Below are 115,343 nucleotides of genomic sequence, written 5' to 3'. Positions count from 1 at the left end.
TTTGATACGCTCGATCGGAACTACGTCTATCCGACATTCATGCTGGTGCAACGTATAATCCACGATCCGCTTGCCCAGCCGCAGTTAACCGAAGAAGCCAGGCGGCAATTGCACCAGCTTCAGAGCGAACGAGCCGAACTACTGATGCGGGAATTGCCCGTTGATCATTTAAAAACGGTCACGAACGACCGGCTCCGAACTACCGGATTAGCGGAAATCGGGATTTCGACTGTGCACGATGTTTTGCATACACCGATAACGACGTTGACCCAAGTGTCAGGCATTGGACTCCAGACCGCCAATCGGCTCAAGGCGGCCGCCCAAACGTTGCTTTCGGAAGCACAGGCAGCTGATACCGCCACGATAGGTACCGAAGCGTCACCGGCAGCGAAAAACCTGGTCGGTGTGTTGAAAGTATTTGAACTGACCGATACGTTGACGATCGATCAGAAAAACCGGCGGGAACGCCTGATTCGGTACTTCGCCGAGTTTCCGGAGAACATGAACCCGGCTGGAACTGCCTTGGTTGTAGTGAAAGCAGGGGAGAATTGCTACGGACAGTTTTTGGATGACATTGCGTGGGCAGTCGCGGCACCAGAGTCATTGATGACTCAGGCCACCTCGATACCGGTCGGAGCAGACACCCTGGCGACGGCACGGCAGCTCAGCGAGGATGCGTGGGTGGATTATCTATCCCGACCGGCGCATTATCAGTCGTTGCTCGACGCGCTGCTAGAAAATAGTGCTGCTGCGACGAATCTGGCGGGTCTGGACGAATCCACGATCGAAGCGATCCGCGCTTTACAACTCAACGACGAATTGCTCCACGATCTGTACCTGCGTGGCTATCAGAGCTTCGGTGCCAAATTCGCTTTGGTGCGCAAGAAAACGATTCTGGGCGACGAGATGGGGCTTGGAAAAACCGTGCAAGCTTTGGCTGCGGCAGCCCATCTTTCCGCAGCACAGCCTGCCGCGCGAATTGCGGTGGTTGTTCCTGCGTCATTGATCGTGAACTGGAGTCGCGAAATAACGAAATTCACCAATATTCCCGTCCACATTGGGCACGGTGAAGCGAAAGAAGTGGCTGTTTCTAGCTGGGCGGAAACCGGGGGATTCCTCATAGTCACCTACGATGGTGCCCGCAGTATGGATATCGCCGCGCCAGAGATGGTGATAGTTGACGAGGCGCACTTCGTGAAAAATCCGGGAGCGCTTCGATCCAAAGCGGTCGCAAAACTCATCGAAGAAGCCGACTATGCGCTGCTCATGACCGGTACACCGATGGAAAACCGGTTGAAGGAATTCCGACAACTAGTCCGTTACGTTCAGCCCGAATTGCTGTCAGATAGCCCCGAGGATTCTGCCGAACGTCCCGCACAATTTCGGGTACGGGTGGCACCCGCATACTTGCGACGCAACCAGCAAGACGTGCTCGATGAACTCCCAGAAAAGGTTGAGAACCTTGATTGGGTGACGCTTAGCTCCGCTGACGAAAAGAACTACGCGGCCGCTATCACCGACTCCAACTGGATGCGGGCTCGCCGGGCGGCATTTCAAGCCCAGTCGCCGATGTGTGCCAAGGTCGAACGCATCCGGGAAATCGTCGCCGACGCGGAAACTGAAAATAAGAATGTCTTGATTTTTAGTTACTTCCGCGATGTTTTGGAGCGCTTGCAAGAAGAATTCGCCACTAAATCGGTCGGTGTTATTAACGGTGACGTTCCACCAGCCCAGCGCCAGTTGCTTGTCGACGATCTCGGCGTCGGCGGTAGCGTACTGTTGGCGCAAATCGGTGCCGGTGGTGTGGGACTGAATATTCAAAAGGCCCAGATTGTTGTTTTGGCTGAGGTACAAGTCAAGCCCAGCCTGGAAGATCAAGCAATCGCCCGGGCGCACCGTATGGGACAAACCGAAATCGTGCACGTTCATCGAATCATCGGCGACGACACGGTCGACGAACGGTTACTGGAAATAACCAAAGAAAAACGGCAATTATTTGATCAATACGCGCGCGAATCCGAAGCCGCCGACGTCCACGACGCCGTCGATGTTTCTGAAGCACAGCTTGCCGCAGACATCATCGCAGCCGAACGCAAACGCCTGGGAATCACCGACGACACAGAAACTAACAATGCGGAAGATGCAACGGAATCCGAAACATCCGAATCAGCAACAGCAACAATACCCGCGCAAGAACCAGATTCCACAAACGACAGTAACCAACCAATCCAGTGATTGGGTTGCGACCCAGGGACGTCGACAAGCGGAAACCGCAGTAAAATTGAAAGCCGAAATCAGATAAACGTCCGGCCCACGTTATAAAACGTTGGACCGGACGTTGTGCATCTGACATCAAACGATGGTACCCCTGGGCTACGACAGTGCCTACGACCACTAAAAAGACTTACAGCAAACTTTATAGTGGGCAGCTAGACAGCTGACCAGTTTGATATCCATTGAGGAATGCCTGCTGGCGTTGCTCTGAGGTGCCATGAGTAAATAGGTCTGGGCGAACAGTGCCGCCGGACCGCTTCTGGATATTATCGTCACCCACTGCCCGGGCGGCGTTGATAGCACCTGCTAGTTCTTCCTGGGTAATGGGTTGGAGGAAAGCATTTTCACCCTTATCCGCATAATGCGCCCAAATACCGGCGTAGCAGTCTGCTTGCAATTCAATCTTCACCGCATTGGAATCGGCACCCGGCTCATTGTAATTGGACAAATGGAGCGTTCCCTGCAGTTTCTGGATATGGTGGCCAAATTCGTGCGCCACGATATATTCCTGCGCAAACGGGGTGTTTTTAGCACCAAACTGCGGAAGCTTCTCGAAGAAGGAAACTTCGAAATATGTCGTTTGGTCGCCAGGGCAATAAAACGGGCCAGTGGCAGCAGTTGCCATTCCGCAGCCAGACTGGATGGAGTTATCGAAAATACGGACTCCGGGTGGAACGTACGCGATTCCAGCTTGTTCTGGCAGAATTTTTGCCCAAATGGGATCGAGAGATTCGACCGTAAAAGCTACACGGCAATCGGCTTGTTCATTGGCATCAGCACCTGTCTTACAATCGCGATTAAATCGCGCTGCTTGATCTTCAGCTACATTGTTTTGTTGATTGCCGCCCAAAACATCTGCAATCTGGCTAGGGTCGGCGCCCATGAAATACATGATCCCAGCGAGCAGCAAAATACCTATGCCGCCGCCACCAACGGCCATGCCGCGAGCGCTGCCACTGCGCTGCACGCGATCGCTACGTCTAGTAACATCAGGTCGGAATGTCATAGTTATATATTCTTCCATGAAACGCTGTGACAGTGAAGGATTGACCACCAGTAGCTACCAGCTTTAATGGGACAAGTGATCCGTAGATGGTTGGGTTTAGCACACAGAATGCGCCTTTTCGCCCCGATAACGGTAGACTTCTAGGGTCTGATAACAATCAAATAACCGCACAATCGCCAAGCATTCCTACTTGAGCTAGTGACATAGGGTGAATTGATACAAACCGTAATGAAACTGGTTCTTGGGTTAAGCATGGCTTTCTTGAAAGGATTTGAGGCCAGTGCTGCGCACTCATCTCGCAGGAGAACTTCGTAAGGAGACTGCCGGACAGTCTGTCACCTTAACCGGTTGGGTTTCCCGCCGCCGAGACCACGGCGGTGTTATCTTCATTGATCTGCGTGATTCTTCCGGGATCGCACAGGTTGTTTTCCGCGATAATGCAGTGGCAGAAGAAGCCCACCACCTGCGCAGCGAATTTTGCCTCAAGGTCACCGGAACGGTCGAATTGCGTCCGGCAGGTTCGGAAAACCCCAACCTACCATCCGGCGATGTTGAAGTTAACGTCACCGAACTCGAAGTACTCAACGAGGCTGCCGCGCTGCCGTTCCAAATCGATGATGCCGCCAAAGGCGGTGAAGTTGGCGAAGAAGCCCGTCTGAAGTATCGGTACCTCGACTTGCGCCGACCACACCAAGGCGAGGCCCTGCGGTTGCGCTCTCGCGCCAACCAGGCTGCTCGGAAAGTGCTCGGCAATCATGATTTTGTGGAGATCGAGACACCAACATTGACCCGTTCCACCCCGGAAGGTGCACGTGACTTCTTGGTGCCAGCCCGGCTTAAGCCTGGCTCGTGGTATGCATTGCCGCAGTCCCCACAGCTGTTCAAACAGTTATTGATGGTTGCCGGCATGGAACGTTACTACCAGCTGGCACGTTGTTATCGCGATGAGGACTTCCGGGCGGATCGCCAACCGGAATTCACCCAGCTCGACATCGAGATGAGCTTCGTCGATCAAGACGACGTTATCGCGCTTGCCGAGGAAATCCTGGTGGAATTGTGGAAACTCATCGGATACGAAATAACCACCCCGATTCCTCGGATTACTTACCACGAGGCAATGCGCCGGTTTGGTTCAGATAAACCGGATCTTCGATTCGATATCGAATTGGTCGAGTGCACCGAGTTCTTCAAGGACACTCCGTTTAGGGTATTCCAAAACGAATATGTTGGCGCTGTGGTGATGGCTGGTGGTGCCTCCCAACCACGCCGACAGTTAGATGGTTGGCAAGAATGGGCAAAGCAGCGGGGCGCGAAAGGGCTTGCTTATATTCTGGTGGGCGAAGACGGCGAGCTTTCCGGCCCGGTGGCCAAGAACCTCTCCGATGCTGAGCGTGCCGGAATCGCTGGACACGTTGGTGCGAAACCAGGTGACTGCATCTTCTTCGCCGCAGGCGATACCAAGAGTTCGCGGGCGCTGTTGGGGGCAGCACGAGGTGAAATTGCCAAGAAACTCGACCTCATTAAAGACGGCGACTGGGCGTTTACGTGGGTCGTTGATGCTCCAATGTTTGAGCCGTCGGCAGATGCCACCGCGTCCGGTGACGTTGCTCTTGGGCATTCAGCCTGGACAGCGGTTCACCACGCGTTTACCTCGCCGAAACCAGAGTGCGTTGAAACCTTCGATTCCAACCCGGGCGAAGCGCTCGCATATGCCTACGACATCGTATGCAACGGAAACGAAATTGGTGGTGGTTCGATCCGTATCCACCGCAGGGATATCCAAGAGCGAGTGTTCAAAGTCATGGGTATCACCGAGGAGGAAGCGAACGAGAAATTCGGCTTCTTGCTCGAGGCCTTTGCTTTTGGTGCACCACCGCACGGCGGTATCGCCCTTGGCTGGGATCGAATCGTGTCCTTGCTGGGTGGATTCGACTCCATTCGCGATGTCATCGCCTTCCCGAAGTCCGGCGGTGGTGTCGACCCATTGACCGATGCACCAGCGCCAATTCCGTTAGAGCAGCGTCGCGAAACTGGCGTGGATTTCAAACCTAAGAAATCCGAAGCCAAGTAGCTATTAATTTCCGGCGTTACTGAACCTACAATTCGGTAACGCTTAACAGTTTGGGCCTACACGGTAGCCATACCTAACGTAGGCTTAACGCTAGAACCAGCTAGCAGCTTTTTGGCGAAATGCTAGCTAGTTTTCTTCTATTCACTTATGTACTTCGAGGTGAAACGCTCAGATGAACAGCCCAAGCCCAGAGCTAATTCGTGACATTGTGATTACTGCAGAAGGGTTGTTATCGCAACGATTCGGCGGCAATCAGTCGTTAACGGAAGTCAAGGAATTAAGCGGATCTGGAAATGCTGTTGTCTTGCGTGCGAAAGTGGCGCCATCGCCGTTTTTGCAGCAACGGTCTGTCGTTTTGAAATACGTTCCCGGTGCCGGGAATATCGGCGATGAGGCCAATCTCATTCGGGAGATCGTCGCTTATCAATTCACCACCAGCCTGCAAGAAGATGTCAGGCCCGGTCCGGTATTGCTGACTCACGACGTCGAGAAGAAGCTTTTAGTCATCACTGATGCTGGCGATGGTGACACATTCGCAGAGCTTTTGATGCGATCATCTCAATCTAACCGCATTGAGATTCTGCGTGCCTTGGGGAAAGCAATCGGTAAAATGCACGCCAGCACTGCGGCTAAAGAGCAGGATTTTAAGATTTTGCTCGGACGAATGCTGGCTAAGCACCCGCGGATTAAAGAAGTGCATCGGGTTCGGGAGCAAATGCCGGTGGCGGCAATCACCATCGGTGAACGGCTTGTGCGCGCCGCTGGAATAGAAATCCCCGATGAGGTGATTAATTTTGCAACTGAGGCTGCCCGCAGGCTGAGCTCCGGACACCACCGGGCATTTACCCCGTTTGATCTGACCCCCGAGAACGTGATTGTTTCTGATCGTACCCATTTTCTGGATTACGAATGGGCAGGGTTTAGGGACGCAGCTTTTGATGTCGCGTGCGTGGTGGCTGGGTTCCCCCAGAATCTTTCTACGCGTCCAATCTCCGATGAAGAAGCGGATGTTTTCATAGATTCCTGGGTGCGGGAAGTGAACACTATGTGGCCGAACGTCAATAATCGGGAGCGGTTAAACGCCCGGATCGTGGCCGCAATGATTGGTTGGTCGTTCTCCTCGGTTGCATTGATGCATTTCGACATCAATGATCCGGAAATACTAGAAATGATCCTGCCAAACGGTAAAGCCATCGATGTGAACGAAGAGATGATTGCACAGCTGGTGGAATCTGCCTCGCCGTGGGCTATCGACTTGCTCAGCGGCACACCGGTGGAACCAGAAGACGACATGCGGCTCATCCGGCTAGATCTCTACGAAACCTTCGAGGCATTAGAGCGGTTCGCCGCCCGTGGCAATAACCCAAGCTTTGGGCCGATCGCAGCGTTCGCGCGTGAAGTGGTTTCCCGACTCACTGTCCAAGAACGGTAATTATCGTGGCCGAAACGCTTTTCGACGCACCCCAGGGCGGTGACGGTGACGGAAAAGAATTCTTCACCGTGGGCTCCCACGCGCCGTTGGCGGCGCGAATGCGGCCGAGAAGTTTGGAAGAAGTTGCTGGTCAAGAACACCTTTTAGCGCCCGGCAAACCGCTTCGTCGGCTCATTGAAGGTTCCGGCGCGGCTAGCGTTATCCTATATGGCCCACCCGGAACCGGAAAAACCACCATAGCCTCGCTGATTTCCTCGGCGACTGGGCATACGTTTGTTGGGCTGTCAGCGTTGAACTCGGGTGTTAAGGAAGTACGGGCGGTCATTGACCAGGCGCGACGGGCGTTGATCGATGGGGTTCGTACAGTGCTCTTTATCGACGAAGTCCATCGTTTTTCTAAGACCCAACAGGATGCATTATTGGCAGCTGTGGAAAACCGGACGGTACTTTTGGTGGCGGCAACCACCGAAAACCCCAGTTTCTCGGTGGTAGCGCCATTACTTTCGCGGTCATTGCTACTGCAGCTGCAGCCGCTTGACGACGGCGCAATCCGGGACGTCCTGAACCGCGCTATTTCCGATGACCGGGGATTGGCTAATCGTATTAGCGTCACGGCTGAAGCGCTTGACCAATTGGTAGCGTTATCAGGCGGTGACGCCCGGCGCGCACTGACGTATTTGGAGGCGGCCGCGGAAGCGGTCGCTGATGGTGGTGTCCTCGATAGTGATGTGATAAGTGCCAACATTGATCGGGCAGTGGTTCGCTACGATCGAGATGGAGATCAGCATTACGACGTGACTTCCGCGTTCATTAAATCGATCCGGGGTTCGGATGTCGACGCTGCGATTCATTACTTGGCGCGGATGATTGAGGCCGGGGAGGACCCTAGGTTCATTGCGCGCCGGTTGATTGTGCATGCGGCTGAGGATGTGGGTATGGCTGATCCGCACGCACTACCAATCGCGGTCGCAGCGGCGGAGGCTGCGCAGTTTATTGGTTTGCCAGAAGCACGGATTCCACTGGCCGAGGCGACGATCTATCTGGCTACCGCCCCGAAGTCCAATACTGTGTATCGGGCGATTGATGCAGCCATCGCTGATGTGCGGGCGGGGAAGGCCGGGGTGGTGCCACCGCACCTTCGGGATGGGCATTATTCGGGTGCTAAGCAATTAGGACATGCGGTGGAGTATCAGTATCCACATGACTATCCGGCTGGGGTGATCGCGCAGCAGTATTTGCCGGATACGTTGTTGGGTAAAGCGGAGTATTATCGTCCCTCTAATCACGGCAATGAGAAGCGGCTTCGTGGGGTCGTCGACAAGCTACGCGCATTAATCCGGGGCGAAGTGCTAAAGTAAGCAAATTGTGTGCCATCGCGTAATCAACCACGCTTTGGTATAGATTCACCGAGTTATTTAACGAAACTTTAAGGACGTTTGTCGTGCAAACTCATGAAATCCGGGAACGGTTTATTAATCACTATACTTCTGCTGGCCACGAATATGTGCCGTCAGCGTCATTGATTCTGGACGATCCGAACTTGTTGTTCGTCAACGCCGGAATGGTGCCGTTCAAACCGTATTTCTTGGGTCAGCAAAACCCGCCGTTTCCTAGTGGTACGGCCACCAGTATCCAGAAGTGTGTTCGCACGCTGGATATCGAGGAAGTGGGTATTACCACTCGCCATAATACGTTTTTTCAGATGGCAGGCAATTTCTCGTTCGGCCAGTACTTCAAGGAAGGCGCTATTAAATACGCCTGGTCACTATTGACTAAGCCGGTTTCTGAAGGCGGCTACGGTTTTGATCCGGAGAAACTCTGGGTCACCGTTTACTTAGATGACGATGAGGCTGCACAGATTTGGGAGACGGTAATTGGCTTGCCACCTGAGCGGATTCAGCGGCTGGGAATGGCCGATAACTATTGGTCCATGGGCGTGCCTGGTCCGTGTGGTCCGTGTTCGGAAATCTATTACGACCGTGGTCCAGAATATGGCAAGGAAGGTGGGCCGATCGCTGATGATTCTCGCTATTTGGAGATCTGGAACCTTGTGTTCATGGAAAATGAACGCGGCGAGGGAACCGGCAAGGATAGCTTCGATATAATCGGGCCGCTTCCGAAGAAGAATATCGATACCGGTATGGGGGTTGAACGTGTTGCATGTCTGCTGCAAGGCGTTGATAACGTCTATGAAACTGACTTGCTGCGTCCGGTCATTGATGCCGCTGAAGAGGTAACCTCCGCGACCTATGGAAAGGATCAGGAATCAGACATCCGGTTCCGGGTGATCGCCGATCATTCCCGCACCGCGATGATGCTGATTCTAGACGGCGTTACTCCAGGTAATGAGGGTCGGGGTTATATCCTTAGAAGGTTGTTGCGTCGTATTATTCGTTCTGCTCGGTTGTTGGGTGCTACGGGTAAAACCATGGAGAAATTCATGAACACGATCATGGATACCATGACGCCGTCGTATCCTGAGATCGCCGAGAACCGGGAGCGGATTCTTCGGGTTGCGGTTACTGAGGAAAATGCCTTCTTGAAGACGTTGGAATCCGGCACTCAGCTGTTTGAGGACGCAGCGGCAAAGGTTAAGGCTGAAGGTTCAAAAACCTTAGTCGGTGCGGATGCTTTTGCGCTGCATGACACCTACGGTTTCCCGATCGATTTGACGCTGGAGATGGCGGCTGAAGCTGGTTTGGAAGTAGATACCGAAGGCTTCGATGCGTTGATGGCGCAGCAGCGTGCCCGGGCGAAGGCTGATTCTCAGGCGAAAAAACACGGGCATGCGGATTTGTCGATCTATCGGCAGTGGGTAGATGAGCATCCGACTGATTTTGTTGGATTTGATGATCTTGAGTCCGAATCTAAGGTCATCGGTTTGATCGCTGATGGTCAAAAGGTTAATGAGGTTCACACAGGCCAGGAGGTTGAGGTCATCCTTGATGCCTCCAGCTTCTATGCTGAATCGGGTGGCCAGATCGGTGACCGGGGTCTTATCACGATGGGCGACACGCGGCTGAATGTGCAGGATGTCCAGAAGGTGGGTAAGAAGCTGTGGGTCCACCGGGCTGTGGTGGAAACCGGTGGCCTGGGTGTTGGCGATACGGTCGCAGCTTCGGTCGATCCGAAGTGGCGGCATGCTGCACGCCAGGCGCATTCGGCTACGCACTTGATTCATGCGGCGCTGCGGGAAGTCCTGGGACCTACCGCTGTTCAGGCTGGTTCGATGAATAAGCCGGGCTACCTGCGGTTCGATTTCAATTACACCGAGGCTTTGACGCCGCATCAGCTAGAGCAGATCGAGGCGATCACCAACGAGGCTGTTGATACCGACTGGCAGGTCAACACCATTGAAACCACTCTTGATGAAGCCAAGAAAATGGGCGCGATGGCGTTGTTCGGCGAAAACTACGGCAACCTTGTGCGCGTGGTGGAGATCGGTGGGCCGTTCTCCATGGAACTGTGCGGCGGCACCCATGTGGATCACTCGTCCCAGATCGGACCAGTTGCGGTGTTGGGCGAATCGTCCATCGGATCCGGTGCTCGACGTATCGAGGCATATTCCGGCCTTGATTCGTTTAGGTACCTGTCTAAGGAACGCGCGCTTGTTGAAGGGTTGGCTACCTCGTTGAAAGCACCAGCGGAAGAGGTGCCAGACCGGGTTGCGCAATTGGCTGCGAAGCTGAAAGAAGCAGAGAAGCAGATCGCTGATCTCAGGCAAGCACAGTTGCTGGCACAGTCGGCTAAGCTGCTTTCCAGTGCTTTGGTATCCGGCAAGATTCGGGTGATCGCCGTGAGGTTGGATGATGGAACTACTGCGGGTGATCTCCGTTCCTTGGCTTCAGATATTAAAGCGAAACTCGGCTCTGAACCAGGGGTTGTGGTGTTAACCGCCGTAACCGACGGCAAGGTTCCGTATGTTGTCGGTGCTACTTCGGCAGCCACGGCGTTGGGTGTGAAGTCCGGTGATTTGGTCAAGAGCTTCGGCGAATACGTCAATGGACGCGGTGGCGGTAAGCCTGATATGGCTCAAGGTTCCGGAACAGACGCTGACGGGATTCAAGCTGGCTTCAAGGCGATTTACGAGCAGGTGTCTAAATTTTAAAGTGACGCCTTAGGCGACTAGTCCATCGATATTTATTGACGATCGTATGACTATGCCCCCGCACTCTTAATTGGTGTTTCTTAATAGAAGTGGCATTGCGGATCTAAGCGCGAAAGCCCACTTCATTGTTTTGTTTTATAGTGGGGACAGGTTACGGCTTCGTCTAGCTGAGAAACCGGCCAGCCGGTGTCGTATTTACACTGTGCCTAGCACCTTTGAGGAAATGGATTAGCGAAAACTATGGCTGAAGTGAAACCAGATCAACCCGGTGTTGACGATCCTGGTCCGGGTCGGCGATTAGGCGTAGATGTCGGCAGTGTGCGTATTGGGGTGGCATTGTCGGGGACAGAAGCCACGATGGCGATGCCGTTGGAGACCATTTCCCGGCTAACGGGTTTTAAGGATTCCGATAAGGCCGATATTGATCGGCTCATTGAGCTCATTGTCGATAATGATGTTGTGGAAGTAGTCGTCGGTTTGCCTAGGGATTTACAGGGCAACGGTTCGAAAAGCGTTAAACATGCTAAGGAAATAGCGTTTCGGATTCGCAGGCGGCTTCGAAATGCCGGACACGAAATTCCGGTGCGCATGGGCGATGAGCGCTTGTCAACGGTGATCGCAACTACCGCGTTACGTTCCAGCGGGCGAAGCGAAAAGGCGGGCCGCAAAGTTGTCGACCAAGCAGCCGCAGTGGAAATCCTCCAATCTTGGCTAGATGGACGTCGGTCTTTTATGGAGCGTCACGCCCCGATTAGTCCCCAAGATTAGTAAAATTGGTTGCCGTTAGTGTCCCTATGGCAAGGAGAATCCTAAAAGATTATGCGTATGGAACGGAAGTACGTTAGACGGCGGCAACGAGGCTTAGCGGTTCTTATTGCTTGCTTGGTTCTGCTCATTGGGGCAACGGCGTATATCGGGGTGACAGTGTTTAACCGGGGTCCGTCTGACTACGAAGGCACCGGAAATGGTCAGGTGGAATTAGTCACGATTGCGGAAGGTTCCACCATTTCCGAACTTGGACCCGAACTGGTTCAACGAAACATCGTGGCGACTGAACAGGTCTTCCAAGCGGCTGCATTAAGTAACCCCAAGGCGCATAACATTAAACCTGGCGTGTACCGGCTGCAGCAGGAAATGAGTGCTACCGCCGCAGTGGCCGCGTTGCTGGATCCGGCTAATCAAGTCGAGTTACTAGATATCGCTGGTGGCGCCACCTTGATGGACGTCAATGTCGTGGCTGGTGGCACCCGTGATGGTATCTTCTCGCAGATTTCTAAGGTCACCTGCGCTGAAGGTTCGACCAATTGCATTAGCGTTCAGGCGCTCCAGCAGGTGGCGGCCACCGTTGATCCGGAGCAGCTAGGGGTTCCAACCTGGGCAGCGGAGCAAGTGCGTGCGCGGGGGAACGACCCGAAGCGACTGGAGGGATTGATTGTTCCGGGTGAGTATGTTGTCGACCCAGAAAGTGATGCCCAGGAGATTTTGGCGGACTTGATTTCTCGCTCGGCGAAGAACTTCGACAATACAAAGATTGAGGAACGCGCCCAGGCGATCGGCTTAACTCCATATGAGTTGCTCACCGCGGCGTCGCTGGTCGAGCGGGAGGCACCGGCTGGTGACTTCGACAAAGTTGCCCGGGTGATTCTCAACCGGCTCCATGCACCGATGCGCTTGGAATTTGATTCGACTGTTAATTACGACCTGACAACCGTTGAAGTTGCCACCACTGAAGAAGATCGCAAGCGCGAAACCGCGTGGAACACCTACGCTAAAGAAGGCTTGCCGGAGACTCCGATCGCCGCGGCATCGATCCAAGCCATTGAGGCGATGGAGAATCCTGCGGAAGGTGAGTGGTTGTTCTTCGTCACTATCGACAAACAAGGAACCACAGTTTTCACCAATACTTATGATGAACACTTAGCGGCAGTTGATGAGTCGCTGGCAAACGGGGTTTTGGATTCCAACCGGTAGCTTTGTTTCCCACCACGCGAGGCAATGATTATGCCACGGGTGGTGGGTTTTCTTTGTGCTGAACACTTTTGGGTACAGCTGGTTTGGGGCACGATTGTCGTAGTTTTTGAAGTGTGTTGCATTGAGAAGAAAAGCAGCTTAGCGTTAGAGAGCAGCCGCGCCTATTTGTAACGGTGGTGCGGGTTTATTGCTTTGCGACGCAACTAATTTCTATCGGCAGGAAAGGGGAACCGTGACTGGTTTTCGCGCAGCGGTATTGGGTAAGCCCATTGAACATTCCTTGTCCCCGGTTTTACACAATGCGGGTTATGCAGCCCTTGGGTTAAGGGATTGGCAGTACGGGAGGATCGAATGTGGTGAGTCTGATCTCGCAGGCGTCCTATCCGAAGCCAGTAGCGACTATAGAGGCTTCTCGGTGACCATGCCGTGCAAATTCGAGGCACTGGCGTTGGCGGATGAAGCAACTGAACGAGCCCGGGTGATTGGTTCGGCGAATACATTGGTTCGACGTGATGAATCTCAATGGGTTGCGGATAATACCGATTGCGACGGGATCATCGGCGCGGTCAAGGTGCTGTTCGATCGATCTGATGTCGGAGGGAAGCTTTTTACCGAAACGGACTATGCGGTAATCATCGGCGCTGGGGGTACGGCGCGCCCTGCTGTGTGGGCGGCTGCGCAGTTGGGGGCGGGAAAAATCGTCATCATTAACCGTTCCGATCGAAGCGGCGAATTTGCTTCATTGGCCGCGTCCTGCGGTGTGACGGTGGATTTCCAGGGTTTCGATGCAGACATCTCAGCAATATGCGCCAACGCCACGTTGATTGTGTCCACTGTGCCCTCTACCGGACTGGCTGATTACGTACACCTTATCGCCGAAGCACCCCTGCTTGACGTGATCTATGACCCATGGCCGACTCCGTTGGTGGCGCACGCTCACGGCAGCGGAATTCCCGCGGTGGGTGGGCATGTGATGTTGGCTCATCAGGCATACGGTCAGTTTGAACAATTTACCGGCCACTCGGCGCCGAAGGAAGCAATGTGGCAGGCGTTGTGCCAAGCCCTTGATATGTAGCGACTCCGGTGGGGTGAGGTTTCGTGGAGTCAGTAGCTGTTGTCGGGTTGTATATCGCGTGTTGTAGTTGGGCGATTGCCCTTAGCTGGTGGGATTTACGGCACTACCGGCTGCCTAATTTTCTGGTTGTGCCCGGCGTAGTTGTGATCGTGGTATTGGCAGTACTCACTGGCCAGGCGAAGGCTATCCTCGGCGGGTTGGTATGGTCAGGATTGTATTTCTTAAGCCATATTGTTGCAGTGCTATTGAGTGCCAAAGCCACAGGCGGAATTGGTGGTGGGGATATAAAACTTGCCCTGGTCACGGGAACACTGATTGGAAAAGCTGGTCTTGTACCAGTGTTTGGTGCCGTGCTGCTGGCGCAATTACTCAGCATCGGTTCAGCGGTTATTGCAAATAGGTGGTTACGAAAGACGCCCGTGACGCTGGAAGAGTATCGGGAGAACAATCCTGCCTGGGTGGGCACTTCAGATGTGATAAATAACGACGGCTCGTATTATCAGGCACGCCGTCTAGGTCGAGTGAAAGTTCCGCATGGTCCCGCAATGTTAGTGGCTACTGCTGTTGTTATGGTGCTGTGTCCCGAGGCGCGTATTTTCTCCCCATAAACCGGGGGTAAAAGCCAAGTTTTCCGCTTCAGCGTGTCATAATTGCCAACATGCTTCGTTGGACTACTTCAGGAGAATCTCACGGCCAAGCTTTGGTCGCAATGCTTGAGCGCATGCCCGCAGGTGTGCCCATCACCCGCGATGATATTTCGTATCAGTTAGCCCGGCGCCGACTGGGCTACGGTCGCGGTGCGCGCATGAAATTTGAAGCAGACGATGTGACCATCCTAGGCGGTGTGCGCCATGGGGAGACGCTGGGTAGTCCGATCGCCATCATGATCGGCAATACCGAGTGGCCGAAATGGACGACCATCATGTCCGCCGACCCGCTTGATCTCGATGATCCGGAGATCGCCTCGGCGATGAGCTCCGGCCGTGCGGCTAAACTCACCCGCCCTCGGCCTGGCCATGCGGACTTCGCCGGAATGTTGAAATACGATCTGGACGAGGCTCGCCCAATCTTGGAACGCGCTTCCGCACGTGAAACCGCGGCCCGGGTTGCGGCGGCAACTGTGGCGCGGAATTTCCTCCGGGAAACTCTCGGAGTGGAAGTCTTTTCCCATGTTATCTCCATTGGTGCCTCTCAACCCGCCGATGGCGACGACCCGACTTTTGACGATCTGCAACGCATTGATGCATCACCAGTTCGGGCAGCTAACGCGGAAGCAGAGGCTAGCATGATCGCTGAAATCGAAGCCGCGAAGAAACAAGGCGACACCTTAGGTGGCGTCGTTGAAGTTCTGGTCAGCGGATTACCGATTGGTTTGGGGTCTCACATCTCGGCCGAGGACCGTTTAGATGCACAGCTCGCGGCCGCAGTAATGAGCATTCAAGCAATCAAAGGCGTGGAAATCGGTGACGGGTTTGCCGAGGCTCGGCGCAGGGGATCAGAGGCGCACGATGAAATGGTGCGTGAAGACGGCATCCTCCGGCGAACCACCAATCGGGCCGGTGGTCTTGAAGGCGGCATGACCAACGGTGAAACGCTTCGGGTGCGCGCCGCTATGAAGCCCATCTCGACCGTGCCGCGTGCGCTAAAAACAGTGGACATGGCTACCGGAAAACCTGCTACCGGAATTCACCAACGCTCTGATGTGTGTGCAGTGCCAGCGGCCGGGGTAGTGGCCGAAGCCATGGTGGCGTTGGTGTTGGCCCGGGCGGTGTTGCAGAAATTCGGCGGCGACAGCCTGTCGGAAACCAAACGTAACATCGCAGGCTACCTTGAGCGCGTCGAAAAGCGGCTGCAGTTTTAATCGTCACGGTCACCTAGGTTTAAAAGGAAGCATATGGCAGAACCCGCAGTTGTCCTCGTTGGGCCACCAGGCTCGGGTAAATCAACCATCGGTCGGCGGCTCGCCCGGGCGTTGGGCGTGCAGTTTCTAGACACCGACCTCCTTATCGAAGAGTCGACAGGTATGGCGTGTGGTGAGTTTTTTACCGCTGCTGGTGAACCCGAGTTCCGTCGGGTCGAAGCAGAACAAGTCGCCGCGGCCTTGACACAACATGCAGTGCTCAGTCTCGGCGGCGGCGCGGTGGTGACGGATTCTACCCGGATGAAACTTTTAGACGTGTTTGTCGTGTGGCTAGATATCCCCGCCGATGAAGGGGTTCGTCGAACCAGCCACGATGATTCCCGCCCAATTCTTCACGCGGAAAACCCCCATGCGCGATATCAAGAATTACTTGATAACCGAAACCACCTGTACGCCGAGGTTGCCGACCAAAAAATCCGCACGGATCTACGTACCCCACAGCAAGCGGTGGCCGATATACTTTCTGTAATCGACAACAACAAACAGGCTTAACCGACAACTGTCGCCTAACCCGCACTAAGAAAACTACCCACTGTCACGCAGATTTCGGTTTCGGATCATTCAACAAATGGCACCTTGAACACGAAAGACACCTATGAACACCACAGTTACTGTTGCTAGCGCGCAGCCTTATACCGTACATATCGGCCATGGCCTCATTGACACGATTCTGAACGATATTACAAACATAAAACCTAGCCAAGTGGCAATCATCACCCAAGACGTCGTGGCAAACTACGCACACACAGTGGCACAACGCGCGGAAGAAAACGGTATCGAGACTCACATCATCACGATTCCGGATGCCGAAGCCGGAAAAACCCTCAGCGTCGCAGAAACGTGTTGGAATCAACTGGGGGAGAAATCCTTCGGCCGACGCGACCTAGTAATCGGCCTAGGCGGCGGCGCTGCCACCGACCTTGCCGGATTCGTCGCAGCAACCTGGATGCGTGGAATAGCAGTACTTCAGGTGCCAACAACACTGTTGGCGATGGTTGATGCCGCAGTCGGCGGAAAAACCGGGATCAATACCGCAGCCGGAAAAAACCTCGTGGGGGCATTCCACGAACCCCGAGGCGTCTACATTGACCTCGATTTATTACAGTCGCTACCGCGCGAGGAACTCGTCGCAGGCTCGGCAGAAATTATCAAAACCGGATTCATCGCCGACCCAGAAATCCTCAAACTCTACGAACAAGATCCCAACCAATGCTTAAACGTAGACGGGCATCTCCCCGAATTGATAGCCCGGTCAGTGCGAGTGAAAGCCTCCGTTGTCGGTCAAGATTTGAAAGAATCAGGACTTCGGGAAATCCTGAATTACGGTCACACCTTCGGCCACGCCATCGAATTAGCCGAAAACTTCCATTGGCGCCACGGATGCGCCGTAGCAGTGGGCATGATCTTCATCGCCGAATTAAGCCACCGTCGCGGCTTGATTGACGCGGACCTGCTACAGCGCCACTACGACATTTTGGCATCGATTGGCCTTCCAACGAGCTATAAGGCCGGAGAATTTGACGTACTGTACGGCGCAATGACCAAGGACAAGAAGAATCGGGACGGCAAGATTAGATTCGTGGCGCTTCAATCCGTCGGCGAATGCACCCGCCTGGAAGATGCCACCCAGACCGAACTGTTAGCCGCCTACCAGGCACTATCGGAAGCCTAACGCAAGGAGTCCTCATGCACATTTTGGTTCTCAACGGCCCAAACTTAGATCGCCTGGGCAAACGACAACCGGAAATCTACGGCTCAACTACACTGACCGACCTGGAAGAAAAAATCACCCGCCACGCCGCATCCCGGAACATTACGCTAGATTGTCGGCAATCAAACCACGAGGGGCAATTGATCGAATGGGTCCACGAAGCAGCAGATAATAACTGGCCAGTCATCATCAACCCAGGCGGATTCACACACACCTCCGTCGCACTACGCGACGCACTAGCCGAGGTTGCGGATCTCGCTGGTTTCATCGAAGTGCACATTTCCAACATCCACGCGCGGGAACCGTTCCGCCACCATAGCTACCTGTCGCCGTTAGCGATCGGCGTGATCGCAGGTTTAGGAACTCACGGTTATCTACTCGCCATTGATGCATTAAGCACCCAGAAACCCTAAACCGCTTATTATAAAAATCACAACCTTTCACCAGCACAACCTACCGGTTATGAATGGCCGGTAGGCGGGTGACACATACACATAAAATAACTGGTTGAAGTCTTTGACCTCAGCCTACTTGCGATCTTAAGGATTCATCGTGGCTTTATCGGATACTCGATTCTTAACCCGGCGTCGCGCACTGGCGGCGAAACTAGCAGCCCAACGCGTAGACGTCATGCTGGTAACCCATCTCACCCACGTTCGATATCTCTCCGGCTTTTCCGGCTCCAATGCGGCGTTGACAGTGTATAAAGACCTCTCCGCCTTGATGGCAACGGACGGTCGATACACCACCCAAATCGCCGAAGAAGTCCCTGATATTGAGGCCATCAACGCCCGTGCCTGCGCAACCACCCTATTATCGAAGATTACGGGGCCGCGCCGGGTCGGTTTCGAAGCGGACTTCGTTTCGGTGGCGGAGTTTAAAAAACTCGAAGAGGTCTGCGGCGAAGACGTCACCTTGGTGCCGATCTCCGGGGTGATTGAGGAGATTCGGATAACCAAGGACCCATTGGAACGGGAACGGCTACGCGCGGTGGCGGAGCTTGCAAATTCTGCGTTCCAAGAAATCGTCGATGCTGGCCTCATTCGGGCTGGCCGCACCGAACGCGAAGTCGCGGGCGACTTGGAATACAGGATGCGCGTCAAGGGCGCGGAACGGCCAAGCTTCGATACGATTGTTGCCTCCGGGCCGAATTCCGCCAAGCCGCACCACAGCGCAACTGATCGGGTTATTGAGGTAGGGGATCTGGTCACTATTGATTTTGGTGCCCATGATCGAGGTTTTAATTCCGATACGACCCGTACGGTCGTGGTGGGCGAGGCTTCCGATTTTGCTCAAGAAATCTACGAGATCGTGTTGCGGGCACAATTAGCAGGCTGCGCGGCCGCCGTTCCTGGGGCGCAGCTTGTCGACGTCGACAAGGCGTGTCGCGATGTCATCACCGACGCGGGTTACGGCGACTATTTCGTTCACTCCACTGGCCACGGGATCGGTTTGGATGTGCACGAAGCTCCGTGGGCCGCAGTTACCGGTTCTGGTGAATTGGCCGAGAACATGACCTTGACCATCGAGCCGGGGATTTATGTTCCGGGTAAGGGGGGAGTGCGCATTGAGGATACGCTTCTGATCACCAGCGGTGTTGCCGAAAACCTCACCCGGTTACCGAAAGACCTACTGATCGTGTAGTAACGCACCCGGTGCGCAACCATTATCGCTGGTTACCTGGCCCGCCGACACGCAGCTTACAGCTTGTGTCGGTGGGCCAGTGGTCGTTGCAGTTTAAGGCATTGTACGAAAATTTTCAGCTGTCGAACAGATAGATGCTGTGGTTGCGTGTGATGAAATATCCAAGATTTCTTCCTTATTGCGTCGTTGCGGGTTAGCGCATCGTTGCTAAAGTGGTGTACCCTTGCACAGTTAGAAAACCAGATTGCGGTTTTTGTGTTAAACCCTTGAAAAATTCAAACCTGTTAGGAAGTAACCTGTCGTGGCAACCACAGCTGATTTCAAAAATGGTCTTGTACTCAAGATCGACAACAAGCTCCAGCAAATCATCGAATTCCAGCACGTAAAGCCAGGTAAGGGCCCAGCTTTCGTCCGCACCAAACTCAAGGACGTTGTCAGCGGCAAGGTCACCGACAAAACCTTCAATGCCGGTGTGAAAGTCGAAACCGCTACCGTCGACCGCCGCGACATGACCTACCTGTACCACGATGGCTCCTCCTACGTGGTGATGGACGATAAAACCTACGAACAAATCGAACTCGACGAGCACCTCGTCGGCGACGGTGCAAAGTTCATGTTGGAAAACACCACCATTCAGGTTTCTTTCCACGACGGCGAACCATTATTCGCGGAGCTTCCGATTTCCATGGACCTCACCGTTTCCCACACCGAACCAGGCCTGCAAGGCGACCGCTCCTCCGGCGGCACCAAGCCTGCAACCCTTGAAACCGGTGCTGAGATTCAGGTGCCGTTGTTCATTGAAACCGGCAACGTCGTCAAAGTCGACACCCGTAATGGTTCCTACCTCTCCCGCGTGAACAACTAATCGTGGCTGACTCGAACACATCACACTCACCGCGCAACCAGGCGAAAAACTGGAAACGGCACGGATCCCGCTTCAAAGCACGCCGCCGTGCCGTTGATATCCTGTACGAAGCCGAAGCCCGCGACGTCGATCCGGTAGCTATCGTGCAAGACCGAGTACATTTGTCCCGAATCGACGAATCCATCGTTGCTCCAGTCGCCGCATACACCCGTGAAATCATTGCTGGCGCCGCGGAGGAACTCAATCGCATCGACGATGTTATTGCCTCCTACCTGTCAGAAGATTGGGAACTCCATCGGATCTCAGCGGTGGACCGGGCTATCCTGCGGGTGGCCGTGTGGGAAATGATCTTCAACGAAGACGTTCCGCTGAAAACCGCAATGACCGAGGCGATCGAAATGGCAGCCCAGTATTCTGGCGCTACCGCACCGGCATACATCAACGCCGTTTTAGACTCCGCCTTAAAAAACATCGACGAACTGCGCTCCCCAACGCCGGAGCTTGGCGACGACATTGAATCCGATGAAGATGCTGAGTCTGATTCGGAAACCGCGACGGCAAGCGACGTCGAAAAGCTTAGCGACGATGGGATCTTAGCGTTATCGTTCGAGGAGGCACTCGCGGCAGCGGAAACCTCCATCGTCGATGCCCAGGACACAGACGATGACGACACTGTTCATAGCGAGACCTTCATCGCAAACGAGGCTGTGGAAGAGGCCAGCGCCGAGGAGGTCATGAACGACTCAGAAACGACGTCAGCAGTTGAAGCGACTGGCAATCAGCTTGAGGAAACCATGTCGTCATCGACAGCAGCTGACCTGGTCGATACCGAAAACGATGCGTCCATGCAGCCACCCAGCAATGACGTGCAACCAGGAGTCGAGGACTAAATTCGGGCCCGACTTAAGCGGCAGCGACAGGTTGCCGCTAAAGAAATATTTGTGCCTTATCCCTTAGACACAAGCGGCGCAGCTTAAGGCCGAGAACCGGTACTAAGCTGCGCCGCTTCAGTCTCCTCCAAAATGCTGAAAACCTGATCCACCGCAGCTTGCAACCCTGAGCGCAACTGGCGACGACTCAACCCAGTTGCCAGCGGCAATTCCACCTCAGCACGCAACTGATATCCATCCGGAACCGAAACGACCGAAGCGCGACCGCAATCAAGCGAAACATTCACCTGATTACACGCCAACAACCATGACACATGCGGAATCACATCATCAGCCGCGCTCGGATCCGGAAACTCGACCACACCCCGCACAATAGCGGCGGTAGGAAGCAACGCAAACAAAAACGGCACGCCATTAATACTGGCCCGACCTCTGTTGGCCTTCTGCGAAGCCGGATGAATCGCAATCCCCAACTCCGACATAGCAGCAATCACCATACCAAAATTCACCGCAACCGGAATATGCTGCGAATCCGCTGGCTTACGCGACTTCCTCACCACGACACCCCTCCTACGAAACCCCATTAACACCCGGCAACGGCCAATTCACGTAATAGGGCAACTCGCCAGCCACATAATTCCAACATGCCATAAACGCATCAAGGGTAGTGATCACAAACGCCCCTAACTGGTTAAAACTAACCCCGTCACCAACCCGCAAACTACGCCGACACCGCAATTCCAACGAACCAGAGCCCGTCTCCTCAAACTGCAAGGTAGGAGCATCGTGCATCGTATTCCAGTCATAACACAACGACAGTAACCGGGTCGCCTTCGCGACCGGAACCGTGCCACGCCACACGGAACACACAACCAAGAAATCGCCCTTCACCTGGAAAAATACGGCCTGATCTACGAATCCGGTGACTATTCGGTCACCTTCATCGAGAAACTCCAGCCCCTCAGCAGCTAAAACCTCAGCCACGTCGGGCAGCGCAAAACCACAAACCGTCAGCTTCTCCGCAACGTTCTTCGCAGACATAGTTTAAAAATATGGGTGACCAAGCAGGTAGCGGAACAGCGACACAGCAAAGACGTGCAACCCAAGTGCAAATATGAAAGAAATTTAATATTTGCTACCCCAAGTCACCCCGCAGACAACGCGCCCCGTCCTACGGAGCGTCGAAAAGCTTCTCCCCACCCAACTCATGCGCCAACGCCTGCTCAATCGTCGAATAGCGAAATTCATGCCCCAACCGCAATAACCGCTCCGGCATTACCTTTTGCGATGCCAATACCAGTTCTTCCGCTCCCTGTGCACCCAACAACACCTTCGGGCCAATCGCTGGAATCGGAAACCGCGCAGGGCGACGCAACTGCGCACCCAACGCCCGCACCATCTCTGCATTCGTCACCGGAGTAGGCGACACCGCATTCACCGGACCAACCAGCCGCGAATCCACCGCAGAACGTATCAACGTATCCGTCAAATCATCCAAGGACACCCACGAAAACCACGCCGCGCCGTCATCAAACTTTCCCCCCAAACCAGTCGAAAACACTGTACGCAAAACCGGCAAAATACCACCCCGCGCACTCAAAACCACCCCAGTTCGCACCATCACGACCCGCTTACCCGCAGATACTGCAGGCGCACAATCCGCCTCCCAATCGCGCGTTAACTCCGCCAAAAAACCCGAACCTAAACCTGAATCCTCCGTCAATACCTCATCGCCACGATCGAAACCATAAAAACCGATCGCAGAAGCCGAGACCATCACCTGGCACTTATCCGAAGCCGCAACCAACGCAGCCAACCGAGATGTCGGCCCCACCCGACTTTCCCGAAGCGCCTTCTTATGCGCATCATTAAACCGACCAAAAATCGGCTCACCAGCTAAATGAATCAACACATCCACATCAGCGACAAGCCCCGCGTCAGGATTCTCCGGATCCCAGAACCGCTCCGAAACGACCGCGTCCGGCGACCCCCCATCGCCAGGCTGCTCACGCACCAAACGAACCACACTGTGACCCAAGGTCGTCAATTGTGCCACCAACGCCCGACCCACAAGCCCCCGCGAACCCGTCACGGCAAACCGCAACGGCTTCTCCGTTAACTCTGCAAATTCTGACATCTTCTTAATATCGTGAATCAACTGCTGCTGCCGATACGCAAACATCGGCGCAAGCGACGCCTTTGGCAACCGGGTACGCACCTCATCCGTAATCCGCGTCGCCGCAACCCCATCAACCTCCACCTCACAAAACGCATGACTATGCCGCCAATTAGCCAATGCCCGAATCGGCGCGGTCACACACACATCAGTAAACCGAAACCCCTTAACGTACCCAGAAAGATCGTGACGCGCCTCCCACCGCAACCCGGCAGGTAACGAAAATACCGTCGTACCCCGCGCCAAATCAGTAGTCTCCTGAATAGGCGTGAACGGGAAAAACGGCGGCGTCAACCTTGCAACCGCGCCCGGGCGGCTGTGCCAATTCCACACATCTTCACGGGAACCTGGGACAATGTGGCTGGTTACGAGGCTCATGGCGATCCTGTTTTCTCTTAGATTCCTTTGGCTGCGGGAAATTACCGCTACCTAAGGTGGTGGTCGTTAATGGTTGGGGAATTGTGCTTCTGGTTGACAAGCATAAGTGAAACTTGCGGCACTGGTTGGAAGCTGCTTTGGATTCTTGACTTATTGGGTGTTAGTTAATGTGTCGGGGAAATACATGCCGGTGTTTCATATTGGGTGCTTCATGTCAGCCCGCGGCGGGTTCGATGTAGTGGTCGTACGAAAAATGTTCAACTTTTACCGCTGCGACCTCTCGCCTGGATACGTGGGTATGGTTTTTGAAAAAACCGATAGACGGGCGATGGGGTACTGGGCGGCAATGAGAAGATGGGGAAGAATCAGATAGATTGCTGTCGGATGGACGCAGCTGAGCTGGGGGATGGCTTAAACCCGGGATTAAGGTGATAAAGTTTGTTGCAGTGCTGCGCTTGATCATCGCCAGGTGAATAGAGTGCAGAATCACCACCTAATTTAATCTCAACTAGAAAAGTATGACCCCACAAAATTTAGTGCCTTAAGTTTCCTACAGCCGGGCTTTACATTTTGTAGCCGTCATGCTTGACATCCTTTAACGGACCGCACAGTGAGGCGGGGAAGGAGGTCACGATGAGTGAGAATCGGCACGAGACAGTCGAGTTGTTAAGCAGCGACGACGTGTCTCGTACTATTGCACGCATCGCGCACCAGATCATTGAAAAAACTGCCCTGGACGCACCCGAAAACCAGGCAACCCAGTCAGTGATGTTGCTCGGCATTCCATCGGGGGGAGTGCCACTGGCTAACCGGCTGGCGGACAAGATTGCGCAATTCACCGGCGCTACTGTACCGGTAGGCAGTTTAGACATCACACTATATCGGGATGATTTGCGGTCGAAGCCGCATCGCGCCCTCCGACCAACGCGTATCCCTCCCGGCGGGGTCGACGGGGCGACGGTTATTTTGGTTGATGACGTTTTGTTTTCCGGTCGTTCCATCAGAGCAGCACTTGATGCGCTGCGCGATGTGGGGCGACCGGCTTCTGTGCAATTAGCGGTGTTGGTGGATAGGGGACACCGGGAATTGCCGATTCGGGCGGATTACGTGGGTAAGAATCTACCTACTTCCCGCACCGAAGATGTTGCAGTCTTACTTGCCGATATTGATGGCAAAGATGCCATCGTGTTAACCCGAGGTGACGGAATAGATGAAACACCTGCTTAGCATCGCAGATCTATCGAAAGACGAAATCACAGGCCTCATGGACGAAGCCGACCGGTTCCGGGAAGCGCTTGAAGGACGGGAATTAAAAAAGCTTCCCACCTTGCGGGGGCGAACAATCTTCACCGTTTTTTATGAAAACTCGACCCGCACCCGTTCGTCTTTTGAAACCGCTGGTAAATGGATGAGCGCGGATGTCATCAATATCTCCGCTTCCTCGTCGTCGGTGAAAAAAGGCGAATCGTTGAAAGACACGGGACTCACCCTGTCAGCTATCGGCGCGGATGCGTTGATTATCCGCCACCCGTCCTCCGGCGCGGCGCAGCAGTTAGCGCAGTGGGTAGCTCCAGGTGGGGTAGGGCCTTCGGTTATCAACGCTGGCGACGGTTCGCATCAGCATCCAACACAAGCATTGCTGGACGCGGTGACGATGCGGCAACGGATCGGCGACATCGCTGGACGCAAGATCGTCATTGTTGGCGACTGTTTGCATTCTCGGGTGGTTCGTTCCAACGTTGATTTGCTTGCCACCCTCGGCGCGGAGGTCGTGTTGGTCGCACCCCCCACGTTGCTGCCACCAGGGGTGGAAAACTGGCCGGTTCGAGTCAACTATGACATGGATCCGGAAATTCCAGACGCAGACGTCGTGATGATGCTGCGGGTGCAACAAGAACGAATGCTCGGCGGATTCTTCCCCTCCCATCGGGAGTATGCGACGTTATACGGCCTGAGTAAGCAGCGGGAATCCCGGATGAAAGACGGGGCGATTGTCATGCACCCGGGGCCGATGTTGCGCGGAATGGAAATTAACTATGCTGTTGCCGACGCGCCGCGCTCAGCGATATTGCAGCAGGTATCAAATGGCGTGCACACTCGCATGGCGGTGCTGTTTACGTTAATCGCTGGCGCCGAGAACCCAGGCTTCTAATTCGACCAAAGGTGTAACTGTAGGAAAGAAAATGACTGAAAAATTGGATTATCCAGAAACAGGACAGCTTGGGCCGGTAGAGCCAGGTTCGCTGTTAATCACGAATGTTAAACCGTACGGTGAGGGCGAGGGCGTCAACGTGCTCGTCATTGATGGCGTTATCGCCGAGGTCGGGACTGAGCTTTTCGACGCCGATCGGGTGGTCGATGGCCGCGGTGGGGTGCTATTGCCCGGTTTAGTGGACATGCATGTTCACCTGCGTGAGCCCGGCCGCGAAGACACCGAAACCATCGCAACCGGATCCGCAGCAGCAGCAAAGGGCGGGTTTACCGCCGTGTTCACCATGGCTAACACCATGCCAGTTATGGACCAGCCAGTCATCGCCGAATCGGTGTGGTACAAGGGGCAACAGGTCGGTCTATGCGACGTCCATCCCGTCGGCTCCATAACGAAAGGGCTGGCGGGCAAGGAACTCACAGAATTTGGCATGATGGCTCATTCAGATGCCAAGGTTCGCATGTTTTCCGACGACGGAAAATGCGTCGACAATCCGTTGATTATGCGTCGCGCGATCGAATATGCCAAAGGCCTTGATGTGCTTTTGGCACAGCACTGCGAGGACCCGCGGCTAACCGAAGGCGCAGTGGCGCACGAAGGCGAAGTGGCAGCCACACTCGGGCTGCGCGGGTGGCCGCGGGTGGCGGAAGAATCCATCGTGGCCCGTGACGCATTGCTGTGCCGGGATTACGGCAATCGCATGCACATCTGCCATGCATCGACTGCCGGGACGGTGGAGCTAGTCCGGTGGGCGAAATCCCAAGGAATCCCATTAACCGCGGAGGTTACGCCACATCACCTATTACTTACCGACGAACGGTTGCGCACCTATGACGGAGTCAATCGTGTCAATCCACCATTGCGCGAAGAATCAGATACCTTGGCGCTACGCGATGCGCTTTTGGATGGCACCATCGACTGCATCGCAACGGATCATGCACCGCACGGTTCGGAGGAAAAGTGCTGCGAATTTGAACACGCGAAACCCGGAATGCTCGGGCTGGAAACCTCCCTGGCGATCGTCGCAAAGCTCTTTGTTGCAACGGGCCTGGCGGATTGGCGCTTCATAGCGAGGATCATGAGTGAACGGCCCGCCGAGATTCTCCGGCTGCCTGGCCATGGGCGTCCAATTTCCGTAGGCGAACCTGCCAACCTGACAATCATCGACCCCGGCCACACGTGGACCGTCGACAGCACGGAGCTGGCCTCCAAATCCGAAAACACCCCCTTCGACGGCATGTCCTTTGACGCAAAGGTGACGACAACAATCTTGCGGGGCCGGTTAACCTGCGTTGACGGTCAGCCTACTAAACCACGGACCAGCGCAGAATAATGCAACCGCTAACCACCAACGCAACAAAAACTTCCAGCTCATCGGAAAATCAGAAAGGTGATGTTGTGACACAATCTTCTTCCGCTAATCAAAATTCCAAAGCCCTGCTTGTGTTGAGCGACGGAAAAGTCTTTACCGGTAGTGGCTTTGGCGCCACCGGAACCACCCTCGGTGAAGCAGTGTTTACCACCGCGATGTCGGGTTACCAAGAAACCATGACAGACCCGTCGTACCACCGTCAGATCGTGGTGACAACCGCCCCACAGATCGGAAACACCGGCTGGAACGATGAAGATTGCGAATCCCACGGCGATAAAATCTGGGTCGCGGGTCTTGTCATCCGCGACCTATCGACCCAGGTGTCTAACTGGCGGGCGAAGCGCAGCCTTGACGATGAAATGCTGGCCCAAGGACTCATCGGCATTAAAGGCGTCGACACTCGCGCGATCGTGCGGCATCTAAGGAACTTCGGTTCAGTAGCGGCCGGTATTTTCTCTGGTACGGATGCCGAGAAACCCATTGATGAACTGCTAGAAATCGTCCGAAGCCAACCATCGATGGCTGGCTTAGATCTTTCCCAAGAAGTGTCGACCGAAGAGACGTATGAGGTTCCAGCCGAAGGCGAAGAACGATTTACCGTCGTCGCCTACGACATGGGGATCAAGACAAACACCCCACGTAACTTCGCTAAACGAGGCATCCGCACCGTGGTTGTGCCTGCCAATACTCCTTTCGCGCAGATCGCACAGTATCAGCCAGACGGGGTGTTTATCTCCAATGGCCCGGGCGACCCAGCAACCGCCGACACAATGGTGGAGATCGTTAAAGAAATCTTGGCGGCGAAACTGCCACTGTTTGGAATTTGCTTCGGCAACCAAATTCTCGGACGGGCATTGGGCTTAGAAACCTACAAACTGAAGTTCGGCCACCGTGGCGTCAACGTTCCGGTTTTAAACCACACCACGGGAAAAATAGACATAACCAGCCAAAATCACGGTTTCGCCTTGAAAGGCGCGGCGGGCGAAGTTTTCGACACGCCGTTTGGCCCCGCCCAGGTGACCCACACATGCCTCAATGATGGCACCGTAGAAGGCGTCGCCCTAACCAGCGGATTGGCTTACTCAGTCCAATACCATCCGGAGTCGGCGGCTGGTCCTAACGATGCCAACCCTTTATTTGACCAGTTCATTTCGTTAATGACGCACCACCGCGGCCAAAACTAAGACTCACCAGGAAAAAGGGAGAACAAACTTATGCCAAAGCGTAATGACATCACACACGTCCTGGTAATCGGCTCTGGACCCATCGTGATCGGCCAGGCCTGCGAATTTGATTATTCCGGCACCCAAGCCTGCCGCGTGCTGAAACAAGAGGGAATGCGGGTGACCCTCATCAACTCCAACCCAGCAACCATCATGACCGACCCCGAGTTCGCGGACCACACCTACGTGGAACCCATCGAGCCGGAGGTCATTGAGAAAATCTTCGAAAAGGAGATCGCGCAGGGTCATCCGATCGACGCGGTTCTGGCGACACTAGGCGGACAAACCGCACTGAATGCGGCTATTCAATTGGACCGTCGTGGTTCCTTAGAAAAATACGGGGTGGAACTGATCGGTGCGGATATCGACGCGATTGAGCGCGGTGAGGACCGCCAGAAGTTCAAAGACATCGTTGCAGCAATCGGCGGCGAGTCAGCCCGCTCGCGGGTGTGCCATTCCATGGACGAAGTGCGGGAAACCGTGGCGGAACTGGGCTTGCCCGTGGTGGTGCGCCCTTCCTTCACCATGGGTGGGCTCGGTTCTGGTCTAGCGTTTAACGACGAAGACTTAGAGCGCATCGCTGGCGGCGGATTAGCGGCGTCACCGGAAGCCAATGTCCTGATTGAAGAATCAATCTTGGGGTGGAAAGAATACGAGCTCGAGTTAATGCGCGACAGCGCAGACAACGTGGTTGTTATCTGTTCCATTGAAAACGTCGACGCGCTCGGGGTGCACACGGGCGACTCGGTAACAGTAGCACCAGCGATGACGCTGACTGACCGGGAATTCCAGAAGATGCGGGACCAAGGCATTGCCATTATCCGCGAGGTGGGTGTGGATACCGGCGGATGTAATATCCAATTCGCCCAGAACCCTAAAGACGGTCGTTTGATTACCATCGAGATGAATCCCCGGGTGTCGCGTTCCTCGGCGCTCGCTTCCAAGGCTACTGGTTTCCCGATTGCAAAGATCGCGGCGAAGTTGGCCATTGGCTACACCTTGGATGAAATCACCAACGACATCACCGGAGTAACCCCGGCCGCATTTGAGCCGACACTCGATTACGTGGTTGTCAAGGCTCCCCGGTTCGCGTTTGAGAAGTTCGTCGGCTCTGATGACACGCTTACGACCACGATGAAATCGGTTGGTGAGGCGATGGCGTTGGGCCGCAACTACGTCTCGGCCTTGGGCAAGGTCATGCGGTCGTTGGAGAACAAACAGGCTGGGTTCTGGACTGTTCCGGACGAATCATTTGCGGGCGACAAAGCCCAGGACGTCAAGGCGTTGTTAGCGGATCTTAACCGGCCAACGGAAGGCCGGATGTACGACGCCGAACTGGCTTTACGTCTGGGGGCGTCCATTGAGGATGTATATCAAGCTTCTGGCATTGACCCGTGGTTCCTTGCCGAATTAAAACAATTGGTGGACTTCCGTCAAGAGTTGATTGGTGCCAAGACCCTGGATGAAACCCTGCTGCGGCGGGCAAAGTTTTACGGCCTTTCCGACCGGCAAATTGCGGCGCTGCGTCCTGAATTTGCGGGTGAAGACGGGATTCGGCGGTTACGTTGGTCGCTGGGAATCCGGCCGGTGTTCAAGACCGTTGACACCTGTGCCGCGGAGTTCGAAGCGAAAACCCCGTACCATTACTCTGCTTACGAGCTTGACCCGGCGGCTGAATCTGAGGTACAGCCACAAACTGAGAAGGACAAGATTCTGATTCTTGGTTCGGGACCGAACCGAATTGGTCAGGGCATCGAGTTCGACTATTCCTGCGTTCATGCCGCCTTGGAGCTGTCGCGTGTCGGTTACGAAACCGTCATGGTCAACTGCAACCCAGAGACCGTATCCACCGACTACGACACCGCAGACCGCCTCTATTTCGAGCCGCTGACCTTCGAAGACGTGATGGAGGTGTACCATGCCGAGTCACAGTCCGGCACGGTTGCAGGTGTGATTGTTCAGCTTGGTGGCCAGACCCCGCTCGGCTTGGCAGAAAAATTGCGGGACGCTGGAGTGCCGGTGATCGGAACCACCCCCGAGGCGATCAACCTTGCAGAAGACCGCGGCGAATTTGGTGAAGTACTACGCAAGGCCAATCTTCCTGCGCCAGCCTTCGGTACGGCTACTTCCTTCGATGAGGCGAAGGCGGTCGCGGCAACGATTGGCTATCCGGTGTTGGTGCGCCCGTCCTATGTTCTGGGCGGTCGTGGCATGGAAATCGTTTACGACGAGACTTCCTTAGCTGACTACATCGAACGCGCTACGGAAATCACCTCCGACCATCCAGTTTTGGTTGACCGTTTCCTGGATTCCGCCATTGAGATTGACGTCGATGCGCTTTGTGACGGCGAGGACGTCTATCTGGCTGGTGTCATGGAGCATATTGAGGAGGCTGGCATTCACTCCGGTGACTCCGCCTGCGCGTTGCCGCCGATGACTCTTGGCCCGGAAGACATTGAAAAAGTTCGGAAATCCACGGCAGCTTTGGCACACGGAATCGGCGTCAAAGGTCTTATGAATGTCCAGTTCGCGCTCAAAGACGACATTTTGTATGTCATTGAGGCCAACCCGCGGGCGTCGCGCACCGTACCTTTCGTTTCGAAGGCCACTGGGGTGCACCTGGCGAAGGCAGCGTCGCGGATCATGACCGGCTCGACGATTAAAGAACTGCAAGCTGAGGGTATGATTCCTACCGACTATGATGGCGGTTCTTTGCCATTGGATTGCCCGATTGCGGTTAAGGAAGCGGTGCTGCCGTTTAACCGGTTCCGACGTCCTGACGGCACGATGTTGGACACTCTTCTATCGCCGGAGATGAAGTCCACCGGTGAGGTTATGGGCTTAGCCGACAACTTCGGTGCCGCCTATGCCAAAGCGGAACAAGCCGCGTTTGGTGCGTTACCCACAGGTGGTACGGTGTTCGTTTCGGTGGCCAACCGGGATAAACGAACCCTTATCTTCCCGATTCAGCGCTTGGCATCGCTGGGCTTTAAGATGCTCGCCACTGCAGGTACAGCCGCAATGCTGCGCCGCAATGGTGTTGAATGCGAAACGGTATTGAAGCGTTCTGAAGCTGAGGAAGGCGACAACGTCGGAAAGCAGTCAATCGTGGATCTGATTCGGGCAGGTGAGGTTGATTTAATCCTCAATACGCCCGCCGGATCCGCTGGTGCGCGTCACGATGGCTACGAAATTCGTGCCGCTGCGGTGAGTGTGGGTATTCCGCTAGTAACCACGGTGCAGGGTGTTACCGCCGCAGTACAGGGAATCGAGGCTCTACAGACCGGCGAGTTAAGCGTGCGTGCGTTACAGGAACTAGATCACAGCCCAATTAAGGAGTAATGACGTGAGCGAACATGAAACTTTTGGGGAGCGGCTTTTCGACGTTTCCCGGCGTCGCGGTCGGCTATGTGTGGGAATTGATCCGCACCCAGAGCTTCTGAAAAACTGGGGTCTTAGCGTGGATCTGATGGGGCTGCGAACATTTTCAGAAATCTGCGTTGCTGCCTTTGGCCCTACAGCTGCCTTGGTAAAACCGCAGGTAGCGATGTATGAGGCGTTTGGCTCAGGCGGGTACGCAGTTTTGGAGCAGACGATCCAAGACCTGCGTGCGCAGGGTGCCCTGGTTTTGGCCGACGCGAAGCGGGGCGACATCGGCTCCACCATGACCGCCTATGCCAGAGCCTGGCTGGCGGATGAATCACCGTTGTGTTCCGATGCAGTCACGGTGTCGCCATATTTGGGCTTCGGTTCGTTGCAGCCTGCCCTGGAGTTGGCGAAAGCTACTGGTCGCGGAATTTTCGTGCTCGCGGCGACGTCGAATCCAGAAGGACGTCAAGTCCAAAGCAGCATCACTACCAGCGGTGAGCGGCTGGATGAACTGATGGTTGCGGAAGCCTCGGCATGCAATGCGCCGTATAAGGCAGCAGGGGTACTTGGGTATGTCGGCGTCGTGATAGGAGCAACGCTTAAACAAGTGCCAGATGTCACTGGGCTTTATGGCCCGGTTCTTATGCCTGGTGTCGGTGCTCAAGGCGCCGATGCAGCTGACGTGGCCCGGATCGCCAAGGAGGCCAACGCTTGGGCGTTTCCTAATATGTCGCGGGAGATCCTGAGGGTCGGCCCTGATGCCGAAAAACTCGCCGCAGCGGTAACCGAGGTAGCGAAGGATTATCCGGAAGAAAGTGCGTGATTTTTTCGACACTTGATTTTGATTTTCGACCAAAAACTGTTCGAAAACCGCTGGACGTGTCGCTTGTGCGATATTTTTAATAATTCTTCATATTCCCAGTTCAGCGCAGTTTTGTTCGCCGCAGGTTGCTCATTAAGTGACCTGCGGTTTTCTAAAATAAACACGCCGTTACCTAGGTTTTTGTATTTAAGTGTTAAACTTATGCGGAATCTACCGGGTGCTGCCCACACACGCATCCTGCGTGTATGGTAGATTTCCGCAGGTGGAGAAACGCTCCATCACTCATCAAAAAATATTTTCCAGACTTTATTGAATCGGAGGAATCCCGTGGCCCTTCCACAGTTAACCGATGAGCAGCGCAAGGAAGCCCTCGCAAAAGCAGCTGAGGCTCGTAAGGCACGTGCGGAGCTCAAGGAACAGCTCAAGCGCGGCGATATTTCCCTGAAGGAGGTTCTCGCTAAGGCTTCGACCGATGAGATCATTGGCAAGACCAAGGTTTCCGCACTCCTCGAATCCCTGCCTAAGGTGGGCAAGGTGAAGGCAAAGGAAATCATGGAAGAGCTGGAGATCGCCCAGACTCGTCGCCTGCGTGGTCTCGGTGACCGCCAGCGCCGTGCCCTCTTGGAGCGTTTCGGCTTCTCCGAGGACTAGGCGGATGACCGGCGATAACCGTCAAGGCCAATTAGTTGTTTTGCTCGGACCTTCTGCCGTGGGGAAATCCACGGTGGTTAATCGCCTGCGCGAAGATATTGCCGATTTGTATTTTTCCGTCTCAATGACAACCCGTGCGCCTCGCCCGGGTGAGGTGGATGGAGTCGACTATTTCTTCGTTACGCCAGAAGAGTTCCAGCGACGAATCGACGCCGGTGACATGCTCGAATGGGCAGATATTCACGGCGGACTGCATTGCTCAGGAACTCCAGCGGAACCAATTGAAGCTGCTTTGGCCGCCGGGCGCCCGGTGCTAGTCGAGGTGGATTTGGTTGGTGCTCGCAATGTTGCCGCCTTGAAGCCCGAGGCGGAAACAGTGTTTTTGGCGCCACCTTCGTGGGATGTGCTGGTAGAACGGCTTACGGGCCGAGGCACCGAAGCGGAACATGTTATAGCTCGTCGGTTGGAAACCGCGCGGACTGAGCTTGATGCCATGAACGAATTCCGACATGTCGTCGTTAATGACGATGTGGAAGAGGCAGTCGCTGCGATCAGTGATATCCTCTTAGGTCGAAACCTCTAGGGTCCATACACTATGATGAATGGGACCAACAGGTTTTATACGGCTACTTGCGTGCTCAACGCGTATAAGTAGCCGATTTGTAAGGACTTTAAACGTAAGGTGAAAGTGACCAACGTGAGCAACGTTATGGAAAGTAATCAGGGCGTATATGATACCCCTACCGGTATTACCGATCCGCCAATTGACGAACTTTTGGGACGTGTGTCCTCCAAGTACGCGTTGGTGATTTTTGCTGCGAAGCGCGCTCGGCAGATCAATTCTTATTTCCAGCAGGAAGATGAAGGGGTCTTTGAATTCGTTGGCCCGTTGGTTACCCCGAAAAACCAAGAAAAGCCGTTATCAATCGCGCTGCGTGAAATCGAAGCTGGTCTTTTAGACCACGAAGAAGGCTAAGTTACGCTTGATTCAGTTGTGAAACCTCTATCGTGACCGGAAACCGGAACCGCGATAGAGGTTTTGTTATGCAGGGAATACTGCTACCTCACATTCGAATCTGCACCACCCGCTGTCCTGCGATTGTGCGATCACTATGCGCACGGCACAATGTTAAGCAATTGGTGGTTTTATACGCGACTCTTGTTTGCTGTTAGTTGTGATGGGATTTTACGTACATGAATCAAAAAAGCCTGAATGTTGTTGTTGGTGTAGCCGGTGGAATTGCCGCATATAAGGCGTGTCACCTAATTAGAAGCTTCACCGAATCAGGCGACAATGTTGTCGTCGTTCCGACGGAGGCAGCGTTGAGCTTCGTCGGTAAAGCTACGTTTGAGGCGCTTAGTGGAAATCCAGTATCGACGAGTGTTTTTGAAGCGGTCGATGAAGTTCGACACGTCCACATCGGTCAGACCGCTGATCTGATCGTTGTTGCACCTGCTACGGCTGATCTTATGGCTCGGGTTGCTGCCGGGCGCGCCGATGATTTGCTAGCCGCCACGATCTTGGTCGCGACTTGTCCTGTAGTTGTGGCACCTGCCATGCACACTGAAATGTGGGAGAACCCAGCAACTCAAGCAAATGTGTCAACACTACGGGCACGCGGAATCACCGTCCTAGAACCAGCGCACGGTCGTCTCACCGGAAAGGATACGGGTGCTGGTCGGCTCCCGGAACCAGAACAGATCGCCGATCTGGCACGGGTGGTGCTGGGCGGGGAGAAGCTGGAACACAGCCTGGCGGGAAAACGGGTATTAGTGACAACCGGAGGAACGCGGGAAGCTATTGACCCGGTACGGTTTATTGGCAACCACTCGTCTGGGCGTCAAGGCTATGCGCTTGCCGAAATAGCTGCGCACCGTGGCGCTACGGTCACTATCGTTGCTGCGGCAACCGAGAAGCTTTTAACCCCAAGTGGAGCTGAGGTGATTACCGTCCAGTCAGCCCGTGATATGCAACGTGTGGTTTACGATCTAGCAGCTGGCATGGACATAATTATCATGGCTGCCGCGGTTGCTGATTTCCGCCCGATGGAGGCGGCTCAAGCGAAAATGAAAAAGGGAAGTGACGCCGAATTCGGGTTGAAAAACATTCAGTTGGTTGAAAACCCAGACATTCTCAAGGGGCTGGTTGAACGTCGCATGGCGGGGGAGATTCCTGCTTCTACTATCATCGTTGGGTTTGCGGCTGAAACCGGTGACGATCACCATTCGGCGCTTGATTATGCAAAGGTGAAGATCGCCAAGAAGGGCTGCGACTTCCTCATGTGTAATGAGGTTGGTGCTGACAAGGTCTTTGGAAAAGCCGAGAACGAAGGTTTCTTCATTGATGCTGCGGGAAACGTACAGGAGATTCCTGTCGGTTCTAAACATCAAGTGGCTGCGCGCATCCTGGGAGCCGTCGAAAAGCGATTGTTTGACGCTTAACTAAACTAAGCGGACTTGCCGAATTAGACAGCTTGGTCTATATTTGGTTCAACGCAACAGCCCAGGTCTATCATCTAAATAAATCCTGGCCAACCGATGCGCTCACTATAGTTAAAACGCTACTTTCACCAATGAGGAACCATTCATGTCCAACGAGGCTGCGACCACCAGGTTGCGACTATTTACTAGCGAATCCGTAACCGAAGGGCACCCAGATAAAATCTGTGATGCTATCTCCGACGCCGTCTTGGACGCCATGTTAGAAAAAGATCCACACTCGCGGGTGGCGGTGGAGACTCTCGTCACTACCGGCCAGGTTCACGTGGTGGGGGAAGTTCGCACCGAATCGTATATTGATATTGCGACGCTGGTGCGGCAAACACTGGTCAATATCGGTTTCACCTCTTCCGATGTCGGTTTCGACGGACGAACCTGCGGCGTCAATATTGCGATCGGCGAGCAATCAGCAGAAATCGGGGACTCGGTTTCCGTTTCGCAGGAGGTACGTGACGGTCAGCGAACCGATGATGACGACCAGGCTGGTGCGGGCGATCAAGGGCTCATGTTTGGTTATGCCTCAAACGAGACTCCTGAGTACATGCCATTGCCTATCTCCCTTGCGCACCGACTCTCTAGGCGGTTGACGCAGGTGCGCAAAGAAGGCATTGTAAGTAATCTGCGCCCTGACGGAAAAACCCAGGTCACCTTGGGTTATAACGACGCTGGGCAGCCAATCAGCCTCGATACCATCGTCATGTCCACCCAACACGATCCAGACGTAACTCAAGCTTGGTTACGCGATCAGATCAAGACGCATGTGGTTGACTGGGTGATTAACGATGCAGGCTTAGCCGACATTTTAGAGGTCGGCGACTATAACCTTCTTGTTAATCCTTCCGGTTCCTTTATTTTGGGTGGGCCAATGGGGGATGCCGGTTTAACCGGACGAAAGATTATCGTCGATACGTACGGCGGCATGGCTCGTCACGGCGGAGGTGCTTTCTCCGGCAAGGATCCGAGTAAGGTGGATCGTTCGGCTGCCTACGCTATGCGGTGGGTAGCTAAAAACATCGTGGCCGCGGGGCTTGCGGATCGTGCCGAGGTGCAAGTCGCCTACGCCATCGGTCGGGCGAAACCGGTGGGATTGTATGTTGAGACGTTCGGAACCGCCCGTGACGGACTCACCGACGCCGAAATCCAGGCAGCGGTGGGCGAAGTCTTCGACCTCCGGCCCGCCGCGATCATTCGGGAACTGGACCTGTTGCGCCCGATTTACTCGCAGACTGCGGCTTACGGACACTTCGGCCGCGACGATCTCGACTTGCCATGGGAACGGTTGGATCGCACAGAGCAATTACGCCTTGCCGTCGGTCTACAGTAATTGAGCCGGTCAATCGTTAAGAAGGAAAGATAAGTCGCTAGAATCGTAACCATGCCTAAAACCCGCCAACCAGCCGCCTCTGCGCCTGTTGCGCGGGTTTTGCCGTTGTTGGGAATTAGCCATCTTGACCGAATATTTGAGTACCGGATTGACGAGGAACAAGACTCGCTTGCGCAACCGGGGGTGCGGGTAAGAATTCGGTTCGCAGGTCGGCTTATCGACGGAATCCTGCTTGAGCGCAGCTCCACGGCAGAGCATACCGGCGCTTTGCAATGGCTTGATCGGGTGATTTCTTCCGATATTGTCTACCCCGAGAAAACGCGGCTGCTCATTGAAGCGCTGTCAGAGCGATATGGCGGAGTCACCAGTGACCTCATACGTGCTGCGATACCATCCCGACACGCAAAAGCCGAAGAGTCGGACGCAACCATTCCCTGGGAGGAACTAGGTCAGGCCAAAGAGCCGGATTTGTCCTATTGGTCGAGCTACCACTATGGCGAATCATTTGTCGATGCTGTTATTAATGGACAAATTGCTCGGGCCGCATGGCAGATAGCGCCTGGCGACGACTGGGCGGCTGCGCTCAGCGCCTTGGCCGTAAAAGTAGTCAAAGACGGACACGGGGCGTTGATTATCGTCCCGGATCAAAAGGATGTCGATCAACTCGTATCCGCTGCTAAAGAATGGGTTTCGACCAAACAAATTACCGTGCTTAATAGCTCGCTAGGGCCGCAAGCCCGATATCGCCGATTCTTAAGTGTCCTTAACGGCCAGGGGCGGTTGGTGATCGGCACTCGTTCCGCGGCTTTCGCGCCGGTCAGCGGACTTCGGCTGGCCGTGATTAAAGACGATGGTGATGATAGCCTTGTCGATCCCCGTGCTCCGTATGTTCATGCCCGGGAAGTACTTACGACGAGGTCCACCCAGGAAAAATGCTCATTGATAATTGCAGGTCATGGGCGTACCGCGGAGACACAGTTACTGGTGGAATCCGGTTGGGCGCATGATCTTGTCGCAAGCCGCGATACGATTCGCACCCGGATGCCTAGAATAACCGCAGCTGGCGATAGCGAAATCGCACTCGAACGCGACAGATTTGCCCGGCATTCTCGGTTACCTAGTAGCGCTTATCAAGCTATTAAAAGCGCATTGGACAGATCTACTCCCGCGCTGATTCAAGTGCCCAGAACCGGGTACGTTCCGACATTGGCATGCAAAAGCTGCGGTTCACCTGCCAGGTGTCGGCATTGCAACGGGCCCCTGGGGTTGGATTCCGGAACCGCGCAGTCACTGTTTCCTGGGCCGCAGAATCAGCGGAACCGGCCCCAATCGGCGGGGCTTGCCGGGGATCCGTATGCAGCAAGCGTTCCGACTTGTCGGTGGTGCGGCCAAAAAGACAATCACTACCGGTGCGGTAGCTGCGGTAAATCGACCGTGCGTGCCGTGGTACTTGGGCATAATCGGACGGCGGAAGAGTTCGGGCGGGCGTTTCCCAAAGTACGGATAATCGCGTCTGGCGGTAATCGAATCCTTGAGACCATACCCGCAGAACCCGCGATTGTTATCGCCACGCCAGGTGCCGAACCGCTGGTCTCCGGTGGGAAATATGGTGCTGCAGTTTTCTTGGATACCTGGGCGATGCTGGGGCGCCAAGATCTGCGCGCCACTGAAGACGCGTTAGCCGCGTGGTTGCACGCAGCGCATCTAGTGGCAAGCAACTCCAAAGGCGGCGAAGTGGTGATTGTCGCAGAACCATCGCTGCCGGTGGTGCAACACCTTGTACGCTGGGACGTCGTTGGAGCTGCCGAACGCGAGTTGCTGGAACGTCGAGAAGTCCGGTTCCCGCCCACCGTTCACATGGCAGCCATAGATGGGGCGGCCGCAGCCATTAGTAATTTCTTGGAGCTTGCAGCGCTGCCCGAACACGCCGAGATTCTCGGCCCAGTAGACCTACCACCAGGGGTTACGCTGCCCGGCGAATACGACGAAACGAAATATGGCCCTCCGCAACGCATCTTGATTCGCACACCGCTGGGACCTCGAAGCCAATTGGGTCATGCGCTACGGGCAGCCCAACGGGCGCGGGCGCTTAGAAAAGACACCGTTCCGCTACGGGTTCAGATCGACCCGATCCGGATCGGGTAACTTAACGTTATCCGCTTTACTAACTAGACTGTCTGATTAACGTTTTAATAGCCGCATGGCAACCAACGATTTTCAGACGACTACGCAAGGAACAACTTAGAAAACCGATGACCATCCGAGAAATCCGACTATTCGGCGATCCAGTTCTAACCAGCCGAGCAACCGAAGTGACCGAATTCGACGAGCACCTAAAGACGCTTGTCGACGACATGCTTGAAACCATGGATGATGCCGGTGGCGTGGGTCTAGCCGCAAACCAAATCGGAGTTCTACGGCGGGTATTCGTTTTCGATTGTTCCCACACCGAAGACGGTTTACGCGGACACATCGTCAATCCGACCTGGGAACCTGTTTCCGAGGAAACCCAAACCGGCCCGGAAGGCTGCTTATCTATCCCCGATATCCGTGCCGATGTCACCCGATATAACACAGTGAAGCTGACCGGATTCGACCTTCATGGTAAACCACTCACTATTCTTGCTTCTGGCCTTATGGCTCGCTGCATCCAGCACGAAACTGACCACCTTGATGGCCAGCTATTTATCCGGAAACTAGAACCGGCCGACCGTAAAACCGCGATGGCTCATATCAGGAATTCTGAATGGTTTAACCGCTCGTAACGTAATCGACGCCAACGAAAGAGAAAACGGTCATGCGACTAGTATTTGCTGGAACCCCAGAACCCGCTGTAATCGCGCTTCGTACCCTACTATCAAGCAATCACGAGATAGTTGCGGTAGTCACTCGTCCCGATGCCCCCAAAGGGCGGGGGCGAAGCCTGCATCCTTCGCCAGTTGCAGAACTCGCAGAGGCTGAAGGGATAGAGGTGCTAAAACCAACAACGTTGAACCCAGATACGGAGGAAGGTCAGGCGTTTCGTCAACGGTTGATCGAATTAGCGCCGGACTGCGTGCCCGTTGTGGCTTACGGTAATTTACTGCCAGAAAGCGTCCTTAACCTGGTTCCGCATGGTTTTATCAACCTGCATTTTTCGCTGCTACCACGCTGGCGGGGAGCGGCTCCCGTGCAAGCAGCAATCGCGGCGGGGGATTCAACGACAGGTGCCACTACCTTCCGTATCGATTCCGGCCTTGACACCGGCGAGGTGCTAGGAACCATAACCGAGGACATCAACCCAACTGATACCGCAGAAGACCTTCTTGGGCGATTGGCGCACTCCGGTGCGCGGCTATTGGAGCGTACGATCACGGGGCTGGAAAGCAATACGATCACACCCCAACCCCAAACCGGTGAGACCAGTTATGCCACAAAACTCACCCCAGCTGATGCTCGCATCAATTGGTCCGACGCAGCAGAAACCATTGACCGTCATATCAGAGCTGTCACCCCGGCACCGGGCGCTTGGACGACACTGGGCGACAATCGGGTAAAACTGGAGCCTGTTAGCCCTGTTTCAACCGATAACGCATTACAGCCTGGCGAAATTGCAGTCGAGAAGAAGGCAGTTTTGGTCGGAACCGGCACCGCCGCTGTTCAGCTAAGCAAGATTCAAGTACCCGGAAAGAAAATGATGAATGCTGCCGATTGGGGACGCGGGTTGGCTACAACGGAAGGACTCCGGTTTCAATGACATCTGATAAGAACAACGGATTAGCTGCAAGTGGTGGTTTCCGATCGCGGTCAAATAAAAAAGACGGTAAGCCAGACCGGCCAGCAGATAGGCGTCGTAAAGCACCCAATGACCACGGCAAACCGCAACGTCGGACGCCGCAGAAACAGCAGCATCTCGCCGAATATCAACCAGGCGGTGACCCCCGTCAGCTTGGGACAATCGATCTTGGCCGGGCCGTTGCCTTTGACGTAGTCTACCGAGTTGATACCCAGGATGCTTACGCGAACCTCGTGCTGCCGAAGATGCTGCGGGACTACAAAGTTAAACGCCGTGACGCCGCTTTTGCTACCGAGATTGCCTATGGCACCTTGAGAAACCAAGGTGTTATTGACAGGATTATCGCGGCTACCGCGACCAGACCGCTTAGCGACATCGATCCTGGAGTGCTCAATGCGCTTCGTATCGGGACTTATCAACTTATCTATACCCGAGTCGATAACTACGCCGCGGTCGACTCAACCGTCAATCTCGTGGACGCCATCGGCCAGGGAAAAGCCAAAGGGTTCACCAACGGCGTGATGCGAAAAATCTCGCGCACCAGTCCGGAAAAATGGTTCCAGAAATTGCAACCGTCCGGCGAAATACCGGCGATTGCATTTAAATACTCCCACCCGGAATGGATTGCGGAATCATTCGCACAAGTCCTAGGTATCGGCGAGCTTGCTGCGGCATTAGAAGCGGATTCTCAACGGCCCACCGTTCACCTTGTTGCTAGACCAGGGGAGATCACAGCCGAGGAGCTTGCGCTCATGACTGAAGGCGAAGAAGGACAGTATTCGCCTTACGCAGTCTACCTCCCCGGTGGTGACCCAGGCAGGCTCGAACCAGTTCGTGATGGACTTGCCGCAGTACAAGACGAAGGATCCCAAATTATCGGCCGGGCATTGGTCGAAGCGCCGGTAACCGGAACCGATAACGGCCGATGGCTTGACCTGTGTGCTGGCCCTGGCGGCAAGGCGGCGCTCATTGGATGCTTGGCCCGGATCGATGGCGCCACCGTTGATGCTGTTGAAATCCAGCCGCACCGGGCAGAGCTTATAAGAAAAACCGTTTCGGATCTTCCCGTGACGGTTCACAATGAGGACGGCAGAAAGCTGTCGCTTCAACCGGGTTACGACCGGGTGCTTGTCGACGCCCCATGCTCCGGGTTAGGGGCGTTACGGCGACGGCCAGAAGCCCGGTGGCGTAAACAAGAATCGGATATTGCGGATTTGACGGTTCTTCAGTACGAACTACTGGAATCGGCGATCGCTATGACGCGGCCAGGCGGCGTTATAATCTACTCAACCTGCTCACCGGATCTTCGCGAAACCCGCGCCATCGTGGAGAAAGCCACCAAGCAGTTACCGGTGGTGGAATTAGACGCCGCGGAATTCACCGGTGGCATGACCAACACCGGTGACTATAAATCTGTGCAAATGTGGCCGCACCGCCACGGCACTGACGCCATGTTTTTCGCGGTGCTGAGGAAGAACGAGGATTCTTCACACTAGCCGTCAATGGGTTCCAGGCGAAGCAAGTCGGTATAGAAAGACTCGCTGCACTGGAACCCCTCGTCAGTTTTGACGATATACCCGCTTGAAAGCCGGGAGTCCCACCAGCAGTGCAAGTAATTGCTGTTCCAGCCGTCGGTGGTAAAACCAAATGGTTCGTGACTAAAACATAGCGGAAGCATGAGCTCGTAACACGGGTTTGAATAATCCGATTGGTCGGGTGCGCGGAGTAGAAAATCCTCGATTGATTGCGGGGTTTTTAGCTGGCTGAGCAGCCAAAACATCGCATCGTATATCTGGTGCGAGTTTGTATCGTCGTGCAAACCGAAGTAGCCTTTATCCTCCACGATTCGATTTCCCACGGTGCGCAGGAGCGTTTCGATATGCGCCCGCGCTTCTGGAACCTTTGTGAAAGCCCGATCAATTATCGGTGAAAAAGAACCATTAGATACGGAATTGAAGGCGTCTTTGATGGTTTCCCGGGCGTCGTCGAAAAGGTCTTGATTGGCAAAACCCGAGATAAACGTGGCGAAATCGGGTGCGATGACCTGCCAGGCGTAGTCTTTTTCTTGATCTATATAGACCACTCGAGGTTCCCCGTCCGGGCCGCATTCCCGATAGTCCAGCAGGAACATTTCCGGGCCTGCCGTGGGAGTGGCGGCGAAGTACACGCCCCAATCCGGGTAGCCGCACTCGTCCTGCCAGTACTTAGATCCGGCTGGCCCAAGCAATGAGTAAAGAGCGGAAGCGCCGATGCCAAAAATGCCGTCTACGGCAACGTGGTCTTTTGCCCAGGCGGTTGGTGAGTCGGTGGGGTAGCAGTCATTGACTGGGACGCCGCCATTACGGTTGTGCGCAAGTTGAATATAGGACTGCGGTAGCTTGTAGCCTAATTCGGCTTCTACCTCGGCGATCATGCTGTCAGTCAGTGGCTCGCATTGAAAATTCTTGGACCAATCGCTCTCTCGCCAGAAACCTTCAAAGTTGAACGTTGCTAGATCGTTCACCCTGGATGCCACCTTTCATTTCGGAAATATCACACCAATGAATAATCAATGCCACACTACTTTTCGGCAATGCCCGCACGAGTTGGGGAGTCGGTTAAAGAAATGAGGTATCAATTACGCCTTAATTTCTAAACAGTGATCGTACCTTAGTTTAGGTCACATTCGGAGCACATTTGATAGGTAAAGCCGGTGAAGTTATATAGGAAACCTAGAACCACAGTTGAAAACCAATTCACCACAGGTGTCTGGATTCCGCAATGGAAACTTTCATGAGCCTCGAAGCGCACAACTACAGGGAATCGATTGGTTTTGTGGCGACAGAATGCAGGATAGAATGAGTACCATGTCTCTCGCCGTTTCTCGCCCCATCATTTCTCCTTCCATTCTCGCCGCTGACTTCGCCAATCTCGGCGCGGAGGTGCATACAGTTGACACAGCTGATTGGATTCATGTCGATGTGATGGATGGACACTTCGTGCCGAACCTTTCGTTCGGCGCCGACGTTACCGCAGCGGTTAATCGTGTCACCGAGCAGCACCTTGATGTTCACCTGATGATCGAAAATCCGGAAAAGTGGGTCGATAATTACATTGCCGCGGGTGCTGATTGCATCATTTTCCACGTGGAAGCCACAGAAAACCCAGTTGCACTGGCTCGGTATCTTCGATCCAAGGGCGTGTGGGCTGGGTTTTCACTGCGTCCTGGAACCCCAATTAAACCATATCTGCCGCAACTTTCTGAGTTCGATGTGGTGCTTGTTATGAGCGTCGAACCTGGTTTCGGGGGGCAGAAATTCATGCCGGAAATGTTGGAGAAAGTGCGGTTGCTGCGGGCGGAAATCGACTCGAAAAACCTGTCAACACTGATTGAAATTGACGGTGGAATTTCAGCCGATACCATTGGAGCTGCAGCAGAGGCAGGTTGTGATGCTTTTGTGGCAGGGTCAGCTATCTTTGGCCAACCGGATCGGGCTTCCGCAGTAGCACAGTTACGTGAGATTGCCACGACGCACTTGAGCCACTAATTTTCACCGGGATACGTCACCCTTCATGGCGGTGTACTAGACTGCGACAAACAAGCTGGTTAGTTTGGCGCGGATATGCGCTGGGAACTATTCGGGCGGTGGCTGCGACTAATAGTTGGTACCAAAACTAGATGGAAGAAAACGTGAACAACGAGAATCCAAAAACTTTGAGTGATGCTGAACTGCACAGTTATGTCGCAGCCGATGCCGCATTAACAACGACGAAGCCTTGGGAATTAGTGGTTACTTCGGCTCGGATGAAACTTTACGCCTGGTTGGCGGCCGGGATTACGATAGCGATTCATACATTCCTCGCATTCATCGTGGCGGTAGGGGATACCGGCGCTGCAGTCACCATCATCGACCAATGGGGTTACTTCCTGGTCGGTTTGATATTCGCCGCAGTATTTTTCATCGGTCTTTCTCGACCCCGGGTACGGGTAAACGAAGACGGGGTAGACGTTCGCAATTTCATTGGTTCGCGGTTCTATCCGTGGTTAGTTATATACGGATTGAATTTCCCTGAAGGTGCTCGAGTCGCACGACTGGAGTTGCCCGAGTTCGAATATGTTCCGTTGTGGGCGATGATTGCTGCCGACGGCGAGAAGTGTATCGCGGCTGTGGAGAAGTTCCGCGAGCTTGAGGCGAAATACATGCCAGAAGATTAGGACTGGTGCGTGGCAGATCCTAGTACGTACCGGCCAGCTCCGGGCACCATCCCCACTGAGCCGGGTGTTTATAAATTTCGAGACCATCATAAACGGGTCATTTATGTAGGAAAGGCGAAAAACCTTCGCGCCAGGTTAAGTAATTATTTCCAAGACCTTAGCCAGCTGCATCCGCGTACCCGCCAAATGGTGACCACCGCTTCCGCCGTGGAATGGACGGTGGTGGCCAGTGAAGTCGAAGCATTGCAGCTGGAGTACACGTGGATTAAAAAATTTGATCCGCAATTCAACGTCAAGTATCGCGACGACAAAACCTATCCGTTATTGGCGGTCTCGGTCGGTGAGCGAATTCCACGTGCGTTTTTCTACCGTGGTTCACGGAGAAAAGGTGTCCGATACTTTGGGCCGTATTCCCATGCATGGGCGGTACGCGAGACCCTCGATCTCCTGACACGTGTCTTCCCGATGCGGACATGTAGCACCGGGGTGTTTAATCGCCATCAATCTTTGGGGCGCCCATGTTTATTGGGCTACATAGACAAGTGTTGCGCGCCATGCATCGGAAAGGTGTCCGATGCGGAGCATCGCGAGATCGTCGAGGGTTTTTGTTCGTTTATGGCTGGCCAGACCGACACGGTTACCAAGCAGCTGGAAGCAGACATGACTGCTGCCGCGGATAAATTAGATTTCGAAAAGGCCGCGCGGCTTCGTGACGATCTCGCGGCGGTAACCAAGATCACCGAACAGCAGTCGATCGTTCTTGGCGACGGCACCGACGCCGATGTCATAGCGATCGCGGCTGACCCGTTAGAAGCCGCGATCCAAATGTTCCATATTCGGGCAGGGCGCGTTTGTGGCGAACGCGGCTGGGTTGTAGAACGCAGTGATGATACCGAGTCCGAGCTTCAAGATCTGGTTCAAAGTTTCATCATTCAGTTCTATTCGGAAGCAGTGGAACACGAAACCGAGACGTTAGCGTCGGAAGAAAAGGCAATCATGCGGCGTGGTGTGGACAATTACGCTGGGTATGAACCAACCGCTGCGCGTGGTGATGTCGCGGCATCGGTAATACCGAAAGAAATCCTCGTTTCGGTTCCTCCGACAGATATTGACCACACTCGCGAGGTTTTAGAAACGTTGCGGGACAGTCATCTTTCCCTTCGGGTTCCTCAGCGAGGGGATAAGCGCGCCCTGCTAGAGACCGTTCGTCGCAATGCGGAAGATTCGCTCAAACAACACAAGCTTAAACGCGTCGGGGATTTAACAACCAGGTCTGCGGCGTTGCAGGAAATCCAGGATGCGTTGGGAATGGATGACGCGCCGTTGCGCATGGAATGCACCGATATTTCGCACATCCAAGGTACCGATGTAGTCGCGTCCCTGGTTGTTTTTGAAGATGGGTTACCAAAGAAATCAGACTATCGTCGCTACAAAATCAAAGAAGCCGCCGGTGATGGTCATTCAAACGATGTGGCCAGCATCGCCGAAATAACTCGACGTCGGTTTCAAGCGTATAAGAATAATATCCAGCAGCTACCCGACAGCGACACCGACGCTGAACTGCAGTTTTCTGATGAGCCGACGGTGGAGAAGGCACCGAAGAATTTCGCATATCCACCGCAGCTCTTCATCGTTGATGGTGGGGCACCGCAGGTCAACGCGGCGCAAGCTGTGCTCGACGAATTAGCCATCGGTGACGTTATGGTGGTGGGCATTGCGAAGCGATTGGAAGAAATCTGGTTGCCGAATGACCCGTACCCGGTTATTCTGCCGCGCAATTCCCAGGCGTTGTTCTTATTCCAGCACATTCGGGACGAGGCACACCGCTTTGCCATCAGTTTTCATCGCCAGCAGCGCTCGCGCCGCATGAAACGCAGTGTTTTGGACGAGGTTTCCGGGCTTGGGACGCACCGCAAGCAAGCATTAGTCAAGCACTTCGGCAGCGTCAAAGCGCTGAAGGAGGCCAGCGTGGAAGAAATCATGGCGGTAGACGGGTTCGGCAAGAAACTCGCCCAGTCCGTCTACAAGACCCTGCACTCGTAGCTTTTCGACGCCCTGCTGCCACCGGGCAACAGGTGCTCGTGACCGCTTGTGGGGCGTCGAAAAGCAAAAAGTAGGTGCTCGGTCAGCTGTTCCCGCTACAATGACGGGCATGATCTCCGAACCAGTTTCCATCGAACCAGTCACCGAAATCCCACCTGTGATAATCACCGGAATGTCCGGTGCCGGCTTGAGCTCGGCTGCCCGCGTGTTGGAGGACATGGGGTGGTACGTCTCACAAAATTTGCCACCGCAACTAGCGGTTGAACTGTTCGAATTATGTGCCTCGGATTCATCACCAGTTGACAAAGTCGCGCTCGTTTCGGATGTGAGGTCGCTGGATTTCTCCTACGGGCTCGACGCCGTGATCACCATCCTTGGGGAGAAAGGCATAAAGCCACTGGTGCTTTTCATGGACGCCCGGGACGATGTCCTCATTAAACGCTTCGATAATCTGCGTCGGACGCATCCGCTCCAGGGATCTGGGACATTATTGGTCGGGATTGAGCGCGAACGCGAATTGGTAGCAAGCATCAAGGAATCGGCAGACGTGGTGATTGATACCTCTGACTTGTCTATCCACGATTTGCGCCGTGCGATTGAACCTAATTTTGAAAATCTCGCTGCAAAGCAACAACACGTAACCGTGCAATCATTTGGGTTCAAGCACGGCACCCCGCGAGACACCGACATTATGGTCGACGTTCGATTTTTGCCTAATCCATTCTGGGTGCCTGAACTGCGGCCATTCCGCGGGGTAGACAAGCCAGTTTCGGACTACGTCTTGGGCCAAGAATCTGCGCAGCAGTTCCTGGATAACTTCTACACCATGCTTATGGACATGCGCGATGGCTTTAAACACGAGGGGAAGAAATTTATCACAGTCTCGATCGGCTGCACCGGCGGGCATCACCGCTCAGTCGCTATTGCTGAAGAAATCGGTCGACGGTTAGCCAGCCACGATGACCTAGACGTCACAGTTTCGCACCGCGACATCAATCGCCATTAAGTCGGTAGGTTTTAAGTGAACGACTCATTTGTAGATCCTGCACGCGAAAATAAAATCCCAAGCCCGATTAAAGTGGCATCGTTCGGGGGCGGGCACGGCTTATTCCAGACGCTGCGCGCAGTACGGGTTTTATCGCCAAAACAAATTACCGCAATTGTCACGGTTGCCGACGATGGCGGCTCATCGGGGCGAATCCGCCGAGAGCTCGGCCAAATTCCTCCCGGCGACCTGAGGATGGCACTCGCTGCTTTAGCGCCACATGATTCCGAGGGACGTATGTGGGAGAAAGTTTTGCAGCACCGCTATGGCGGTTACGGTGCGTTGGCCGGACACGCGGTAGGGAATATGCTTATCGCGGGGCTTTTTGAGGTGCTGCAATCCGAAGTAGCCGCCCTTGACGCATTGGCGAAAATGCTGCGTGCCGAAGGGCGGGTACTTCCGCTGTGCGAACAACCCCTTGACATTGAAGCGGATGTTTCGGGTCTTGATGCTGACCCTCGTATCATCCGACAAGTTCGCGGGCAGGTAGCAGTTGCAAGCACGGTTGGAAACGTGCGTCGGGTTCGCCTCATTCCGGACAATCCGACGCCCTGTGGCGAAGCAATTACCGCCCTGCAGCAAGCGGATTTAATTACACTCGGCCCAGGCTCGTGGTTTTCGTCGGTGTTGCCGCACTTGCTCGTGCCAGGAATCGTGGACACGCTCAATTCAGTCGATGCGATGCGGGTTGTTGTTCTTAATCTGGATGCGGAACCTGGCGAGACAGCCGGTTTCACCGCAGAACGTCACATACACATTCTCAAGCAACATGCTAAGGATTTTGCGGCGGATGTGGTGATTGCTGATTCAAGTGCGCTACCAATTGCAACGGATCGGGTGCATTTAGAACGAGCCGCGGCGAATATCGGCGCGCGAATTGCCTTCCATGATTTGCGAGAAGAAGATTCACGAGGTGTGTATACATCCCGGCACGATCCGGAAAAACTCGCCGCCGCGCTGCGACAGGAGTATTTTGGTTAAACTCGGCGTCATTTCAACGACTTAGCCGTTGTCGTGCTGTCGTACGACACAAACGCATTGTCGCAACGTTAGAATGAGACAACCCAACTGGGAGTATTGGCCGTTCGATACTGAATAAACCCCCAACTGTAAGGAATTCGCAACCGTGTCTAGTCTTTCCACTCAGGTCAAAGAAGAGCTGTGCAAAGTAACCCAAACTAAACAGACGGCAATCATCGCAGAAGTAGCCGCGATGATTCGGTTTGCCGGGGAATTTAATATCGTTGCGAACAAACTGGTGGTTGAGGTGGAACTGGAGCTCCGTGAGGTAGCTCAGCGGTTAAAAGAAAGCATTGAGGAATTGCTCGGCAACGACGTGACGCTGCTGGAATTGGGAGCTCCGTCATCGAGAAAGGCAGCCCGGTATTTACTGCGGATTACTGACGATGCCGACAAGCTCGTCCGGAGAATTGGGCTCGTGACCCGATCCGGGCACCAAGTGAAAGGATTACCACCCCAAATAATCAGCGGCACCGTCATCGACGCCGAAGCTGCCTGGCGGGGAGCATTCTTAGCAGCAGGGCAACTGGGGGATCCAGGTAGGAGCAGCGGATTGGAAGTGAGCTGTCCTGGACAAGAAGCATCGTTAGCGCTCGTTGGGTGCGCTCGCCGGTTGGGAATCGCGGCGAAAACAAAGGAATCGCGGGGAGTCGAGAAAGTTAGCATCCGTGATGGGGATGCCGTCGGCGCTTTGCTCACCCGCATGGGGGCACATGCGACCCGGTTGCAGTGGGATCAGCGCCGATTGCGGCGGGAGTCCCGGCCGAGTGGGAATCGGCTGGCAAATTTCGATGATGCAAACTTACGGCGGTCTGCTCGGGCAGCGGTAGCGGCTGCGGCTCGGGTGGAACGGGCGATGACTATTTTGGGTGACGATGTACCCGACCACCTCGCAGAAGCTGGTCAGCTTCGGGTGCAGCACCGCCAGGCGTCGTTAGAAGAACTAGGTCGGTTGGCTGATCCGCAAATGACTAAAGATGCGGTTGCTGGCCGTATCCGACGATTGCTGTCGATGGCTGATAAACGAGCCAAGGAATTGGGAATTCCAGACACTCAAGCCGTCGTGACCGACGAACTGCTTGACCAAGTGTAATAATCCTTCCGCACTCGGGTTGATCACGGGGCCGCTTTTCGACGCGGCTATGGGCGCAAGGCGGAAATGTTGCTTTGTGTTTGGTTGTGTGTCTTATTAGGGTGTCTTCCCAAGTTGAAAAAAGAGATGCAGAAACAACCGGAAACCTTATTGTGACAACATTCACAAACTGCTTGCTGGTGCGGCGAGTAAACATAGGAAACTGCCTTCATGATGTGGGTAACTCTTCCCAAACGGGGGTGGTTAACGTGGTTGAACTGGCACTTTTCCGGTTCAGGCCACCAAGTTTACCGGTAGAAAATTTCTACACTGCCCCCATTTGCCCCAGTGTAACCGCCCAAAAACCGGAAAGTTGCGCTGTAGGTAGTGCAGGTTTTGGATTGGGTGGCTACACTTGAGAACGAAGGCGAGCCGAGAAAATCGGATATAAAACAAAACAAACCCAACCGATTCAAAGTGTTCCGCCTTGTCCAAGAGCACTCTAGTTTTAGGAGACATTCAAGTGGCAATTCGCGTAGGTATTAACGGCTTTGGTCGCATTGGTCGTAACTTCTTCCGGGCGTTGAAAGAGCGGGGCTCCGATATTGAAGTCGTTGCAGTGAACGACTTGACCGACAATCACACGTTGGCTCACCTGCTCAAGTACGACTCGGTTCTGGGCCGTCTAAACGAGGACGTCACCTACGATGATGAGTCAATCACCGTCGGCGGACACCGGATTCTCGTTACCGCAGAGCGGGATCCAAAGAACCTGAAGTGGGGCGATCTCGGCGTCGATATCGTTATTGAATCGACCGGTTTCTTCACTGACGCAGAGGCTGCAAAGGCACACATCGACGCTGGCGCAAAGAAGGTCATTATTTCTGCTCCAGCCAAGAACGAAGACGCAACCTTCGTTGTAGGTGTCAACCACACCGACTACGACCCAGAGAAGCACAACATCATCTCCAACGCTTCCTGCACCACGAACTGCCTTGCTCCAATGGCCAAGGCACTTAACGATGCCCTCGGTATTGAACGAGGCCTGATGACCACCATCCACGCATACACCGGCGATCAGCGCCTGGTGGACGCACCTCACAAGGATCTTCGCCGCGCACGGGCAGCTGCCATCAACATGGTTCCTACCTCCACCGGCGCAGCAAAGGCAGTGTCGCTGGTTCTCCCAGAGCTCAAGGGCAAGCTGGACGGCTATGCAATGCGTGTTCCTGTTCCAACCGGTTCTGCAACCGACTTGACCTTCACCGCTTCTCGCGAAACCACCGTTGAAGAGGTCAATGAGATCATCAAGAAGGCAGCCGAAGGTGAAATGAAGGGCGTGCTCGCATACTCGGAGGAGCCACTGGTATCCACCGATATCGTCACCGATCCACACGCTTCCATCTTTGATGCAGGGCTGACCAAGGTCATGGGCGACCAGGTGAAGGTCGTTTCCTGGTACGACAATGAATGGGGCTACTCCAACCAGCTCGTTACCATCACCGAGTATGTAGGCGAGCGCCTCTAAGATTATGCCCAACGATAGGTACCACAATCGTGCAGCACAGCTGATTCGTATGGTATCTCTTCGTGGGGAAACATAGATGAAAGTCCCGAGGAATATCACACGAATACCTCGGGACTTTTGCATACACTAAATAACGGACCACGCTTTTGTCGTGAAACCATGAAGGCAACTTGAGCGTGTGATCTGAATTTGATTGTCCTTAGCGAAAGGGTACAACCTACATGTCTGTCAAGACTTTGCAAGATCTTATTAATGAAGGTGTTGAAGGCCGTCACGTCCTCGTACGTTCAGATTTCAATGTCCCCCTCAACGACGATCGGGAAATCACCGACGCAGGACGCATCACGGCTTCGCTTCCCACCATTAAAGCGCTGTCTGAAGCCGGTGCCCGGGTAATTCTCATGGCCCACCTGGGTCGTCCCAAAGGGGAGGTCAACGAAAAATTCTCCCTGGCACCTGTAGCTGAAGCACTCTCCGAAGCGCTAGGACAATACGTAGCACTGGCAGGCGACGTTGTTGGTGAAGACGCCCACGAACGGGCAAACGGACTCAATGACGGCGACGTTCTGCTGCTGGAAAACGTTCGGTTCGATCCACGCGAAACCTCCAAAGACGAAGCTGAACGCGGTGCTTTCGCAGATCAATTGGTAGCACTCGCCGCCGAAAATGGTGCTTTCGTTTCGGATGGTTTTGGTGTCGTCCACCGGGCGCAAGCATCCGTTTACGATGTGGCAAAACGTCTGCCACATTACGCAGGTGGCTTGGTGCAAAAAGAAATCGAAGTCTTGAAGAAGATGGTAGAAAACCCGGCTCGCCCATACGTCGTCGTTCTTGGCGGTGCCAAGGTGTCAGACAAACTTGGTGTTATCGAAGCACTGGCAGAAAAAGCTGACAAGGTTATCATCGGTGGTGGCATGTGCTACACCTTCCTTGCCGCCCAGGGCATTGACGTTCAGGAATCTCTGCTTCAAGAAGAACAAATCGAAAAATGCACCGAATTGCTGGAAAAGTTCGGCGACAAACTGGTTCTCCCAGTCGACCTGATCGCCGCAAGTGGCTTTGCTGCAGATGCGGAAAATAAGGTCGTCAGCCTCGCCGAGATTCCTGCTGGCTGGATGTCCTTGGATGTAGGCCCCGAAACCGTCAAGAAGTACGCTGAGGTTCTTGGGACCGCGAAAACAGTTTTCTGGAACGGCCCTATGGGTGTGTTCGAATTTGAAGCATTCTCGTCTGGAACCCGTGGTGTCGCAGAAGCAATCATTGCAGCAACCTCCGCTGGTGCGTTCTCTGTAGTCGGCGGCGGCGACTCCGCTGCCGCTGTGCGTCTGCTCGGCTTACCCGAAGATGGTTTCAGCCATATCTCAACCGGTGGCGGCGCCTCCCTGGAATTCCTGGAAGGCAAAGAGCTGCCTGGCGTGAAGGTTCTCGAAAGCTAAACCACCAAGATCCGTCCATGCTATGGGTAAGGACAAAACGGTTAGTTATCCATAGCGGTGGATCATATAGTTCTAAAAGAAAGGAACTTGCCTTAACATGGCAGCTCGTAAGCCACTTATTGCTGGCAACTGGAAAATGAATCTCAACCATCTGGAAGCAACAGCTACTGTACAAAAACTAGCTTTTGCTCTTCCGAAAGAATACTACGACAAGGTTGACGTTGCAGTGACAGTGCCGTTTACCGACATTCGTACCGTACAAACTCTGGTTGAAGGGGACAAACTTCACATCACCTATGGTGCACAGGACGTATCCCAGCACGAATCAGGCGCATACACCGGCGAGATCGCCGCATCCATGCTCGCAAAACTTGGTTGCACCTGGGTGGTCGTCGGACACTCGGAGCGACGCGAATATCACGGGGAGACCGACGAACTCGTTGCGGCCAAGGCGAAAGCGGCACTGAAAGAGGGGATCAGCCCCATCGTGTGTGTCGGCGAACCACTAGAAATACGGGAAGCTGGCACTCACGTTGACTATGTGGTGACCCAGACCAGAAATTCCCTGGCTGGTTTAAGCGAGGAAGAGTTGTCTCGCACCGTCATTGCGTATGAACCAGTATGGGCAATCGGTACTGGAAAGGTAGCATCCGCTGCGGATGCGCAGGAAGTTTGCGCTGCGATCCGGGGGCTTGTGAAGGAACTCGCTGGCGATGCTGTTGCTGAGCAGATGCGGATCCTTTATGGCGGTTCCGTAAAAGTTGATTCCGTAGCGGAGATCGTCGGCCAACCTGATGTTGACGGCGGATTGGTAGGCGGAGCCTCATTGAATGGCGAAGAGTTTGCCAAGCTGGCGGCGAATGCAGCTGGCGGTCCATTCTAGTTAGGATTCGTTACCTACTACGGTGACGGATAACGCAAGGCCGCTGTGGAACACACAGCGGCCTTGCATGTTTTTCAAGCGGCATCAGGCAGTATCCGCATTTCCATATTTTTGGTAGAGGACGACGAAAAACCAATGACAGATCAGCTAAAAGACGATATACGGTATCTCGGAAGTCTATTAGGGAACGTAATTGCTGACCAAGAAGGAGAAGAGGTATTCCAGCGTGTCGAAACCGCGCGGCGATTAGCCTTTGACGTCGCTAAGGGCAATTGCTCGATGGACGTTTTGGTCGATCAATTCCGGACACGCTCAGCCGAAGAGCTACTCCCTATAGCCCGCGCTTTCAACCATTTTGCTTTGCTGGCAAACCTCGTTGAGGATTTACACGACACAGCTACGTATCTCGCTGATCGGGAAGCTGGTATACCGGCACCGGACTCCACCCTGGAGGCAACGTGGCGCAAGCTGGAATCCAGCGCGGTTGCTCCAGAAACGGTGGAAAAGCTTTTAACCCATGCACAGGTAGCGCCAGTTCTTACCGCGCATCCGACGGAAACGCGACGTCGAACTGTTTTCGATGTCCAAGAACACATCACGCAATTGCTGAAACAACGTCACCACATTTTGGCAGCACCGAAGAATGCGCTTACCGACACCCGGATCGATGAAATCTCGCGTCAGATTAGGCGGTGGATGACGCTGCTATGGCAAACCGCGCTTATCCGAGTAGCGCGCCCTCGTATTGAGGATGAAATCGAAGTTGGCTTGCGTTATTACAAACTCTCGTTGCTAAAAGCTATCCCGGAAATCAATAGTGCGGTATCCAAAGCACTCACGGCTCAATTTGGGTTAAAGAATGAGCTAACTGCAATTATCAAGCCTGGTTCCTGGATTGGCGGCGACCATGACGGAAACCCGTATGTCACTGCCGCAACCTTGCGGTATGCCACCACCCGGGCTGCAGAAACAGCACTGAAGTACTACGTTTCCCAATTGCACCAGTTAGAGCACGAATTATCGCTTTCTGATCGGCTATCGACGGTCACGGAGGAATTGCTTTCGCTTGCGGAACTTGGCTTTAATGACATCCCTTCGCGCGTCGATGAACCGTATCGCCGCGCGGTGCACGGCATTCGAGGCAGGGTAATGGCGACGTTAGCTGAATTGATTGGTGGTGCAGCGGTGGAGGGAACCTGGTTCACCGCCCACCAACCCTATGCGGATCCCCAAGAAGTTCTGGACGATCTAAAGATAATCGACGACTCACTGCGCTCCAGCAACGATGATTTGATCGCCGATGACCGGCTCGCTCGGATTCGTATAGCGATCGCTACCTTTGGTTTCCATCTCTACGGGATGGACTTGCGCCAAAATTCTGAGAGCTATGAAGACTTCATCACGGAGATCTTCGCTCACGCGCATGTGCATCCGGATTACAGAAGCCTTAAGGAAGAGGAAAAGATCGCGGTGCTTGTGGCGGAACTAAAAAGCCCGCGCCCTCTCATTTCCCGCGATGCGGCGTCGTTCAGCGAGGCAACTCAGCGTGAGTTAGATTTACTGGCCGAAGCACAACGGGCCGTCGACTTCTTTGGGCCAGACATGGTTCCCCACAGCATAATTTCGATGGCTCAGAGCGCATCAGATGTGTTGGAAGCAATGGTGTTGTTGGCCGAGTTTGGGCTGATTAAACCTGACGGCGATAATCCAACTGGCACGGTCGACGTAATCCCGCTATTTGAAACAATTGAGGACTTACGTGCAGGCGCAGAGATCGTCGAAAAGCTATGGGAAATTCCGTTGTACCGAAATTATTTACGGCAACGAGGAGATCGCCAAGAAATCATGCTCGGCTATTCCGATTCCAATAAAGACGGCGGCTATTTCGCTGCGAACTGGGCGCTTTACGACGCTGAACTAGAACTCGTGTCCTTAAGCAAACAACACAATATCGCGCTCCGGTTATTCCACGGTCGCGGCGGAACGGTTGGTCGAGGGGGCGGTCCATCCTATGAGGCCCTGCTTGCGCAGCCCCAAGGTGCCGTACAAGGTGCGGTGCGGATCACCGAACAAGGGGAAATCATTTCCGCGAAATACGGCACTGTTGATTCCGCCAAGCGCAACTTAGAAGCCTTGGTGTCCGCGACCCTTGAAGCCTCGTTGTTGAAAGTTGAGGATTTTGCAGAAGCCGAAACCGAAGCGTATACAGTTATGCGCGAGTTATCGCGGTTGAGCCGGGAAAAGTACACGGCTTTGGTGCACGACGACCCCGGATTCATCGAATACTTCACATCATCAACACCGTTGGCTGAGATCGGTGCGCTGAATATCGGTTCCAGGCCGTCGGCGCGCAAGCAAACAACCGCGATCTCCGATTTACGAGCCATCCCCTGGGTATTGTCGTGGTCGCAGTCTCGGGTCATGTTACCGGGATGGTACGGTATGGGCTCAGCTCTTTATAACTGGATCAATTCCGGGCCAGACAATGAAGCACGATTGCAACAATTGCAGCAATACTACCGAACCTGGCCGTTTTTCAATTCTGTGCTTTCGAATATGGCGCAGGTCATGAGCAAAGTTGAACTAACCTTGGCGCAGCTTTACTCGGAACTGGTAACCGACAGGGAAGCTGCGCACCGTATTTTTGCTGCGATCACGGAAGAGTTTGCCTTAACCCAAGAAATGTTCTTCGCGATTACTGGCGTAGATAATTTATTGGCCGACAACCCGCAGTTGGCTCGCTCAGTTCGGCGTCGTTACCCATATCTGCTCCCGCTCAATGTCATCCAGTTGGAGCTGTTGAGGCGCTACCGGGAAGGCTCGGACGATGAAAACGTCGGCTATTGTATTCGGCTGACCATGAACGGCCTGGCTACTGCGTTACGTAATTCGGGCTAGGCAATCTCGGTCCGATGGAGCACGATGAAGAAATCCCCGAACGCGATGTGAGCGATAGGGGATTTCTTCGGCTGCTAGTGTATTATTTGTTGAGAAATTTAAGAAAGCAATATTGGAAACAAGTTGCTCATGGCCAAATAGATTGAAGGTTTATATTCAATGGAACTCGCCCTCCAAATCGTGCTGGTTCTCGCCAGTGTTTTGATGACCCTTTTCGTTCTCTTGCACCGGGGAAAGGGCGGCGGCCTTTCTAGTCTTTTCGGTGGCGGCGTTCAGTCGAACCTCTCCGGTTCCACCGTTGTGGAGAAAAACCTGGACCGGTTTACCATCATTACCGGCTTGATCTGGATTATCTGCATCATTGCGCTGAATCTACTTCAAGCTTTTAATTAGTAAAAGAACCACACCGATAGTTTTGTGCTATACTTTGGTTAACAAAAACGTGCCACCTTTTACCACATCGGTAATGCCATAAGCGACCAACGGGATCGCAGGCTATATAAGGTGAAGCAAGAAGGCGCTGGAATTACTTCCAGCGCCTTCCGGTATTTAAATAAGCGTTGCCGCATCCGCTGCAACAAACAGTTTGGTTTCGTTCGCCCCTCGTGCGCCAGCCGCAGGCCATTCAATGGCGGGTGCGCCTTCGACGATATTCTTTACGGCTTCCGCCTTTTCGGCGCCAGCCACAAGCATCCAAACCCGATGAGCTGAAGCGATGGCGGGGAAGGTTAAAGTAACTCGTTCCGCTGGCGGTTTTGGAGAATCATAAACAGGTAGAACCAACGCCGCTGTTTCTTCAGCCGCCGGAGTATGGGGAAAGATGGAATTGATATGCCCCTCACCGCCAACTCCTAGCAAATGGATGTCAAAACCTGAAGGGGCGAAATCGTGTAGCGCTGCCCGGTACTCCTCCGCAGCGCCAGCGAGCTCAATGCCGCCTAGGCGCAATCCGTGAATATTCGCCTCCGGAATCTGAATGTGGTCCAACAGCGCTTCACGAGCCTGACCCTCATTGGAATCCGGATGAGTTACTTCCACATTGCGCTCGTCTCCGAAGAAGATATGAACCAATTCCCAATTGATATCTGCATCAATCAGGTTTCGAAGCACCCCGATACCAGCGCCACCGCCGGTTAAAACCACTCGGGCAATTCCGTCCCCGTGAACGCCACCGGTTTGGTTGATGTCTCGGATTACTGCCGTGAAGTCGTCTGCAGCTTGGGCGCAGACATCTTCCAGAGATTTAGTCTTGACGATTTCGAGCATAAGCGCTGGTCACAAACTCCTCGATTGGGATACAGGAATGGTTAACATGCTAAAGCAACGGCTGCTGGTTAAACAATGGGGTAGAAAACTCGAGTTAATCCCCGCAGTGCCTGGGCATATGCCTCGTCTGGGTCGAGATGGCGCAATTCTTCGGCAAGACAATCTGCTTCTGTGCGCAGATTAACCGCAACCCGTGCGGTGGGACGGTGCGGGATTGAAACTTCGATCGTTTGGTTATCCGGAAGAGACTCCAAGACAATGGTTCCAGACGGACGCACTAACTCCACCCGGGTGACTGGGATAGCGCCGAGAGAATTCGTGCCAGTGGCGATACGGGTAACCGATACGCCCAGCCGATCAACCAACCACCCAGCGGCAAGGTCAACGCTTGACGAGTGCGCCGGTCCGTAAACGGTAGCTTCGGTTATCATTTCGTGCGGCGGTTGGTCGAGGGTTGATGCTAGAACGCCGCGCCACGGGGTCAAACGTGCCCAAGAGAAATCGGAATCGCCTGGTTCATAGGAACTGCGTCGATTGTAGAGCGCGTCAACAATCGGATCAGATTCAGCGTCGGTGATCCGGCGCTGCGCAATCTTGCCTAGCGGATCCTCACTGGGATTAACCGGTGCGGTGAATGGCCACCAGACAACGATGGGGGTATCCGGTAACAGCAGGGGAGTGACCACGTGCACGAGGTGTCGAGTTACCTCACCTTCAAGGCGGATAACAATAACTTCAGAAGCACCAGCATCGCCGCCAATGCCTACCTGAGCATCGAGCCGGGTTGGGCAATCAGCTTCGCCGGTAACTAAAACGATGACACGGGAAGGGTGTTCACGGGAAGCGTCGTTTGCGGCCGTGAAAATCTTGGAGATGTCATCGGTAGATTTTGCGACAACAATGAGCGTCAATACCCGAGAGGTTGTGCCCAACGTCCCGGTATCACGAATTCGCACCAATGTTTTTGCTATTTCCCTGGTGTCGGTATCAGGGAGTTCGAAAATCATCATCAGTTTCTTACCTCAAATTCGGATTAGGGACGACGCCACGTGCGGCCGACCCGCGCTAGCATTCGGTCAGCAGATTCCGGACCCCACGTACCCGCAGGATACTCGTCAGGACGCCCGTGGTTAGCCCAGTACTCCAAGATCGGATCGAGGATTTTCCAGGACAATTCGACTTCTTCGTTCGTTGGAAAGAGTGAAGCCTCGTCCAGCAAAACGTCTAAGATCAACCGCTCGTATGCTTCAGGAGACTCTTCAGTGAACGCTTCCGTGTAGCTAAAGTCCATGTTGACGTCGCGAACTTCCATTCCCGAGCCAGGCACTTTAGAACCAAACCGCATGAGCATTCCCTCATCCGGTTGCACCCGAATAACCACTACATTTTGTCCTTGAGCGTGACGGGAGCCCTCGGAGAATGGCTGATGTGGTGCGTCTTTGAAAATGAGCGCGATTTCTGTAACGCGACGACCGAGTCGTTTTCCGGTTCGAAGATAAAACGGAACTCCTGCCCACCGTCGCGAGTTGATTTCTAAGGTACAGGCTGCATACGTTTCGGTGGTGGAATTGGGATCGAAGCCCTCTTCTTCCCGGAGTCCTTTGACGTATTCCGAACCTTGCCAGCCGGCGGCATACTGTCCACGAGCGGTTGTTTTAGCGAAGGGCTTTACCGGCGACGTTGCACGTAAAACCTTGATCTTTTCGGCCTGGAGTTCCTCGGGGGTGAAATCGATGGGTTCCTCCATGGCGACAAGCGCAAGCAACTGAATGAGGTGGTTTTGAATGACGTCGCGGGCGGCACCAATTCCGTCATAATAACCAGCCCGGCCGCCCAAGCCGATGTCTTCAGCCATCGTGATCTGGACGTGGTCGACATAGTGGCTGTTCCAGAGGGGATCGAAAAGCTGGTTGGCGAAGCGAAGCGCCATGATATTCTGCACCGTTTCTTTACCAAGGTAATGATCGATACGGAACACAGACTTTTCCGGGAACACCGAATTAATGAGGTTGTTAAGTTGGCATGCGGTTTCTTGGTTGTGGCCGAAGGGCTTTTCGACGATCACCCGTCGCCAAGCATGTTCTGGTGCGGTCGCCATCCCACTTCGCTGCAATTGGTGGCATACATCCGAGAAGAAATCTGGCGGAACTGACAAGTAAAACGCCCAGTTTCCAGCAGCACCTTGGGAAACATCAAGTTCGGTTAATGTCGCGGCGAGGGTATCGAAAGCAGCATCGTCATCGAAATTCCCCTTAACGAAGTGCATTCCCTCCGCCAACCGTAGCCAGACATTCTCCCGAAATTCTGTCCGGGCGCCGTCCTTGACCGCGCTGAGCACATAATCCTCGAAATCAGACTTTGACCAATCTCGGCGACCATATCCGACAAGAGGGAATCCGGCAGGCAGCAAACCACGGTTTGCGAGGTCATAAATCGCAGGAAGAAGTTTTTTGCGGGCCAGATCGCCGGTCACACCGAAAATTACCATGCCGCACGGGCCAGCTATTCGGGGGAGTCGTTTATCCGAAGGATTCCGTAACGGATTATCCCAAACGGTCGTGGGAAAAGGTTGTGCTTCTTCTTGATTGCTCACGCCAGCCAATCCTACAGGTTGTGAAAATGAAGAACCTAAAAAGACACGTATGTGCCACCGAGGAACGACGATGGCACCGTGAGAATAAAACAGCCGCTAGTTAAGCTTCTGTTCCATCGAATCTAATAAATCTTGCCAGGCGGCAACGAACTTTTCGACACCCTCGCGCTCTAATACCGCAAAGACATCTGCGAAGTCGATTCCTACCTCCGAAAGCGCAGCCATAACTTCTTCAGCTTCAGCTCGGGTGCCTTTGAGCGTATCGCCGTGGACATCATCGGCAGCTAAAACCGCGTCAATCGTTGCCTCCGGCATGGTATTTACCGTGTTCTCACCGGCCAATTCAGAAACATACAAGGTAGGCGAGTATTCCGGGTTTTTTACCCCAGTCGAAGCCCACAGGGGACGCTGAATATTGGCCCCAGCAGGCAGGTTTTCAAGCTCGGAGTGCTCCGTGAATGCTGCGTAGGCCAAGCGAGCGTTTGCGACGCCAGCTTTTCCACGCAACGCCAATGCTTCTTCGGTGCCGATTTCCGATAGCCTGGCATCGACTTCCGTGTCGAGGCGGGAAACGAAAAACGACGCCACCGAGTGGATCGTGGAAACGTCATGCCCATTTTCGGCTGCCAATTGGATGCCTTCAATAAAAGCATTAATGACTTCCAGGTACCGCGCTACCGAGAAAATCAAGGTGACATTGACGCTGATACCTTCCCCAAGGGCCGCGACAATCGCAGGGATTGAGCCGGGGGTGGCGGGGATTTTGATCATGACATTTTCCCGGCCGACCTCCTGATACAGGTGACGTGCTTGAGCCAACGTCGCGTCTGCATCTTCTGAGATACGTGGATCCACCTCGATCGATACTCGGCCATCAACGCCGTTGGTCTTCTGGTAGATCTCCGCGAAAATATCGCAGGCATTGCGGACATCCTCAATGCTCATTGCATAAACGGCTTCATCCGGAGTTGCGTTTGCTTCGCGCAATTGTGCAATCTGGGCGTCGTAAGCAGTGCCTTTGGACATTGCCGCGGCGAAAATCGCCGGATTAGTCGTCACTCCTACGACTGATTTCTGGGCGATTACCTCTGCGAGGTTTCCAGATTCGATGCGATCTCGGGATAAATCGTCCAACCAGGTAGATGTGCCCAATTGGGCGAGAGATTCGATGGCATTCATAACGTAGTAACTTTCCTCAATGTGTGGGAGCGGGCAAGGCTGCAACCACGCCTGGTTGCAGCCATCGCATGAAAGACTATTGCGCTTTCAGTGAATCGTGAGCGGCTTGAACCACCGCTTCGACGGTGATGCCGAATTCGTCGAAAAGCTTTTGGTACGGGGCTGAAGCACCGAAGTGCTCCAATGAAACAGCTCGACCTTGCGAGCCCAGGTGGCGGTACCACGACAGGGCCAAGCCCGCCTCAACAGATACCCGCGCTGTGACAGCCTTTGGAAGCACCGTTTCTTGATACTCCGGGTCTTGGTTTTCAAACCAATCGAGGCACGGTACCGATACAACCCGGGTGCCAATGCCTTCGCTTTCCAACTGTTCTGCCGCGGCTACGGCCAATTGAACCTCGGATCCGGTGGCCATGATGATCACGTCAGGAACCGGGGTTGAACTCTCGATCAGGATATATGCGCCTTTTTCAACGCCTTCCTTGGCTTTTTCTTTAGTTCCTGGTAGAACCGGGACATTCTGTCGCGTAAGTGCGATGCCCTTCGGGCCTTCTTTGTACAGTAACGCTGCCCGCCACGCTGCAGCGGTTTCGTTGGCGTCCGCAGGTCGCAGCATCGACATATTAGGGATAGCCCGCAAGGTAGCTAATTGCTCCACAGGTTGGTGGGTTGGCCCGTCTTCGCCAAGGCCAATGGAGTCGTGAGTCCAGACGTAGTAAGCGTCAGTCTCCATCAGCGCAGCCAAACGCACAGCCGGGCGCATGTAATCGGAGAAGATGAGGAAGGTACCACAATAGGGACGTGTGCCACCATGGAGCGAAATACCGTTGACGATCGCGCCCATTGCATGCTCGCGGATTCCGAAGTGAAGGTTTCGGCCGCCTGGTTCCGTCTGCCAAGTATCAGTGCTAATGCGCTCAGGTCCAAAGGACGGTGCGCCTTTGATGACAGTGTTATTCGAACCTGCAAGATCGGCGGAGCCACCCCACAGCTCCGGCAATGCTGCGGCTAACGCTTGGATTGTCGCCTCCGAGGCTTTACGCGTTGCGACGCTATCACCAGCGTCCCAGACCGGAAGATCTGCGTCGAAGCCGTCAGGTAGGCTGCGGGTCGTTAGCCGGTCGAATAGTTCCTTTTCTTCTGGATGCTCCTTTGCCCAAGCATCAAACTTCTCTTGCCATTCAGCATGCTTCTGCTTGGCGCGTTGTTGTAACTGGCGAGTATGAGCCAACACTTCGTCGGTGACTGGGAAATCAACGTTGGGGTCGAATCCTAATTCCTTTTTGGTTGCTGCAACTTCTTCCGCACCCAAAGCGGCACCGTGAACCGCGGCAGTATTCATCATTGTTGGCGCTGGATAGCCAATAATTGTGCGCATACGAATGAACGACGGCCGCTTCGTATCGGCCTTAGCTTCGGCAATTGCAGCCTCCAGCGCCACGATGTCTTCGCCGCTTTCGACCTCAAGAACCTGCCAGCCATACGCCGCGTACCTAGCGCACACATCCTCTGTGAAGGCGATTTGAGTGTCTTCTTCAATAGAAATGCGGTTGTCATCCCAGAACACGATCAAATTGCCGAGTTCCTGGGTACCCGCCAGAGAACTTGCCTCTGCAGTGACACCTTCCTCCAGATCACCATCAGATGCGATGACGTAAATGAAATGATCAAATGGTGACTGACCGACAGGGGTTTCGGGATCAAATAGGAACCGCTCTTTTCGTGCAGCCATTGCCATGCCAACTGCCGAGGCGAGGCCCTGGCCGAGTGGGCCGGTGGTGATTTCGACGCCATCGGTGTGCCGATACTCAGGATGGCCGGGGGTTAGCGCGCCCCAGGTACGCAGCGCCTTAATATCGTCCAGCTCCAGGCCAAATCCCCCCAAGAACAACTGAATATATTGGGTCAATGAGGAGTGCCCGCATGACAAGACAAATCGATCGCGGCCCGCCCACGTAGTGTCGGATGGATCGTGGTTCATGACCCGCTGATACAACAGATAGGCAAGTGGTGCCAATGACATGGCGGTTCCGGGATGCCCCGAGCCACATTTCTGCACCGCGTCCGCAGCTAGAATACGCGCGGTGTCGATGGCTTTGGTGTCAAGCTCGGACCAATCACCGGGATAGTTTCGAACCGTGTGGGCAGCAAGTTCTGGGGTGAGAGTCACTGTGAAATTTCCGTCCTATGGTAGGGGAGAGGTACTTGGGCCACAAAGGCTGCCTACTACTTTAGCCGCCAAACGAAAATTAAGCCGAGCGGTTTGGTTTCAAAGCGCAACGCTGCGTGCCTGTGGCGGTAGAAGGAGCGTGCCATCACGACGGGAAAACAACCGTTGGCCTAGCCGATTGTGGAAAATGGGGGTGCTAAATTGCCGAAATGCCTTGGCGAAATGTGGTAAAAGTCGCAACTGGGGCTACCATTGATGAGTTGCGTCAGAACGAAAGTGGAATCTGCCAACGGACTATTGTGCGGATTGTGCACAGGAGTCTTTTTGGATGCGCAGGTTAAGCGAGGCTCTGGCCGACTAGTATGAAACGTGCCCCGTGGTTTAATTGCGAAAACTAACGGCGCACAATGGTTGTCTAAATCTATGAGGTGGAGGAATTCCTTGGAGACGATCAAGGCTTATATCGCATTGACGAAACCGCGGATTATCGAACTTCTCCTCGTTGCGACCATCCCGGCAATGTTGCAGGCGGAGCGTGGCGAGAACAATATTGCTCTAATTCTGCTCACCGTCATCGGTGGTTGGATGGGAGCCGCTGCTGCCAACACGTTTAATATGGTTGCCGACTCGGACATTGACCAAAAAATGGGTCGAACTCGGGCACGTCCACTTGTGCGCCACACGGTCAGCAATAAAAATGCCACCATTTTCGCCTGGATACTGACGATTTCGAGCTTCTTGTGGTTATGGCTACTATGCGGTTCGCTTTTGGCTGCCGTGTTCGTCATGATAACCATTCTGTTTTATATATTCGTGTACACGAAGTTCCTTAAGCGACGAACCCATATGAATATCGTGTGGGGTGGTGCAGCCGGGTGTATGCCGGTCGTTGTTGGGTGGGCGGTAATCACTGACCATCTGCCGGAGGGAGTTCCGGCACAGTGGTGGCAAGCCGTGGTTCTGTTCCTCATTATTTTCTTTTGGACGCCACCACATACGTGGGCGTTGGCCATGAAATATAAGGAGGATTACGCAGCGGCAGGCGTACCTATGCTGCCTGTAGTGCGAACGGAAGAGCAAGTAACTCGGCAAATCGTCTGGTACACCGTGGCAACCGTCATCACGACAGCGCTTCTTATTCCCGCCGCCGGGGTGATTTACGCAGCAACCGCAGTTATCACAGGGTTGTGGTTCTTGATTATGGCCATTGTGCTCCATAATGGCGTGAAGAACGGAAAAGAAGTTAAACCGCTGCGCCTGTTCATTTTGTCGAATAACTACCTGGCTTTGCTGTTCGTCGGACTTTCTATCGATGCGGTTATGGGCTTAGAGACGATTGGCGCCCTCATCGGTTTCTAGCCGCCTTCAGCGATCAGTCGCGCAGTGGGGCGTCGAAAAGCGACGTTAACTAGCCAAGCAATACTGCGAGCGATACACACACAGTCGTTCCTGCGATGATAGAAGCAAAGGTATTGCCGCGCCAGATGTGTAAAGTGCTAGTCACAATGAACCCGGCAAGATACGGCAGGAACCCCGAATAGCCCGCCGCCCACGGTACCGTGGTCGCCGAATAGATAAGCAAAATGACCATTGTTCCGACCGGCATCCAACGTCCGAAACTTAACAAAAAGGCGCTGTTGCGCAATCGGGTTTGCAGCGGAAACGGAATCGCCCGTGTCGCGAAAGTGATCAGCATTGCCACCAGGATGGCCGTAATGATGTAACCGGAACTAGGCATCGTTATCACCTGCTATAACTTCTGTCAGCCAAAATCGCGCTATCAGGACGAAAGCGTAACCAGTCATCGCGAGAACCAGCATATGATCGCGGCTAAACATTAAGGCGATTGCGCCGCAAGCAACAGCAATAATCGCGCTTCGGACATCATTTGTCTGTTTGAGAACGTCGATAGTCAAAACCGTGAACAAACCAATTAAAACGAAATCTAAACCGGGGATCTCACCCAGGGCAAACGTGGCAAAAAGCGCGCCTACGGTTGAACCAAAGCACCAACTAAGATGAAGGCCCGCGTTGGTTATCAATATCCGGTTCGCAGTGATTTCCCGCTGCGGGGTCGCCGATATTATCGAATATGACTCGTCACACAAGGAAAAGACGGAATAGAACTTCGCCAATCCGCCGGAAACGGCGTGAATGGGAAACGTCAAGCCGTAGAACACGTGGCGCGAGTTGGTCAAAAAAGTCGTGATCGCGATCGTGGCTATCGGCGCAGTACTGGTCAACAGTCCGATCATGATGAATTCTAGACTGCCTGCGAAGATCAAACCAGACAGTAACGGTGCCGTCCACCACAGCAGACCGGCGTTAACGACCAAAACGCCGAGTCCGATCGCCATGGCGAAGAAACCTGCCCAGACTGCGCCCGCTTTTTGAGTTGTTGCGATGAATTCTTGACGAAAACTGGGCATATATTCCTAACGAAGGGTTCTATTTGGAAGCTGGCAAATGCGTTGGATCGTATTGAGTGCCGCCAGCAATGGAACTATTCGCTGAGGCCAGATCCTGCGGCGCTTCTCGAACCATACCGATGGTGTACAAGAACGAGGAAAAAGCCACAATGACCGAACTCATAGCGACGTGGATAGGAACTGTCCACCGGGGGACACCCATCCTAAACTGCAGTACACCGACAGCGATCTGGAACAGAATCATTCCGATGAGAATCCATCCAGTTCGGCGCACTCGAAGAGGGGCTTTTTGCCGCACTAGCCCAGCGAAAAGGATGAGCAGCACAGCAAGGAAAAAGTACATGGTGCCCGCGTGAATATACGCCATCAATTGGATATCTACTTCCAGACGGCCTTCCATTCCAACCCCAGAGTCTCCGGAATGCACACCAGCGCCGGTGACCATGGTGCCGGTCACGAGCACTGCCGCGATACCGACCGCAAAGAGGGAAACGATAAAACGCATGCTCCGGGAATAAGTGCGAGTTGGGGGATATGCGTCATCTTCCTGAATACGTATGTAAAGCATGGCGGCTAACCACACCAACAGCATTGATGGTAAGAAATGGAGAGCCACAGACCACCACTTCAAATCCAGCAGTACCGAAATGCCGCCGATAACTGCCTGAACGACGATGCCCAGCCCCTGGATAACGGCATGAACGATAATCTCACGACGCCGCTTTTCTACCACCACAGCCACGAAGACCGCGAGCGCGACAGCAACAAGAACGAAGGTCAGAAGGCGGTTACCGAATTCGATTGCTTGGTGCACGGCGGGGGCTGCACCTTGAACCGGAACCAACGATCCTTCGTGGCAGTTTGGCCACGTATTACAGCCCAAACCTGAGCCAGTAACGCGAACAATCGATCCGGTGACGGTTATGCCGCCTTGTGCAATGAGCAAAAGTAACGCAAGACGGCGCTGAACAACGATGCTGAAGCGGAATCTGAACCGCGATTGTGCATCAGGTTTCGAATTTTTGGTAGTCACAGCACCTAATAGTAGCGCTAGTTGGGGCAGACTCTAAGTGACGATTAATCAGTGAACTTAAACCACTTTATTGCCGCTGCGACGCTTATCACCGTCCAACAGATAAGCGCAACGATACTTATCAGCGGAAACCCACCGCTGAAAGCCGTGTGGATGCCAGTTGCCAGGGCGATGGAGGGGACGAGAGTAAGCCAGGCTGTCGGTTCGGGAAGGGAGAACATGACGTAGCCTGCGGCACCGACCAGGATTACCCATAAAAGATTTGCAAGCCCTAGTACGATTTCGGAGGATAGCGTTCCACCAAGCAACATTCCCAAAGCGGTGAATGCTGCTATTCCCAGGAAAAACAAAAGGATTCCGAGGAGGAAGCTTCCCACCGAAGCGCGCCACCCAAGGACAGTCGCAACTGTCACCAGTATTGAGATTTGGAGCGTCGAAACGATCACCAACCCGCAAATTTTCCCCAGAATGATCGTCCACGTCGGAACACCCGAAGCGCCAACCCGTTTGAGCGCACCATAGCGTCGATCAAAGGCGAGAGAGATTGCTTGGCCAGTGAAGCCCGAACTCATGGCGGCGATAGCCAAGACGAAGGGGAATCCGATGCTGAGTGGTTGGGGTTGGGGAAATACTTTTACAGTTCCAACAATAATTAGCATTGCAATCGGAATGATGAAGCTGAGTAAAAGTTGTTCACCATGTCGCAAAAACAGTTTTGCCTCGATAGCAGATTGAGCTCGCAGCATTGTTTGCCAGCTGGAGCGTGTGGACCGGGGGCTAAACGTTCCCGGCGGAAAAGCCACGTGGCGTTCAGTGGTATCCATAAACTAGCTCCTTAAACTCCGACCGGTTATATCGAGGAAAATATTTTCTAGACTCTGCATGTGGGTGTCGAGTTGCGTTATGAGAACTGATTGCGAACTAGCAAATGCCGCTAGCTTTTCGACGAGTTCAGGCGTCGGCGAGGCAGCGATCCGATACATGCCGGGTTTAACGGCGATGATTTCGGGCCCAGGGAACGAATAAACATCCAATTCCCTGTTTGTGTGGAAACTGATATGCGGGCTCGAACAGTTCCGAAGCTGCTCTAAAGTGCCTTCAGCTACTATTGCGCCAGCGTCGAGAATAACGATTCGGTCGGCGAGCGCTTCCGCCTCCTCCATGAGGTGGGTGGTCAGAACTACGGTAACGCCGTCAGCTTTAAGGGCATGAACCAGGTCCCACATCATGAATTTGGATTGGGTATCCATTCCTGCGGTTGGTTCGTCGAGAAAGACCAGTCGGGGGCGAGAGATTAAAGCGACCGCGAGGTTGAGACGCTGTTTTTGCCCGCCAGATAATCTGCGATAGGTGACGGATTGTGCGTTTTCCAGCCCAACCAGCTTCAGTAGCCAGTCTATGTCCAACGGATCTGTACTGTACCTTGCGGTTAATTCCAGTAATTCCCGCACCTTGATACCGGAATAGGAGCCGCTGTCCTGAAGCATGATTCCAACTTGGCTTCGTACCGCATCGGGGTTACGTGCCGGATCGATGCCGAAAACCGATATCCGTCCTGATGTGGGGGATGCAAAACCTTCACACATTTCGATCGTTGTGGTTTTGCCAGCACCGTTTGGGCCGAGTAGCGCTAAAACTATGCCAGGTTCAACACTTAAGGTTAAACCTGCGACTGCGGTTTTATCGCCAAAGCGTTTTACAACATCGTGTAATTCGAGGGCGTAAACGTTATCGGTTAAGGTCACGAGAAACTAGTGTAGGCCAATAATTCCGCGACGTTTCAAAATAACAAAGGAAACGCCGAGTATAAATCCGAAACCAATGATGGATGCTATATAAATCGAAAGTACAGTTCCTGGCTGCAATGCCAAACCGCGTGGTAGTACGAAAAATGACAACACTGTGGAATAGGTAATTACCGTGCCTCGAAATAACGGACGATTTGCCCACGCTGCCAGCGGAAGAATAGCCCATAACATGTACCAAGGATGTACAACGGGGAAAAATAGCACCATGACAAAGGTGGATACTCCTAACGCCCCTACTGGTGATATCCGGCCCAAATAAGTTGCAATCAGCATTCGAACCATAAACACCGCAGCGACTAGTATTCCTAACGCACGAACGATCACGAGCACAGATTCTGTATGATCACCCAATCCAAGCTGCTGGCCAATCCAACCAAAGATAACGCCGATCGCAGTGGTGAAACTTAACCAACTACGGATGGTAACGGCTCCGCCTTGACCACTGATCCACCCCAGATCGATGCCGCTGACCACAGTGACCACCGCCACTGAGAACACCAAGATTATGCTTTGGACAAGAACCGCTATGGTCCACGATACGGCGGTGGAGCGCTCGGATAGTCGCAGCGCATTCGCGATCGACATTCCTGTAAAGCCGAGACCGATAAAGCCGGTTACCTTGACCATGCCAGCACAACTGATCAGAAAACCGCTAGCGATAATCAGCGGTAACGCTTTGGTCCATAGTCCCACCTTCGCGTAATCTGCCGCCTTGAGGCCGATCTCAATGCCGGCTAACAACAAGCCCAAAAGTATTGCTTCGTTGTGGATTCCGCCGATCAAATGCAAGACGGTCAGCGGATTGAGTATTCCCAGCCATAGTGCTGCCTGGGGTATAACGCGACATCGTTGTGCTAACTGCACGACGGCCCATCCGCTTAACGCGACTCCGGCGATGGCTAATAACCGGTGCGCAAAAACGCCACCAACGATGCTGTCATTCGTGATCCAACTGATTATCGCAGCTAAGCCCAGCGCAACTGGCCCGTACGGACTCGGTGAGTGAGCCCAAATAAACGGAACCGAACGAGCTAGGTGATGTTCAGTTCCGAGCAGGTCAACGGGGCCAGCAGAATACGGATCAAGCCCCTGCATCACAATTGAACCGTTGGCCAAATATGAGTAGATATCCTGGGTGAACATTGGTGCACTGATGAGGATGGGCAGGCTCCAGGCTAAGAAGGTCCGGCGCAGCATGGACATCGAAATGACTCCGGCGCCGGTGTGTCCGCGTCGAAAAGCAACCCCGGTAAACGGAGCCATGAATAGCCACGCAACCACGATGAGGCCAATGCCGATGAATGCTAGCGACGTCGAAGTTTGCAGCATTCGGGTAATTAACGAGCCGCCCGGAAAATCGCGGTACGGGTTATCGATTACCGGAACGGCTCCAGCTCCCAACCCGGCGAAGCCCAAAACGAGCGCTCCAAGGGTTCCTAACCAGCGCAGAAAAGCGAAACGTCGCAATTCCGCGTATCCCAGGGTTGGTAGATGGAAAATTGCGCCTGGGGATTTGCGAGGTGCGCTATCGCCAACGACACTAACCGAACCGTCGGTGTTGGGCGTGATTAAATCAACACCAGTAACGGCGGTGACAAGGGGAGAGGCTTGGCTGTAATCGGAGCCGATTTCCTCATCAGAATTATGAAGTAGCGCAGACCGGGACCCCGCTTGCCCCATGCGCGGCAGAATGCTTCGTGCGGCCTGCCACAACGGCATCCGGTTTTTCCTCATAAAGGTGAGTCTAATAGCCGTGCGTCCCGCCCACGGTAACTAGAGGCGCTTTTGAACATAATTCAACCTATTTTCTCACCCGAAAAATAGAAAGGGTGTCCTAAATAATAAAGGTAGTAGCCATAAGCAAAATTCCGGCTTGTAAACGACGCTACATTTAGGGAACACTAGTGTTGTCTAAAACGATAAGACCAAGGGAGGTGCTATGGTCGGTACCCAATCGGAATCACGTTCCACCGATGGGGAAACTCGGCGAGCAATCATGCTAACCATGCTGCGTGCTGGCACCATCACCGCGACCCAACTAGGGGAGACCCTCGGGCTTTCGCCGGCAGGCATTCGCCGACACCTAGACAAACTTATAGAAGACGGGCAAGCAGAGCTCTTGCCGATTCGGAAAACCAGCCACGGTTCCCGTGGCCGCCCAGCAAAAGCATTTCGGCTTACCGAAACTGGCAAAAAAACCTTCGGGCATGATTACGACTCATTAGCGGCTCAAGCCCTAGCCACCCTCCGGGAAACCGGAGGAGACGAGGCAGTCAGGGCGTTCGCGCGAAAACGCGCTGCGGACATCGTCGCGGACGTCGAAAAGCTTGACGACGCTCCCCTGGAACAAGTCGCCGAAGCCCTCGTTGACGCCTTTTCCCGCAACGGCTACGCAGCGACCATTAACAACGCAGGACACGGCGTACAAATTTGCCAGCATCACTGCCCGATATCCCAGGTAGCAGCCGAATTTCCGGAACTATGCGAGGCGGAACACGAAGCCATAGCACAATTATTGGGGCATCACGTGCAGCCGCTGGCGTCAATAGCCGACGGCCACGGCGTCTGCACCACTAATATCCCATTACTCCCCATACACTCACCCAACGAAAGGAGCGATTCATGACTCAAGCACCAATAACAGATGACGAGATCATTGAGTCCATCGGTCCCTACAACTACGGTTGGCACGACTCGGATGAAGCCGGACAAAAAGCCCGCCGCGGTCTTAACGAAGAAGTAGTACGCGATATCTCCGCCAAAAAGAACGAGCCGGAATGGATGCTTAACCAACGCCTAAAGGCGCTGGGAATATTCGACAAGAAGCCCATGCCGACCTGGGGAGCGGATTTATCCGATATCGACTTCGACAACATCAAATACTTCGTTCGCTCCACCGAAAAGCAGGCCACCAGCTGGGAAGACCTTCCAGAAGACATCAAGAACACATACGATCGTCTTGGCATTCCCGAGGCGGAAAAGCAGCGCCTGGTCGCGGGCGTCGCCGCACAGTACGAATCCGAGGTTGTATACCACCAAATCCGGGAAGACCTCGAGCGCCAAGGTGTTATCTTCCTGGACACCGATACCGCGCTGAAAGAACACGAGGAGCTATTCCGCGAATACTTCGGTACCGTTATCCCAGCTGGCGACAATAAGTTCGCCGCCCTCAATACCGCAGTGTGGTCGGGCGGTTCCTTCATCTATGTACCCAAAGGGGTCCACGTCGACATCCCTCTCCAAGCGTATTTCCGCATCAACACCGAAAACATGGGACAGTTCGAGCGTACCCTCATCATCGTTGATGAAGATGCCTACGTTCATTATGTCGAAGGTTGTACCGCGCCTATCTACAAATCCGACTCGCTGCACTCCGCGGTGGTTGAGATCATTGTGAAAAAGGGCGGACGCTGCCGCTATACGACGATTCAGAACTGGTCCAATAACGTCTACAACCTGGTGACCAAGCGCACCAAGTGCGAAGAAGGCGCCACCATGGAATGGGTCGACGGCAATATCGGCTCCAAGGTCACCATGAAATACCCTGCGGTATGGATGACCGGACCACACGCCAAAGGTGAAGTACTTTCTGTTGCATTCGCTGGCGAAGGCCAATTCCAAGACACCGGCGCAAAAATGGTGCACATGGCTCCGTACACCTCCTCGAATATCGTCAGTAAGTCAGTTGCGCGTGGTGGGGGCCGTGCCGCCTACCGGGGGTTGGTGCGGATCATGGCTAACGCACACCATTCGACCTCCAACGTCGAATGTGACGCATTGCTTGTCGATAACATCTCCCGGTCAGACACCTACCCATATAACGATATTCGCAACGATCACGTGTCCCTAGGGCACGAAGCAACCGTTTCCCAAGTCTCAGAGGAACAGCTTTTCTATCTCATGTCGCGCGGCATTGAAGAAGACGAAGCGATGGCGATGATCGTACGTGGATTTGTCGAACCAATCGCAAAAGAACTCCCAATGGAATATGCACTTGAGCTCAACCGCTTAATTGAGCTTCAAATGGAAGGATCGGTGGGCTAGCCCCAATGTCAACAACAGTCAAAAACGCGACGGTCCACAATACAAAAGGCGACTTGTTCACATCTTTCGACGTTGCGGATTTCGAAGTTCCGCACGGCAAGGACGAAGTGTGGCAATTCGTACCGCTGCGCCGCCTCCGAGGATTGCACGACGGCACGTTTGCCCCAGCGACAGCTCCCATCATCACGATTGACCTGCCAGCAGACGCAGCCGGGATAACCACAGAGACTATCGAAAAGACCGATCCTCGGGTGGGCCGGGCCGGAAAGGCAGTCGATCGCACCAGTGCGCAAGCTTTCACCTCTGCGGACTTCGCCCACCTCATCACGTTTAAAGCAGACACCACCCACACCGAACCTGTAGAAATCACTACCTTCGGTGCAGGTCTTGACGGAACCTCGTTTGCCCACATCATCATTGAAACTGAAGTCGGTGCCGAAGCGGTGGTGGACCTTCGCTACAAAGGGGTGGGCACACACGCGGACAACATTGAATTTGTCTTAGGAGACAATTCAAAACTAACAGTCATCGTTGACGCTTCGTGGGACGACGAAACCGTGCACCTGTCCGGTCAAACCGCAATCCTCGGCCGCGATGCAACTCTTCGGCATTCAACCGCGGTATTCGGTGGCGACGTCGTCCGAATCGTTCCACGCGTCAAATTCACAGCTCCCGGTGGTGACGCAGAAATGCTCGGCGTTTACTTCGCCGACGATGGGCAGTTTTTCGAACAACGACTCCTCGTCGACCACGCAGTGCCGAACTGCCGCTCCAATGTCCTTTACAAAGGCGCCCTCCAAGCGGATCCCCACTCTGACAAACCAGAAGCCCGCACCGCTTGGGTAGGAGATGTACTCATTCGATCGAATGCCCAAGGAACCGACACCTACGAAGCGAACCGAAACCTGGTTCTCACCGAGGGTGCTCGCGCAGATGCAGTTCCAAACCTTGAAATCGAAACCGGTGAAATCGCAGGTGCTGGCCACGCCGCAACAGTAGGACGATTCGACGACGAGCAAGAATTCTACCTTCGCTCCCGCGGAATCCCACCGGAAGAAGCACGCCGACTTATCGTTCGTGGCTTCTTCTCTGAAGTCATCGGGCGCATTCCCGTAGCAAGCATCCGCGACGAACTCGAAAATCGCGTGGCAGCGGAACTCGAAACCCTCACCACCCGTACAAACAAATAAAGGAACGTCCATGAGCACTCTTGAAATCAAAAATCTTCACGCCCAGGTAATCCCCGCCGACGAAAACGCGGAACCAAAGCCAATCCTCAAAGGCGTAAACCTCACCATCAAGTCCGGCGAAACCCATGCCATCATGGGGCCTAATGGATCCGGAAAATCAACGCTCGCCTACACCCTTGCAGGCCACCCACGGTATGAAATTACTGAAGGCGAAGTGCTACTCGACGGCACTAACATCCTGGAGCTCGATGTCGACGAACGCGCTCGGGCAGGACTTTTCCTGGCGATGCAGTACCCGACTGAAATCCCCGGCGTTTCCATGGCTAACTTCTTGCGCACCGCTGCAACCGCGATTCGGGGCGAAGCACCCAAACTGCGCACCTGGATCAAAGAAGTAAAAGAAGCCCAGGACAAGCTTCACATCGACAAGGCCTTCTCCGAGCGTTCGGTCAACGAAGGCTTCTCTGGTGGTGAAAAGAAGCGCCACGAAGTCCTGCAGCTCGACCTACTCAAACCAAAATTCGCAGTAATGGACGAAACCGACTCCGGTCTTGACGTTGACGCGCTACGAATCGTCTCCGAAGGAATCAACCGATACCAGGCGGAAACCAACGGCGGCATTCTCATGATCACCCACTACAAGCGCATCCTCAACTACGTAAAACCAGACTACGTCCACGTATTCGCTAACGGTAAAATCATCACCTCGGGCGGACCGGAGCTTGCCGACGAACTCGAAGCACACGGCTACGACAAGTTTCTGGTTTAACCCTCCGAGAAATTAAGGACCCGCACGCACATGTCCAAGTATCTCCTCAACGATGGTGAATTGAACACCACCGCCATTCGTGAACAATTCCCCATCTTGAGCAGAACAGTTAGGGATAATAAGCCGCTGATCTACCTAGACTCAGGGGCGACAAGTCAGCGTCCACAGTCTGTCTGGGACGCTGAACAAAACTTCGTCCTGCACACCTTCGCGCCTGTTCACCGAGGTGCCTACCAACTTGCCGAAGAAGCAACGGATCAATATGAACTCGCCCGCGAGAAAATCGCGGAATTCGTAGGTGCAGAAACGGATGAAATCGTCTTTACGAAAAACGCCACCGAAGCGCTCAACTTAGTGGCATTCACTCTCGGAGATCCTCGGGCGCAACAATTGCGGGTCTCGGAGAAAGACACAGTGGTTGTCACGGAACTTGAGCACCATGCAAACTTGGTTCCCTGGCAAGAACTTTGTGAGCGCACAGGAGCAACCCTCAAGTGGTTCAAAGCCACAGACGACGGCCGGATTGATTTATCATCGCTTACCCTCGATTCTTCTGTGAAAGTGGTCGCTTTTACCCACCAATCCAATGTAACGGGGGCGGTGTCGGACGTCGAAAAGCTCGTGGCTGAAGCGAAAAAAGTAGGCGCAGTCACAGTACTAGACGCCTGCCAATCAGTGCCGCACATGCCAGTGAACTTTCATGAGTTAGGCGTGGATTTCGCGGCATTTTCCGCGCACAAGATGTGCGGCCCCTCCGGTGTGGGTGTCCTGTATGGGCGAAACGAAATACTCAACATTCTTCCGCCATTTCTTACCGGTGGATCAATGATTGAAGTAGTCACGATGGAAAAAACTACGTTTGCTAGCCCGCCGCAGCGTTTCGAAGCTGGGACGCAGATGACCAGTCAGGTCGTAGCTCTTGGTGCAGCTGTCGACTTCCTCCAAGAAATCGGGATGGAAAACGTAGCCCGCCACGAGAAACAACTGACCAGCTATGCATTAGACAAACTGTCAACGCTGCCTGGCGTCAAAATCATCGGCCCAACAACGGCTGATGACCGTGGTAGTGCAATAAGTTTCACTGTCGACGGCATCCATCCACATGACCTTGGCCAAGTGTTAGATGACCACGGAATCTGCATCAGAGTTGGGCATCACTGTGCATGGCCAATTCATCGAAGCTTGGGGGCACAGTCAACGGCTAGGGCGTCGTTCTATGTTTACAACACCCTCCAAGAAATAGATGCGCTCATTGCGGCAATCCTTAAGGCGAGGGAGTTTTTCGGAGTCGCTGAGATGTCCGAGGAGGTACGTGGAAAGTGAATCTTGAGTCAATGTATCAAGAGGTTATTCTTGATCACTACAAAAACCCCAGTCATTCTGGCCTAAGAGATCCATTTAACTCCGAGGTTCACCATGTCAATCCATCCTGCGGCGATGAATTAACGTTACGACTGACACTGACAGATGACTTCTCCGAAATCGTTGATGTTTCTTACCATGCCGAAGGCTGCTCCATCTCTCAAGCATCAACCTCTGTGATGGCAGAAGAGATCATCGGAAAGCCAGTGTCAGAGGCGTTAGCGAAACTCGAAGAGTTCGAAAAGATGATTACTTCTCGGGGCCAGTACATAGGCAACGATGAAATCATTGGAGACGGAATCGCTTTCGGTGGTGTTTCCAAGTACCCCGCTCGGGTGAAATGTGCACTACTCGGCTGGAAAGCATTTGAAGCAGCGTTATCAGAAGCATTGGAGAAGGAAAATGAGTGAAGAATTAAAAGATGATTTCTCGGAGGGGAAACCAGAACAAACTCCGGAGGATCTCGCGAAAATCTACGACATTGAAGAATATATGCGTGATGTCATCGATCCGGAATTGGGCATTAACGTCGTTGACCTGGGTCTCGTCTACGATATTTGGATTGAAGATGGTGTGAAAGCTCACGTCAATATGACGTTGACCAGTCCAGCTTGTCCGCTCACCGATGTCTTGGAGGAGCAAGTACAAATGGCGGTCGGCAGTTCTGGAATCGTTGATTCAGTCGAGCTTCATTGGGTTTGGTCACCGCCATGGAGTGCACACATGATCACCGAGGAAGGGCGCGAGCAACTGCGCGCCATGGGATTCAGCGTGTAAAAGTGCATGGCTATTGGGGCCACGTCCGTGCGGGCGCGGCCCTTTCGTTTTGGCGCTAGTAGGTCTCAGCTCTGAGATATGCGAGCCAGCGCCGTATTCCTTTGAGCGCCACCGGACTTCGGTTGAATTCCAATGGGCTGGTTGGATTGCGGCGATATCCGAGGATTCCGGTGATTGGGTCGATTTCTATTCGACCGTTTTTGGGTTTATTCGGGTTATCGTCGTTTCGCCCGTTGTGGGTGGCGCATAGTGGGGCATAGTTTTCTTGAATGGTAGGTCCACCTCTGGAAGCTGCTTCGATGTGGTGTCCTTGGCAGGTTTTTGCGGGTTTGTCGCAATCGGGGTGGGCGCATAGGGGATGCTCGATGGTCCCGATGAAGCGTTGGTGTTGGTCAAAGAACCGTTGTGTGGCATATGTGGCTACGTGTTGGTAGTGGCCGCGTTCCGTGAGACAGTATGCAACTGCGTAGCCGTAGGGTTGGAGTTGGCGGTTGACAAGTTGTTGCATGTCAACGAGTGCTCCTGTTGTTGTGGCTACTTTTCCGTCTTGGTAGTACCGGTATGTGGGGTCGAGTGGGATGACAAAGCAATCGCGGTAGGGAAGGTATGGGTCTGCGTCGGTTGGGGTTGTGGTTTTGTTGCCGCATACTTTGTTGTAGAGGGCATAGAACATGGCCTCGGAGGGCTTCATGTGTGGTTTTCTGATCCGTTGCGCTACGGTTACCAGTTCCGCTTCAATCGCGGCGACGAGCTCGGCGGGACCCGCGCCTTGGAGATAGCAGAGGTTGTTGGGGTCTGGCGTGCGGTTAAAAGCTAACCTCGGTTTGTGGGGGCGCGAATGTCCGTCGTTAAGCGTAGCGATCGTCGTCGTCACGTGTTTCTTTAGTTCGTGGGGTTTGGTCGTTGTGGCATGGCTAACGAGTTCTTTGCCCAGTTTTTGCTTGTCGACGCCCGGTGCGCGCAGTCTATTGATCCCGGAAGCAATAATATCTAATTCATCAAAGCTTGTTTGATGTGCCACCGCTTCTCGGAGGGTGTCGATTCCGAGAACGGTCGTGATCCAGATGAATCGACGAGCGTGCGCTGGGGTCATTTTTCCCCAACGAATAAGGTCAGTTTCCGATAAATTTTGTTGGGCAACATGGAGAAGAAGCTCCGCTTCTTCGCGAGCTCGCCTTTCCAAGATCTGTTGCACCGGGGTCATATTTCCAGCTTAAAGCCGGAATTTTCTGCACCGCAACATCGGGTAGTGTCAGCCTGTGAGTTTTTCTCGGAGGGGGCGGATTTTATCCACATTTTGCAACTTGGCAGTCTTTTTCCTTGACACGAATGCTCTCGGTGGGTATTTTATATTCCTTTTTGCAATCGATGATAGGATTTCCGCTTGTGATTGTGACGAATGACTTTGAGGTCCGGGTCGGTGCACGTACGTTGTTGCAGGCACCTGGTCAACAACTGCGGGTTCAGCCAGGCGACCGAATTGGCTTGGTTGGCCGTAATGGTGCGGGTAAAACCACGACTATGCGGGTGCTGGCAGGGGAGACTCAACCGTATGGGGGTTCGGTTACTTCGTCGGGCGAGATCGGATATTTGCCGCAGGATTCCCGGGAGGGGAATGTTGAGCAAACGGCGCGTGACCGGGTGCTGTCTGCTCGTGGGCTGGATTCGATCTTGCGAAATATGGATCGTCAGCAGGAGATCATGGAGACGACTGTTGACGATAAAAAGCGAGATCAGGCGATCAAGAAATATGCCCGCTTGGAGGAGCGTTATCATTCCTTGGGCGGCTACGAAGCCAACGCTGAGTGTGCGCAGATTTGCGATAGCTTGGGGCTTCCAGAGCGAGTGCTAGACCAGAAACTAAAGACTCTTTCTGGTGGGCAACGCCGACGGGTGGAGCTGGCGCAAATTCTCTTTGCTGCTTCGGCGGGTTCCGGTAAATCGCAGACGACTCTGCTCTTGGACGAGCCAACGAACCACCTCGATGCTGATTCCATTACGTGGCTGAGAGAGTTTCTGTCAAAGCACGAGGGTGGATTGATCATGATCAGCCACGATGTGGATTTGCTTGACGCAGTATGTAACAAGATTTGGTTCTTGGATGCAGTACGAGCTGAGGCAGACGTCTACAACATGGGTTTCAAAAAGTATCTTGATGCCCGGGCAACAGATGAGGCCCGTCGAAGGCGCGAACGGGCGAATGCGGAAAAGAAGGCGGCGGCGCTGAAAGACCAGGCTGCCCGCTTGGGCGCTAAGGCAACCAAAGCTGCGGCTGCAAAGCAGATGCTGGCTCGTGCGGAAAGAATGATGAATTTGCTTGACGACGTCCGGGTCGCAGATCGCGTGGCACACATCAAATTCCCGGAGCCGCAAGCCTGCGGTAAAACCCCACTCCATGCGACGGGGCTGACCAAAATGTATGGGTCGCTTGAGGTTTTCGCCGGTGTCGATTTGGCGATCGACAAGGGCTCACGGGTCGTCGTACTGGGTTACAACGGTGCGGGCAAAACGACGCTATTGAAGTTGCTTGCTGGAGTGGAGCGCACGGATGGCGAGGGCGGAATTGTCACCGGGCACGGGCTAAAAATTGGGTATTTTGCGCAGGAACACGACACGATTAACCCGGACAAATCGGTCTGGGAGAACACGGTTTTAGCTTGTCCGGAGGCAGGCGAGCAGGATTTACGTGGATTGCTGGGGGCGTTCATGTTTTCGGGTGAGCAACTGGACCAGCCAGCTGGAACTCTTTCTGGAGGTGAGAAAACTCGGCTCGCTCTGGCCGCATTGGTCAGCTCACGCGCAAACGTGTTGCTGTTGGATGAACCGACTAATAACCTCGATCCGGTTTCGCGAGAGCAGGTTCTTGACGCATTACGAACCTACACGGGCGCGGTGGTGTTGGTGACCCACGATCCGGGCGCGGTGAAGGCATTACAGCCCGAGCGTGTTATCGTTTTACCGGACGGGGACGAAGATTTGTGGAATGACGAGTATTTGGAACTGGTGGAGCTGGCATAGCCATTAAACTGGAATGCTATGAAGAAGTTTTTGATCGGCGTCGCGATCGTGGATATCGTCGCAAAGCTTGCGGCGTGGCACTTTCTCTATCATCTGCCCAAAGAACGTATCAAGGGGTCGAAACGAAAGTGGTTTGGGATCACTCTCATTGATGTGGTCGGGCCGATTGCATTCTTAGCCGCAGGAAGAAAACCCTCCGAGAATTTCTCGGAGGGTAGCGACTAATTTCGGAAACCGTGGACCGGCGCGGGAATGAATCCGCCTCGGTTAATGAAGTCGGAATTATCGACATTTGAGACGGGGATAACCGGAGCGTATCCCAGTAATCCGCCGAAATTTACTTCGTCGCCAGGCTTCGTGCCAGGAACCGGAATCACGCGAACAGCAGTGGTTTTGTGGTTCATCACGCCAATTGCGGCTTCGTCGGCAATCATTCCTGCGATGAGTTCCGCGCTGGTATCTCCCGGGATTGCCACCATATCGAGCCCCACCGAACAGATGGCGGTCATAGCCTCTAACTTATCGATGGTGATGTTTCCGGCACGTACCGCATCGATCATGCCTTTATCCTCGGAGACGGGGATGAAGGAACCTGATAATCCGCCAACCCGGGAACATGCCATCATTCCGCCTTTCTTGACGGCGTCGTTAAGCAGCGCGAGCGCGGCGGTGGTACCGTGGGTGCCTACCTGTGCCAGTCCCATATGCTCCATAATGTGTGCGACAGAGTCACCTAACTCCGCGGTAGGCGCTAGCGAAAGGTCGACGATACCGAATGGCACGCCGAGCCGTGCCGACGCCATGGTTCCGACTAGTTGGCCGGCTCGAGTGATTTTGAATGCTGCTTTTTTAATCGCTTCGGCGACTTCATCGAGGCTGGCACCGTCGAGATCGCCCAGGGCGCGATTGACTACGCCGGGTCCAGAAACTCCGACGGAAACCACACAATCAGGTTCCTCGATGCCGTGGAAAGCTCCTGCCATGAAGGGATTATCACCGACAGCATTGGCGAAAACGACGAGTTTGGCGCATGCGATAGCTGAGTTATCTTTAGTCAGCTCTGCTGCTTCTTTGATAACATGCCCCATGGTGCGCACCGCATCCATGTTGATTCCGGCGCGTGACGAGCCGATGTTCACGGAGGAGCACACAACTTCGGTTTCGCTAAGAGCTTCGGGAATGGACGCGATCAGGCGGCGATCACCTTCCGTCATTCCTTTTTCGACGATCGCGGAGTAACCCCCGATAAAGTTGACCCCAACGTTGGTTGCCGCACGATTAAGGGCATGCGCGAGGGCGACGGGGGAGCCGGGAACAGATTGTGCGATCAGCGAAATCGGGGTGACGGAGATTCGTTTATTAACGATCGGGATGCCCAGTTCCCGTTCAATGTCTTCACAGATCGGCACCAGCGATTGCGCCTGGGTGGAGATCTTCGCGATAACGGCGTCGCAGGTTTCCTCCATGGTGCCGCGGACGCAATCTAAGAGGGAAATTCCCATTGTTACCGTGCGGATGTCCAGCCGGTATTTTTCGATCATTTCGATCGTTTCAATGATGTTGGCGGAAGAGTGATGAAAAACCATGATGCGTCTTAGATAATATTCATTGCGTCGAAAATAGCCTGCGATTGGATCCTAATAACCAGCTTTTCTTGCTGTTCAACGGCGGCCATTTTTTCTTGAATGGTGGCGATATCGACGTCGTTTTCGTCGAATGCGACGTGAAGGATCATGGTGAAATAATCACCCATGAGAGTTTGGGAAACGTTGTGGATGTTGACATTGAGTTCCGCACAGGCGGTCGATACCGCAGCGATAATACCTGTGTGGTCAATGCCGGTCACTGTCATGATGGCAAACATGGATTACATGGTACGCCGTATCGTGCGGTTTTCAGCAATTGATGCTTGCTTTTCGACGCAATCACGCTGCAGAACGCCGACAGTAGGCATAAAAATTGCGTACCAATTGGTGCGCGGAACTGGTGTCGATGCCTGGCAGAGTAGCCACGATTTTTTCATAATCGTCCGGCGAGAAATAACCGGAATTCATGAAAAATTTCATCCGCACTTCCATCGCATGAGCGTCCATTTCACCGTGAAACTGCGACGCCCAAATGTTATCACGGTACCGAATCAACTGATAGGGACAGGTTGGCCCGGAAGCCAGCACAGTTACCTCAGGGCCAACGGAAGCCACCGATTCTTTATGCCCAGAAAGCCCCTGGAAGACCTGGGGCAACCCGACACACAGCGGATCCGTACCGGCGGCTTCTTCCAAAGTGATCGTCGAACCCCCAGTTTCTTCCGGGTGAGATTGGTCAACCGAACCACCGGTTTCTGCTGCTAACCACCCAAGGCCAAAACACACGAAAAGGGTGGGAGTGGCAGATTCAATAAGTGAACGTAATTGGGCATGGACGTGGCGTTGATATTCGTCATAGGTTTCGTTTGTGACGTTAAGCGCGCTGCCGCCGACAATGATGCCGAGATAGTTTTGTGGATCTGGGACACTAACCGCGGTGGAATCAATATTAATATGAGCAATTTCCGCAGGTGAAATGCCAGTTGTGCGAATAATATCGCCTAATTCGGACTCCGCGATAGCTCGTCCAGTTGTGCCTTCCCGGAGGGATACGAAGAGGAATTGGTTCATGTCTGTTGGCTTCTACGATTGAGATTGTGAGAGATTACGCACACTGGATTCTACGATATGAAGTACTTCTTCGAGGTCTTTCGTTTCAGCTCCCGAGGCTAGCCGGGTGATGAAACCATCAAGCATCGTTTCTAGATAGGTATGAATGACGGATATATCCACGTCGTCGCGCATTTCGCCCCGGGAGGCGTTTGCTTTCAGGCGGGCACGTACCGCATCATCGAGGATTTTTTGGTGTTCGTGCCACCGCATACGAAACGATGGATCGGTACGAAGCATTTTGGTTATTTCCAGTCGTGTGGCCAACCAGTCGTAACGCTCGGGCCTCGACAACATGTCCCGCATTACTTCCACAAGTCCGTTATCTGCGACTACTTCGGCCATGCGAGCTGCATCCTCACGGGCCAAGGCAAGGAAGAGATTCTCCTTATCGCCGAAGTGATGGAAGATAGCGCCCCGAGATTTACCGGTTGCTTCCTCTAACCGCCGAACGGTTGCTCCTTCAAATCCGTGTTCTGCGAAGCAGCGACGAGCACCATCCAAGATTTCTTGGCGACGCTGAACAAGCTCCGTTGTACTGACAACTGGCATTTTCCGAAACGGCTCCTTTTTACTGCATTAATACGCGGTAATGGCGATGGGGCTGCACTTTAGAATAGGTGCAGCCCCATACCTTGCGGGCTAAAGATTAGCTCTTAGCCATGTTTCGCAGAACGTACTGCAAAATACCACCGTTGCGGTAGTAATCAGCTTCACCTGGGGTATCGATGCGGACGATTGCGTCGAATTCAACGACATCACCCGAATCCTTGGTGGCGGTCACATGGACGGTCTTTGGAGTGACTCCGGTATTGAGCTCCTCAATACCGGTGATGTCGAAGGTTTCGGTACCGTCGAGACCCAAAGACTCATGGGATTCGCCAGCAGGGAACTGCAGTGGGATAACGCCCATACCGATCAAGTTCGAACGGTGAATACGCTCGAAGGATTCGGTAATCACAGCCTTAACACCAAGCAGGTTGGTGCCCTTCGCTGCCCAGTCGCGGGAAGAACCGGTGCCGTACTCTTTACCACCGAGAACAACCAGCGGAATTCCTGCGGCCTTGTAGTTTTCACATGCATCGAAAATGAATGCCTGTGGCGCACCTTCCTGAGTGAAGTCGCGAGTGTAGCCACCAGTGACGTCGACAAGCTGGTTCTGCAACCGGATGTTTGCAAAGGTGCCGCGCATCATAACTTCGTGGTTACCACGGCGGGAACCCAGCGAGTTGTAATCCTGGCGAGCAACACCGTTAGCGTCCAGGTATTGCGCAGCAGGCGTGCCAGGCTTGATGGAAGAAGCAGGGGAGATGTGGTCAGTGGTGACAGAATCGCCCAGCTTTGCCAGAACGCGTGCGCCCTTGATGTCGGTGACTGGTTCTGGGTCCATGGTCATGCCATCGAAATACGGTGCCTTGCGGATGTAGGTGGAAGACTCATCCCAGTCGAAGGTCTTACCGGTTGGGATCTCCAGTGCTTGCCACTGAGCGTCCCCCTTGAATACGTCAGCGTAATCAGCTTCATAGAGCTCACGAGTGATGCATTCAGCGATGGTGTCTTCGATTTCCTGGGTGGATGGCCAGATGTCCTTCAAGAAAACGTCGTTTCCATCCTGATCCCTGCCAAGCGGCTGAGTTTCAAAATCGAAGTCCATGGTTCCAGCGATGGCGTAAGCGATAACCATGATCGGGGATGCCAGGTAGTTCATCTTGACATCCGGCGAAATACGGCCTTCGAAGTTACGGTTACCGGACAGAACTGCGGTCGCGGTGAGGTCGTGCTCATTGATGGCTGCAGAGACTTCTTCTGGAAGAGGACCTGAGTTACCAATACAGGAGGTGCAACCGAAGCCAGCGAGGTAGAAACCGAGAGCCTCGAGGTCCTTCCACAGGTCCGCGCGCTGGTAGTAGCCGTCAACAACCTGGGAGCCAGGTGCGCAGATGGTCTTAACCCATGGCTTAGCCTTCAGACCCTTTTCGGCTGCCTTGCGGGCGATCAAACCAGCACCAACCATAACGGATGGGTTGGAGGTGTTGGTACAGGATGTGATGGAGGCGATGGCTACCATGCCGTGGTCGAGGGTGTACTCGCCACCGTTAGGCGATTCGACGACAACTGGACGCGACGGACGGCCTTCAGCCCCGTCTGCTGCGGATTCACCGTTTCCAGCCTGGGAGGAGTTGAAGTTAGGTGCGAAGTCGCCAGCCAGCTTCACTGGAGCTACGGTCTCGGTATCCGTGGTGTAGTTCGGAAGATCCTTGCGGAACTGCACCTTGGCTTCCGACTGCAGGATACGGTCCTGTGGGCGCTTAGGGCCAGCAAGAGATGGAACAACGGTGGACAGATCCAGCTCAAGGTACTCAGAGTACTGTGGTTCCGGAGCATCGTATTCCAACCACATGCCCTGTGCCTTGGCATATGCCTCAACGAGAGCGATCTGCTCTTCTGGTCGGCCAGTCAAGTGGAGGTACTTGGTGGTTTCTTCGTCAATTGGGAAGATCGCACAGGTGGAGCCGAACTCAGGGGACATGTTGCCGATGGTCGCGCGGTTAGCCAATGGGATGGACTTCACACCATTGCCATAGAATTCCACGAACTTCTGTACCACGCCGTGGTCACGCAGCATTTCTGTGATGGTGAGCACCACGTCGGTGGCGGTCACGCCGGTCGGGATCTCGCCCGTGAGCTTGAAGCCGACAACCTTTGGAATAAGCATAGATACTGGCTGGCCGAGCATCGCAGCTTCGGCCTCAATGCCGCCCACACCCCAGCCGAGGATACCGAGGCCGTTTTCCATGGTGGTGTGAGAGTCGGTACCAATACAGGTATCTGGGTACGCCAAACCATTGTTATCAAAGACAACGCGTGCCAAATACTCGATGTTTACCTGGTGAACGATGCCGGTTCCCGGAGGGACAACTCGGAAGTTAGAGAAGTTCTCTGCACCCCAACGAAGGAACTGGTAGCGCTCCTCATTGCGCTCGTATTCGATATCAACGTTTTGCTTCAGCGCTTCTGGGTTACCGAATGCCTCAACAATGACTGAGTGGTCGATGACCATTTCAGCGGGATTGAGCGGGTTAACCTTATCGGGGTCACCGCCTAAGGTCTTAACTGCTTCACGCATGGTTGCTAAGTCGACCACGCATGGTACACCGGTGAAGTCCTGCATCAACACCCGGGCTGGGGTGAACTGGATTTCAATGCTTGGCTCCGCAGTTGGATCCCAGTTAGCGATTGCTTCAATGTGTTCAGTGGTGATGTTTGCACCATCTTCGGTGCGAAGCAGGTTCTCGCCAAGAACCTTAAGGGAGTATGGCAGTTTCTCCATGCCGGGCACTGCATTGAGAGCGAAATAGTCATATGACTTGTCGCCCACCTGCAGGGTGCTCTTAGCGTTGAAGGAGTTCTTGCTTTCAGTCACGTTGAGCTCCGATTCCTTAATATTTAAGTTGTTGCTTCTACGCCACAACTGGGTGAAGTTGCGGACGGACGTAGCTAACCGCCCGTCGCCTGACGCTCATTCTAACAGTACGGGCGTTCTGTTGCTTAATTTTGCGAGGGTTTTTAACGACTTCCATGCGCGGTTGTGGCGTTATGACGGCAAATTAGCTGCAATTATGGTGGCGTTGCATGGTTTTGTCTTGGATGAAGCCGGCCAGGGTTTAGTATTGAAAGCTATATCTGTTACCCACTTAAAGGGGGTAACACGCGAAGGTGAAGGGAATAAGGCGTGATTCCAGAAAATGTCCATATCGCAGATTTAAGCGCCCAACTTTCAGAAGACGGCGTCGGGATGGTCGCACCCGATCCCGTTTTGCATGAGGAAATGGCCTCGGCACTTAAGTATGCCGAATCGGTGGGCATCGATGATGCCGGAATAGTGGTGTTGCCTGAAGCGTTGGCGCAACCCGCGGACCATCGCGATATCGCTCAAGAGTTATTGAACGGCGGAGATCTTAACCTCGTGATCGTCCAGTCCCCAGGCGGAGGTGCAGCGGTAGCGCACAGCCTAAGCCGTGCAGAGCTTGAGGCGGCAGAAGCGAGCCTTTTTTCGGGAGTTGATTTCAGCACCGGATTGCGAATGTTCTTTGACGACTTGACATCTAATGCTGTTCCGACGGTTTCGTTTTTGGCGATTCTGGTTGGATTGTTTCTGGTGGGGTTGGCCGCTACTGCTGTAAAAGTCAAGATCTGACGCTTGATTTATCGTATTTATCGGCGTGATTATGTGGAAGGCTTCGCGTAACACGCCGATTTACTCGTTTTTGTGTCGAATATCACAGATCGGGTTACCGTTTCGCTAACGTCAAGGTCAGTGGGGTTAATGTTACTTGTGTTATTTGCGTTAATTAAAGGTAAATAGTTAATGAATAGTGCAAAAAGGGGTCAAAGTGCACTATGGTTTTATTATCGACTCAAGGGTCGATGCTTGAAACTTGACTGATACTCGAACATGTGGGGAAGCACGTTGCGGGTATTCCGAGGTACATTCAGGAGCATTTGTGATTAAATTCCGCCGTGCCATGGCAATTACGTGCGCGCTCGCATGCGTCGCCACATCGACCCCGGTGCTCGCTCAACCTATCAATCCAAGTGATAGTGAGATAGCGCAGGCCAACGGTGAAGTGGCAACTGCCGAAACCAATGTAGCGTCCTTAATTTCCACCATTTCTCAATCTGATGCGGAAATCGCAACACTAGAGATGCGAATGGGCGGATTGCGAGAAGCCGTCAATAAGGCATTGGTGGATTTACACGATGCTCAAACGAACGCAGAGCAGGCCCGACAGGGGGTTACTGCTGCCCGCGACAAACTGGATGTCACTCAACAGTCCATTGTTGAAGCACAGCAAACTCTTGATGAGATTTCCCGCACCACCTACCGCCGTGGCTCCACCACTGTGGTAGATGGTGTTTCGGGTAAAGAGGCTTCAGAAGACTCGTTGGATCGTCAAACTTACCTGCGAACCAATGCCGTTAAGCAACGCAAGATCATTGAAGAACTTGATCGGCTTCGGACGCAACAGGCTAACGAGGAATCGATGTTGCGGGAAGCGCGCAACATCGCTGAGAAGCGAGAAGATGAGGCAAGTCAGGCCCAGTCGGCCGCTCAATCCGCTATCGAGGCTAATTCTGCCGAACTGGAACGTCGAAAAGCAGAACATGCATCTTTGATATCGGAGCGGGACAATGCCCAAAGCCGTCTCAACGAAGCACGTGGTACAGCGGCAACGCTAGAGGGACAGCGTAAAGAGTTCGAAGATTATCAGGTAGCAGAAGAAGCTCGTAAGACAGCGGAAGCGGAAGCTGCGGCTGCCGAGGAAGCACGTAAAGCGGCGGAGGCTGAGGCAGCTGAGAAAGCTGCCGCCCAGGCCGCCGCACAAGAAGAGGCTCGTAAAGCTGCCGAAGCTGAAGCAGCGGCACAAGAGGAATCCGAGCGAGCTGCGGCTGCGCAACGACGCCTTGACGCGGAGGAACAAGCTCGGGTGGCTTCTGAGGAAGCTAACGCCGCTGAAGCTACCCTGACAACGGAAAACGAAAACGCGCAGGCGGCAGCCCAAACCAATCAGAATGCTACCGATGCGGCTCAAGCAGCCGCGGCGGCTTTGATTGCTGCAACCCAGCCCGACCACGCTAGCGTTGAGGACTCTGGTACGTTAAATGCGATTCAAAACCCAAATGCACCAGCAGATAACGGGGCTTCGGCAAGCATTGTTGACGACTTGTTCGTCAGCCTGGAGAACTTAGATTCCGTTTCGCAGCAGGCTTCTTCTCAGCTAGGTGATGCAGATCGGTCCACAAAAATCGAGGCTGTAATCGCACGAGCCAGTTCTCAGATTGGCACCCCTTATGCTTGGGGTGGCGGTGACGCAAACGGTCCCACTCGAGGAATTCGAGATGGCGGTGTCGCTGACTCTCATGGTGACTTTAATAAGATCGGTTTCGACTGCTCGGGACTCGTACTATACGCATTTGCCGGCGTCGGAATCGCACTGCCGCACTACACCGGTTACCAATATCAACGGGGCACAAAGATTAGTCCGCAGGAAATCCAGCGTGGTGACTTGATTTTCTACGGCCCGAATGCGGAACATCACGTCGCTATCTATTTGGGTGACGGCACGATGCTCGAAGCGCCACAATCCGGCTCCACTGTAAAGATTTCTCCGGTACGGTGGTCTGGAATGAGCCCACACGCAGTACGGTTAATCTAAGAAAAACCCAGCCTTCTTAAGGAGGCTGGGTTTCTTCGTCTTATCGTCATTGTCCTGATAGCCTTAACACCTATGGACTCAGCCGCATCAATTCCCGTCGACGCATTACTAGTTTTAAGCTTTGGGGGGCCAGAAAAACCGGAGGATGTTCGTCCGTTTCTTGAAAATGTCACAAGGGGACGGGGCATACCAGACTCACGATTAGACGAAGTTGCAGTCCACTATCATCATTTTGACGGTTACAGCCCGCTAAACGATTGCAATCGAGAAATAATTGCCAACGTTGAATCCGTGTTGAGCAAAAAGGATCTAGCGATACCGGTTTATTTCGGAAATCGAAATTGGAAGCCGTTCGCGACCGATGTCGCATTAGAAATCGCTGCGGCTGGGCATCGAAAAGTCGCCGTTTTTGCCACGTCTGCGTGGGGTGGTTACTCCGGATGCCGTCAATACAGCGAAGATATTGATCAGATGCTCCAGCACATTCGGAATCAAACCGAAGCTGATATTGAATTCGTTAAACTACGGCAGTTTTTCGACCATCCTGAATTTATCGCGGCAAATGCCCATGCAATTCGAGACGCTTATGCTCAATTCGCCAATCAAGGGATTGAAAAGTCAGAGATTCGTTTGGTTTTTACAGCGCACTCCATCCCTGTTGTCGCTGATGAACGCTCTGGGGTGGAATCAGACGGGGCACTCTATTCGCGTCAAGTCAAAGAAACAGCGCGACTAATTGCGGCTGAGCTTGAGGTGCCGGAATTTGATGTGGTTTGGCAATCCGCTTCCGGCGACGGCTCAATACCGTGGCTCGAACCGGATATCTTGGATCACGCTGAGGATTTGAAGCGTCAAGATGTAAAAAATATCGTCGTTGCTGCCATCGGATTCATCTCAGACCACATGGAAGTCGTGTGGGACCTCGATCATGAGCTGCAAGATTTCGCTAAATCTGTCGGTCTAACGATTATTAGGGCTGCAACGGTGGGACACACACAGGAGTTCGCCGAAATGATTGTGGATCTAATTCCGGAATCGTTAGGGTTGGAGCCTGCTCGCCATATGGGCACTATCCCAAGCAAAGGATGCACCTCAAATGGTGCGCCATGCAGCACCGACTGTTGTCAGCCACCGACGCGTCGCCCCCATTCAGCAAGCGCATAGCTTACTGCTGCCATTCGTGCCTGCCGAATGTGTCGAGACAATTCCAGAAGGTAATGATCATAGCTGTGTTCGCCAAGTCGTTGGGTCACTGCCTCAACTATCGCAGTTGCTCGATCAGCGCACGCGATCAACTGGGCGGATTTTTTCGGTATACACGCAGGTAGGCCGGGCGCCTCATAAAAATCGGTTAGGGTTCCAACGAGCAGTCGAGGATTGACAACTGGAATAGGACCCGAAAGTTCGGCTTCAATAGCAGAAGCTGCAGAATTCAAAGCTTCCCGCAGGTGCGTATCAGCGTCGCCTGGCGATAAATAAACTTCGGCAGGTGGATGCCCGGCATGCTCACTCCAACCCCAGGTTGTACTACTGAGTGACAGCGCCAGGAAGCTGCTTTCGCCCGGAATAACGATCACCCCATCGTCGGCATGACTCTCGGCTATACCAAAGGGGAGGGGGTGGGCCGGGCCAGATAGCAAAACAGAAAGGGCTGGAGTGGTGGAACTAAGCTGCACTGTTGCGCGCAAGCGTGCCAATTCGTCGAAAAGCGAGGCATCTTCTGGACGCAACTGCAACTGGGTCAAGGTTTCAGATACGTCGTCGTATGATTCGTATCCATAGAGCCAAGCGCCAAGCCATATTGTTGCGTTTTGAAGCGGCGAGTAAAAGTCGATCACACACGGAATTCTAGTAGGATTAGCCAACCGTGAGAGATTACGGCGACATATTTTCTAAACCCCAAAAACCGAGCTACCCAATAGTTGCAGCGAAACCCGGCGAGGTAGTTGAAGTTCTAGCTGATGGATTTGTCGGTGCAGTTATCAACTACGAAAAAACTTACGACGGAGAATTCGTGCGGCTGCAGGATAGACGCGGAGTTGAACGCCTATTCAAGTTACGACCTGGTGCTTTTCTCATCGACGGTAACCGCCTCACTCTCACGCGGTACATCCCACCCCAGCAACCCCAACGATCAAATTCGGGTTCTACTCGGGTAGCTAACGTTCAGGCAAAGGTGGCCGCCCCCTCACGTATCTGGGTGGAAGGCGTGCACGATGCTGCGATAGTGGAGAAAATATGGGGCCACGACCTGCGAGTCGAAGGCGTAGTGGTTGAATATCTTGAAGGTTTAGATAATCTACCTGGGCAACTAGCGGAATTTAAACCAAACCCGCAACGACGTGTCGGTGTTCTTGCCGACCACCTAGTTGCTGGCTCCAAAGAGACACGGTTGACGCAAGACGTTGGCCCCGACGTCTTAGTAACGGGCCACCCGTATATCGACATTTGGGCGGCCGTGAAACCGGAACGTCTAGGGTTGCGAGCGTGGCCGGAAGTCCCCAAAGGCGAAGACTGGAAAACTGGCATATGCGCCCGGTTAGGCTGGTCAGACCCTCGCGAGGGGTGGAACCGGGTGTATAACGCAGTGAAAACCTATAAAGACATTGATTCGACGCTGATTGGTGCGGTCGAGCGCCTGGTGGATTTTGTCACCACACCTGAACTCGCCAAGGAAGACTTGCTATAAGATAGGCAAGCGTGGGCGTACTAATTTGGTTGATAGCTGGTCTGATCCTTATCGGCACGGAATTACTTGTGGGTGAGCTGACGCTGTTGATGCTGGGGCTCGCAGCCCTCGGAACCGCAGGCGTCGCTGCCTTTGATATCCCGGTGGGCGCAGAAGTAGCCGTTTTCGCCGTGTTGTCACTGTCGTTTTTGTTTTTCGTCAAACCGATGCTCAAGCGGCACATGGTGACAGAGCCTGTTCTTGATACGAGTGCGAAAGCCCTTGAAGGTACCACCGGAGTGGTGCTAGAAACCGTTTCTGGTGACTCCGGACAAATTCGCCTTGACGGTTCTATTTGGTCCGCCCGCAGCCTCGACCCCAATCATTCATTTTCTGAAGGGGAGCGGGTCAGTGTTGTTTCTATTGATGGATCAACGGCGATTATCTGGAAGGAGATCTGATGTCGTTAGGATTCCTAATCTTTCTTCTACTTGTCCTTTTACTTGTAGTTGTAACTGTTTTAAAAACTATTGTTCTCATTCCGCAAGGTGAAGCAGCGGTTATTGAACGATTGGGGCGATACACCCGCACAGTATCCGGTGGAATCACCATTTTGATTCCTTTCATCGACCGTGTGCGTGAGCGGGTCGATACCCGTGAACGTGTTGTCAGCTTCCCACCCCAAGCAGTAATTACTCAGGATAACTTGACCGTTGCGATTGATACGGTAGTCACGTTCCAGATCAACGATCCTGCGCGAGCAATTTACGGCGTGGACAACTATATTGTTGGTGTAGAACAGATTTCTGTCGCTACGCTGCGCGATGTTGTCGGTGGCATGACCTTGGAAGAAACCCTGACGTCCCGGGAAGTGATTAATCGTCGCCTTCGAGGTGAGCTTGATGCTGCCACCACCAAATGGGGACTGCGGATCTCCCGAGTTGAACTTAAAGCAATTGATCCGCCGCCATCCATCCAGCAGTCGATGGAAATGCAGATGAAAGCCGATCGGGAAAAGCGCGCGATGATCCTCACGGCTGAAGGTCGCCGCGAATCTGACATCCGTACAGCAGAAGGACAGAAACAGGCTCGCATTTTGGCGGCCGAAGGTGAAAAACACGCAGCTATTCTCCGCGCGGAAGCTGAGCGTCAGGCAGATATCCTCCGCGCCGAAGGTGCCCGAGCCGCCAAATTCCTCGAGGCGCAGGGTGAAGCCCGGGCGATCGAGAGAGTAAATGCCGCAATCCGCAAGTCTGAGATCACCCCGGAACTTCTCGCGTACCAGTATTTGGAGAAATTGCCGAAAATGGCCGAGGGGCAGGCTTCGACGATGTGGATGATCCCGAGCCAATTTGGCGATTCCTTGGAAGAGTTCGCACGTGCATTGGCAAAGAAAGGCGACGATGGTGTTTTCCGGTACGAGCCTGTCAAGCCGAGCGCCGTCGATACCGACGAAGAGGAGACGGAGGATTGGTTCACCGCTACTGCCAATCCCGAAATCGAGGCCGCGGTTGCCGCAGCGAATGCGGTAGCCCAGACACCGCTTGACGACGATCCGTTGCCCGGCGTTCAACAACCCGACCAGATTCCGCCGAACCAGTCCCTAACCGAAATTCAGCCACCGCAGCAATAACGGTGCAATCAAAAACGCGCTTGCTCTATTTGTACAAGATAGAGTGAGCGCGTTTTCGCATGGATGGATATGGCTTATGCTTCATGAGGTCCATGCCGCAAAATTGCTAATCAACTAGGTAAAACGGCAACCGCCGCTTGTGTGGTTTATGCTTTGCGACGGTAGGCGTGTGCGTCGCAAAGCAGGGCGGGGGTGGAATTTTAGTTACGGCGGTTATCTAATTGATTAGCTAAAGCTAGGTTAATGGGGGTAAGTTAAGGCAAGCCTTATAACATTCTGTGGTTATTGTGTACGGTTTTGAAGAGTGTCGGTGTCAACCAAGTACTGGCACATCACATGCTTGAACCCTCATGCTCAGGAGAAACACACATGCACAAGCTTGTTCGCTTGCCAGCACTTGCCGTGGCAACAGCAGTAGCTTTTAGCGGTACTGCAGTAGTAGCACCCGCCGATATCCCCGCAGGGGGCATCGCATTTGCCCAAGAGGCTCGGGCGAGCATCCCTGCGACGGAACTCATTGACGCACCAGCGGACGCGCAGCGCTACGCCGCAGCATACGCCACTTTTGACCAGGTGTATAAGGCTCGCGCTTATTATGCATCCGGTGCACAACGGTGGTTCACACGAGGACCTCTCGGAAATAGTCCATCTGGTTCCTGGTCCGGTCGTCACTGGGCTGAAAACGCTGCAGGTATTTCAGCAGCGGCACGGTTGATTGCAGTGCTCCAGGCTGAGAATTTTGGCGACGCTCGGACCGTCAACCTGGCGTTGCTGGGTGACAACCAGCCGGAAGCCCAAAAAGCATTTGCAGTACTTAATGCCGCAGCAACTCATTTTGAAGGGCTCCAGGCCGAAAGTGGCGATAACGCAGAGCGCGCGGCAGCGCTTAAGAAGCGTGTGGATGCTGTGACAGCTGCTCGTTCCATTGTTGATCGTTACGTTAAGCAGGATCAATTCTCTACAGCGCTGCCAGCAATGGCAGTTATTAACTACGGTGTGCCGGATGAGTGGCTAGCTCAGGGGACTTCCGGTTTCCAGCCTTCCGATTTCGCCGGCGTTGACGTTTATAAAGCCGAGTTCAATGATCAGGATCAGCGATCTACTGTTGATGCCAATGCAGTAAATGCCAACGGCCAGGCAAATGCTCGTCACTTTGGATCGAAATTTGGGCCAATAACCCCTGCTCCGGAATCCGAAGGCCAGCAGTACGACAAAATCCTCGATTCGGCAAACACCGCAAAATTCAAAGCACATTCTGTTGTTGATGAGTGGGAGAGTCGTGCTGAGAATCTCGGACTTCTCTCGGAGCTTGCAGTTTTGCGCGGTAAGACCGATGCGTTAGGCACAAAAATTCAGGAAGCTCGTAGCGCCGAGAATAAGAACATCAATGTGGCAAATGGTCTCTTAGAAGAGGCAAACGAACTGGTTCGGGAATCCGGAGAACTCCGTAAAAAGCTGGAAGCAAAACAACAGCAATACGAACTGGTGAAGGAGCAAGCTGACCAGCTGTTGGCAGCGGAGACAATTGCTCGGGTATATCCACATAAGTTGGCGGAAAAAGACCCTAAAGCCGTCGAAGGTGTAAAGGATGCTTTGGATAAACTCGCTGCTGATACTGCAAAAGCTCGCGAAGCCCTGAACAAGGTGACCACTCCTGAACAACTCACCGAAGAATTGAAGAAGAACATTGCGTCTTTGAAGAAGACAGCAGAAGACATCAAGGCCAAGGTTGATGCAGCGCCGGATAAGGAAACCGGCGGTCAGAATCCAGGCGGAAATCAAAATCCAGGAGATAACCAAAACCCTGGAGACAACCAGAAACCCGACAACGATAGCTCACAAGGCAAAAAGCTTGGCGGTGGTGCAATCGCAGGCATAGTGGTCGGAGTGCTTGCGGCTGTTGCAGCGTTGGTGGCAGCGGCAGTGCCTTTCCTTTCCAAGTTCATTCCAGGGTTAGCAGCATTAATCCCAGGTGCGCGCTAATTCTTAAGCCGCTGTTTGATTGGGCAGGCGTAAAAGAAGACCGAAAGCGTGAATTTCGCTTCGGTCTTCTTTTATGCCTTATTCAATCTTCTGGGCTGAGAAAATAAAGGTCTACTTCGATCGACCAGGGCACACAGTACGCTAAGCAAAGGTATTTGCTTGGTCTAACACCCGCAAGGCTAGTCGCCAGCCAGACAACTCTGCTTGCCAGCCTGCAGCCTGAAGACGCTGACTCATCGCCTGTTTAGAAATTCCTAGTTTTTCCGCGGCTTCTATCTGATTCAAGCCAGTTCGCATGAGGTTTGTGGCTTCTCGACCTTCGGCTGTTCGCTTGGCCAAAATAAACCCTAAGACGCCGAAAACATCACTGATGTCTTGACCTGAAGCCTTGTTGCGATAGACACCAGCTTTGACTGATCCTGCACGGGCGCGATCATTCAGATTTTTCGCTGCTAAATCGATAGCTATCTCTGCGGTTGCCGCGACACCAATCGCGACGGCCCAATCACCATGCGACACTAGCGCCAGCGTAGCGTCGCAGCAGGCTTCTGCCGTTTCGATGACAGACGCGATGTCTTCAACACCTAAGACATCGAAGGTTTCGATTCCAGGGAGAGTGGAAAGCGCAGCGGCGGATTCCCGAACCAAATCGGCACGCCTGCGTGCGTTTCCGCGGTAGCGAGCTTGTATCGCGAACATGAGAACCTCCAGTCTTAAGCCTTGACTGGAAGTTTATTGTCCACGATCAAGCCGAATATTCCAAGACACGCTAAAAACACTGTGATAGCAATAGTTTTACCGTTTATTTCAGTGGTGAGGGCATCACCCAATACGACGGTGGCTATTGTTCCTGGGGCTGAACCCAGAAAAGTTGCGATAGTAAATCCCATTAGTGAGATCGACGTGAGCCCAGCCACGTAGTTAAGAATCGAGAACGGAACTCCAGCAATCATTCTCAGGCTGGTTACCGCAAGCCAACCTCGTTGTTGCAGCCTGTGATCTATTTTTCGCACTGTAGGGTGAGTTAATCTGGGTCTAATCCAATCGCCTAGTAAATGGCGAACGATGGTCAACGATAACGCGGCTGACAAGGTCGTGGCACATAGCGCAATCAAGATGCCCGTTACAGGTCCGAAAAAGACTCCTGCGCTAATCGTAAAGATCGTCCGTGGAACCGGAAACTGCGTGATGAAGACGTATAGTGCGAAAAATACCACGGTGAACCACGGCCCTGTTTGTCGGGATACCTCACTTAACATGTGCAGACTGGGGGAATCAATAATAAACGTGATAATTATCATGCCGATTATCCCAGCCACACCGGCAGTTTTCTTGGGTAACGACCACCTGCATACATGACGGTATGCATCCTTGAGCAGGTTGAGCACGAAATTACTGATTTGAGCCACGTCAACAGCCTAGTCAACTAGCAGGTGTAACCAAATTGAAACTGTTGTTTCAACTGTTCGTAACTGTAGTGAAATAGGTCTAGACTAGTTACTGGTTGTGAGGTGGTTATCAACAAATCACCTCATACTTCCGTTAATTATCAACAGTGTATTCCCTTTTCTGGCTATAAAAGCAGGTAGGGGCGTATAAATGAGGGGAGTGGGTCCCACTCGTGACTGACACACGAAATTCCTTAATTGAAGGTTTTGATGAGCGTCAGCAGGCTTGGTATAAGTCAGTTGCTGGCGTGTTTGCGCGTATTCAGAAAAAAGATGTGGCTGATGTGCCGCTTGATGTATGGCGCAAATTGATTAAAACCACATATGAAGGCATCGATATCAATCCGCTGTACACCCGTGCCGATGAATTGGGCGAAGACGCAATCCCTGGTGTTTTCCCATTCCGCCGTGGTGCGGCAGGTGTTGGAGCAGAACACCAAGGCTGGGGTGTAACCGAGTCTTTTGGCGCTGATGCAACTAATGAAAACATTCTGTTTGCTCTGGAAAACGGCACAACCAACCTTGTGCTTGAGGGCGATGTCAACATTGCAGGTTTGCTGAAAAATGTATATTTGTCACTGTGCCCAATTCGGCTTAATGCCGGCGAGCACACAGCAGCTGCGGCCAAAGCGCTCTATGAGGTCGTCGATTCTCAAGATGGTGAACCACAGTTAGTTGAACTCGGTGCTTCGCCATTAACCTCCGCTATCGATGGTTCCGCTTCGGTTGATCTACCGACTGCTATTGAGCTTGCTACCGAAGCCGCACAGCGGGCTAATACCCGGGCAATCATGGTTGATGCGGTTTCATTCTCGAACCAAGGTGCAACTGATGCTGAAGAAATCGGCTTGGCTCTCGCTGCCGGTGTCGAGTACTTACGTAAGCTTGTCGACGCAGGCCTGAGCATCGAAGCGGCCTTGGATCAATTGTCGTTCCGGTTTGCTATGACCGATGATCAATTTGCCCAACTTTCTAAGCTTCGTGCAGCCCGTCAACTTTGGGCGCGCGTCGCCGAGATTGTTGGCGCACCCGAACACGGAAGCTGCCCACAGCACGCCATCACCGCACCAGTGATGTTCTCACAACGTGATCCGTGGGTAAACATGTTGCGCTGCACCGTTGCCGCATTTGCAGGTGGTGTCGGCGGCGCCAGCGATGTTGAAGTATTGACATTCGACTGGGCAATTCCAGGCGGTTTGCTGAATACCTCGCGTACATTCGCTACTCGCATGGCGCGAAACATCAATCTACTGCTTCTTGAAGAATCCCACCTGGGACACGTCGTAGACCCAGGTGGTGGCTCCTACTTTATCGAAGCCTTCACCACTGAACTGGCAGAAAAGGCCTGGAAGGTATTTACCGATGTAGAGGCAGCAGGCGGACTCATTGCAGCGGCTGAATCCGGAATGGTGAAGAAGCTTCTCGATGCTTCTCACGAGGCGATTCGAAACGACATTGCGCATCGGGTGAAGCAAGTAACTGCAATTAACGAATTCCCGAATCTCCTGGAGGCACCACTTCCTGCGGATCTGCGGGTAGAACCGACGTGTGTACGTCGCTGGGCTGCGGAGTTTGAGTCGTTGCGTAACCGCTCCGACGCGTACATGGAAGTTAAAGGCGTCCGACCAGCTGTCGCACTAATCCCGCTGGGGCCACTGGCTAAGCACAATATCCGCACTGGTTTTGCTACAAACCTTCTAGCTTCAGGCGGTATTGAAGCGCTTAACCCGGGCCAAGTCGTACCAGGTACTGCGGAATTTGAAGCCGCTGCCACCGCAGCGAAAATCGTTGTTCTATGCGGAACAGATCAGGAATACGCCGAGTCCGGCGCGGCTGCCGTAACCGCTTTGCGTGATCTTGGCGTCGAAACAATCTTGTTGGCTGGTGCCGCCGGTCACGATTTTGAACCAGACGGATACCTAAACCTCAAGATTGACGCAGCCGCAACTCTTGACGGTCTGCTTGAGAAGTTGGGAGCATAAGCCACAATGAGCACTATCCCTAATTTTGCTGAGTATTCCGCTCAATCTGAACTGGCAACGGAGGCAGATGCTTCCAAGTTGCGCGCTCAGGTGTGGAATACCCCTGAAGGCATCGACGTGCCTCGCGTTTTTGATCGTTCGGATCGAAACGAAGCAGTCGAAGCCGACCAGCTTGATTCTTTCCCCGGTATGCCACCGTTTATGCGTGGTCCATACCCGACTATGTACACCAACCAGCCATGGACCATTCGTCAATACGCTGGTTTTTCCACCGCAGCAGAATCTAACGCATTCTACCGTCGTAACCTGGCAGCTGGTCAGAAGGGTCTTTCGGTTGCATTCGACCTCGCGACCCACCGCGGATATGACTCGGACAATGAGCGCGTATTAGGCGATGTCGGCATGGCGGGTGTGGCCATCGACTCGATTCTTGACATGCGTCAGCTGTTTGAAGGCATTGACCTCGGAAACGTTTCCGTGTCGATGACCATGAACGGTGCAGTGCTTCCCGTTTTGGCGCTCTACATCGTAGCCGCGGAAGAACAAGGCGTTACGCCTGATCGCCTTGCCGGAACTATTCAGAATGACATTCTGAAAGAGTTCATGGTTCGCAACACCTACATCTATCCGCCTAAGCCTTCAATGCGGATCATCTCCAATATCTTCGAGTACACCTCGTTGATGATGCCGCGGTTCAACTCGATTTCCATTTCCGGTTACCACATTCAGGAAGCTGGTGCTACGGCTGACCTGGAATTGGCTTATACCTTGGCCGATGGTGTTGAGTATATTCGCGCAGGTAAAGAAGTGGGCCTTGACGTCGATAAGTTCGCGCCTCGGTTGTCATTCTTCTGGGGTATTTCCATGTACACTTTCATGGAAATCGCCAAGATGCGTGCTGGCCGGTTGCTGTGGAGTGAACTCGTCGCAAAGTTCAATCCAAAGAGCCCGAAGTCTCAGTCGCTACGTACCCACTCGCAGACCTCTGGCTGGTCTTTGACCGCCCAGGACGTTTTCAATAACGTACCTCGTACCTGTATTGAGGCTATGGCTGCGACTCAGGGGCACACGCAATCCCTGCACACAAATGCGCTTGACGAAGCATTGGCGCTGCCAACTGACTTCTCTGCTCGCATCGCCCGTAACACTCAGCTGCTGTTGCAGCAAGAGTCCGGTACGGTTCGCCCAGTGGATCCATGGGCTGGTTCGTACTATATCGAGTGGTTGACTCAGCAATTGGCTGATCGGGCTCGCGCCCACATTGAAGAGGTTGAGGCCGCAGGTGGCATGGCACAAGCAACCATTGAGGGCATTCCGAAGCTTCGTATTGAAGAGTCCGCTGCGCGCACTCAGGCACGTATCGATTCCGGTCGTCAGGCTTTGATCGGTGTAAATAAGTACATCGTTGAAGAAGACGAACAGATTGAAGTCCTGAAGGTCGATAATACGAAGGTGCGCGCAGAGCAGTTAGCCAAGTTAGAACAGCTGCGTGCGGAACGCGACGAAGAAGCCTGCCAGGCCGCACTGGAGGCGTTGACCGCAGCGGCTGCGAAGGAAACCAAAGAGCCAGGTAACTTGGACGAAAACCTGTTGAAGCTCGCGGTTGACTGTGCCCGCGCAAAGGCAACTGTTGGCGAAATCTCCTACGCGCTTGAAAAGGTATTCGGCCGACACGAGGCAGAAATCCGCACCCTTTCCGGCGTTTATAAGGACGAGGTAGGAAAGGAAGGCCGCGTGGGCAACGTCGAAAAGGCAATCGCAATGGCCGACGCATTCGAAGCAGAAGAAGGCCGCCGTCCACGTATCTACATTGCGAAAATGGGGCAGGATGGTCACGATCGTGGCCAGAAAGTCGTCGCATCCGCTTATGCCGACCTGGGCATGGACGTCGACGTCGGACCGCTGTTCCAGACTCCTGCCGAAGCAGCTCGTGCAGCTGTGGACGCTGACGTCCACGTAGTGGGCGTGTCTTCCTTGGCAGCTGGCCACCTAACGTTGGTTCCCGCGCTGAAGGAAGAACTGGCCAAACTTGGTCGAGAAGACATCATGATCGTTGTAGGTGGTGTTATCCCGCCTGGCGATTTCCAGGAACTTTACGACGACGGCGCCGTTGCGATTTATCCACCTGGCACCGTAATCGCAGATTCCGCCATCGACATGTTGACGAAGTTGTCAGCTCAGTTGGGATTCGATCTCAACGTTGATGTTGATGCTTAACGGTTCTAAGTAGGGTCATAAAACCTGCACCGAACACCGGCCACAGGCTTTACTTGCCCGCACTGTGGCCGGTGTTTCATTATTTTCTTGCGATAGAGGAGCGTCATGGTCAACGACAATGAATACCTTGAGCACCACCTAGGATCATTGCTTACGACGGCGGGTACCGATCTTGGTGAACAAACCGCTGTCGCCCCTGAGGTAGTCAAACGCGCCCGACGTCGAATTGACGTCGACGAGTTGTTTACCGGAGTCAGGCAATGCAATCGAACGTTAATGTCACGTGCCATTACGCTCTTGGAATCCACGGCACCAGCCCACCGCGTTTTGGCGCAGGAATTGCTTGTTAAGCTACTTCCGTTTTCCGGAAATGCACTGCGGGTAGGAATTACCGGCGTTCCAGGTGTTGGCAAGTCGACGTTCATTGAGGCCCTGGGGATGAAGCTCATCGCGGATGGGCACAAGCTAGCGGTTTTAGCCATCGATCCGTCATCGACCAAAACTCGGGGCTCTATCTTGGGTGACAAGACCCGGATGGCGAAACTTGCACGGGAGGACAATGCGTTTATTCGCCCTTCGCCGTCTGCTGGAACGCTTGGCGGCGTAGCAAAGGCAACCAGAGAATCGATGGTTGTTTTTGAAGCTGCCGGTTTCGACGTCATTTTGGTTGAAACCGTGGGCGTTGGCCAGTCCGAAGTCGCAGTTTCGCAAATGGTCGACTGTTTTACCTTCTTGGCACTAGCAGGTGCCGGTGACCAACTCCAGGGAATTAAAAAAGGCGTGTTAGAGATGGCTGATCTTGTTGCCATCAATAAAGCCGACGGACCAAACCTTAAGAACGCCAAGCGTGCTGCCAGGGAACTGGCTGCCGCTATGCGCATGGTTCGCCCGGAAGATTCCTTATGGCATCCACCAACCATCACAATGTCTGCGGTGGAACACGAAGGTATTGAGGAATTCTGGACGCATGTGACAGACCATCACACGGCGATGCTGGAGTCAGGAAAGTTTGAGCATAACCGCCGTGAACAGCAGGTTCAGTGGATGTGGTCCATGGTGCACGAAACGTTATTGCAACGATTGAATACCGATCCGGATGTGATCGAAACGCGGAAATTGGTGGAAGCGCAGTTACGAGAAGCGCAAATTACTCCAACGCTTGCGGCAGAACGGATTTTGTCCGCGTTCGACAAGAAATAACACCTGATGTGGCCAGTTGTTTTAGACAACTGGCCACGAAAACCTCGCTACATTAACACCACATTTATCGACTTTTCCTGCCATTTTAAAATTAAATGATTGTCTCAATAAGGAACTTCCAAGTGGAAACTGTGTCTCGTATTGCCACATTTGTTGTATTCGGCGCTGTGGTATTAGGTTCTATTGTGTGCGTCACTGATTCCTCCGCAGCTTGCCCTAATTGGCCTGGTTGCTACACGGATCAGTTTGCTCCCGAGTTCCAATTGCACCCAATGATCGAATTCGTGCACCGGGTGTTTTCCATGGCCACCGCTCCGGTGGTACTTCTCACCGCAATTCTCGTGCGACGCCATTCCCATCCACTTGTCCGCTGGTTGCCGTGGGTCTCCCTAGTAGGAGCATTAGGTGCCGGTGTTTTCGGGATGCTTACTATCAAGCGAGGGTTATCCGCAGCAGAAGGGATGATTGATCTTTGGTGTGCACTGATGGCATTGACGGCGATTTCGATAACAGCCATGGTTCTACGTTCTACCGGCACTGCGGCTGAAACAACTGTTATGGATCGAAAGGACCGATCAGTGTGGTACGCCAGCACTATTATCGGGCTTTTTGTATTGCACGGCACGGGCGTACTTGTAGCGGGTCCTGGCTCATTCACGCGGTGTTTGGGGTGGCCGCTTGGTTACAATTCGACAGCTGATGAGAGCTTCGGTGTTCAAATTTTCCGAATCATTGTGGCAGTCGCCTTGTTTGCAGTAATTTTTTTCGTGCTCGATTCACGTCCATTGAAAATAGCGTTAATAGTTGAGTGTGTGTTGGGTGCTATCCTCCTTGCCGGTGGATTGAATGATGTCGTTGGTTCGCTGTTCAGCGCGGTCGCCGCAGGCATAGTTTTGGTAACGGCGCTAGAATGGGGGCGTTCGTTAGCGGTTAAAGAAAGGTGTTGTTAAATGAGCGATTTTGGTCCTAACCCATATGTTCTTGATATCGAAAATAAGACGGTTGAAAACTCCAATTTTCGGGAAACCGTTTGGACTGGCAAGTACCTACAGATGACTGTCATGGACATTCCCGTCGGTGGTGAAATTGGTGCGGAAATTCATGACGATCACGATCAGTTTTTACGCATTGAAGAGGGCAAAGCCCATGTGATGATCGGTGATTCCGAGCAGAATTTGGATATTGACCAGGTAGTTTCGAGCGATTGGGCAGTCTTCATTCCCGCTGGTAAATGGCATAATGTCCTGAACGTTGGCGATGAGTCCATCAAGCTCTATTCTATTTATGCGGCTCCGGATCATCTACCAGGCACCATTCATGCCACGAAGGAAGACGCGGATAACGATCCGAACGAACAGCACTAGTCCCGTGGTAGGGCGAAAACTCGTATCACCAAGGATGTGGTTTGAAGTCTTTCAGGAAACAACCATATAGATCAAGGCCGTTTTCGCCCTGAACGATGGGGTCGTAGACTCGTGCGGCCCCATCTACTAGGTCTAATGGCGCATGGAAGCCGGTTTCGGCAAGCCGTTGTTTCATCGTGTGTGGGCGCTCATCGGTAATCCATCCGGTATCAACTGCGGTGATGAGGATTCCGTGCTCGAATAGTTCTGTTGCAGCCGTTCGGGTGAGCATATTAAGTGCCGCTTTAGCCATATTGGTATGCGGATGCCCAGGCCCCTTATATCCACGGTGAAAGACTCCTTCCATTGCAGATACGTTAACGATGTATTTGCGTCGTGCGGGTGATTTTTCCAATGCGGGTCGTAACCGGTCGATAAGGATGAACGGGGCAATTGAGTTGCAGAGCTGAACCTCCAGAAGTTCCCGGGGGTCTATTTCGCCGATTTTGGCTATCCACGAATTATGCGAGACTTCGTCGGGGATAAGGCCACCCGCATCAATGGCGGTGCCTTCTTGCACTCGCGCCAGCGCGGCGGACCCAACGGTCATTGCCAAGGCAGCTAAACGGGCAGCGTGAATGTGGCTTGCTGCCCGTTCTGGGTCAGCAGGGGAGGGTTGCGCTTCCAATTCCGGATTTTCGGTAGAGGGGAGCAACGGCAGCGGGTTGCCCGGAATAGATCGCGCAAATTCAGTCACTTCGACGTCTTTTTCAATCCCGGTCAGTGGAGCGCGCTCAGCATCCAATAATCCGGAATATGCGCTTGGTAGCCTACGGACCGTCTGCGCCGCATTGTTGATAAGAATATCGAGTGGGGATTGTCCAACCGAATCCGCTAGCGCGATAACTTGGGTGGGATCACGCAAGTCGATGCCCACCACATGGAGCCGGTGAATCCAGTCTGGAGAGTCTGCCACTGCGCAAAAACGTCGAATAGCATCTTTGGGAAACCGCGTAGTTATGGTGAGATCGGCGCCGTCACGCAGCAACTTCAACGCAATATACATCCCAATTTTTGCGCGTCCGCCGGTAAGTAAGGCTCGTCGCCCTGTTAAGTCGACTTGAGCTTCGCGGTGCGTGCGGTTATCCGCGGCACAAGACGGGCACAATTGGTGATGGAACGAGTCAACGAGGTGATATTGCTTTTTGCAGATATAACACCGAGCCGGTCGATGCAGTTTCCCCGCCCAGCCATGCGGCGTCGCTATGGCTAGTTTGTCTGAGGCAGGTTTGGGTAATAGACCAGCCGTTTCGTCGTCGATTCGAGAGGGGTTTGCTGTCGCGGTCGCAGCAAGGATGGCGGAATCCTCGGCTTGGCGGGCTGCCTGAGCTGCTTTTCGACGATTCCGTTTAACCGTTTTGAATAGCTTGGAAACCGCGTGCCGTAATGCCACACTTCGGGGATCATCTGGCTCTAATTCACCGGCTGATTCTATGACTTTCAACGCGATGGTAAGTTCTTCTTCAGTAAAGCCTGACACGATTCGTCCCTCGGATTATTGGTGGGCAAAAACAAACACAATTAGCATAGCGGGTTTAACGATAACCACATCGGCGCCGTCGCAAAGCTAGCTTTAGCCGGTATTCTGTGGCGTATCAGTGCAGTTCATATAGATGTTCTCAGACGAAACCTGCGATACACCTCGAAACCCTAAAAAATACACAGAATTAGGCAAAAGTCATTGCCATAGTGGCACAGCACACATAATAATGCAGGTTATGAATCAAGACACACACGAAATCGAATACGAAGACGCGCCGCAGCTTCCCACCAAACGGACATTCTTTGGACATCCTTGGGGGTTGGCGAACCTTTTCGGCGTGGAGATGTGGGAGCGGTTTAGCTTCTACGGCATGCAAGGCATTGTACTGTTCTACATGTACTATGCCGTCACCGATGGTGGTTTGGGGATTGATAAGACAGTGGCAGCCTCCATTGTCGGCGCATACGGCGGCTCTGTGTACGTAGCCTGCATTATCACTGCATTCATAAGCGATAAAATCCTCGGCCCGGAGCGTACGCTTTTTTATGCGGCGATCATCGTGATGGTAGGTCACATTGCATTGGCGTTTATCCCCGGTGTTGCGGGCCTCGCCGTGGGTTTCATACTTATTGCTATCGGCTCGGGCGGGGTTAAAACCTGTTCCCAAGTGTTGCTTGGCATGTTGTACAGCAGGCGGGATCCTCGTCGGGATGGCGGTTTCAGCATTTACTACATGGGCATCAATATTGGTGCTATCGGCGGCCCGTTGATCACCACGTATCTATGGCACGCCTGGGGTTTTCATGCGGGCTTCGGTATTGCCGCCGTGGGAATGTTCTTCGGGTTAGCGCAATATGTTTACACCCGGAAAACCTCCTTCGGAACAATTGGTTCGGAGGTGCCCAACCCTCTGCCAGCCAACCAACGTATTGCGGTGGCGGTGGGGTTCCTCGCAGTGGTGGCGCTGTTTGTCGTGCTCGTGGCTACTGGAATCATCAAAGTCGATTGGCTATCAAATATCGTTACCGGCGTTGCCTTTGTCGCTGCTGTTGTACTGTGGTGCCAAATGTACTTCTCGTCCCTGGTGTCGGCAAAAGAAAAATCACGGCTGCTGGGCTTCATCCCCTTGTTTATTTCCGGGGTGTTGTTTTTCGCGATCTTCGACCAGCAGTACACCGTGTTGGCTATTTACTCCGATTTTCGCCTAGACCGGATGGTATTTGGCGTTGAAGTCCCACCTTCTTTGATCCAGGCCATTAACCCAATTTTTATCGTCCTGTTGGCAGGTGTCTTTAGCGCAATGTGGTCGAAGCTAGGGGAGCGGCAATGGTCAACTCCGGTAAAATTCGGCGTCGCTAACATCATCATTGGAATCTCGTTGTTCTTCTTTATTCCCTTCGCCGGTGGTGCGGCTAACTCCACTCCGCTGGTGGCAATCGTGTGGATCTTGTTCATGTTCACCATCGCTGAACTGTTGCTCTCCCCGGTGGGCAACTCCGTAACAACAAAGGTTTCTCCGGTGGCGTTCCCCACTCGAATGATGGCGGTCTGGCAGATGGCGGTTGCGATGGGAGTGGCGCTAGCCGGGTCCCTAGCCAACTACTACAACCCTGAAGATGCCGGGGTGGAACGGTCCTTCTTCCTTAACCTTGGGATCGTTTCCATTGTTCTTGGTGTGGCATTGCTGGCAGTATCACGCTGGGTTGTGCGGAAATTTGTTGATGTCCGATAAGGAGGAACCTCAAAAATGCTTGATTCGAAGCAATCACATATTGTTTCCGAGACGATCCGCAATGATCGGGATCGTATCTTTCAGCAACTGAAGGAATTAGTGGGTTTTCATTCTGTCTTTGGCCAGCCCGAATTGGCAAACCAAATGGATATGGCAGCAGAATGGGTTATCGATTCCCTTAGAGAGGCGGGATTAGAAGTAACTCCCATTGTCACCGAGGATGGCTCCACAGTTGTCATCGGCACGAAGGAAGGCACACCGGGTGCCCCAACTGTATTGCTGTACTCCCACTACGATGTTGTACCTGTCGGGGATCCTGCGGCCTGGACCTCGCCACCCTTGACTCTGACGGAAAGAAACGGACGTTGGTACGGCAGGGGTACTGCGGACTGCAAGGGCAACCTGATTATGCATCTTGCGGCGCTACGAGCGGTCGCCGCCGCAGGCGGGACGGAAGTCGGGTTTATAGTGGTCGTGGAAGGTTCGGAGGAATCCGGCGGCGCGGGACTTTCCGCACTCATTCGCACGCGCCCAGAGCTTTTCGACGCCGATATGATCCTAATCGCCGATGCCGGAAACGCACAGGTGGGCCAACCCTCGCTCACCCTATCGTTGCGGGGTAATGCCCGACTGAAGGTAACCGTGTCCACCCTGGCCGCCCCAGTACATTCCGGCATGTACGGTGGCGCAGCTCCGGACGCAGTACTTGCGCTGATGACCGTGCTAAGTTCCTTGCAGGATGGAACCGGTCGGCTGCAAGTTGAAGGACTCCCTAATGCTCATTGGCCCGGCGCGCCTTACCCATCGGAGCAATTCGCTACAGATGCCCAGTTACTTCCCGGTGCGCAGATCACTACCGATCCAGCGTTGATCGCCGACGCTGTGTGGGCGAATTGTTCCTTTGCGGTAACAGGTGTCAGTGCTACCCCGGTGGAAAATGCTTTTAACGTGATCAACCCTACGGCTAAGGCTGTTTTGGATTTGCGGGTTCCAGCGGCTTTGGATCCGAATCGGGTGGCTACCCTGGTGGCGGAGCATATCAAAGCTCATACTCCGTGGGGTGCCACTGTTGAGGTTGAGATTGATGATGTGAATCGGGGTTTTGATACGGATCCGACTAAACCGGGTATGGTTTTGCTCACCGATTGTCTCTCTGCGGCGTATGGGGTGGACACGACTCATATTGGTATGGGTGCGACGATTCCCTTGTGTGTGGAGTTACAGGATGCCCATCCCCAAGCGGAGATTGCGATTTTCGGCATTGAGGAACCGTTGTGCACTATCCATTCGGTCGATGAGTCTGTGGACCCCACTGAGATTGAAAACATTGCTATTGCGGAGGCTTTGTTCTTGTTAAGTTATGGGGCGTAGTTGGTAGCGCGGTGGTGGGCGGTCACGATGTCGTTGATGAGCCTGGCGGCGACGCGGGCGGTGCGCCCATCAACGTCGTAGGTGGGGTTGAGTTCCACCACATCCACGAGGCGTAACTTGCCGGTTTTGGCGAGCGCCACGCAGATGGTGTGGATGATGGGCAGCTCCACACCTAGTCCAGCGGGGGCGGATACTCCTGGGGCCACCGCTGCAGGTAGAACATCGAGGTCGATGCTGAGGTGTATGTGTTCATGGTTTTCGGTGAGCGAGGTCGCTAGTTCCGCGGCGTCACTGGGGGTCATGCGGAGGAGTTCAGTGTCGGTGTGGAATCCCACGCCAAGGGTGCGAGCGGTATCGAAAAGGACTTTAGTGTTATTAGGTGTTGAGATTCCGAGCACGTGGTAGGCGAATTGTTCGCCTGCTTCATTCGCTAGCTGCCGGAACGGGGTGCCAGATGTGGCTTCTGGTGCTTCCCTGAGGTCGAAGTGGGCGTCGAGGTTAATGATTTTAGGTGGTGTTGGCAAAGCCCGAATGGCGCCTCGCCCGCTACCAAAGGCGGTTTCGTGCCCGCCACCGAGTACTACGACGAGTTGGTCCTTGTTGATCAGGTTGTGGACTATGTCGCTGAGGCGGTCGTGGGCTGACTCAAGGTCTGTGCCGTCGACGGTGATGGTACCTGCATCGGTAAGCGGTAGGGTTTCGTGGATAGCGAGGGAACTAAGGGCGGTGCGGAGAGCCGCGGTTGCTTGCGCGGCCCCCGGGCGCCCCTGGTTGCGGCGGACTCCTTCATCGGATGCGAATCCAACTAGGGTGATACCAGGTCTATAGAGGTCACTTGCGATGGCCGAATGCCAGCGGGCGTGGTCGGGTCCGGGGCCATCGACGCGTCCGGACCAGTTTTCGGAGGGGTTCGTGAGATTTAGCGCCATGGTTTTAGGGTAGTGGGAAAAATTGGTTCTGTCTGGAGGTGGGTCTGATGAGCGCAGTGCGCCAGACTTTAGCGATTTTGCGTTTGCTGTCGACGATAGATGTGCCGGTGTCGGCTGCGCGGATCAGCCAGGAGTTGTCGATACCGCGTTCTACTACATATCGGTTGTTGGGGGAGATGGTGGATCTGGGCTTTGTGGTGCACTTAGTGGATGAGAAGAAGTACGGGTTAGGTCTTGCTGCCTATGAGATGGCCAGTGCCTACACTACTCAACAGCCACTGGTCCGTCTTAGCCGTTCCCCTTTGCTTAAGGCTGCCAGCATGGTGGGAGGTAGCGGGCATTTATCCCGGTTATCGGGGCAGGAGATTGTGTACTTGGCTGAGGTGCGGGCGCCCGGAGCGCCTTCGCTGACCACTCAGGTGGGGGTGCGTTTGGTCGCGGTGGGTACTGCTTCGGGGCGAATAATGTTGGCTCACCTACCTAAAGAGGAGAGGGTTGCGGCGCTGAGTCCAGCCCCAGAGACTGCGGAATTATTGGAAGGGGCGCAGGCCGTAGGGTACGCCACTGAGTACGAGGAGGTTACTTGCGGTCAGGAAAGTGTGGCTGTGGCGATTACGGATCATTTAGGCAGGCCAGCGGCCGCTTTGGCGGTGACGTATCCGGTGGGAACCGCAAGTCCTGATACATTCGCTGCGCTGGTGGCTCATCTAAAGGATTCGGCGGCATCGATGAGTGCAAAGTTATATGGGCGGCAAACTAGGTGACAGGGAACACATTCTCAGCTAGCATGTGACCAGTGCGTTTGGCTGTCGCGCATGCCCCTGAAATCCTAAATCATGTTGAAGGAGCAATTTTGCCATGTCTACCGACCTAAGCCAGATCACCGTTGGCATCGGGCCCTTAAGTATCGAAGAAGTAGTGGCCGTGGCCCGGTATGGGGCCACCGTGGATATTGCACTGGATGCGTTAGCTGCAGTAGATAACACCCGCCGACGTATCGAAGATCTTGCCAACAATCCCGTGCCCGTGTACGGGGTATCCACCGGTTTTGGAGCCCTAGCCCGCCGCTACGTCCCTGAGGAGTTGCGCCGTCAGCTGCAGCGTTCTCTGGTGCGCTCCCATGCGGCGGGTTCCGGCCCTGAGGTAGAAACCGAGGTCATCCGGGCGCTGATGTTACTGCGCCTTTCCACCTTGTGTACAGGTCGCACCGGGGTACGGCCTGTCGTGGTTGAAACCTACGCACAGTTGTTAAATGCGCACATTACCCCGGTGGTACGTGAGTACGGTTCCTTGGGCTGTTCAGGGGATCTGGCGCCTTTGGCTCACTGCGCCCTAGCTTTAATGGGGGAGGGTATAGTGCGCTGCGCTGATGGGCAGCTTTATGATGCTGCGGATGCCTTAGCGGCATCTGGCATCGATCCATTAGTCCTCCAAGAAAAGGAGGGCTTGGCATTAATCAATGGCACCGATGGCATGCTGGGTATGCTTTGCCTGGCAATTTGGGATCTGCGAGATTTGGGCAAGGTAGCGGACATCGCCACCGCAATGACTGTGGAAGGGCTCCTAGGCACCCTCACTGTGTTTGATGAGGATCTGCAAAAATTGCGCCCTCATCCAGGCCTGGCGGATTCAGCTCGAAATATCCGCACTGTGGCAGCAGACTCCTCGATCCTGGAGAACGCACAAACAGAGTTTAAACAAAACCAGGTTCAGGATGCTTACTCGGTGCGCTGTGCTCCGCAGGTAGCTGGCGGATTCCGGGACACCCTTGACTATTGCACACAGGTAGCGGATCGGGAACTTGCCGCTGCGGTGGACAATCCGGTCGTGGCACTCGATGGACGAGTGACATCCAACGGAAATTTCCATGGCGCACCCGTGGCGTATGCGCTGGACTTCCTGGCGATCGTTGTTGCGGATCTTGCCTCCATATCTGAGCGGCGCACGGACCGGTTCCTGGATACTGCCCGTAACCGAGGGTTAAATGCATTTCTTGCAGATGATCCGGGTGTGGATTCGGGGCACATGATCGCCCAATACACCCAGGCGGGGATAGTGAGTGAACTCAAGCGACTGGCGACGCCAGCCTCTGTAGATTCGATTCCGTCCTCAGCGATGCAGGAAGATCACGTCTCCATGGGGTGGTCGGCGGCACGAAAGCTGCGTAGAGCTGTAGACGGGCTGGCGCGGGTGCTAGCGATTGAGATCCTTACCTCCGCTCGCGCCATCAATATGCGTGAAGGAACACCTGCTGTGGGTACTGGCGCAGCCCTGGCTGTCGTGCGTTCTCGCATTGCCCCGCCGGGTGTGGATCGGTATCTTTCTCCGGAGATTGAAGATGCCGTAGAACTCGTTGTCAGCGGTGCCATCACCGAGGCTGTAGAGGCAGCCGTCGGAAAGTTGCACTAGGGCAAACCCTGCAGTCTCATATTTGGGACAACTGGGAAGTATTTTTCCTTCCCACCCGGGTTTTTGGGTGTTAGATTGTGGTGAAACCCAACACTTTGTCAGTGGCTACCTCCTGTGGCGCGGGGAAGGGGGACAGCTCCGGGGCATCAGCATCCGGCCCACGCACCTCCGCGCCACCGTGGGGTCATGTTCAAGAAGGAGACGTGATTGCCTATGTCTACACCCCGTGAGGTTCGTGCTCCCCGTGGTACCCAATTAACCGCGAAGTCTTGGCAGACGGAGGCCCCACTTCGGATGCTGATGAACAACCTCGACCCAGAGGTTGCTGAACGACCCGAGGACCTGGTGGTCTACGGGGGCACCGGACGAGCGGCGCGTAGCTGGGAATGCTTCGACGCCATCGTGGAAGAACTGACCAACCTCGGCAGCGACGAAACACTGTTGGTGCAGTCCGGAAAACCAGTTGGTGTCTTCCGTACCAACGAGTGGGCCCCCCGCGTGCTCATCGCCAACTCCAACTTGGTGGGCGATTGGGCTAACTGGGAACACTTCCGCAAGCTGGAGGACGAAGGTCTAATGATGTACGGCCAAATGACCGCCGGGTCGTGGATCTACATCGCAACCCAAGGCATCCTCCAAGGCACCTTTGAAACCTTCGCTGCGGTGGCCCGCCAGCGCTTTGGCGGGACTCTGGCTGGAACCTTAACTTTGACTGGCGGATGTGGTGGTATGGGCGGTGCCCAACCACTATCCGTTACGCTTAACGGGGGAGTGTGTCTGATTGTGGATGTGGACGAAAGTCGCCTCCGGCGCCGCCAATCCAAACGCTATCTCGATGAGGTCACAACAGATGTAGATGAAGCCATCGCCTTGGTGATGGCTGCGAAAGAGGAGCATCGACCTTTGTCCGTGGGGCTGGTGGGTAACGCCGCTGCTATTTTCCCGGAGATGCTGCGCCGCCACCGCGAGGGGAAACTCGTCGTGGACATTGTGACTGACCAGACGTCAGCCCACGACCCACTTAGCTACCTGCCACTCGAACACACCGTGGCTGAGTGGCATCAAGCCGCCAAAGAGGACGCAATCACCTTCACTAAGAAAGCCCGGGAATCCATGGCTGTACAAGTGCAGGCCATGGTGGAATTCCAAGATGAAGGAGCAGTGGTCTTTGACTATGGAAACTCCATCCGCGACGAGGCCCGCCAAGCTGGATACTCCCGCGCCTTCGAATTCCCCGGCTTCGTGCCTGCCTACATCCGGCCACTATTCTGTGAAGGATTAGGCCCCTTCCGTTGGGTAGCCCTGTCTGGAGATCCAGAAGACATCCGCGTGACGGATCAGGCAATCAAGGAATTATTCCCCGACAACGAGCACCTGCACCGCTGGCTGGACGCGGCCGAAGAGTTCGTCGAGTTCGAAGGGCTGCCCGCTCGCATCTGCTGGCTGGGCTACGGTGAGCGCCACCTAGCGGGTCTGAAATTCAATGAACTTGTCCGTGACGGAAAAGTGAAGGCCCCCATCGTGATTGGGCGCGATCACCTCGATTCTGGTTCAGTGGCATCCCCGTATCGGGAGACCGAATCCATGCTTGACGGCAGCGATGCGGTCGCAGACTGGCCGCTTCTCAACGCCATGACTGCTGTCTCCGGCGGAGCAACCTGGGTGTCCATTCACCACGGCGGTGGAGTGGGGATGGGCCGTTCCATCCACACCGGCCAAGTGACAGTAGCCGATGGCACCGATCTGGCGGAGGCGAAGCTACGTACAGTGCTGACCAATGACCCCGGCATGGGTGTCATCCGCCACGTTGATGCTGGATATGACCGCGCGAACGAGGTCGCCATCGAGCGTGGCGTGCGCGTACCTCTGCCCTTCAACTCCCGGGAGAATTAATACATGTCCACCTTGGTCACCGGCATCAGTGAGCTGCGAACCGTCACCGAACGTGGCACTGTCAAGGACGCAGCCCTCGTCATGGAAAACGGAATCATCACCTGGATAGGGGCGGCCGACGCTGCTCCCGCCGCCGACACCGCGCTGGATGTAGGTGGCCGAGCCGTGTTACCCGGCTGGGTGGATTCCCACACCCACATGATGTTCGATGGCGACCGTGCCGCCGAATTTGAGGCACGCATAGCTGGCGAAAGCTATGCCGCCAGCGGGATCGCCGTGACCATGAAAGCTACCCGCACTGCCGGTGAAGACCGCCTGACCGCACTGCTTAAGGATCGCATCGCCGAAGCCCACGCCGGTGGTACGACCACCATCGAAACTAAGACTGGTTATGGGCTCGACGTCCCTTCTGAGGTAATGGCCGCCCGCATCGCAGCCCAATATGTGGACGAGGTGACCTTCCTCGGCGCCCACCTTGTCCCACCAGGGCAAGACGCGGAAGCCTACCTGGATGAGGTAACTGGACCAATGCTTGAGGCAGTGGCATCCTCTGTGGGGTGGATCGATGTGTTCTGCGAGCGGGGAGCTTTCACTGAGGAACAATCGCGTCGCGTGTTAGCCGCCGGGCGGCAGAAAGGTCTTGGACTGAGGGTTCATGGCAACCAGCTCGGCCCCGGCCCGGGGGTGCGCCTTGCTGTGGAAATGAACGCTGCCTCCGTCGATCACGTCAACTACGTCAGCGATGAAGACATTGCTGCCCTAGCGGCATCCGATACTGTGGCCACGGTTCTTCCCGCCTGTGATCTTTCCACTCGGGAGCCTTTGGCCCCAGTCCGCCGACTGCTTGATGCCGGAGTTTCAGTGGCGATCGCAAGTAACCTCAACCCCGGAACTAGCTACACCTCTTCAATGAACTTCTGTGTGGCCACGGCGGTGCTCCAGCAGCACCTGAGCTTGGAGGAGGCCATCGCCGCCGCAACCTTAGGCGGGGCTAAAGCTTTACGACGACACCCCGTTCAAGGTGGGTTGGACGCCAAAGGCCGACCCGCCAAAGGTGTCATTGCTGTTGGGGCGGCGGCGGATCTGCATGTACTCAGTAGCCACACTGCAATTAATCTGGCCTACCGGCCCGGTATGCCGCACACGTGGTGCACTATCCGCGCAGGGGAGATTGTGTACCAGGGATAAACGAGGCTCAACCAATTCCACCAGTCACAAGGGATTGATCCCTAATGACCCCAATTGGGAAGTATTTCCCCTATAGTGCGAGTCTTTTGTGCTGTGTGCACAGTCCTAGTGATTTGTGTTGGACGCTGAAGTTCCCTCATGAGATGGCTAGAAGGAAACCAGGAGTTGGAACTGGCAATAAAACGGCTGTCGTTTTTGCACGGGATACGTAAAAGATGGCTTTTTGGTGCTCAAGCCACCTGCATCATAGAAGATTGTCCGTAGCCTTCCAGGATGAAATACAGCCTCGGTGACGTTGGTTGTTGCGAATATTGAGGTTTTCTCACCGGGGAAATGTGTGTGAATTTTTGACCTGTGGTTTTGGG

At 53.9% G+C, this 115,343-nt stretch carries 97 protein-coding genes and 1 pseudogene (1 of these 98 running past the window's edge); 71 read left to right on the top strand and 27 right to left on the bottom strand.

Annotated elements, in window-relative coordinates:
• A protein-coding gene (locus Q4D85_RS03540) for a DEAD/DEAH box helicase (protein ID WP_303198246.1) crosses the window boundary here: on the top strand, positions 1-2,235 show its 3' portion. Its footprint begins 573 nt before the window's first position; 2,235 of the gene's 2,808 nt are visible here — the last part of the coding sequence; the start codon falls outside the window, past its left edge; it ends in the stop codon at positions 2,233-2,235.
• Positions 2,236-2,416: 181 nt separating this feature from the next.
• Here the strand turns inward: Q4D85_RS03540 and Q4D85_RS03535 are convergent, their stop codons facing one another.
• Positions 2,417-3,280 (bottom strand): neutral zinc metallopeptidase, encoded by an 864-nt coding sequence (locus Q4D85_RS03535; protein ID WP_303198245.1) that lies wholly within the window; start codon positions 3,278-3,280, stop codon positions 2,417-2,419.
• Between the two features lie 280 nt (positions 3,281-3,560).
• On the opposite strand from Q4D85_RS03535, the gene aspS reads away from it, so the two are divergent.
• The 15 genes and pseudogenes from aspS to nusB all read left to right on the top strand — a co-directional run.
• Complete coding sequence (aspS, locus tag Q4D85_RS03530) at positions 3,561-5,351, top strand: aspartate--tRNA ligase (protein WP_303198244.1); 1,791 nt, start codon at positions 3,561-3,563, stop codon at positions 5,349-5,351.
• A 172-nt stretch (positions 5,352-5,523) separates the two neighbouring features.
• Positions 5,524-6,783, top strand: coding sequence for a phosphotransferase (locus tag Q4D85_RS03525; protein WP_303198243.1), 1,260 nt, complete (start codon positions 5,524-5,526; stop codon positions 6,781-6,783).
• Between the two features lie 68 nt (positions 6,784-6,851).
• The gene (locus Q4D85_RS03520) at positions 6,852-8,141 is read left to right on the top strand and encodes a replication-associated recombination protein A (protein WP_303198294.1); all 1,290 of its coding nucleotides are present in this window, start codon (positions 6,852-6,854) and stop codon (positions 8,139-8,141) included.
• Between the two features lie 83 nt (positions 8,142-8,224).
• Positions 8,225-10,891 (top strand): alanine--tRNA ligase, encoded by a 2,667-nt coding sequence (alaS, locus tag Q4D85_RS03515; protein ID WP_303198242.1) that lies wholly within the window; start codon positions 8,225-8,227, stop codon positions 10,889-10,891.
• A gap of 240 nt (positions 10,892-11,131) precedes the next feature.
• Positions 11,132-11,659: a Holliday junction resolvase RuvX gene (ruvX, locus tag Q4D85_RS03510; RefSeq protein ID WP_303198241.1), complete on the top strand. Its 528-nt coding sequence runs from the start codon at positions 11,132-11,134 to the stop codon at positions 11,657-11,659.
• Positions 11,660-11,710: 51 nt separating this feature from the next.
• Positions 11,711-12,862 carry an endolytic transglycosylase MltG gene (mltG, locus tag Q4D85_RS03505; RefSeq protein ID WP_303198240.1) on the top strand — a complete coding sequence of 384 codons (1,152 nt, stop codon included), beginning with the start codon at positions 11,711-11,713 and terminating at the stop codon, positions 12,860-12,862.
• A gap of 232 nt (positions 12,863-13,094) precedes the next feature.
• Positions 13,095-13,937, top strand: a complete 843-nt coding sequence (locus Q4D85_RS03500) for a shikimate dehydrogenase (RefSeq protein ID WP_303198239.1) — start codon at positions 13,095-13,097, stop codon at positions 13,935-13,937.
• Between the two features lie 23 nt (positions 13,938-13,960).
• Positions 13,961-14,545: an A24 family peptidase gene (locus Q4D85_RS03495; protein WP_303198238.1), complete on the top strand. Its 585-nt coding sequence runs from the start codon at positions 13,961-13,963 to the stop codon at positions 14,543-14,545.
• A gap of 50 nt (positions 14,546-14,595) precedes the next feature.
• Complete coding sequence (gene aroC, locus Q4D85_RS03490; RefSeq protein WP_303198237.1) at positions 14,596-15,798, top strand: chorismate synthase; 1,203 nt, start codon at positions 14,596-14,598, stop codon at positions 15,796-15,798.
• Between the two features lie 33 nt (positions 15,799-15,831).
• Positions 15,832-16,350 (top strand): shikimate kinase, encoded by a 519-nt coding sequence (locus Q4D85_RS03485; RefSeq protein ID WP_303198236.1) that lies wholly within the window; start codon positions 15,832-15,834, stop codon positions 16,348-16,350.
• A gap of 103 nt (positions 16,351-16,453) precedes the next feature.
• On the top strand, positions 16,454-17,530 hold the full coding sequence (gene aroB, locus Q4D85_RS03480) for a 3-dehydroquinate synthase (RefSeq protein ID WP_303198235.1): 1,077 nt from the start codon (positions 16,454-16,456) through the stop codon (positions 17,528-17,530).
• A 14-nt stretch (positions 17,531-17,544) separates the two neighbouring features.
• On the top strand, positions 17,545-17,982 hold the full coding sequence (gene aroQ, locus Q4D85_RS03475) for a type II 3-dehydroquinate dehydratase (protein WP_303198234.1): 438 nt from the start codon (positions 17,545-17,547) through the stop codon (positions 17,980-17,982).
• Positions 17,983-18,121: 139 nt separating this feature from the next.
• A complete protein-coding gene (locus Q4D85_RS03470; RefSeq protein WP_303198233.1) occupies positions 18,122-19,213 on the top strand; it encodes an aminopeptidase P family protein in 1,092 nt (363 codons plus the stop codon).
• Positions 19,214-19,514: 301 nt separating this feature from the next.
• Positions 19,515-20,078: an elongation factor P gene (gene efp, locus Q4D85_RS03465; protein WP_303198232.1), complete on the top strand. Its 564-nt coding sequence runs from the start codon at positions 19,515-19,517 to the stop codon at positions 20,076-20,078.
• 2 nt (positions 20,079-20,080) lie between these two features.
• Positions 20,081-20,536, top strand: a pseudogene (nusB, locus tag Q4D85_RS03460) (transcription antitermination factor NusB); the annotation flags it as partial.
• Between the two features lie 515 nt (positions 20,537-21,051).
• On the opposite strand, the gene Q4D85_RS03455 reads toward nusB, so the two are convergent.
• The 3 genes from Q4D85_RS03455 to Q4D85_RS03445 all read right to left on the bottom strand — a co-directional run bounded on the left by Q4D85_RS03455 (position 21,052) and on the right by Q4D85_RS03445 (position 23,522).
• Positions 21,052-21,528, bottom strand: a complete 477-nt coding sequence (locus Q4D85_RS03455; protein WP_303198231.1) for a hypothetical protein — start codon at positions 21,526-21,528, stop codon at positions 21,052-21,054.
• Positions 21,529-21,538: 10 nt separating this feature from the next.
• The gene (locus tag Q4D85_RS03450) at positions 21,539-22,009 is read right to left on the bottom strand and encodes a YbjN domain-containing protein (protein ID WP_303198230.1); all 471 of its coding nucleotides are present in this window, start codon (positions 22,007-22,009) and stop codon (positions 21,539-21,541) included.
• Positions 22,010-22,139: 130 nt separating this feature from the next.
• Positions 22,140-23,522 carry a TIGR01777 family oxidoreductase gene (locus tag Q4D85_RS03445; RefSeq protein WP_303198229.1) on the bottom strand — a complete coding sequence of 461 codons (1,383 nt, stop codon included), beginning with the start codon at positions 23,520-23,522 and terminating at the stop codon, positions 22,140-22,142.
• 633 nt (positions 23,523-24,155) lie between these two features.
• Here Q4D85_RS03445 and pyrR point away from each other — a divergent pair.
• The 15 genes from pyrR (at position 24,156) to Q4D85_RS03370 (ending at position 42,263) form a co-directional block, all read left to right on the top strand.
• On the top strand, positions 24,156-24,749 hold the full coding sequence (gene pyrR / locus Q4D85_RS03440; RefSeq protein ID WP_303198228.1) for a bifunctional pyr operon transcriptional regulator/uracil phosphoribosyltransferase PyrR: 594 nt from the start codon (positions 24,156-24,158) through the stop codon (positions 24,747-24,749).
• Entirely contained in the window at positions 24,733-25,674 is a 942-nt protein-coding gene (locus Q4D85_RS03435) for an aspartate carbamoyltransferase catalytic subunit (protein ID WP_303198227.1), read from the top strand. Before pyrR ends, Q4D85_RS03435 begins: the two co-directional genes overlap by 17 nt.
• A gap of 31 nt (positions 25,675-25,705) precedes the next feature.
• Positions 25,706-27,064 (top strand): dihydroorotase, encoded by a 1,359-nt coding sequence (locus Q4D85_RS03430; RefSeq protein ID WP_303198226.1) that lies wholly within the window; start codon positions 25,706-25,708, stop codon positions 27,062-27,064.
• Positions 27,064-28,287, top strand: a complete 1,224-nt coding sequence (carA, locus tag Q4D85_RS03425; protein WP_303198225.1) for a glutamine-hydrolyzing carbamoyl-phosphate synthase small subunit — start codon at positions 27,064-27,066, stop codon at positions 28,285-28,287. The genes Q4D85_RS03430 and carA overlap by 1 nt, the downstream gene beginning before the upstream one ends.
• A gap of 30 nt (positions 28,288-28,317) precedes the next feature.
• A complete protein-coding gene (gene carB, locus Q4D85_RS03420; RefSeq protein WP_303198224.1) occupies positions 28,318-31,668 on the top strand; it encodes a carbamoyl-phosphate synthase large subunit in 3,351 nt (1,116 codons plus the stop codon).
• Positions 31,669-31,672: 4 nt separating this feature from the next.
• The gene (pyrF, locus tag Q4D85_RS03415; protein ID WP_303198223.1) at positions 31,673-32,518 is read left to right on the top strand and encodes an orotidine-5'-phosphate decarboxylase; all 846 of its coding nucleotides are present in this window, start codon (positions 31,673-31,675) and stop codon (positions 32,516-32,518) included.
• A 327-nt stretch (positions 32,519-32,845) separates the two neighbouring features.
• Positions 32,846-33,169, top strand: coding sequence for an integration host factor, actinobacterial type (gene mihF / locus Q4D85_RS03410; RefSeq protein ID WP_047262139.1), 324 nt, complete (start codon positions 32,846-32,848; stop codon positions 33,167-33,169).
• A gap of 4 nt (positions 33,170-33,173) precedes the next feature.
• The gene (gene gmk / locus Q4D85_RS03405) at positions 33,174-33,752 is read left to right on the top strand and encodes a guanylate kinase (RefSeq protein WP_303198222.1); all 579 of its coding nucleotides are present in this window, start codon (positions 33,174-33,176) and stop codon (positions 33,750-33,752) included.
• Between the two features lie 114 nt (positions 33,753-33,866).
• Complete coding sequence (rpoZ, locus tag Q4D85_RS03400) at positions 33,867-34,145, top strand: DNA-directed RNA polymerase subunit omega (protein ID WP_047262137.1); 279 nt, start codon at positions 33,867-33,869, stop codon at positions 34,143-34,145.
• A gap of 218 nt (positions 34,146-34,363) precedes the next feature.
• The gene (gene coaBC, locus Q4D85_RS03395; RefSeq protein WP_303198221.1) at positions 34,364-35,611 is read left to right on the top strand and encodes a bifunctional phosphopantothenoylcysteine decarboxylase/phosphopantothenate--cysteine ligase CoaBC; all 1,248 of its coding nucleotides are present in this window, start codon (positions 34,364-34,366) and stop codon (positions 35,609-35,611) included.
• Positions 35,612-35,756: 145 nt separating this feature from the next.
• Entirely contained in the window at positions 35,757-36,992 is a 1,236-nt protein-coding gene (gene metK, locus Q4D85_RS03390; RefSeq protein ID WP_303198220.1) for a methionine adenosyltransferase, read from the top strand.
• Positions 36,993-37,043: 51 nt separating this feature from the next.
• Positions 37,044-39,137, top strand: a complete 2,094-nt coding sequence (locus Q4D85_RS03385) for a primosomal protein N' (protein WP_303198219.1) — start codon at positions 37,044-37,046, stop codon at positions 39,135-39,137.
• Positions 39,138-39,244: 107 nt separating this feature from the next.
• Entirely contained in the window at positions 39,245-39,757 is a 513-nt protein-coding gene (def, locus tag Q4D85_RS03380; RefSeq protein ID WP_303198218.1) for a peptide deformylase, read from the top strand.
• Positions 39,758-39,789: 32 nt separating this feature from the next.
• Positions 39,790-40,728, top strand: coding sequence for a methionyl-tRNA formyltransferase (gene fmt / locus Q4D85_RS03375; protein WP_303198217.1), 939 nt, complete (start codon positions 39,790-39,792; stop codon positions 40,726-40,728).
• Entirely contained in the window at positions 40,725-42,263 is a 1,539-nt protein-coding gene (locus tag Q4D85_RS03370) for an RsmB/NOP family class I SAM-dependent RNA methyltransferase (protein WP_303198216.1), read from the top strand. The genes fmt and Q4D85_RS03370 overlap by 4 nt, the downstream gene beginning before the upstream one ends.
• On the opposite strand, the gene Q4D85_RS03365 is transcribed toward Q4D85_RS03370, so the two are convergent.
• Complete coding sequence (locus Q4D85_RS03365; RefSeq protein WP_303198215.1) at positions 42,260-43,270, bottom strand: SMI1/KNR4 family protein; 1,011 nt, start codon at positions 43,268-43,270, stop codon at positions 42,260-42,262. The genes Q4D85_RS03370 and Q4D85_RS03365 overlap by 4 nt on opposite strands.
• 343 nt (positions 43,271-43,613) lie before the next feature.
• Between Q4D85_RS03365 and rpe the strand changes: the two genes are divergently transcribed.
• The 11 genes from rpe (at position 43,614) to secG (ending at position 57,280) form a co-directional block, all read left to right on the top strand.
• Entirely contained in the window at positions 43,614-44,294 is a 681-nt protein-coding gene (rpe, locus tag Q4D85_RS03360; protein WP_303198293.1) for a ribulose-phosphate 3-epimerase, read from the top strand.
• Between the two features lie 143 nt (positions 44,295-44,437).
• The gene (locus tag Q4D85_RS03355) at positions 44,438-44,962 is read left to right on the top strand and encodes a PH domain-containing protein (protein WP_303198214.1); all 525 of its coding nucleotides are present in this window, start codon (positions 44,438-44,440) and stop codon (positions 44,960-44,962) included.
• A gap of 9 nt (positions 44,963-44,971) precedes the next feature.
• The gene (gene uvrC, locus Q4D85_RS03350; RefSeq protein WP_303198212.1) at positions 44,972-47,005 is read left to right on the top strand and encodes an excinuclease ABC subunit UvrC; all 2,034 of its coding nucleotides are present in this window, start codon (positions 44,972-44,974) and stop codon (positions 47,003-47,005) included.
• 109 nt (positions 47,006-47,114) lie between these two features.
• A complete protein-coding gene (rapZ, locus tag Q4D85_RS03345; RefSeq protein ID WP_303198209.1) occupies positions 47,115-48,011 on the top strand; it encodes an RNase adapter RapZ in 897 nt (298 codons plus the stop codon).
• A 54-nt stretch (positions 48,012-48,065) separates the two neighbouring features.
• Positions 48,066-49,031 (top strand): uridine diphosphate-N-acetylglucosamine-binding protein YvcK, encoded by a 966-nt coding sequence (gene yvcK / locus Q4D85_RS03340; RefSeq protein WP_303198291.1) that lies wholly within the window; start codon positions 48,066-48,068, stop codon positions 49,029-49,031.
• 145 nt (positions 49,032-49,176) lie between these two features.
• Positions 49,177-50,163: a DNA-binding protein WhiA gene (whiA, locus tag Q4D85_RS03335; RefSeq protein ID WP_303198208.1), complete on the top strand. Its 987-nt coding sequence runs from the start codon at positions 49,177-49,179 to the stop codon at positions 50,161-50,163.
• A gap of 502 nt (positions 50,164-50,665) precedes the next feature.
• Positions 50,666-51,670 carry a type I glyceraldehyde-3-phosphate dehydrogenase gene (gene gap / locus Q4D85_RS03330; RefSeq protein WP_303198207.1) on the top strand — a complete coding sequence of 335 codons (1,005 nt, stop codon included), beginning with the start codon at positions 50,666-50,668 and terminating at the stop codon, positions 51,668-51,670.
• Positions 51,671-51,891: 221 nt separating this feature from the next.
• Positions 51,892-53,106, top strand: a complete 1,215-nt coding sequence (gene pgk / locus Q4D85_RS03325; RefSeq protein WP_303198206.1) for a phosphoglycerate kinase — start codon at positions 51,892-51,894, stop codon at positions 53,104-53,106.
• Between the two features lie 97 nt (positions 53,107-53,203).
• Entirely contained in the window at positions 53,204-53,989 is a 786-nt protein-coding gene (tpiA, locus tag Q4D85_RS03320) for a triose-phosphate isomerase (RefSeq protein ID WP_303198205.1), read from the top strand.
• A 135-nt stretch (positions 53,990-54,124) separates the two neighbouring features.
• Complete coding sequence (gene ppc / locus Q4D85_RS03315) at positions 54,125-56,887, top strand: phosphoenolpyruvate carboxylase (protein ID WP_303198204.1); 2,763 nt, start codon at positions 54,125-54,127, stop codon at positions 56,885-56,887.
• Positions 56,888-57,046: 159 nt separating this feature from the next.
• The gene (gene secG / locus Q4D85_RS03310) at positions 57,047-57,280 is read left to right on the top strand and encodes a preprotein translocase subunit SecG (protein ID WP_303198203.1); all 234 of its coding nucleotides are present in this window, start codon (positions 57,047-57,049) and stop codon (positions 57,278-57,280) included.
• A 156-nt stretch (positions 57,281-57,436) separates the two neighbouring features.
• Here the strand turns inward: secG and pgl are convergent, their stop codons facing one another.
• The 5 genes from pgl to tkt form a co-directional block, all read right to left on the bottom strand.
• A complete protein-coding gene (gene pgl / locus Q4D85_RS03305) occupies positions 57,437-58,153 on the bottom strand; it encodes a 6-phosphogluconolactonase (RefSeq protein ID WP_303198201.1) in 717 nt (238 codons plus the stop codon).
• Between the two features lie 68 nt (positions 58,154-58,221).
• A complete protein-coding gene (locus Q4D85_RS03300; protein ID WP_303198290.1) occupies positions 58,222-59,160 on the bottom strand; it encodes a glucose-6-phosphate dehydrogenase assembly protein OpcA in 939 nt (312 codons plus the stop codon).
• A gap of 26 nt (positions 59,161-59,186) precedes the next feature.
• The gene (gene zwf, locus Q4D85_RS03295; RefSeq protein WP_303198200.1) at positions 59,187-60,746 is read right to left on the bottom strand and encodes a glucose-6-phosphate dehydrogenase; all 1,560 of its coding nucleotides are present in this window, start codon (positions 60,744-60,746) and stop codon (positions 59,187-59,189) included.
• A 96-nt stretch (positions 60,747-60,842) separates the two neighbouring features.
• The gene (gene tal, locus Q4D85_RS03290) at positions 60,843-61,925 is read right to left on the bottom strand and encodes a transaldolase (RefSeq protein ID WP_303198199.1); all 1,083 of its coding nucleotides are present in this window, start codon (positions 61,923-61,925) and stop codon (positions 60,843-60,845) included.
• A 76-nt stretch (positions 61,926-62,001) separates the two neighbouring features.
• Positions 62,002-64,095, bottom strand: coding sequence for a transketolase (gene tkt / locus Q4D85_RS03285; RefSeq protein WP_303198198.1), 2,094 nt, complete (start codon positions 64,093-64,095; stop codon positions 62,002-62,004).
• Positions 64,096-64,518: 423 nt separating this feature from the next.
• On the opposite strand from tkt, the gene Q4D85_RS03280 reads away from it, so the two are divergent.
• Entirely contained in the window at positions 64,519-65,454 is a 936-nt protein-coding gene (locus Q4D85_RS03280; RefSeq protein WP_303198197.1) for a heme o synthase, read from the top strand.
• A gap of 49 nt (positions 65,455-65,503) precedes the next feature.
• Here Q4D85_RS03280 and Q4D85_RS03275 read toward each other — a convergent pair whose 3' ends face one another.
• The 6 genes from Q4D85_RS03275 to mptB all read right to left on the bottom strand — a co-directional run bounded on the left by Q4D85_RS03275 (position 65,504) and on the right by mptB (position 71,099).
• Entirely contained in the window at positions 65,504-65,833 is a 330-nt protein-coding gene (locus tag Q4D85_RS03275; protein ID WP_303198195.1) for a branched-chain amino acid transporter permease, read from the bottom strand.
• Positions 65,826-66,524 carry an AzlC family ABC transporter permease gene (locus Q4D85_RS03270; protein WP_303198194.1) on the bottom strand — a complete coding sequence of 233 codons (699 nt, stop codon included), beginning with the start codon at positions 66,522-66,524 and terminating at the stop codon, positions 65,826-65,828. The genes Q4D85_RS03275 and Q4D85_RS03270 overlap by 8 nt, the downstream gene beginning before the upstream one ends.
• Before the next feature lie 19 nt (positions 66,525-66,543).
• The gene (locus Q4D85_RS03265) at positions 66,544-67,500 is read right to left on the bottom strand and encodes a heme A synthase (protein ID WP_303198288.1); all 957 of its coding nucleotides are present in this window, start codon (positions 67,498-67,500) and stop codon (positions 66,544-66,546) included.
• 101 nt (positions 67,501-67,601) lie between these two features.
• Positions 67,602-68,381: an ABC transporter permease gene (locus Q4D85_RS03260; protein ID WP_303198192.1), complete on the bottom strand. Its 780-nt coding sequence runs from the start codon at positions 68,379-68,381 to the stop codon at positions 67,602-67,604.
• 3 nt (positions 68,382-68,384) lie between these two features.
• Positions 68,385-69,302, bottom strand: a complete 918-nt coding sequence (locus tag Q4D85_RS03255) for an ABC transporter ATP-binding protein (RefSeq protein WP_303198191.1) — start codon at positions 69,300-69,302, stop codon at positions 68,385-68,387.
• 6 nt (positions 69,303-69,308) lie between these two features.
• Positions 69,309-71,099 (bottom strand): polyprenol phosphomannose-dependent alpha 1,6 mannosyltransferase MptB, encoded by a 1,791-nt coding sequence (gene mptB, locus Q4D85_RS03250; RefSeq protein WP_303198190.1) that lies wholly within the window; start codon positions 71,097-71,099, stop codon positions 69,309-69,311.
• Positions 71,100-71,304: 205 nt separating this feature from the next.
• Here mptB and Q4D85_RS03245 point away from each other — a divergent pair, with 205 nt between their 5' ends.
• From Q4D85_RS03245 to Q4D85_RS03215, 7 genes are read left to right on the top strand one after another with little or no spacing between them, the layout of a single operon-like run.
• A complete protein-coding gene (locus tag Q4D85_RS03245; protein WP_303198189.1) occupies positions 71,305-71,991 on the top strand; it encodes a metalloregulator ArsR/SmtB family transcription factor in 687 nt (228 codons plus the stop codon).
• The gene (gene sufB / locus Q4D85_RS03240) at positions 71,988-73,409 is read left to right on the top strand and encodes a Fe-S cluster assembly protein SufB (protein WP_047262109.1); all 1,422 of its coding nucleotides are present in this window, start codon (positions 71,988-71,990) and stop codon (positions 73,407-73,409) included. Before Q4D85_RS03245 ends, sufB begins: the two co-directional genes overlap by 4 nt.
• 5 nt (positions 73,410-73,414) lie before the next feature.
• On the top strand, positions 73,415-74,599 hold the full coding sequence (sufD, locus tag Q4D85_RS03235; protein WP_303198187.1) for a Fe-S cluster assembly protein SufD: 1,185 nt from the start codon (positions 73,415-73,417) through the stop codon (positions 74,597-74,599).
• 10 nt (positions 74,600-74,609) lie between these two features.
• A complete protein-coding gene (gene sufC / locus Q4D85_RS03230) occupies positions 74,610-75,368 on the top strand; it encodes a Fe-S cluster assembly ATPase SufC (protein ID WP_303198186.1) in 759 nt (252 codons plus the stop codon).
• Between the two features lie 30 nt (positions 75,369-75,398).
• Positions 75,399-76,691, top strand: coding sequence for a cysteine desulfurase (locus tag Q4D85_RS03225; protein WP_303198185.1), 1,293 nt, complete (start codon positions 75,399-75,401; stop codon positions 76,689-76,691).
• Positions 76,688-77,140 carry a Fe-S cluster assembly sulfur transfer protein SufU gene (gene sufU, locus Q4D85_RS03220; RefSeq protein WP_303198182.1) on the top strand — a complete coding sequence of 151 codons (453 nt, stop codon included), beginning with the start codon at positions 76,688-76,690 and terminating at the stop codon, positions 77,138-77,140. The genes Q4D85_RS03225 and sufU overlap by 4 nt, the downstream gene beginning before the upstream one ends.
• The gene (locus Q4D85_RS03215; protein ID WP_303198180.1) at positions 77,133-77,507 is read left to right on the top strand and encodes a metal-sulfur cluster assembly factor; all 375 of its coding nucleotides are present in this window, start codon (positions 77,133-77,135) and stop codon (positions 77,505-77,507) included. The genes sufU and Q4D85_RS03215 overlap by 8 nt, the downstream gene beginning before the upstream one ends.
• A 55-nt stretch (positions 77,508-77,562) precedes the next feature.
• Here the strand turns inward: Q4D85_RS03215 and Q4D85_RS03210 are convergent, their stop codons facing one another.
• Positions 77,563-78,600: an HNH endonuclease signature motif containing protein gene (locus Q4D85_RS03210; protein ID WP_303198179.1), complete on the bottom strand. Its 1,038-nt coding sequence runs from the start codon at positions 78,598-78,600 to the stop codon at positions 77,563-77,565.
• A 293-nt stretch (positions 78,601-78,893) separates the two neighbouring features.
• On the opposite strand from Q4D85_RS03210, the gene Q4D85_RS03205 reads away from it, so the two are divergent.
• Together Q4D85_RS03205 and Q4D85_RS03200 are read left to right on the top strand one after the other, a co-directional pair.
• Positions 78,894-80,525, top strand: coding sequence for an ABC-F family ATP-binding cassette domain-containing protein (locus tag Q4D85_RS03205; protein WP_303198178.1), 1,632 nt, complete (start codon positions 78,894-78,896; stop codon positions 80,523-80,525).
• An 18-nt stretch (positions 80,526-80,543) separates the two neighbouring features.
• Positions 80,544-80,750 (top strand): hypothetical protein, encoded by a 207-nt coding sequence (locus tag Q4D85_RS03200; RefSeq protein WP_303198177.1) that lies wholly within the window; start codon positions 80,544-80,546, stop codon positions 80,748-80,750.
• On the opposite strand, the gene Q4D85_RS03195 is transcribed toward Q4D85_RS03200, so the two are convergent.
• The 5 genes from Q4D85_RS03195 to acnA form a co-directional block, all read right to left on the bottom strand.
• Positions 80,747-82,111 carry a PFL family protein gene (locus Q4D85_RS03195; protein WP_303198176.1) on the bottom strand — a complete coding sequence of 455 codons (1,365 nt, stop codon included), beginning with the start codon at positions 82,109-82,111 and terminating at the stop codon, positions 80,747-80,749. The two genes, Q4D85_RS03200 and Q4D85_RS03195, sit on opposite strands and share 4 nt — an antisense overlap.
• Positions 82,112-82,119: 8 nt before the next feature.
• Positions 82,120-82,389 (bottom strand): ACT domain-containing protein, encoded by a 270-nt coding sequence (locus tag Q4D85_RS03190; protein ID WP_303198175.1) that lies wholly within the window; start codon positions 82,387-82,389, stop codon positions 82,120-82,122.
• Positions 82,390-82,450: 61 nt separating this feature from the next.
• Positions 82,451-83,182 (bottom strand): glutamine amidotransferase, encoded by a 732-nt coding sequence (locus tag Q4D85_RS03185; protein WP_303198174.1) that lies wholly within the window; start codon positions 83,180-83,182, stop codon positions 82,451-82,453.
• 12 nt (positions 83,183-83,194) lie between these two features.
• On the bottom strand, positions 83,195-83,773 hold the full coding sequence (locus Q4D85_RS03180; RefSeq protein ID WP_303198173.1) for a TetR/AcrR family transcriptional regulator: 579 nt from the start codon (positions 83,771-83,773) through the stop codon (positions 83,195-83,197).
• A 97-nt stretch (positions 83,774-83,870) separates the two neighbouring features.
• Positions 83,871-86,645, bottom strand: coding sequence for an aconitate hydratase AcnA (acnA, locus tag Q4D85_RS03175; RefSeq protein ID WP_303198172.1), 2,775 nt, complete (start codon positions 86,643-86,645; stop codon positions 83,871-83,873).
• Between the two features lie 309 nt (positions 86,646-86,954).
• Between acnA and Q4D85_RS03170 the strand changes: the two genes are divergently transcribed.
• From Q4D85_RS03170 to Q4D85_RS03160, 3 genes are all read left to right on the top strand, one after another.
• On the top strand, positions 86,955-87,419 hold the full coding sequence (locus Q4D85_RS03170; RefSeq protein WP_303198170.1) for a DUF6676 family protein: 465 nt from the start codon (positions 86,955-86,957) through the stop codon (positions 87,417-87,419).
• A 328-nt stretch (positions 87,420-87,747) separates the two neighbouring features.
• Complete coding sequence (locus tag Q4D85_RS03165; RefSeq protein WP_303198286.1) at positions 87,748-89,439, top strand: DIP1281 family NlpC/P60 protein; 1,692 nt, start codon at positions 87,748-87,750, stop codon at positions 89,437-89,439.
• A 72-nt stretch (positions 89,440-89,511) separates the two neighbouring features.
• Complete coding sequence (locus Q4D85_RS03160; RefSeq protein WP_303198169.1) at positions 89,512-90,603, top strand: ferrochelatase; 1,092 nt, start codon at positions 89,512-89,514, stop codon at positions 90,601-90,603.
• Here the strand turns inward: Q4D85_RS03160 and Q4D85_RS03155 are convergent.
• Positions 90,564-91,277 (bottom strand): hypothetical protein, encoded by a 714-nt coding sequence (locus Q4D85_RS03155; RefSeq protein WP_303198167.1) that lies wholly within the window; start codon positions 91,275-91,277, stop codon positions 90,564-90,566. The two genes, Q4D85_RS03160 and Q4D85_RS03155, sit on opposite strands and share 40 nt — an antisense overlap.
• A gap of 29 nt (positions 91,278-91,306) precedes the next feature.
• Between Q4D85_RS03155 and Q4D85_RS03150 the strand changes: the two genes are divergently transcribed.
• The 4 genes from Q4D85_RS03150 (at position 91,307) to Q4D85_RS03135 (ending at position 95,723) form a co-directional block, all read left to right on the top strand.
• Positions 91,307-92,128, top strand: a complete 822-nt coding sequence (locus Q4D85_RS03150) for a DUF3097 domain-containing protein (RefSeq protein ID WP_303198165.1) — start codon at positions 91,307-91,309, stop codon at positions 92,126-92,128.
• 11 nt (positions 92,129-92,139) lie between these two features.
• Positions 92,140-92,568, top strand: a complete 429-nt coding sequence (locus Q4D85_RS03145) for an NfeD family protein (RefSeq protein WP_303198163.1) — start codon at positions 92,140-92,142, stop codon at positions 92,566-92,568.
• Entirely contained in the window at positions 92,568-93,740 is a 1,173-nt protein-coding gene (locus tag Q4D85_RS03140; RefSeq protein WP_303198161.1) for an SPFH domain-containing protein, read from the top strand. The genes Q4D85_RS03145 and Q4D85_RS03140 overlap by 1 nt, the downstream gene beginning before the upstream one ends.
• Before the next feature lie 369 nt (positions 93,741-94,109).
• Positions 94,110-95,723, top strand: a complete 1,614-nt coding sequence (locus Q4D85_RS03135; protein WP_303198159.1) for a hypothetical protein — start codon at positions 94,110-94,112, stop codon at positions 95,721-95,723.
• Between the two features lie 141 nt (positions 95,724-95,864).
• On the opposite strand, the gene Q4D85_RS03130 is transcribed toward Q4D85_RS03135, so the two are convergent.
• The gene (locus Q4D85_RS03130; RefSeq protein ID WP_303198158.1) at positions 95,865-96,422 is read right to left on the bottom strand and encodes a MarR family transcriptional regulator; all 558 of its coding nucleotides are present in this window, start codon (positions 96,420-96,422) and stop codon (positions 95,865-95,867) included.
• A gap of 14 nt (positions 96,423-96,436) precedes the next feature.
• On the bottom strand, positions 96,437-97,132 hold the full coding sequence (locus tag Q4D85_RS03125) for a TVP38/TMEM64 family protein (protein ID WP_303198157.1): 696 nt from the start codon (positions 97,130-97,132) through the stop codon (positions 96,437-96,439).
• Between the two features lie 212 nt (positions 97,133-97,344).
• Between Q4D85_RS03125 and Q4D85_RS03120 the strand changes: the two genes are divergently transcribed.
• The 5 genes from Q4D85_RS03120 (at position 97,345) to Q4D85_RS03100 (ending at position 103,934) form a co-directional block, all read left to right on the top strand.
• Positions 97,345-99,153 (top strand): methylmalonyl-CoA mutase family protein, encoded by a 1,809-nt coding sequence (locus Q4D85_RS03120; RefSeq protein WP_303198155.1) that lies wholly within the window; start codon positions 97,345-97,347, stop codon positions 99,151-99,153.
• Between the two features lie 6 nt (positions 99,154-99,159).
• Positions 99,160-101,370, top strand: a complete 2,211-nt coding sequence (gene scpA, locus Q4D85_RS03115; protein WP_303198153.1) for a methylmalonyl-CoA mutase — start codon at positions 99,160-99,162, stop codon at positions 101,368-101,370.
• Positions 101,371-101,475: 105 nt separating this feature from the next.
• Positions 101,476-102,570: a methylmalonyl Co-A mutase-associated GTPase MeaB gene (meaB, locus tag Q4D85_RS03110; RefSeq protein ID WP_303198151.1), complete on the top strand. Its 1,095-nt coding sequence runs from the start codon at positions 101,476-101,478 to the stop codon at positions 102,568-102,570.
• 122 nt (positions 102,571-102,692) lie between these two features.
• Positions 102,693-103,520, top strand: a complete 828-nt coding sequence (locus Q4D85_RS03105) for a heme A synthase (protein WP_303198149.1) — start codon at positions 102,693-102,695, stop codon at positions 103,518-103,520.
• Entirely contained in the window at positions 103,521-103,934 is a 414-nt protein-coding gene (locus Q4D85_RS03100; RefSeq protein WP_303198147.1) for a cupin domain-containing protein, read from the top strand. It abuts the gene before it with no gap.
• A gap of 25 nt (positions 103,935-103,959) precedes the next feature.
• On the opposite strand, the gene Q4D85_RS03095 is transcribed toward Q4D85_RS03100, so the two are convergent.
• Entirely contained in the window at positions 103,960-105,453 is a 1,494-nt protein-coding gene (locus Q4D85_RS03095) for an SDR family NAD(P)-dependent oxidoreductase (protein ID WP_303198145.1), read from the bottom strand.
• Between the two features lie 238 nt (positions 105,454-105,691).
• Between Q4D85_RS03095 and Q4D85_RS03090 the strand changes: the two genes are divergently transcribed.
• Positions 105,692-107,188, top strand: a complete 1,497-nt coding sequence (locus Q4D85_RS03090) for a peptide MFS transporter (protein ID WP_303198144.1) — start codon at positions 105,692-105,694, stop codon at positions 107,186-107,188.
• 15 nt (positions 107,189-107,203) lie between these two features.
• On the top strand, positions 107,204-108,559 hold the full coding sequence (locus Q4D85_RS03085; protein WP_303198142.1) for a dipeptidase: 1,356 nt from the start codon (positions 107,204-107,206) through the stop codon (positions 108,557-108,559).
• Here Q4D85_RS03085 and hutG read toward each other — a convergent pair.
• The gene (hutG, locus tag Q4D85_RS03080; protein ID WP_303198141.1) at positions 108,547-109,488 is read right to left on the bottom strand and encodes a formimidoylglutamase; all 942 of its coding nucleotides are present in this window, start codon (positions 109,486-109,488) and stop codon (positions 108,547-108,549) included. The genes Q4D85_RS03085 and hutG overlap by 13 nt on opposite strands.
• Positions 109,489-109,535: 47 nt before the next feature.
• Between hutG and Q4D85_RS03075 the strand changes: the two genes are divergently transcribed.
• The 5 genes from Q4D85_RS03075 (at position 109,536) to hutI (ending at position 114,978) form a co-directional block, all read left to right on the top strand.
• Complete coding sequence (locus tag Q4D85_RS03075) at positions 109,536-110,252, top strand: IclR family transcriptional regulator (RefSeq protein ID WP_303198140.1); 717 nt, start codon at positions 109,536-109,538, stop codon at positions 110,250-110,252.
• Positions 110,253-110,346: 94 nt separating this feature from the next.
• Positions 110,347-111,897 carry a histidine ammonia-lyase gene (gene hutH / locus Q4D85_RS03070; RefSeq protein WP_303198139.1) on the top strand — a complete coding sequence of 517 codons (1,551 nt, stop codon included), beginning with the start codon at positions 110,347-110,349 and terminating at the stop codon, positions 111,895-111,897.
• A 101-nt stretch (positions 111,898-111,998) separates the two neighbouring features.
• Positions 111,999-112,127, top strand: a complete 129-nt coding sequence (locus Q4D85_RS03065; RefSeq protein WP_303198137.1) for a hypothetical protein — start codon at positions 111,999-112,001, stop codon at positions 112,125-112,127.
• Positions 112,111-113,790: a urocanate hydratase gene (gene hutU, locus Q4D85_RS03060; protein ID WP_303198136.1), complete on the top strand. Its 1,680-nt coding sequence runs from the start codon at positions 112,111-112,113 to the stop codon at positions 113,788-113,790. Before Q4D85_RS03065 ends, hutU begins: the two co-directional genes overlap by 17 nt.
• 3 nt (positions 113,791-113,793) lie before the next feature.
• Positions 113,794-114,978 (top strand): imidazolonepropionase, encoded by a 1,185-nt coding sequence (hutI, locus tag Q4D85_RS03055; RefSeq protein WP_303198135.1) that lies wholly within the window; start codon positions 113,794-113,796, stop codon positions 114,976-114,978.
• The last annotated feature ends 365 nt before the right edge of the window (positions 114,979-115,343 follow it).

The sequence above is a fragment of the Corynebacterium sp. genome, assembly GCF_030532965.1.
GTDB lineage: Bacteria > Actinomycetota > Actinomycetes > Mycobacteriales > Mycobacteriaceae > Corynebacterium.
This window is presented reverse-complemented; position numbering and strand designations above follow the sequence as displayed.

Bases quoted from the DNA above. Each gene is read 5' to 3' on its own strand.
- Q4D85_RS03535 (WP_303198245.1), bottom strand. From the start codon at position 3,280: ATGACATTCCGACCTGATGTTACTAGACGTAGCGATCGCGTGCAGCGC.
- Q4D85_RS03525 (WP_303198243.1), top strand. From the start codon at position 5,524: ATGAACAGCCCAAGCCCAGAGCTAATTCGTGACATTGTGATTACTGCA.
- ruvX (WP_303198241.1), top strand. From the start codon at position 11,132: ATGGCTGAAGTGAAACCAGATCAACCCGGTGTTGACGATCCTGGTCCG.
- mltG (WP_303198240.1), top strand. From the start codon at position 11,711: ATGCGTATGGAACGGAAGTACGTTAGACGGCGGCAACGAGGCTTAGCG.
- aroC (WP_303198237.1), top strand. From the start codon at position 14,596: ATGCTTCGTTGGACTACTTCAGGAGAATCTCACGGCCAAGCTTTGGTC.
- Q4D85_RS03485 (WP_303198236.1), top strand. From the start codon at position 15,832: ATGGCAGAACCCGCAGTTGTCCTCGTTGGGCCACCAGGCTCGGGTAAA.
- aroB (WP_303198235.1), top strand. From the start codon at position 16,454: ATGAACACCACAGTTACTGTTGCTAGCGCGCAGCCTTATACCGTACAT.
- aroQ (WP_303198234.1), top strand. From the start codon at position 17,545: ATGCACATTTTGGTTCTCAACGGCCCAAACTTAGATCGCCTGGGCAAA.
- Q4D85_RS03450 (WP_303198230.1), bottom strand. From the start codon at position 22,009: ATGTCTGCGAAGAACGTTGCGGAGAAGCTGACGGTTTGTGGTTTTGCG.
- Q4D85_RS03445 (WP_303198229.1), bottom strand. From the start codon at position 23,522: ATGAGCCTCGTAACCAGCCACATTGTCCCAGGTTCCCGTGAAGATGTG.
- pyrR (WP_303198228.1), top strand. From the start codon at position 24,156: ATGAGTGAGAATCGGCACGAGACAGTCGAGTTGTTAAGCAGCGACGAC.
- Q4D85_RS03435 (WP_303198227.1), top strand. From the start codon at position 24,733: ATGAAACACCTGCTTAGCATCGCAGATCTATCGAAAGACGAAATCACA.
- Q4D85_RS03430 (WP_303198226.1), top strand. From the start codon at position 25,706: ATGACTGAAAAATTGGATTATCCAGAAACAGGACAGCTTGGGCCGGTA.
- carA (WP_303198225.1), top strand. From the start codon at position 27,064: ATGCAACCGCTAACCACCAACGCAACAAAAACTTCCAGCTCATCGGAA.
- carB (WP_303198224.1), top strand. From the start codon at position 28,318: ATGCCAAAGCGTAATGACATCACACACGTCCTGGTAATCGGCTCTGGA.
- gmk (WP_303198222.1), top strand. From the start codon at position 33,174: ATGACCGGCGATAACCGTCAAGGCCAATTAGTTGTTTTGCTCGGACCT.
- coaBC (WP_303198221.1), top strand. From the start codon at position 34,364: ATGAATCAAAAAAGCCTGAATGTTGTTGTTGGTGTAGCCGGTGGAATT.
- metK (WP_303198220.1), top strand. From the start codon at position 35,757: ATGTCCAACGAGGCTGCGACCACCAGGTTGCGACTATTTACTAGCGAA.
- Q4D85_RS03385 (WP_303198219.1), top strand. From the start codon at position 37,044: ATGCCTAAAACCCGCCAACCAGCCGCCTCTGCGCCTGTTGCGCGGGTT.
- def (WP_303198218.1), top strand. From the start codon at position 39,245: ATGACCATCCGAGAAATCCGACTATTCGGCGATCCAGTTCTAACCAGC.
- fmt (WP_303198217.1), top strand. From the start codon at position 39,790: ATGCGACTAGTATTTGCTGGAACCCCAGAACCCGCTGTAATCGCGCTT.
- Q4D85_RS03370 (WP_303198216.1), top strand. From the start codon at position 40,725: ATGACATCTGATAAGAACAACGGATTAGCTGCAAGTGGTGGTTTCCGA.
- rpe (WP_303198293.1), top strand. From the start codon at position 43,614: ATGTCTCTCGCCGTTTCTCGCCCCATCATTTCTCCTTCCATTCTCGCC.
- rapZ (WP_303198209.1), top strand. From the start codon at position 47,115: ATGATCTCCGAACCAGTTTCCATCGAACCAGTCACCGAAATCCCACCT.
- pgk (WP_303198206.1), top strand. From the start codon at position 51,892: ATGTCTGTCAAGACTTTGCAAGATCTTATTAATGAAGGTGTTGAAGGC.
- tpiA (WP_303198205.1), top strand. From the start codon at position 53,204: ATGGCAGCTCGTAAGCCACTTATTGCTGGCAACTGGAAAATGAATCTC.
- ppc (WP_303198204.1), top strand. From the start codon at position 54,125: ATGACAGATCAGCTAAAAGACGATATACGGTATCTCGGAAGTCTATTA.
- secG (WP_303198203.1), top strand. From the start codon at position 57,047: ATGGAACTCGCCCTCCAAATCGTGCTGGTTCTCGCCAGTGTTTTGATG.
- pgl (WP_303198201.1), bottom strand. From the start codon at position 58,153: ATGCTCGAAATCGTCAAGACTAAATCTCTGGAAGATGTCTGCGCCCAA.
- Q4D85_RS03300 (WP_303198290.1), bottom strand. From the start codon at position 59,160: ATGATTTTCGAACTCCCTGATACCGACACCAGGGAAATAGCAAAAACA.
- tal (WP_303198199.1), bottom strand. From the start codon at position 61,925: ATGAATGCCATCGAATCTCTCGCCCAATTGGGCACATCTACCTGGTTG.
- Q4D85_RS03280 (WP_303198197.1), top strand. From the start codon at position 64,519: ATGAGGTGGAGGAATTCCTTGGAGACGATCAAGGCTTATATCGCATTG.
- Q4D85_RS03275 (WP_303198195.1), bottom strand. From the start codon at position 65,833: ATGCCTAGTTCCGGTTACATCATTACGGCCATCCTGGTGGCAATGCTG.
- Q4D85_RS03270 (WP_303198194.1), bottom strand. From the start codon at position 66,524: ATGCCCAGTTTTCGTCAAGAATTCATCGCAACAACTCAAAAAGCGGGC.
- Q4D85_RS03260 (WP_303198192.1), bottom strand. From the start codon at position 68,381: ATGGATACCACTGAACGCCACGTGGCTTTTCCGCCGGGAACGTTTAGC.
- mptB (WP_303198190.1), bottom strand. From the start codon at position 71,099: ATGAGGAAAAACCGGATGCCGTTGTGGCAGGCCGCACGAAGCATTCTG.
- Q4D85_RS03245 (WP_303198189.1), top strand. From the start codon at position 71,305: ATGGTCGGTACCCAATCGGAATCACGTTCCACCGATGGGGAAACTCGG.
- sufB (WP_047262109.1), top strand. From the start codon at position 71,988: ATGACTCAAGCACCAATAACAGATGACGAGATCATTGAGTCCATCGGT.
- sufD (WP_303198187.1), top strand. From the start codon at position 73,415: ATGTCAACAACAGTCAAAAACGCGACGGTCCACAATACAAAAGGCGAC.
- sufC (WP_303198186.1), top strand. From the start codon at position 74,610: ATGAGCACTCTTGAAATCAAAAATCTTCACGCCCAGGTAATCCCCGCC.
- Q4D85_RS03225 (WP_303198185.1), top strand. From the start codon at position 75,399: ATGTCCAAGTATCTCCTCAACGATGGTGAATTGAACACCACCGCCATT.
- Q4D85_RS03215 (WP_303198180.1), top strand. From the start codon at position 77,133: ATGAGTGAAGAATTAAAAGATGATTTCTCGGAGGGGAAACCAGAACAA.
- Q4D85_RS03210 (WP_303198179.1), bottom strand. From the start codon at position 78,600: ATGACCCCAGCGCACGCTCGTCGATTCATCTGGATCACGACCGTTCTC.
- Q4D85_RS03200 (WP_303198177.1), top strand. From the start codon at position 80,544: ATGAAGAAGTTTTTGATCGGCGTCGCGATCGTGGATATCGTCGCAAAG.
- Q4D85_RS03195 (WP_303198176.1), bottom strand. From the start codon at position 82,111: ATGGTTTTTCATCACTCTTCCGCCAACATCATTGAAACGATCGAAATG.
- Q4D85_RS03190 (WP_303198175.1), bottom strand. From the start codon at position 82,389: ATGTTTGCCATCATGACAGTGACCGGCATTGACCACACAGGTATTATC.
- Q4D85_RS03185 (WP_303198174.1), bottom strand. From the start codon at position 83,182: ATGAACCAATTCCTCTTCGTATCCCTCCGGGAAGGCACAACTGGACGA.
- Q4D85_RS03180 (WP_303198173.1), bottom strand. From the start codon at position 83,773: ATGCCAGTTGTCAGTACAACGGAGCTTGTTCAGCGTCGCCAAGAAATC.
- Q4D85_RS03165 (WP_303198286.1), top strand. From the start codon at position 87,748: ATGGCAATTACGTGCGCGCTCGCATGCGTCGCCACATCGACCCCGGTG.
- Q4D85_RS03160 (WP_303198169.1), top strand. From the start codon at position 89,512: ATGGACTCAGCCGCATCAATTCCCGTCGACGCATTACTAGTTTTAAGC.
- Q4D85_RS03140 (WP_303198161.1), top strand. From the start codon at position 92,568: ATGTCGTTAGGATTCCTAATCTTTCTTCTACTTGTCCTTTTACTTGTA.
- Q4D85_RS03135 (WP_303198159.1), top strand. From the start codon at position 94,110: ATGCACAAGCTTGTTCGCTTGCCAGCACTTGCCGTGGCAACAGCAGTA.
- Q4D85_RS03130 (WP_303198158.1), bottom strand. From the start codon at position 96,422: ATGTTCGCGATACAAGCTCGCTACCGCGGAAACGCACGCAGGCGTGCC.
- scpA (WP_303198153.1), top strand. From the start codon at position 99,160: ATGAGCACTATCCCTAATTTTGCTGAGTATTCCGCTCAATCTGAACTG.
- meaB (WP_303198151.1), top strand. From the start codon at position 101,476: ATGGTCAACGACAATGAATACCTTGAGCACCACCTAGGATCATTGCTT.
- Q4D85_RS03100 (WP_303198147.1), top strand. From the start codon at position 103,521: ATGAGCGATTTTGGTCCTAACCCATATGTTCTTGATATCGAAAATAAG.
- Q4D85_RS03090 (WP_303198144.1), top strand. From the start codon at position 105,692: ATGAATCAAGACACACACGAAATCGAATACGAAGACGCGCCGCAGCTT.
- Q4D85_RS03085 (WP_303198142.1), top strand. From the start codon at position 107,204: ATGCTTGATTCGAAGCAATCACATATTGTTTCCGAGACGATCCGCAAT.
- hutG (WP_303198141.1), bottom strand. From the start codon at position 109,488: ATGGCGCTAAATCTCACGAACCCCTCCGAAAACTGGTCCGGACGCGTC.
- Q4D85_RS03075 (WP_303198140.1), top strand. From the start codon at position 109,536: ATGAGCGCAGTGCGCCAGACTTTAGCGATTTTGCGTTTGCTGTCGACG.
- hutH (WP_303198139.1), top strand. From the start codon at position 110,347: ATGTCTACCGACCTAAGCCAGATCACCGTTGGCATCGGGCCCTTAAGT.
- hutU (WP_303198136.1), top strand. From the start codon at position 112,111: ATGTCTACACCCCGTGAGGTTCGTGCTCCCCGTGGTACCCAATTAACC.
- hutI (WP_303198135.1), top strand. From the start codon at position 113,794: ATGTCCACCTTGGTCACCGGCATCAGTGAGCTGCGAACCGTCACCGAA.